General features: G+C 61.2%; 91 protein-coding genes and 1 tRNA gene (1 of these 92 cut by a window edge). 42 read left to right on the top strand and 50 right to left on the bottom strand.

The features are described from left to right. A protein-coding gene (locus IF204_RS15930; protein ID WP_194098011.1) for an alpha-hydroxy acid oxidase crosses the window boundary here: on the bottom strand, positions 1-49 show its 5' end (the start). 1,115 nt of this gene lie to the left of the window's left edge; the window shows 49 of its 1,164 coding nt (coding positions 1-49); it begins with the start codon at positions 47-49; its stop codon lies off the left edge, out of view. Positions 50-117: 68 nt separating this feature from the next. Continuing rightward, on the bottom strand, positions 118-525 hold the full coding sequence (locus tag IF204_RS15935) for a VOC family protein (protein ID WP_194098012.1): 408 nt from the start codon (positions 523-525) through the stop codon (positions 118-120). Positions 526-723: 198 nt separating this feature from the next. Between IF204_RS15935 and ychF the strand changes: the two genes are divergently transcribed. After that, the gene (ychF, locus tag IF204_RS15940) at positions 724-1,821 is read left to right on the top strand and encodes a redox-regulated ATPase YchF (RefSeq protein ID WP_194098013.1); all 1,098 of its coding nucleotides are present in this window, start codon (positions 724-726) and stop codon (positions 1,819-1,821) included. On the opposite strand, the gene IF204_RS15945 is transcribed toward ychF, so the two are convergent. Next, positions 1,773-2,519 carry a DUF4130 domain-containing protein gene (locus tag IF204_RS15945; RefSeq protein WP_194098014.1) on the bottom strand — a complete coding sequence of 249 codons (747 nt, stop codon included), beginning with the start codon at positions 2,517-2,519 and terminating at the stop codon, positions 1,773-1,775. The two genes, ychF and IF204_RS15945, sit on opposite strands and share 49 nt — an antisense overlap. A gap of 109 nt (positions 2,520-2,628) precedes the next feature. Here IF204_RS15945 and IF204_RS15950 point away from each other — a divergent pair. Beyond that, a tRNA-Ser gene (locus IF204_RS15950) sits at positions 2,629-2,718 on the top strand. A 111-nt stretch (positions 2,719-2,829) separates the two neighbouring features. Further along, complete coding sequence (locus IF204_RS15955; RefSeq protein WP_407658936.1) at positions 2,830-3,654, top strand: Rossmann-like and DUF2520 domain-containing protein; 825 nt, start codon at positions 2,830-2,832, stop codon at positions 3,652-3,654. Positions 3,655-3,664: 10 nt separating this feature from the next. Here IF204_RS15955 and IF204_RS15960 read toward each other — a convergent pair whose 3' ends face one another. Further along, positions 3,665-4,555, bottom strand: coding sequence for a DMT family transporter (locus IF204_RS15960; RefSeq protein ID WP_194098016.1), 891 nt, complete (start codon positions 4,553-4,555; stop codon positions 3,665-3,667). A 100-nt stretch (positions 4,556-4,655) separates the two neighbouring features. Between IF204_RS15960 and IF204_RS15965 the strand changes: the two genes are divergently transcribed. The 3 genes from IF204_RS15965 (at position 4,656) to IF204_RS15975 (ending at position 9,580) form a co-directional block, all read left to right on the top strand. Next, positions 4,656-5,573, top strand: coding sequence for a LysR substrate-binding domain-containing protein (locus tag IF204_RS15965; protein WP_194098017.1), 918 nt, complete (start codon positions 4,656-4,658; stop codon positions 5,571-5,573). 100 nt (positions 5,574-5,673) lie between these two features. Further along, the gene (locus tag IF204_RS15970; protein WP_194098018.1) at positions 5,674-8,664 is read left to right on the top strand and encodes a M10 family metallopeptidase C-terminal domain-containing protein; all 2,991 of its coding nucleotides are present in this window, start codon (positions 5,674-5,676) and stop codon (positions 8,662-8,664) included. Positions 8,665-8,731: 67 nt separating this feature from the next. Further along, on the top strand, positions 8,732-9,580 hold the full coding sequence (locus tag IF204_RS15975; protein WP_194098019.1) for a DUF1206 domain-containing protein: 849 nt from the start codon (positions 8,732-8,734) through the stop codon (positions 9,578-9,580). Here IF204_RS15975 and map read toward each other — a convergent pair. From map to IF204_RS16010, 7 genes are all read right to left on the bottom strand, one after another. Beyond that, on the bottom strand, positions 9,577-10,326 hold the full coding sequence (gene map, locus IF204_RS15980) for a type I methionyl aminopeptidase (protein WP_194098020.1): 750 nt from the start codon (positions 10,324-10,326) through the stop codon (positions 9,577-9,579). The two genes, IF204_RS15975 and map, sit on opposite strands and share 4 nt — an antisense overlap. An 86-nt stretch (positions 10,327-10,412) precedes the next feature. Further along, positions 10,413-10,934: a VOC family protein gene (locus IF204_RS15985; RefSeq protein ID WP_194098021.1), complete on the bottom strand. Its 522-nt coding sequence runs from the start codon at positions 10,932-10,934 to the stop codon at positions 10,413-10,415. Between the two features lie 133 nt (positions 10,935-11,067). Next, positions 11,068-13,764, bottom strand: a complete 2,697-nt coding sequence (locus tag IF204_RS15990) for a glycoside hydrolase family 2 TIM barrel-domain containing protein (RefSeq protein ID WP_194098022.1) — start codon at positions 13,762-13,764, stop codon at positions 11,068-11,070. Positions 13,765-13,930: 166 nt separating this feature from the next. Further along, on the bottom strand, positions 13,931-15,256 hold the full coding sequence (locus tag IF204_RS15995) for an extracellular solute-binding protein (RefSeq protein ID WP_194098023.1): 1,326 nt from the start codon (positions 15,254-15,256) through the stop codon (positions 13,931-13,933). Between the two features lie 43 nt (positions 15,257-15,299). Beyond that, positions 15,300-16,124, bottom strand: a complete 825-nt coding sequence (locus tag IF204_RS16000) for a carbohydrate ABC transporter permease (RefSeq protein ID WP_194098024.1) — start codon at positions 16,122-16,124, stop codon at positions 15,300-15,302. Then, complete coding sequence (locus IF204_RS16005; RefSeq protein ID WP_194098025.1) at positions 16,121-17,011, bottom strand: carbohydrate ABC transporter permease; 891 nt, start codon at positions 17,009-17,011, stop codon at positions 16,121-16,123. Before IF204_RS16005 ends, IF204_RS16000 begins: the two co-directional genes overlap by 4 nt. Continuing rightward, positions 17,008-18,114 (bottom strand): ABC transporter ATP-binding protein, encoded by a 1,107-nt coding sequence (locus IF204_RS16010; RefSeq protein ID WP_194098026.1) that lies wholly within the window; start codon positions 18,112-18,114, stop codon positions 17,008-17,010. The genes IF204_RS16005 and IF204_RS16010 overlap by 4 nt, the downstream gene beginning before the upstream one ends. A 217-nt stretch (positions 18,115-18,331) precedes the next feature. On the opposite strand from IF204_RS16010, the gene IF204_RS16015 reads away from it, so the two are divergent. Next, entirely contained in the window at positions 18,332-19,312 is a 981-nt protein-coding gene (locus IF204_RS16015) for a LacI family DNA-binding transcriptional regulator (RefSeq protein ID WP_228069234.1), read from the top strand. Here IF204_RS16015 and IF204_RS16020 read toward each other — a convergent pair. Further along, on the bottom strand, positions 19,309-20,742 hold the full coding sequence (locus IF204_RS16020; protein WP_194098028.1) for a sulfatase family protein: 1,434 nt from the start codon (positions 20,740-20,742) through the stop codon (positions 19,309-19,311). The genes IF204_RS16015 and IF204_RS16020 overlap by 4 nt on opposite strands. A 102-nt stretch (positions 20,743-20,844) precedes the next feature. On the opposite strand from IF204_RS16020, the gene IF204_RS16025 reads away from it, so the two are divergent. Then, on the top strand, positions 20,845-21,831 hold the full coding sequence (locus tag IF204_RS16025) for a LacI family DNA-binding transcriptional regulator (protein WP_194098029.1): 987 nt from the start codon (positions 20,845-20,847) through the stop codon (positions 21,829-21,831). Here IF204_RS16025 and IF204_RS16030 read toward each other — a convergent pair. Beyond that, on the bottom strand, positions 21,823-22,962 hold the full coding sequence (locus IF204_RS16030; protein WP_194098030.1) for an MFS transporter: 1,140 nt from the start codon (positions 22,960-22,962) through the stop codon (positions 21,823-21,825). The two genes, IF204_RS16025 and IF204_RS16030, sit on opposite strands and share 9 nt — an antisense overlap. A gap of 191 nt (positions 22,963-23,153) precedes the next feature. Here IF204_RS16030 and IF204_RS16035 point away from each other — a divergent pair, with 191 nt between their 5' ends. The 6 genes from IF204_RS16035 to IF204_RS16060 all read left to right on the top strand — a co-directional run bounded on the left by IF204_RS16035 (position 23,154) and on the right by IF204_RS16060 (position 27,988). Next, the gene (locus IF204_RS16035; RefSeq protein WP_194098031.1) at positions 23,154-24,116 is read left to right on the top strand and encodes a glycosyl transferase family protein; all 963 of its coding nucleotides are present in this window, start codon (positions 23,154-23,156) and stop codon (positions 24,114-24,116) included. 198 nt (positions 24,117-24,314) lie between these two features. Then, entirely contained in the window at positions 24,315-24,815 is a 501-nt protein-coding gene (locus IF204_RS16040; RefSeq protein WP_194098032.1) for a type III secretion system chaperone family protein, read from the top strand. A 62-nt stretch (positions 24,816-24,877) separates the two neighbouring features. Continuing rightward, positions 24,878-25,693 carry a pyrroline-5-carboxylate reductase gene (gene proC, locus IF204_RS16045; RefSeq protein WP_194098033.1) on the top strand — a complete coding sequence of 272 codons (816 nt, stop codon included), beginning with the start codon at positions 24,878-24,880 and terminating at the stop codon, positions 25,691-25,693. Then, on the top strand, positions 25,686-26,030 hold the full coding sequence (locus tag IF204_RS16050; protein WP_194098034.1) for a tRNA-binding protein: 345 nt from the start codon (positions 25,686-25,688) through the stop codon (positions 26,028-26,030). Before proC ends, IF204_RS16050 begins: the two co-directional genes overlap by 8 nt. Further along, complete coding sequence (locus IF204_RS16055; RefSeq protein ID WP_194098035.1) at positions 26,027-26,980, top strand: 2-hydroxyacid dehydrogenase; 954 nt, start codon at positions 26,027-26,029, stop codon at positions 26,978-26,980. The genes IF204_RS16050 and IF204_RS16055 overlap by 4 nt, the downstream gene beginning before the upstream one ends. Positions 26,981-27,088: 108 nt before the next feature. Further along, on the top strand, positions 27,089-27,988 hold the full coding sequence (locus tag IF204_RS16060) for a LysR family transcriptional regulator (protein ID WP_228069235.1): 900 nt from the start codon (positions 27,089-27,091) through the stop codon (positions 27,986-27,988). A gap of 63 nt (positions 27,989-28,051) precedes the next feature. Here the strand turns inward: IF204_RS16060 and IF204_RS16065 are convergent, their stop codons facing one another. The 3 genes from IF204_RS16065 to carB form a co-directional block, all read right to left on the bottom strand. Further along, positions 28,052-28,633, bottom strand: a complete 582-nt coding sequence (locus IF204_RS16065; RefSeq protein WP_194098036.1) for a thymidine kinase — start codon at positions 28,631-28,633, stop codon at positions 28,052-28,054. A 362-nt stretch (positions 28,634-28,995) separates the two neighbouring features. Then, a complete protein-coding gene (locus tag IF204_RS16070; protein WP_194098037.1) occupies positions 28,996-30,108 on the bottom strand; it encodes a beta-ketoacyl-ACP synthase III in 1,113 nt (370 codons plus the stop codon). A 111-nt stretch (positions 30,109-30,219) separates the two neighbouring features. Further along, a complete protein-coding gene (carB, locus tag IF204_RS16075; RefSeq protein ID WP_194098038.1) occupies positions 30,220-33,552 on the bottom strand; it encodes a carbamoyl-phosphate synthase large subunit in 3,333 nt (1,110 codons plus the stop codon). A 183-nt stretch (positions 33,553-33,735) separates the two neighbouring features. Between carB and IF204_RS16080 the strand changes: the two genes are divergently transcribed. From IF204_RS16080 to aspS, 3 genes are read left to right on the top strand one after another with little or no spacing between them, the layout of a single operon-like run. Continuing rightward, positions 33,736-34,845 carry an aminodeoxychorismate synthase component I gene (locus IF204_RS16080; RefSeq protein ID WP_194098039.1) on the top strand — a complete coding sequence of 370 codons (1,110 nt, stop codon included), beginning with the start codon at positions 33,736-33,738 and terminating at the stop codon, positions 34,843-34,845. Next, complete coding sequence (locus IF204_RS16085; RefSeq protein WP_194098040.1) at positions 34,800-35,438, top strand: aminotransferase class IV; 639 nt, start codon at positions 34,800-34,802, stop codon at positions 35,436-35,438. The genes IF204_RS16080 and IF204_RS16085 overlap by 46 nt, the downstream gene beginning before the upstream one ends. Positions 35,439-35,498: 60 nt before the next feature. After that, positions 35,499-37,283, top strand: a complete 1,785-nt coding sequence (gene aspS / locus IF204_RS16090) for an aspartate--tRNA ligase (RefSeq protein ID WP_194098041.1) — start codon at positions 35,499-35,501, stop codon at positions 37,281-37,283. 54 nt (positions 37,284-37,337) lie between these two features. On the opposite strand, the gene IF204_RS16095 is transcribed toward aspS, so the two are convergent. The 3 genes from IF204_RS16095 to IF204_RS16105 form a co-directional block, all read right to left on the bottom strand. Next, positions 37,338-37,811, bottom strand: a complete 474-nt coding sequence (locus IF204_RS16095) for a hemerythrin domain-containing protein (RefSeq protein WP_194098042.1) — start codon at positions 37,809-37,811, stop codon at positions 37,338-37,340. 85 nt (positions 37,812-37,896) lie between these two features. Then, positions 37,897-38,076: a hypothetical protein gene (locus IF204_RS16100; protein WP_194098043.1), complete on the bottom strand. Its 180-nt coding sequence runs from the start codon at positions 38,074-38,076 to the stop codon at positions 37,897-37,899. A gap of 164 nt (positions 38,077-38,240) precedes the next feature. Then, a complete protein-coding gene (locus tag IF204_RS16105) occupies positions 38,241-38,966 on the bottom strand; it encodes a response regulator (protein WP_194098044.1) in 726 nt (241 codons plus the stop codon). A 130-nt stretch (positions 38,967-39,096) separates the two neighbouring features. On the opposite strand from IF204_RS16105, the gene mce reads away from it, so the two are divergent. Together mce and IF204_RS16115 are read left to right on the top strand one after the other, a co-directional pair. Further along, positions 39,097-39,501 (top strand): methylmalonyl-CoA epimerase, encoded by a 405-nt coding sequence (gene mce, locus IF204_RS16110; protein WP_194098045.1) that lies wholly within the window; start codon positions 39,097-39,099, stop codon positions 39,499-39,501. Between the two features lie 91 nt (positions 39,502-39,592). Beyond that, positions 39,593-39,889: a DUF1467 family protein gene (locus IF204_RS16115; RefSeq protein WP_194098046.1), complete on the top strand. Its 297-nt coding sequence runs from the start codon at positions 39,593-39,595 to the stop codon at positions 39,887-39,889. On the opposite strand, the gene IF204_RS16120 is transcribed toward IF204_RS16115, so the two are convergent. Next, a complete protein-coding gene (locus tag IF204_RS16120) occupies positions 39,890-40,579 on the bottom strand; it encodes an EI24 domain-containing protein (protein WP_194098047.1) in 690 nt (229 codons plus the stop codon). It lies immediately after the preceding gene. Further along, complete coding sequence (locus IF204_RS16125) at positions 40,576-41,175, bottom strand: nitroreductase family protein (protein WP_194098048.1); 600 nt, start codon at positions 41,173-41,175, stop codon at positions 40,576-40,578. Before IF204_RS16125 ends, IF204_RS16120 begins: the two co-directional genes overlap by 4 nt. 90 nt (positions 41,176-41,265) lie before the next feature. Here IF204_RS16125 and IF204_RS16130 point away from each other — a divergent pair, with 90 nt between their 5' ends. After that, positions 41,266-41,514: a DUF167 domain-containing protein gene (locus IF204_RS16130; RefSeq protein WP_175580978.1), complete on the top strand. Its 249-nt coding sequence runs from the start codon at positions 41,266-41,268 to the stop codon at positions 41,512-41,514. On the opposite strand, the gene IF204_RS16135 is transcribed toward IF204_RS16130, so the two are convergent. Further along, the gene (locus IF204_RS16135; RefSeq protein WP_167637347.1) at positions 41,515-41,778 is read right to left on the bottom strand and encodes a hypothetical protein; all 264 of its coding nucleotides are present in this window, start codon (positions 41,776-41,778) and stop codon (positions 41,515-41,517) included. It abuts the gene before it with no gap. 122 nt (positions 41,779-41,900) lie between these two features. Here IF204_RS16135 and IF204_RS16140 point away from each other — a divergent pair, with 122 nt between their 5' ends. The 6 genes from IF204_RS16140 (at position 41,901) to IF204_RS16165 (ending at position 44,553) form a co-directional block, all read left to right on the top strand. Further along, positions 41,901-42,611 carry a M48 family metallopeptidase gene (locus tag IF204_RS16140; protein WP_194098049.1) on the top strand — a complete coding sequence of 237 codons (711 nt, stop codon included), beginning with the start codon at positions 41,901-41,903 and terminating at the stop codon, positions 42,609-42,611. Positions 42,612-42,682: 71 nt separating this feature from the next. Next, entirely contained in the window at positions 42,683-43,042 is a 360-nt protein-coding gene (locus tag IF204_RS16145) for a diacylglycerol kinase (protein ID WP_194098050.1), read from the top strand. A gap of 68 nt (positions 43,043-43,110) precedes the next feature. Further along, on the top strand, positions 43,111-43,368 hold the full coding sequence (locus IF204_RS16150; RefSeq protein ID WP_194098051.1) for a DUF6455 family protein: 258 nt from the start codon (positions 43,111-43,113) through the stop codon (positions 43,366-43,368). A 147-nt stretch (positions 43,369-43,515) separates the two neighbouring features. Next, entirely contained in the window at positions 43,516-43,767 is a 252-nt protein-coding gene (locus IF204_RS16155; protein ID WP_194098052.1) for a hypothetical protein, read from the top strand. Between the two features lie 15 nt (positions 43,768-43,782). After that, positions 43,783-44,184, top strand: a complete 402-nt coding sequence (locus IF204_RS16160; RefSeq protein ID WP_194098053.1) for a hypothetical protein — start codon at positions 43,783-43,785, stop codon at positions 44,182-44,184. 18 nt (positions 44,185-44,202) lie between these two features. Next, entirely contained in the window at positions 44,203-44,553 is a 351-nt protein-coding gene (locus IF204_RS16165) for a YigZ family protein (RefSeq protein WP_194098054.1), read from the top strand. A 36-nt stretch (positions 44,554-44,589) separates the two neighbouring features. Here IF204_RS16165 and IF204_RS16170 read toward each other — a convergent pair whose 3' ends face one another. Continuing rightward, positions 44,590-45,486, bottom strand: a complete 897-nt coding sequence (locus IF204_RS16170; protein WP_194098055.1) for a hypothetical protein — start codon at positions 45,484-45,486, stop codon at positions 44,590-44,592. 9 nt (positions 45,487-45,495) lie between these two features. Further along, positions 45,496-46,869 carry a 30S ribosomal protein S12 methylthiotransferase RimO gene (rimO, locus tag IF204_RS16175; RefSeq protein ID WP_194098256.1) on the bottom strand — a complete coding sequence of 458 codons (1,374 nt, stop codon included), beginning with the start codon at positions 46,867-46,869 and terminating at the stop codon, positions 45,496-45,498. Between the two features lie 96 nt (positions 46,870-46,965). Here rimO and IF204_RS16180 point away from each other — a divergent pair, with 96 nt between their 5' ends. Beyond that, complete coding sequence (locus tag IF204_RS16180; RefSeq protein WP_194098056.1) at positions 46,966-48,054, top strand: mechanosensitive ion channel family protein; 1,089 nt, start codon at positions 46,966-46,968, stop codon at positions 48,052-48,054. A gap of 9 nt (positions 48,055-48,063) precedes the next feature. Continuing rightward, entirely contained in the window at positions 48,064-48,393 is a 330-nt protein-coding gene (locus IF204_RS16185) for a winged helix-turn-helix transcriptional regulator (RefSeq protein WP_167637357.1), read from the top strand. A 24-nt stretch (positions 48,394-48,417) separates the two neighbouring features. On the opposite strand, the gene IF204_RS16190 is transcribed toward IF204_RS16185, so the two are convergent. Together IF204_RS16190 and IF204_RS16195 are read right to left on the bottom strand one after the other, a co-directional pair. Then, complete coding sequence (locus IF204_RS16190; RefSeq protein WP_194098057.1) at positions 48,418-48,837, bottom strand: OsmC family protein; 420 nt, start codon at positions 48,835-48,837, stop codon at positions 48,418-48,420. A gap of 161 nt (positions 48,838-48,998) precedes the next feature. Further along, the gene (locus IF204_RS16195) at positions 48,999-49,613 is read right to left on the bottom strand and encodes a GcrA family cell cycle regulator (RefSeq protein WP_167637359.1); all 615 of its coding nucleotides are present in this window, start codon (positions 49,611-49,613) and stop codon (positions 48,999-49,001) included. Positions 49,614-49,741: 128 nt separating this feature from the next. Between IF204_RS16195 and IF204_RS16200 the strand changes: the two genes are divergently transcribed. The 3 genes from IF204_RS16200 to argF all read left to right on the top strand — a co-directional run bounded on the left by IF204_RS16200 (position 49,742) and on the right by argF (position 52,942). Further along, entirely contained in the window at positions 49,742-50,545 is an 804-nt protein-coding gene (locus tag IF204_RS16200) for an ABC transporter permease (protein WP_228069236.1), read from the top strand. Between the two features lie 204 nt (positions 50,546-50,749). Then, a complete protein-coding gene (locus IF204_RS16205) occupies positions 50,750-51,928 on the top strand; it encodes an aspartate aminotransferase family protein (RefSeq protein WP_194098058.1) in 1,179 nt (392 codons plus the stop codon). Between the two features lie 87 nt (positions 51,929-52,015). Next, positions 52,016-52,942, top strand: coding sequence for an ornithine carbamoyltransferase (gene argF, locus IF204_RS16210; protein WP_194098059.1), 927 nt, complete (start codon positions 52,016-52,018; stop codon positions 52,940-52,942). Between the two features lie 53 nt (positions 52,943-52,995). Here the strand turns inward: argF and IF204_RS16215 are convergent, their stop codons facing one another. Then, the gene (locus tag IF204_RS16215; protein WP_194098060.1) at positions 52,996-54,480 is read right to left on the bottom strand and encodes an inorganic phosphate transporter; all 1,485 of its coding nucleotides are present in this window, start codon (positions 54,478-54,480) and stop codon (positions 52,996-52,998) included. An 81-nt stretch (positions 54,481-54,561) separates the two neighbouring features. Further along, entirely contained in the window at positions 54,562-55,056 is a 495-nt protein-coding gene (locus IF204_RS16220) for an NUDIX hydrolase (protein ID WP_194098061.1), read from the bottom strand. Between the two features lie 90 nt (positions 55,057-55,146). Between IF204_RS16220 and gndA the strand changes: the two genes are divergently transcribed. After that, a complete protein-coding gene (gene gndA, locus IF204_RS16225; protein ID WP_194098062.1) occupies positions 55,147-56,550 on the top strand; it encodes an NADP-dependent phosphogluconate dehydrogenase in 1,404 nt (467 codons plus the stop codon). Positions 56,551-56,586: 36 nt separating this feature from the next. Here gndA and IF204_RS16230 read toward each other — a convergent pair whose 3' ends face one another. Further along, positions 56,587-57,354, bottom strand: a complete 768-nt coding sequence (locus IF204_RS16230; RefSeq protein ID WP_194098063.1) for an amidohydrolase family protein — start codon at positions 57,352-57,354, stop codon at positions 56,587-56,589. A gap of 91 nt (positions 57,355-57,445) precedes the next feature. On the opposite strand from IF204_RS16230, the gene IF204_RS16235 reads away from it, so the two are divergent. Genes IF204_RS16235 through IF204_RS16250 form a run of 4 tightly spaced genes read left to right on the top strand, consistent with a single transcriptional unit; the run spans position 57,446 to position 61,090 of the window. Next, a complete protein-coding gene (locus IF204_RS16235; RefSeq protein WP_194098064.1) occupies positions 57,446-58,174 on the top strand; it encodes a GntR family transcriptional regulator in 729 nt (242 codons plus the stop codon). A 36-nt stretch (positions 58,175-58,210) separates the two neighbouring features. Then, positions 58,211-59,158 carry a tripartite tricarboxylate transporter substrate binding protein gene (locus IF204_RS16240; RefSeq protein WP_194098065.1) on the top strand — a complete coding sequence of 316 codons (948 nt, stop codon included), beginning with the start codon at positions 58,211-58,213 and terminating at the stop codon, positions 59,156-59,158. After that, positions 59,155-59,592 carry a tripartite tricarboxylate transporter TctB family protein gene (locus tag IF204_RS16245; RefSeq protein ID WP_194098066.1) on the top strand — a complete coding sequence of 146 codons (438 nt, stop codon included), beginning with the start codon at positions 59,155-59,157 and terminating at the stop codon, positions 59,590-59,592. The genes IF204_RS16240 and IF204_RS16245 overlap by 4 nt, the downstream gene beginning before the upstream one ends. Before the next feature lie 13 nt (positions 59,593-59,605). Further along, a complete protein-coding gene (locus tag IF204_RS16250; RefSeq protein WP_194098067.1) occupies positions 59,606-61,090 on the top strand; it encodes a tripartite tricarboxylate transporter permease in 1,485 nt (494 codons plus the stop codon). Here the strand turns inward: IF204_RS16250 and hrpB are convergent, their stop codons facing one another. The 16 genes from hrpB to IF204_RS16330 form a co-directional block, all read right to left on the bottom strand. Beyond that, positions 61,091-63,496: an ATP-dependent helicase HrpB gene (hrpB, locus tag IF204_RS16255; protein WP_194098068.1), complete on the bottom strand. Its 2,406-nt coding sequence runs from the start codon at positions 63,494-63,496 to the stop codon at positions 61,091-61,093. 45 nt (positions 63,497-63,541) lie between these two features. Then, a complete protein-coding gene (locus IF204_RS16260) occupies positions 63,542-64,852 on the bottom strand; it encodes a P-loop NTPase family protein (RefSeq protein ID WP_194098069.1) in 1,311 nt (436 codons plus the stop codon). 112 nt (positions 64,853-64,964) lie between these two features. After that, positions 64,965-65,453 (bottom strand): prepilin peptidase, encoded by a 489-nt coding sequence (locus IF204_RS16265; protein ID WP_194098070.1) that lies wholly within the window; start codon positions 65,451-65,453, stop codon positions 64,965-64,967. A gap of 2 nt (positions 65,454-65,455) precedes the next feature. Then, positions 65,456-66,307 carry a tetratricopeptide repeat protein gene (locus IF204_RS16270; RefSeq protein ID WP_194098071.1) on the bottom strand — a complete coding sequence of 284 codons (852 nt, stop codon included), beginning with the start codon at positions 66,305-66,307 and terminating at the stop codon, positions 65,456-65,458. A gap of 26 nt (positions 66,308-66,333) precedes the next feature. Beyond that, positions 66,334-66,888: a tetratricopeptide repeat protein gene (locus IF204_RS16275; RefSeq protein WP_194098072.1), complete on the bottom strand. Its 555-nt coding sequence runs from the start codon at positions 66,886-66,888 to the stop codon at positions 66,334-66,336. A gap of 5 nt (positions 66,889-66,893) precedes the next feature. After that, positions 66,894-67,862, bottom strand: coding sequence for a type II secretion system F family protein (locus tag IF204_RS16280; protein ID WP_194098073.1), 969 nt, complete (start codon positions 67,860-67,862; stop codon positions 66,894-66,896). A 3-nt stretch (positions 67,863-67,865) separates the two neighbouring features. Next, a complete protein-coding gene (locus tag IF204_RS16285) occupies positions 67,866-68,834 on the bottom strand; it encodes a type II secretion system F family protein (protein WP_194098074.1) in 969 nt (322 codons plus the stop codon). A 6-nt stretch (positions 68,835-68,840) separates the two neighbouring features. After that, positions 68,841-70,301: a CpaF family protein gene (locus IF204_RS16290; RefSeq protein ID WP_194098075.1), complete on the bottom strand. Its 1,461-nt coding sequence runs from the start codon at positions 70,299-70,301 to the stop codon at positions 68,841-68,843. Between the two features lie 8 nt (positions 70,302-70,309). Then, positions 70,310-71,557, bottom strand: a complete 1,248-nt coding sequence (locus IF204_RS16295; RefSeq protein ID WP_194098076.1) for an AAA family ATPase — start codon at positions 71,555-71,557, stop codon at positions 70,310-70,312. A 189-nt stretch (positions 71,558-71,746) separates the two neighbouring features. Further along, a complete protein-coding gene (locus IF204_RS16300; RefSeq protein WP_194098077.1) occupies positions 71,747-72,409 on the bottom strand; it encodes an OmpA family protein in 663 nt (220 codons plus the stop codon). A 19-nt stretch (positions 72,410-72,428) separates the two neighbouring features. Further along, positions 72,429-73,775, bottom strand: a complete 1,347-nt coding sequence (locus IF204_RS16305) for a type II and III secretion system protein family protein (protein WP_407658944.1) — start codon at positions 73,773-73,775, stop codon at positions 72,429-72,431. Between the two features lie 246 nt (positions 73,776-74,021). Further along, a complete protein-coding gene (cpaB, locus tag IF204_RS16310) occupies positions 74,022-74,900 on the bottom strand; it encodes a Flp pilus assembly protein CpaB (protein WP_194098079.1) in 879 nt (292 codons plus the stop codon). A 182-nt stretch (positions 74,901-75,082) separates the two neighbouring features. After that, positions 75,083-75,280, bottom strand: a complete 198-nt coding sequence (locus IF204_RS16315; protein ID WP_194098080.1) for a hypothetical protein — start codon at positions 75,278-75,280, stop codon at positions 75,083-75,085. Between the two features lie 34 nt (positions 75,281-75,314). Next, entirely contained in the window at positions 75,315-75,503 is a 189-nt protein-coding gene (locus tag IF204_RS16320; RefSeq protein ID WP_194098081.1) for a Flp family type IVb pilin, read from the bottom strand. Positions 75,504-75,548: 45 nt separating this feature from the next. Then, positions 75,549-75,737, bottom strand: a complete 189-nt coding sequence (locus IF204_RS16325; protein ID WP_194098082.1) for a Flp family type IVb pilin — start codon at positions 75,735-75,737, stop codon at positions 75,549-75,551. Between the two features lie 45 nt (positions 75,738-75,782). Then, complete coding sequence (locus tag IF204_RS16330) at positions 75,783-75,971, bottom strand: Flp family type IVb pilin (RefSeq protein ID WP_194098083.1); 189 nt, start codon at positions 75,969-75,971, stop codon at positions 75,783-75,785. A gap of 380 nt (positions 75,972-76,351) precedes the next feature. Between IF204_RS16330 and IF204_RS16335 the strand changes: the two genes are divergently transcribed. Continuing rightward, positions 76,352-77,149 carry a lytic transglycosylase domain-containing protein gene (locus IF204_RS16335; protein WP_228069238.1) on the top strand — a complete coding sequence of 266 codons (798 nt, stop codon included), beginning with the start codon at positions 76,352-76,354 and terminating at the stop codon, positions 77,147-77,149. Here the strand turns inward: IF204_RS16335 and IF204_RS16340 are convergent. The 5 genes from IF204_RS16340 to tldD all read right to left on the bottom strand — a co-directional run bounded on the left by IF204_RS16340 (position 77,142) and on the right by tldD (position 83,975). Then, positions 77,142-77,768: a 3-oxoacid CoA-transferase subunit B gene (locus IF204_RS16340; RefSeq protein WP_167637385.1), complete on the bottom strand. Its 627-nt coding sequence runs from the start codon at positions 77,766-77,768 to the stop codon at positions 77,142-77,144. The genes IF204_RS16335 and IF204_RS16340 overlap by 8 nt on opposite strands. Further along, positions 77,768-78,496, bottom strand: coding sequence for a CoA transferase subunit A (locus IF204_RS16345; protein WP_194098085.1), 729 nt, complete (start codon positions 78,494-78,496; stop codon positions 77,768-77,770). Before IF204_RS16345 ends, IF204_RS16340 begins: the two co-directional genes overlap by 1 nt. A gap of 147 nt (positions 78,497-78,643) precedes the next feature. After that, entirely contained in the window at positions 78,644-81,241 is a 2,598-nt protein-coding gene (topA, locus tag IF204_RS16350) for a type I DNA topoisomerase (RefSeq protein ID WP_194098086.1), read from the bottom strand. A gap of 118 nt (positions 81,242-81,359) precedes the next feature. Then, positions 81,360-82,481, bottom strand: coding sequence for a DNA-processing protein DprA (dprA, locus tag IF204_RS16355; protein WP_194098087.1), 1,122 nt, complete (start codon positions 82,479-82,481; stop codon positions 81,360-81,362). Positions 82,482-82,553: 72 nt separating this feature from the next. Beyond that, positions 82,554-83,975 (bottom strand): metalloprotease TldD, encoded by a 1,422-nt coding sequence (gene tldD, locus IF204_RS16360; protein WP_194098088.1) that lies wholly within the window; start codon positions 83,973-83,975, stop codon positions 82,554-82,556. A gap of 200 nt (positions 83,976-84,175) precedes the next feature. On the opposite strand from tldD, the gene coxB reads away from it, so the two are divergent. The 5 genes from coxB to IF204_RS16385 all read left to right on the top strand — a co-directional run. Continuing rightward, positions 84,176-85,084, top strand: coding sequence for a cytochrome c oxidase subunit II (gene coxB / locus IF204_RS16365; RefSeq protein WP_194098089.1), 909 nt, complete (start codon positions 84,176-84,178; stop codon positions 85,082-85,084). A gap of 65 nt (positions 85,085-85,149) precedes the next feature. Then, entirely contained in the window at positions 85,150-86,082 is a 933-nt protein-coding gene (cyoE, locus tag IF204_RS16370) for a heme o synthase (RefSeq protein ID WP_167637391.1), read from the top strand. 3 nt (positions 86,083-86,085) lie between these two features. Continuing rightward, complete coding sequence (locus tag IF204_RS16375) at positions 86,086-86,295, top strand: hypothetical protein (protein WP_194098090.1); 210 nt, start codon at positions 86,086-86,088, stop codon at positions 86,293-86,295. Then, a complete protein-coding gene (locus tag IF204_RS16380; RefSeq protein ID WP_194098091.1) occupies positions 86,292-86,885 on the top strand; it encodes a cytochrome c oxidase assembly protein in 594 nt (197 codons plus the stop codon). The genes IF204_RS16375 and IF204_RS16380 overlap by 4 nt, the downstream gene beginning before the upstream one ends. 24 nt (positions 86,886-86,909) lie before the next feature. Next, positions 86,910-87,684: cytochrome c oxidase subunit 3 (locus IF204_RS16385; protein ID WP_194098092.1), on the top strand; the 775-nt coding region annotated here is incomplete at its 3' end.

The following is an 87,684-nucleotide window of genomic DNA, read 5'->3' on the forward strand; positions in this document are numbered from 1 at the left end:
GCAGCTTGTGCAGACGCTTGAGGTCATCAATGCAGGTAATGACGGGCATGGCGCTATCCTGATAATTGGTGCGGAATACTTACCAATTCACCCATTTCAGCGCAACAGCTTTGCGCCTTATGCCGCAGGCGTCGTCATGATGATCCAGTGGGTACCGAACCGGTCTTTGGTCATCCCCATGCCTGGCGAAAAGAACGTCGGTCCGAACGGCATGATGACTCCGTCCTCGGTCTTGAGTGCCTCGTAAATCTCCTCTGCACGCTTTGCGGACTTGAGCTCGACCGATACGGACATCGCCTTTTGGTCGTCTCCTTCGAAATTCGCCGGAAAATCCGACGCCATCAGGTTGCCAGCCTCCGGTGACATCAGCGCCGCATGCATCACGCGGTCCAATCCCATCTCGGGCGAAGCCATGTCGGGCATGTCGCCATAGGTCGAAATCGTGAGCTCGCCGCCGAAAATGCTCTGGTAGGTCTCCATCGCCTCGCGGCAGTGACCTTTGAAATGAATGTATGGGGTAAACACGGTCCGAATCTCCTTTGCCGGAACTTGTGCAGTCAGTGTGCGCTTCGCGCCTAGGCATCTCAACAGATTTGCCTTTGTGCCTGAAATATCCCGGGGGTCGCCGCCAAAGCGGCGGAAGGGGGCAGCGCCCCCTCAGCGACGCTTGCGTCGCTTGTCTGCCCGTCCTAGAAGCCCTTCGAGCTAATTCAGGAGGGTCCGATGGGATTCAAGATGGGTATCGTGGGTCTGCCGAACGTCGGTAAATCGACCCTCTTCAACGCACTGACCAAGACCGCCGCCGCACAGGCCGCCAATTTCCCGTTCTGCACCATCGAGCCGAACGTCGGTGACGTGGCCGTTCCCGACCCGCGCCTCGACAAACTGGCCGAGATTGCAGGCTCCAAGCAGATCATCCCGACCCGCATGACCTTCGTGGACATCGCAGGTCTGGTGAAGGGCGCGTCCAAGGGCGAAGGCCTCGGCAACCAGTTCCTCGCCAACATCCGTGAATGTGACGCTATTGCCCACGTTCTGCGCTGCTTCGAGGATGACGACATCACCCACGTCGACGGCCGCGTCGATCCGGTCGCCGATGCCGAAACGATCGAGATGGAACTGATGCTCGCTGACCTCGAGTCGATCGAGCGCCGGCTCCAGAACATCGTCCGCAAGGTGCGCGGCGGCGACAAGGAAGCCGTGGAGCAGGAGCGCCTGCTGAACCTCGCCAAAGAAGCCATCGAAGCGGGCAAGCCCGCCCGCACCGTGGAAATCGCTGACGAGGACCAGAAGCAGTGGAAGATGCTCCAGCTTCTGTCGACGAAGCCTGTTCTTTACGTCTGCAACGTCGAGGAATCCTCGGCCGGTTCCGGCAACAGCCAGTCGGCCCGCGTTGCGGAAATGGCCGCCGCTCAGGGCAACAGCCACGTCGTCATCTCGGCCCGCATCGAAGAAGAGATCAGCCAGCTCGACGAAGAAGAGCAGGAAATGTTCCTCTCCGAATTGGGCCTGACCGAAGCCGGCCTCGACCGTCTGATCCGCGCCGGTTACGAACTGCTGCACCTCCAGACCTACTTCACCGTTGGTCCGAAAGAGGCCCGCGCGTGGACCATCAAAGAAGGCACCGGTGCCCCCGCGGCCGCAGGCGTCATCCACGGCGATTTCGAGCGCGGCTTCATCCGTGCAGAGACCATCGGTTACGACGACTACATCACCTACAAAGGTGAAAACGGCGCCAAAGAAGCCGGCAAGATGCGTGCGGAAGGCAAGACTTACATCGTCAAAGACGGCGATGTGCTGCACTTCCTGTTCAACACCTGATGCGTCAGCGCCGGTAACGGCGCAGGCAAAGCTAGCATGACGTGGGCGCGGGTTTCCTGCGCCCACAACCATTTCTGCCACTCCGCTTGGCCGGTGTCTTTGGGCAGATCGGGGCGGGCAGGGGCCTCATAGGCCAATTCATGCCCCGCGATATTCCGCACGGTCCGCGCGGGCGTATGCACCACCCAGTCGAGGTCCGAGAACTTGCGCCGGAAAACCGGTAGCGCCAGCTCGACAGGATCATTCTCCACATCACACCAACCGGCATACAGCCGCCGTCCGCTCCGCCAACCGAGGTCATGCAGGCGCAGCTGCCGGTTCAGGCGGCGCAGGCTCTTGCGAACCTCCTCCTCCATCCCCAGCAGCGCCGTCACGTCGGGATCCTTGCCCTCGGTCAGCAGCCCCGGCGTCAGCTTCAGACGCCAAGCAAGTCGATAGAGCCGCGTAAAGCGGTCCTCGCTCGCGTGAGACGTCACGCTATCGGCCAGATGCAGGAATCGCTCGGGCACGCGCACCTTGAAACGGGCCATCGGAAGAGGGGGCAGATAGGCCTCTTCCCGAGGCGGCAGGACCTCCCATGACACTTGTTCCGGCGGCACGCGGGCAGCCAGCAGATGCCGTGCAGCACGGCGCCAGGCAGGGGCGGTGGAACTGAAAGGCAGCGGTATGGCGAACATCGAGCGACTCCGTGTGTTCACTATATGTTCCAGATCGGCAGCCGCAAGCGGGAAAGCTTGCGAAACGTCTATGACGAAAAATCAAGCAAGCACCTTGTCTTCCCCGAAAACCGCCATTAGACGGGTCGACGGAGACGTGGCCGAGTGGTCGAAGGCGCTCCCCTGCTAAGGGAGTAGGCGGGAAACCGTCTCGAGGGTTCGAATCCCTTCGTCTCCGCCATTTCACGAAATTGATGCTTCTCTGACAGCCATTGATTTCGCTTGGCGTTTTTTCCTGACAGCTTCGATCTCGAAAGCCCGGCCTTGCTTCGGTTCCGGCCTCGCGCATAGCTTGGCGACAAATCTGAGGGGCGGGATGACCACCATAAACATCATCGGCGCGGGGCGTGTCGGGGCCACGTTTCTGCGACTTTTCGAGCGGCTGGACGGCGTGCGGATCGGTGACGTGGCGAGCGGCAGCCTTCGTAGTGCGCAAGCGGCAGTGACCGGCGGCGGCGCGGGGCGGGCGGTTGAGCTGACCGACATGTCGCCTGCGGATATCTGGCTGATAACCGTACCGGACGACCGTATCTCGGACATCGCCGCGCAAATCTCTGCGCCGCCTGCGATTGCGGTGCATTGTAGCGGGTTCAAATCGTCGGATGCGCTGGCATCTCTCGCGGACAAGGGCTGGAAAACCGCGAGTTGTCATCCGGTGCGTAGCTTTGCCGACCCTGACGCCGCAGCGAACGCCTTTGCGGGGACCTATTGCGCGATCGAAGGAACGGCCGCGTCCGAGGTCTCTGACCTGATCCGGCGGATCGGCGGCGTGCCGTTCGATGTGCTGCCGGAGAAGAAGGCGATCTATCACGCGGCGGCGGTGTTCTCGAACAACTTTACGACCGTGATCCAGCAGATCGCTCTGGACGCGTGGCGCGAAGCGGGAGTGGATCCGGATACTGCCAAGTCACTCTGCGCGTCGCTTCTGACCGCCACGGCGGAGAACGTCGCCTTGCTTGGCCCGCAGCAGGCACTGACTGGACCCGCTGCGCGAGGCGACATGCAAGTGCTGGTGGAGCAGCAGGCCGCGCTGGCCGCGTGGGAGCCGCGATACGCCAAACTCTACGAAGACTTCAGCGCGATGGCGCGGGCGCTTAAATCCAACGGCTCGCTCTAGTTCGTACGCGTCAGGCGAAGGCCGGTACTTTACGCTCCGGCCAGATTTCCAGAACGCCTGCGGTGAGCACGAGCAGCCCGCCGAGGATTTCCTGCGTCGCGGGCATCTCTCCGGCAAAGATGGCGGCAGAGATGGTGCCCGCGATGACTTCGGTCATCAGCAGGATGCCGACGCGTGCGGGTTCGAGCCTTGCGGTTGCCCACATCAGGCTCGACAGTGACGCGCCCCACCACAGCCCGCCCGCGAGGATCGCGGTGCCGATCACGGGAGCGATGTACAGACCACTGAAATCGGGCGCGCCGGACAGCAAGGCAAAGAACAGCGACGTTCCCGCAGCGCCGCAGGCAAAGACGAACGCGGCGGGCAGCGGTTTGACCGAAGGGCGGTACTTCATGCCGGTCGTCGCGACCGCCCACATCATGCCCGAGATCAGCGCCATCCACTCGCCCCAGCTACGCGGGTAGGGGATGGTGCCGTCGGCGCTGAGGAATACGCCGAGGCCAGCGATGCCAGCGATAATGGCGAGCAGCCGTGTGAGGGTTGTTTCCTCCCCAAATACGAACCGTGCGATCAGCGTGCTCCAGACGGGCGTCAGGAAGTATAGCAGGATGATGATCGCGACCCGACCGTCCACAAGGCTGATCGAGTACATCGCGAATGCCGCCCCGCCGAACAGGAGCGACGCGATGGCCCAGCCGTCTGCGCGGCGCAGCTCTGCCGCGTGGCGGATTGCGAAAGGTAGCAGGATGACCGCCGCCGCAACGGTAATCGCAAGCGTACCCCACGCGCCCAGCAGCCCCAGCCCGTCCATGGCGCGGACGGGCATCCAGTAGAGCCCCCAAAGGACACCGGTAAGGGTAACGATGACTGTCGCGAGCCTGATTGTCTTGGTCTGGTCCATGACGGCCTCCGGTAATTGAATTCCTTGCTCTATCTGGTGGAGGGCGCCCTAAAGTTCAAAGCATTTGATCTTGGAGCAAAGGTTAGTCTAGCTTCCCTTTATGTCTGACTGGATGCCCTCTCTTTCGGCTCTGCGCGCCTTTGACGCCACCGCGCGCCACCTCAACTTCGTTCGCGCGGCGGAGGAGTTGAGCGTGACACCTTCTGCGGTGAAACAACTGGTGCGCAAGCTCGAAGACAGCCTCGGCCAGCCGCTGGTGGAGCGAGACGGGCGCGGCCTGCGCCTGACTGCCGCCGGAGAGGCAGGCGCTCGCCGTATCAGCGAAGGCTTCGGCAGCATTGCAGCGGGCGTGGCCGCGATCCGCGCCCATGACGAACGCCAGCGGCTGATCCTGACCGTCGAGCCGTCCTTTGCCGCGACGTGGCTGGTGCCCCGCTTGGACAGGTTCCGCGAGGTCCGTCCCGACGTCGACGTGCTGGTGGATTCCTCGCCCGCGTTGGTCGATCTGACGAAGGATACCGTCGACATCGCGATCCGGTTTTCCCGCGCGGCCCCCAGCGGGCTGGTGTCCCGCCGCTTGTTTGACGAAGAACTCTGCGCCTATTGCAGTCCTGCGCTGACCTCCGGTGCGAAGTCGGTCCGCACCATCGCCGATCTGGCCCGCGTGCCGCTGATCCACTGGGACATCGGCGCGCTGGGTTGGGCGGCAGAGACGCGGCAGTGGATGGGCTGGGAGCAGTGGCTTGGAAAGCTGGGCGTCACCGGCATCGACAGCCGCCGCGGTCCCCGCTTCAGCGATTATTATCAAGCGGTGCAGGCCGCCATCGCGGGGCAGGGCGTGCTGCTGGGTAGCCGTCTGGTGATGAAGGATATGATCGCTTCGAACCTGCTGGTGACCCCGTTCCCCGAAGGTGTGCAGACGGACCTCGGGTATGACGTCATCGCCTCGCGCGGGGCGGCCGAACGGCCCGAAGTGCTGGCCTTCATCGACTGGATCGAGGGGCAAGCGCTGACATAAAGCGCTTCGAGCATCCTATCGTACGGTCGTCCTATACCCTTGGAGAATGGGAAGCGCATTTGCCTGCGGCATCATGTCCCTACCCAGAGGAGGACCCGTCATGCCCGCAGGTACCATTGAATTACTCGCCGATTTTGTCCGTGAACATTACTGGTTCGCCGCAGCGACTGAAGCTGGCAGCACGAACACGAATGATTTCGGCCAGCGCAATTTCAATCTGACGTCGACGGGTAGTCAGGCCAAGGACGGGGTTATCACCTACAACTTCGATGGTGGCATGACCGGTGACTGGGATCACACCATCGAGGTCGTGCTCCAGATGTACGGCGAATTTCTCGGGGTGGAGTTTCAGGAGGTCAGCGGTGCCAACGCCGATCTGAGGTTCTTCGAGGATCAGGATCGCGGCGGGTGGGGCAACACCTTCAACATCTCGGGCGGCACCTACGAGTATGGCGAGGTTCACCTCGACCCGTACCGCGAAACGAAGCCGGGAAGTAACTACTGGTTCCTTCTCCACGAAATCGGCCACTCGCTCGGGCTTGGGCATTCGATGCCGGAGAACGGCCCTGATGTCTGGGACGGCTTTGAGCGTTGGGACTATGACAACGACAACATCCTGCTAACGGTGATGACCTACACGCTTCAGGATGAAAGCGATTTCGTCGATTTCAATGGAGCCCACGCCAATTCGCTGATGGCGACCGACTTCTTTGCGCTGGAAGAGATGTTCGGCTCCCAGCTCAAGGACGATGGCACGGCTTACGGCCCGTCGCAGGCGTTCAGCGAAGACACAACGTGGGGCTTTAATACGACGATTACGACCGATCGTGTGTGGCTCTACGCGGTGATGACCGACAGGTTGCTGACGAACGTCTACTGCATCTACGACGGCGATGGCCGCGATCACCTCGATATGTCGGGCTATAGCGACGACCAGACGATCGACCTTACCATCAATCAAAAAGACCAGCAGGCGCCCGTCTATATGTCGGTCGGCGGGGTGGAGGGCAATCTGACGCTCGCCGTCGGCACGATCATCGAAGACGCCACGGGCGGTACCGGTGGCGACCAGATCACCGGCAATTACGTCGCCAACTCTTTGAGCGGTCTGGGCGGCGCGGATACGATTTCGGGAGAGGGCGGTAACGACCAGCTTTACGGCGGCTTCAGCAGAGATGTGCTGTACGGCGGGGCGGGGCGCGATGACCTCTACGGCGGCTTGCACGACGACTTGCTTTATGGCGGCGCATATCATGACACCATGTCCGGCGACGACGGTGATGATGTCCTCTACGGCGAAGCGGGCAACGATGTTCTCAAGGGGGGAGACGGCTCTGATCTGCTGTCGGGCGGCGAGGGGCACAACACGCTCTACGGCGGTGCAGGCAATGATGACTATGTCCTCATGGACAACGACACGACCGTCCACGAACTGAACGAAGATGACGAGGATTCCGGCGGTATCGACTCGATCTATGTCGATACGAGCTTCAGCCTGACAGACACGTCTCGCGGCGATGTCGAATATATCGAGAACCTGACCCTGACGGGATCGGCGAACATCAACGGTTCTGGCAACGCGCTGGACAACTCCATTTACGGCAACGATGGCACCAACTGGCTGCTCGGCGATGCTGGCAGTGACGTGCTGTATGGCTTTGGCGGCGATGACGTTCTATCGGGCGGCAAGGGCAAGGACACGATGTACGGCGGCCTGGGCAACGACGTCTATTACATCGACCACAAACTGGACGTCGTGACAGATGCCGAAAATGGCGGTGACGACGAGGTCTATTCCAAGTTCAGTTACTCACTGAGCTTCACCTACATCGAGGACCTGTACCTCTCCGGCAAGAAGAACGTGAACGGCTACGGCAGCAGCTTTGACAACGTGATCGCCGGCAACAGGGGCAAGAACCAGCTCTTCGGTAACGCGGGCGAGGACAACCTCATCGGCATGGGCGGCAAGGACAAGCTCTACGGCGGGGCTGACGACGACACGCTGAACGGTGGCGGCGGCCGTGACAAACTGTTCGGCGGCACGGGGGACGACTACTACATCCTCGCCGATACCAAGGATAAGCTGTTCGATCTGGAAAATGGCGGCACCGACACGGTACTGAGCTATGTGGACATTTCGCTGCTCGATACGCGCAAGTATCGCAACCTTGAAAACGTCACACTCGGCGGGACCGAGGATCTGGATGCGACCGGTAACGACGCGAATAACACGATCAACGGTAACGCTGGTGCAAACGTGCTGAAAGGCGAGGCTGGCGACGACGTGCTGAGCGGCAATGGCGGCAATGACATGCTCTACGGCGGGGCCGACAATGACTCGCTCTTCGGCAATGCGGGTATCGACATACTCTATGGCGGCGACGGCAACGATGTGCTGCATGGCGGGGATGACGCTGACACGCTGTTCGGCGGCGCCGGCGATGACACATATTACCTGACCGACGCCGACGATTTCGTCGATGAGCGCGTGGACGGTGTGGATGCGGGCGGCACAGACACCGTCTACACGGATACATCCTTCAGCCTGCTCAGTGACGTTGGAGGCACGGTCGAAAACCTCATGCTGGAGGGCCGTGAGCACATCAACGGGACGGGCAACGGCGCGGACAACACCATCGTCGGCAACGATGCCTACAATACGCTGACTGGCAACGGCGGTATGGACACGATCTATGGCAACGGCGGCGGCGACCGGATCATCGGCGGCGCGGACAGGGACACGCTTTATGCGGGCAATGACAAGGTGGCCGACACCTTCGTTTACACCAAGACTTCGGACTCCGCCTATTCGCTCGGATTGACCTACGCCGACCGCATTTACGATTTCGAGTCCGGTGAGGATAAAATCGACCTCAGCGCGATCGACGCGAACGCTGGGACCAAAGGTAACGACACCTTCGATTGGGGGCATGTGGTCTTTGGGTCGGACGATCACACCAATGCCGTCTGGACGTCGAGCACCAGCACGGGCACCTACGTTTATGCTGACGTGGACGGAGACGCGGTGGCCGATCTGGCCATTGTCGTCTCCGGTACTCTTTCCCTGACGGAGGACGACTTCATCCTCTGATTTCGGACGTAAGGGAACCCTAACGGCGTCTGGGTGCTTCTCTCTGTAACAAGTGAGAGGTTTCCAGATGTCCGAACGTGCCCCGTCATGGGTCGAACCAGTTATGCGCACCGGTTATACGGCGCGCGGTATTGTCTACATTCTAACAGGTATTCTCGCCTTCCTTGCCGCATGGCGAGGCGGTCAGGCAGAGGATCAGTCCGGCGCGATGCAGACGCTGCTGGATGAACCCTTCGGTCGCCCGATGCTTTGGGCTATCGCGATCGGCCTGTTCTGTTACGCCATCTGGCGCATCATCTGTTCGGTCATGGACCTCGAAGACAGCGGCACGGACGCCAAGGGCCTCATCGGTCGCAGCGCCCAGATGGCGAGCGGCTTGATCAACGGCGCGCTGGGCGTGTCGGTCGCCAGCATTGCCATGGGCGGCGGTAGCAGCGGCGACAGCGGTAAGGAGTCGATGGTCTCGAAACTGCTCGCCATGCCTTTCGGCCAATGGCTCGTCGGTATCGTCGGTCTGATCGTGATCGCGGCTGGCGCTTATCACATCTACAAAGGTTACAAGGAAAAGTACCGCGAACACCTGCGCTGGACCCCGTGGCTGGAAAAGCTCTCGCAGCCCGCACGCTTTGGCGTCATGGCCCACGGCGTTGTCATCGTGATGTTTGGCGTGTTCTTCATCTTTGCCGCCATCAATGCTGACCCGAACCAAGCTGGCGGTCTCCAGCAGGCATTTGAAGTCGTCCGCGGCGCTGCCTTTGGCCGTATCCTTCTAGGCGCACTGGCGCTGGGTATGATCGGCTTTGGTCTCTACTGCTGGGTCGAAGCGACCTGCCGCATTCTCCCGACCCGTCCGCACGAAGGCGTGCAGACCATGGCGCAGAAACTGCGCAACAAAGCCAATGAGGCGACGGCTTAACGGCTGGGCAGGGTGAGGATGACCGGTCCCCGATCGGTCGCCACCACCGTATGTTCATACTGGACACAAGGGGCGGTTGGCTCGCTGTAAAGCGTCCAGCCGTCTTCGCCGTCATCTGCATAGTGGCCGCCGGTGGACAGGAACGGCTCGACCGTCAGTACCATACCTTTGGTGATGCGGCGCTTGTCGCGGCAGGGCCACGTTGCGATTTCTTCGGGATATTCATGCAATGACCGCCCAACGCCGTGGCTGGCGAGGTTGCGGATCAGCGTATAGCCGCCCCTTCTCGCAAAACGGCCGATCGCATTGCCGATCCCGCCCAGCGGTTTGTTGACCTGCACCTGAGCAATTCCGATCTCCATCGCGCGGCGACCGTCCTTACACAGCTTGTCGTGCTCGGTCTTCAGCGGCGCTACGCGGAACGATGCGCCCGTATCCCCAAAGAACCCGTTTTTCGACGCCGATACGTCGATGTTGATCATGTCTCCAGGCGCGATCACGCGGTCACCTGGAATGCCATGAGCGATCTCTTCGTTGATGCTGATGCAGGTCGCACCAGGGAATTCGTATTCGGACTCGGGCGCGGAAATGGCGCCCTCTTTTTCCAGCAGTGCACGCCCGATGTCGTCCAACTCGCGGGTGGTCATGCCCGCCTCGACGGACTCGGACATGGTCTTCAGCGTGTCCGCCACGATCTGTCCGATGTGCTTGAGCGCGTCGAGTTCGTCTTGCTGGGTTATGGTCATGCGCGTGTCCTTTCAGTCGAGCCGCGACCCTACGCGCATTTCCATCAGGCCACCATTTCTAAAACGCCCGTCCGCCGGAGGACCGCTCAACTTTCCGGCAGCCAGCGTTCCTCGGTCGCGGAGGGCTTGTAGGTTATCGGTGATTTGAACTGCTCCATTTCGATCAGGAGGCCCCACGGCGTCCGCCCGAAAACCCCGCGATTGCCTTGCCCATCCTCGGGTGCGCCGAGGTCGTAGGGTTCCGACAGTAGCTCGCCGCCAGCGTCGGTGAACCGCGCGGAGGCCGCGTCGATGTCGTCCACATTCACGCTGAAATGGGTGATGCCGTAGTCGGCGATATTGTCATTGGTCGTGCCCGCAGGATGGTCGATCTCGAACACCTCAAGGTTCGGGCCGTTCTTGAAACGCAGCACGGAGACCTTGAGCATCTTGGTCCCTTTGCGCAGCCCGTTCATCCGCCCGACCTGCGACGCTGGCATCGGCCCGCCGTTGGTGTCTGTCTGGGAAAACAGCTGCTCCACCCCGAACGCTGCATCAAAGAACGCGATGGCCTTGTCGTGGTCGGGGACGGTGATGCCGATATGTTCGATACCGTTGGTAGAGGACATGGGACGGACCTTTCTGAAGTGCCTGTCCCCATGCACCTAGCCCTCGATACGAAATGAACAGCCGCACCTGTGCGGCGCGGCTGTTCATATGCGAATACAGCGCCTTAGTCGGGTGCTACTGTCTCATTTTGGCTCAGGCCCGTGCCGCAATTTTCAGCAGTCCGTCCAGAATTGCCGCCGCAAGCGGGTTCTCCTCGCAGCTTTCCAGCTTGAACGTGGAGGCGACGATCTTGCCTTTGCCGAGCCGCTTTTCGATGACGAAGGCAGCGGGGTTTTGCACCCAGCCCACGACCAGACCGGCATGAACGCGGCCCTGGAATTCCCACGGACGGAAGCCCGTCATCACCTGCTCCGGCACCACTTCGGTGAACGCAAGGTCGAGCAGTGGACCACCCGGAATGTCGGGGAACGCCGCGCGGTCGAGCCAGCTGAAGTTACCCACCCAGTCACCGCGGAAGATCGACTTGTGACGGTTCTGAAGTTGATAGCCGGGGAAGGTGAAGTAATGGCCCGAGGTCATACCGCCCGCACCAGGGTCGATCTCGATCGAAGTGGGACCATCGCGCGGTTCGGTGTCGTCGCGCAGACGGCCCGGTTCCTTGTCGATCAGTTGCAGGACATGCGCACCGGCATGTACGGCGTCGATCAGTTCGGGGGTGAGCACGTCGGTCACGATGATCTGCTCGCCCGCCGCGTAGCCGAGAGCATCTATGCGGCCCGCCCAAGCGCCGTCAGCCTGCACGGTGACATCCACAGCCTGACGCTCGCCGAACACCATCAGGCGCTCGTCCGAGGTCGCGATCTGCTGGCCATCAGGTCCGGTGAGTGTGAACGTAACCTCCACCTGACGCGTTTCGCCTGCCGCGATGTCGAAGCTTGCGTCGACAGTGGCCACGTCGAGCGCAGCAACGCCCGGCGCATCCGCACTGCCGATCTGGCCTTCAGCTGTCCATGACAGGACAGAACCCGCAGGCACGGTGCCGCCGCCCGTCGACAGGGAAACGGTCGTGCGATACGTCTCGCCCGCCTTGGCCCAGTGGCGACGGAAGCGCGGGGCGATCACGACGTCGGTGTTCACATCCGCGAACTTGTCCGCGAAGGGACGCAGGTTGCGCGACATGTCCATAAGGCCGTTGCCTTCCCAATGAACGTCGGTGAATTCGGTGATGACATAGCCCGCGATCGGGGCGTGACTGCGCATCTCCTCGATCTCGTATTTCAGGTTCTCGAACTGGTGCCACTGCACGGCGTCGATGAATTTGTCGAATGATCCGAACACGTTGGCGAGCCCCAACTCGGCAAAGCGCGCCTTGATACCCACGGGGTAGACCGCACCGCCAGCCCATGTCGCGCCGTATTCGGCCCACCACGGATTGTGGCCGTCCTCGGTCTTCAGCTTGTCGGGGTGGGGCAGGCCCCAGACACCGAATTCGGATACCACGAGCGGCTCGTCGCCGCGCTTGGTGCACTCCGGCTCGTCCGCAAACGTCCAGTCGGCGTTGCCCGCGAACTCTTCACACAGCAGATCCCACTCGGCGCGGCGCTCAACGACGGTGCGGTAGAAGTGGTAGTCGTTGATGTCGGTGTTGACGTGGTAGTTCGGGAAACACGCCGAGTTATCGACGACCAGACGTTGCGGGTCCTCGGCACGCAGCCAGTCCACCATGTCCGACAGCCACTGACGCTGCACGCCGCTTTCGCGCAGGCGGGTGCCCCAGTCCTCGTTGATGATGGTCCAAGCGACGATGGAGGGGTGATTGCGGTCACGCTCCAGAATGCCTTCCATCGTAGTTTTCAGCGCTTGGGCCGACGCGTCGCCAAAGGTCTCCACGTTCGGGATTTCGGTCCAGATCAACATGCCGAGGCGATCCGCGACCTCGTAGTAGCGCGGGTCCGGCACCTTGATGTGGCAGCGGAGCATGTTGAGGCCGAGCTTCTTGGCCTTCATCAACTGGTCTTCGAGAAGCTCAAGCGAGGGCGGGGTGCCGAAGCCGTCGGGGTAGTAATCCTGATCCAGCGCACCGCGCATGTAATAGGGCTCGCCGTTGAGGAAGAACTTGCCGTCCTTGGTGGTGAAGCTGCGGAAACCGAAGGTCTCGACACGGGTATCGACGACCATGTCGCCGTCTTTGAGCATGATGTGCGCGGTGTAGAGGTTCGGCGCGTCGGGCGACCAAGCCGCGACCTCGTCCAGCGTGATCGTGCCGTCCACTGGGCCTTCGGTCACGGTCTGGCCATCAGGGCCGGAGATACGTACGGAACACGCGGCGTCCCCGACGATTTCGGGTGAGATTGTTACGGTTTTGTCCGCAAGATTCGCGTCAATCCGTACCGATCCGATGTGCGAGGCGGCGCGGGCTTCCAGACGAACGCTCTGCCAGATGCCGCCCTGCGGGCCGTACCAGCTCATCTTGCCGTGGGGCATCTCGGCAAAATCGCCGCCTTGGTCGTAGCGCGCGTCGGGGAGCGTTGCCTCGACCTCAAGCGTGAAGGTGCCGCTGTTCGGGCAGGGCACTTCGAACGGCAACCAAGGGCCGCTGTGGCGGGCGACTTCCTCACCGTTGATGCGGATGATGGTGTAGGCGCTCACCGCGCCAAAGCAGATGAACACCGACTTGTCTTCCCAATCGGTAGGAACGGTCACGTCGCGGCGATAGGTTCCAGTGCCGAACGACACGGCGAGATCCTCGAAATTGGCCTGCCACGGCGCGGGAACGCGGGCTTCGCGGCGGGTGTCGGGATCGCTGCTGTGATGGAAATCCCATGCGCCATCGAGCGACAGGGTGGGGCGGGCGGTGCCAACGGCGTGCGATGCGGAATCGAGGGTCATGGAAAGCCTATCGGAAAATCGGATCAAAAAGGGGTGCGGGGCCGAACGGTGGCCCCGCGAACTGCCGCCACCCACTGCGGAGCGAGGAGCAGGTTGTGGACAGCAGAACATGGCGGGCGGCAGTCTGGCCGTGGGAGACGGGTCAGCCCCGCCGCCCGCCGTTTCGTTAGCGGTTGTTGCGGCGCAGGATGCGCTCTACGCCCGACTGCATACCTGCGACGGCATCTTCGGGGCTGGTGCCAGCGAGCCACATCGCAGTGAACTCCGAGATCATGGCATCATAGATACCGCGCTCGTTTTTCACCGCCGGAACACCGCGTGCCATCGACGGGGTCGCGGCAAAGTCGGCACGGTGCGGAAGCGCCGCGAACTCGTCGCTGTCGATGACCGACTGGTGCACCGGAAGGTGACCGGTCATGGCCCATGCGAAGTTGTTGTCGTCGAGGAACTTCAGGAACGCGATGGCTGCCTCTTCTTCCTCGGGCGTGCGGCTTTCATCCATCGGGATGGTCCAGCTGTGCGAGTTCGAGAAGGTTGCCGGCTGTTCATAGAGCGTCGGGAAGTCGAGCGCGGTGTATTCCTGAAGCTCGGCGCCGTTGGCCGCTTGGGTCGCGTAGTTGTTCACGCCCCAGGTGCCGTTGACGAGGATACCCGCGCGGCCACCGATGAACGCCTGTTCAGCGCCGCCGTAGTCGAGGCCGCTGTCGGTCAGACCCTCGTCGTACATCTGCTTGATGAGCGTCGCGGCGTTCAGACCTTCGGGCGAGTCGATGGTGGCTTCGCTGCCGTCGGCGCTCAGAACGTCACCGCCCTGCTGCCAGACGAAGGCATCGAACATACGCACGGCCATACCTTCGGAGGACTGGCTTTCGATGGCAATGTAGTTCTGACCGGTCTTTTCCTCGAACTCCTTACCCATCGAGATCAGCTCTTCGGGCGAGGAGGGCAGGCGGACGGAACCGTCCTCGTTCACGAAGCCAGCTTCTTTCATCAGGCCGACGTTCACGTGGAACAGGATCGCGTGGATGTCGAACGGCAGCGCGTAGATTTCGCCGTCGATGGTGACGTTGTCGCGTGCCGCATCGGCCCAGTCATCGACGTCGACACCTGCTTCCATCAGCTTGTCGCCAAGCGGGGTCATCAGGTTGCGGTCGGTGAAGTTCACCAGCTGCGAGGCGTGCATAACCGCAACGTCGGGCATATCGCCGGTCGAGTAGGTGGCCGACAGCAGGTCGTAATACGCGCCCCAGTCAACGGTCTGGGTGATGACGTTCGCGCCGATCTCGTTCTCTGCGTTGAACTTGTTGGTCAGCACGGTGATGATGCCGCATTCGCCGTAGGCCTCATTGAGGTCGGTCACGCCGCCGAATTCGCCTTCGCAGTCGCCGAAGAAACGGTAGAGCGTGATGTCGGTGGCGGCAGCGGGCATCGCTGCGGTCAGGGTCGACAGGGCAACGGAAGCTGCCAGTGCAGTCTTTTTAGTAATGTGCATCTTATCCTCCATGTTGATGCATTTGGACGGTTTTCCGTCCGGCTTATTTCCCCGCCGACATCGCAACTCCTGCGACGATAAAGCGTTGGAATATCACGAAAAGAAGCATGATCGGGGCAGAGGCGAAGACAGCCGAAGCCATCAGTGTGCCCAAGCCTTCGGACTGGCCGAAGTTGCCCTGGATCGACGCAAGGCCCACGGTCACCGTGTACATGTCCTTGGACGTCGCGGAGACGAGCGGCCAAAGGTAATCGTTCCAACCGTGGATGAAGGTAAACAGTCCCAAGGTCGTCAGTGCGGGCACCGACAGGGGCAACATGATACGGAGGAAGATGGTCGCGTGGCTGGCATGGTCGAGGCGTGCTGCCTCCTCCAACTCGCGCGGGATCGAACGGAAAAACTGGGTCATCAGGAACACGCCGATGGGCACAGCCAGCCGCGGCGTAATCAGCGCGGTGTGCGTGTTGTGCATGCCCCATTCGGCAAACATGGTGTGCAGCGGGATGAAAATCGCCTGCTCGGGCACCATCAGACCCGCAACGACCAGCACGAAGAGCGGACGCTTGAACGGGAAGTCGAGGCGGGCAAAGGCGTAGCCAGCCATGGACGAGATCACGAGCACGATGAACGTCATCAGGAACGCCACGATGACAGAGTGCATCAGCCAGTTCGGCACCTTGGCCACCGTCATGACGCGAGCGTAGTTCTCGATCGTGAAGGGCACAGGCAGGAAGCCAGCGGTGGAGCGCATCAGCACGGCGTCCGGTTTGAACGACATCACCAGCACCCACACGACGGGGATCAGCCATACGACGGCGAACAGGGCGACGGCAGCAACAATCAGGCGGTCGGAGGCACGGTTTCTCATTGGTCGTCTCCTTTGCGGCCGAGCCAGAGTTGCAACATCGAGAAGCCTGCCATCACGACGAACAGCGCGAGCGCGATGGTCGTGGCGTAGCCCACCTGCCAATCACGGAAGCCCGTGTTGTAGATGTATTGAACCAGCGTCAGCGTGGTGTTCGCGGGGCCGCCTTTGGTCATCAGCTGGGCCTGACCGAAAATCTGGAACTGTCCGACGATTTGCAGAACCAGCACCAGCAGCACCGTGTGGCGAATACCCGGCAGGGTGATGTAACGCAGGGTGGACCAACGGCTGGCATGGTCGAGCTCTGCCGCTTCGTAAAGCTCGTCGGGGATCTGGCCGAGTGCAGCAAGGAACAGTGCCATCGGCAGGCCGACGCCCCACCAGAGGGTTGCGATCACCAGCGACGGCATCGCCCATTCGACAGAGCCGAGGAAGTTGATCGGTTCCATCCCCATCGAGCGGAAAATCGGCGCGATCAGCCCGCGGTCAGGCGACAGAACCATCTGCCAGACCAGCGTGACCACGGTGACCGAGAAAACGGAGGACGAGAAAAACACGCTCCGCAGCACAGCGCGGACGCGGCCATGGCCGTGAAGGCCGAGGGCTAGCAAAAGCGCGAGAATTGTCATGCTCGGCACTGCCATCGCGGCAAAGCGCATGGTGTTGCCAAGAGCCTTCCAGAAGTAGTCGTCGTACCAGAGGTCTTCGTAGTTGAAGAACCCGATCCACTCGCGATAGCCGCCCGCCAATTCCCAATCGTGGAACGAGATAAAGACGGCCTTGAATAGCGGGAAGATCAGAAAGACGCAGTAAATGACCAGAAACGGGGCCAGAAAGATCAACGCGGCACGCCCGTCGCGGCGCATCCGCTGCGGGGTCGGGTTCGTCATGACGCCACCTTGAGCACGTTGTGCGCGGTGATGGCCTCGCCATTGCTATTGAACACATGGATCGTTTCGGACAGCGAACGGAACGCGATCCTGTCGCCCATCTGCGGCGAAATCCGGGTGCGCAGTTCAGCCACGATTTTGCAGCCCATATCAAGCGTCGCGTAGATCAGTTCGACATTGCCGAGCTGCTCTACCAGATCGACCTTGCCCTTGAGCGGACCTGCGGGATCGACAGCGATGTTCTCGGGGCGCAGGCCCAACGTCACCTTGTCGCCGGACTGTGCATGAGCGGACGAGACCTGAACGGGGATGACCTCTCCGCTTTCGATCTTTGCGGTGGCAGCGCCGTTGGGGGCGACCTGCTGCAACACGGCCGACAGGAAATTCATCTTCGGCGCGCCGATAAAGCCCGCGACAAACAGGTTCGCAGGGCGGTCATATAGCTCCAGAGGAGCGCCGACCTGCTCGATCACGCCGTCACGTAGCACCACGATCCGGTCGGCCATCGTCAGCGCTTCGGTCTGGTCGTGGGTCACGTAGATCATCGTCGCGCCAAGGCGGGCGTGAAGCTGTGAAATCTCGGTGCGGGTCTGGACGCGCAGCGCGGCGTCGAGGTTTGACAGCGGTTCGTCGAACAGGAAAACGTCAGGTTCGCGGACAATCGCGCGGCCAATGGCAACGCGCTGGCGCTGACCACCCGAAAGCGCCTTGGGTTTACGATCAAGGTAAGGCGTCAATTGCAGGATTTCGGCGGCGTTGTTCACGCGCTCCGCGATGTCTTTCTTCGCAAACCCCATGTTCTTCAGGCCGAAACCCATGTTGTCGCGAACGGACATGTGGGGGTAGAGGGCGTAATTCTGGAAAACCATTGCAACGCCGCGGTCGCGGGCAGGGACGGCGTTCATCTCTTTGCCGCCGATGGACACGGTGCCGCCAGAGATTTCCTCAAGGCCTGCGATCATCCTCAGCATGGTGGATTTTCCGCAGCCGGACGGGCCGACGAACACGACGAACTCACCCTCTTTGATGTCGAGTGATGCGCCATGGATCACGTCCAAAGCACCGTAGGATTTGCGCAGGTCGCGCAAAGATACACCGCTCACGTCGGTCCTCCCCCATTACCAGTTACGCGGGCCTCCACCCGCTTTCCCAATCCGAATCGCATCTCCTCAAACGCGTTCCATTCGGCTAGGTTATAAGAAATTTTGTATAACTAATAATTATTACCGTCAACCTTTGGTTTAGCTTGGCGGAGGGGACTGGGGGTGATAAACCGCGCGAAACTAAAGAAGAGGAAGCGGTTTGTCGAAAAAGCCGACCATGTCCCAGATCGCAGCGCTGTGCGACGTTTCGCAGGCGACCGTGTCGCTCGTTCTGAACAACGCGTCCGGCACCCGCATTTCGCCCGACACCCGCGAGCGCGTTCTGAAGGTGGCGGAGGAGGTCGGCTACGCGAAGTCCAGTGCCAAGAACCGCAAGCCGCCCGTGGTTGCGTTGGTCATGGATGACGTCACTGCGACCCCGATGGCTCCTGGCTTGATCGAAGGCGTCATGAGCGCGGCCGAGGATCGCGGCTACCTTGGCATGATGGCAATGCCGGGGCGGGACGGGTTGGAGCAGTTGCTGGCCACCGTAAGTAAATCGCGCCTCGCCGGCGTGATCTATGGCCGCCTTATTACCCAGCCCGCGACGCTACCCGAGATCCTGAGCGACATTCCCACGGTCATGCTCAACTGCTGGGCCGAAGGGGAGAGCGTGCCGAGCGTGCTGCCCTCCGATATGGCAGGCGCGATGCGGGCCACGCTTGCGCTGATCGATGCGGGGCACAGCCGCATTGCCTGCGTTGGCGGCGAGAGCACGATTATGGCCGCCCGCGAGCGCCGCAAAGGCTACCGTACCGCGCTTGCGACCAAGGACATTCCGGTCGATCCCGTGCTGATCCGTGGCGGCGCGTACTCGATCGCTGGCGGCTTTGCTTCGATGAACGATCTGTTGGCGCTGGATAATCCGCCGACCGCCGTGTTCTGCTACACCGACCGCACCGCGCTGGGCGTCTATCAGGCGTGTACACGTCACGGGCTCCGCATTCCCGAGGATATCTCTGTGATCGGGTTCGATAATGAAAGCTACTCCGCCTCGATGGTGCCGCCGCTCACCACGATGGAGCTGCCCCATTCCGACATGGGCGAGCAGGCTGTCGCCATGCTGGCCGAGCTGACGGGCGGGGGCGGGGCGCATCTTCAGCAGAAGATCGAATGCCCCATGGTGGAGCGGAAATCGGTCGCCCCGCCGTCCCACTAAACGGGTACGGCAGGTCCGAAGTCCGCCGTCGCCGACCGCACGATACAACGGTTGTCGTCGGCAAAGTGTGCCTCGTAATAGCTCGACGCCTCGAAGGTGTCGCTGATGCGGGCCATCTCGGTTTCCATCCACTTTTTCAGGCGCTCTTTGTCCGCTGCGAAGGCCGGATCGTCCGCGAGGTTGGTCTGCTCGAACGGGTCGTTTTCGCGGTCGAAGAGGAACTCCGCCCCGTCGACGCGGTAACGGGCGTAGGTGAAGCGGCTGTCTCGCACCGCCCGCCATTCGTGGCCGTCCTCCCATATAGCGGTCGCGCCGCAGCCCATGAGCAGGGACATCTCTGGCGCGCCGTCTGCGCCTTTCAGAAATGGCGCGAGGTTCTGCCCTTCGACATCTGCAGGCGTGTCGATCCCCAGCAGACCGCAGATGGTCGGCAACACGTCCACCGCTCCGGCGGCGAAGTCGTGGGTGACGGGCTCCAACCCCGCAGGCCAGCGGATGAAGAACGGGACGTGGGCGGCTTCTTCGTAGAAAATCAGCTTGGCCCGCCGCCCGTGTGCGCCGAACATCTCCCCATGGTCGGAGGTGAACACGACGATGGTGTTGTCCGCTTCGCCCGATGCCTCCAGCGCGTCGATCAGCCGTCCGAACTCTGCATCCAAAGCCGCGATCTGCGCGAAGTATCCCCTCCGCCAGTTCTCCAGCTCCTCCCGCTCGCCGGCTTTGAAGCGCGCCCAGTTGTCGCTGTAGGGATCGTGGTCTTCGGCGTAGTTCGGCGGGTTGGGCATGGGAGTGTTCTTGAACATCTCCCAGTACTTCTGGGGGACATGATCGGGCCCCCACGGGTCATGCGGCGGACCGTAGGACAGGACAATGGCAAAGGGATCGCCCGCGTCGGCGTAGCGGTTGATCGCGTCGATGGTAAAGTCGGTCTGATGCGTCGCCTCGAACTCCGGATAGTAGATCTTCTCGGGCGTTTCTTCGTGGTAGTAGGCCGAGGGCGAGTAGTTTTCGTGGTTGAAGTTATACGCTTTCCATTCGCCCTCGAAGCCCAGCCTGTGCGGGCCGCGCGGCACGAATGAATTCACCGGATCGAAGTGATTGCCGAACTCGTTTGCGAAGAGGTGCCATTTGCCGATGTAGCTCGTCACATAGCCCGCGCTGGTCAGCAGATGGCCAAGGCAGGTCTGGTTCGGGTGGATGCGCAGTTCGTTGATGACCATCCCGTGCGAGGTCGTGTGCTTGCCCGTCATCAGCGAGGCACGATAGGCGGTGCAGACCGGCGTGTTGGACACGAACTGCCGCAGATGGGCAGAGTTTGCGGCGAAGCGGTCGATGTTCGGCGTGTGTGCTTTGGTGTTGCCGGTACAACCTAGCGCGTCATACCGCAGTTGGTCCGCAAACACGTAAATCAGGTTCGGTCGCTTGCTCATCACCCCTCCAATCGTCAATTTGCAACGTTGAAAATGAGATTTCCATATTATTGCAACGTTGAAAACGATTCTTTATCTTCGGGCATAGGCATGGAGGTTCGGATGACCAGACGGGCGACTTTGACGGACATTGCAAAGGACTGCGGCGTATCCGTGCGCAGCGTGTCGAACGTGGTGAACGACCAGCCGCATGTGTCCAAGGCGCTCAAGGACAAGGTGCTCGCCTCGTGCCGCAAGCTTGGCTACCAGCCAAATATCGCCGCGCGGAACCTGCGCTCGGGGCGCAGCGGGATGATCGGGCTGATCGTCCCTGACGTCGGCCACCCGTATTTCGCGGCGCTTGCCCGTGCGATCATCGACGCGGCGCGGGACGAGGGGCTGGGCGTGCTTGTCGACCACAGCGGTGGCACGCGGGACGGGGAGGCAGCGGCGCTGATACGTGCGAATTTCCAGGGGCAGTTCGACGGGGTCATCATCTCTCCGGTCGCGACGCCGCCAGAAGAGATCGCGGAGCAGATGTCGACCAAATGCGTGTTCCTTGGGGCCTATGCGGATCAGGAGGGGCTGCCGCATGTGGGCATCGACAACCGTGCGGCGGCCGAGGCTGCGACTCGTCATTTGATCGAAGGGGGAGCGGCGCGCATTGCCGCCGTTGGTCTGCGGGATCGCGACAGCATGGCCGATCTGCGTCTTGCCGGTTATCGCGCTGCGCTGGAAGGAGCGGGGCTGAGCGTCACCGATGATCTGCTCTTCACCGTGAGCGGACCTGACCGCGCGGCGGGTGCTCAGGCGGCCTCTGCCATTGCCGCAATGCGCAGGCGGCCCGATGCGGTGTTCTGCTTTACGGACCTTCTGGCGCTTGGCCTGATGCAGGGGCTTCAAACGCTCGGGCTTCACGTCCCGCAGGACATCGCCGTCATGGGCTTCGACGATCTGGAGGAGGGCGCTTACGCCACGCCGTCGCTCAGCAGTGTCGCGCTCGACCGCGAGGCGCTGGCGCGGGAAGCCGTGCGGATGCTGTCAGGCGAGGCAACGTGGCAAGTGCTGCCGCATCAGCTTCTTAGACGTGGATCAACCCGCTCAAGCTGATTTGCGCGTCGTGATATGCGCGGTCAACGGGATTACCGCCATCAGCGCGGCGACGAGCCAAAAAGCAGTCGGTAGGCTGTAGGCTTCGGCGACGTAGCCAATGGCGGCCGGCCCCAGCAGAATGCCGGCGTAACCCACCGTGGTAACGGCGGCGATTGCCATCCCGCCCGGCATGATGGTCTGGTGACCCGCGGCGCTGAAGATCACCGGCACGATGTTCGCCGCGCCCAAACCGATCAGCGCGAAGCCGAGCATCGCGATGGTCAGGCTGTCGGTCATCAGCAGCAGGGCAAATCCCAGAACCGCGAGGATGCCGCCGATCAGAAGGACTTTGAACGATCCGAGGGCGGCGATGATGCGGTCGCCCGTAAAGCGCCCGATCGACATCGTGACCGAAAACGCCATGTAGCCGTAGCCGCCCTGCGCCGGAACGATCATGTTCTGGTCGAGCATCAGGAGCGCACCCCAGTCGAGCAGCGCGCCTTCGGCCATGAAGGCAATCGCGGCCAACAAGGCGAACAGCAGGACGATGCCCTTGGGCAGAACGAACGCGGGGGCTTCGCCGCCTTCGACCGACAGGAACTTGGGCATCGCGAAGATGATGAGGCCAATCGCAATTACGGCAGCTGTTGCTGCGGCAAGGAACGGGCTGAACCCTTGTGTCAGCAGGAAGCTGGTGAAGGCCGCGCCGAAAAGGCCGCCGACGCTGAACATCCCGTGAAAGCCGGACATGAGAGTGCCTGCATGGCCCTTTTCGACCTCGACCGCGTGGACGTTAATTGACACGTCGAGCGTGCCCAGTGATGCACCGACGAGCAGAAGACCTGCGCCCAGCACCAGCGGGTCATGCGCCAGCATCAACAGCGGCAGCGCGATTGAGATCCCGAAGGCGCCCGCAAGGATCATCGGTTTCGCGCCCGTACGGCTGCTCACCACGCCAGTGATTGGCATCGCGATCAGCGACCCGATCCCGAGGCACAGCAGAAGCTGGCCAAGCTGACGGTCGTCAGATCCGGTGAACTCTTTGGCATAGGGCACAAGCGGGGCCCAGACGGCCATCATGAAACCGGCGACGAAAAAACCGATACGGGTGGCGAGGCGTGTCGCAGGGGTCGAGGTGGCGCGAGGCATTGGAAACAGACTTCTTCAATAACGTGGGAAAATATCTCGCGCAGATGAACACGAGCGGATGGCAAAGCAAAGGGTATTTCCCTCCACCGATGAGAGATGCACCCCTGCACCCCGATGCGGCAATGCAGCGAAGGGCTTGCAAATTGCCCTGTCCGCACCACAGGTTAAGGAAAGCCGCAAAGGAGATCGCCATGAAGACCGCACTCGCTCCCTACGTTCGCATCCTTGGCCGCGGGGCCAACCTCAGTCGCTCGATGACGCTGGAGGAGGCGCAGGAAGCGATGGAAATCGTTCTGCGCGGAGAGGCCGCGCCCGAGGCGATCGGGGCGATGCTCATGCTCATGCGGATGAAGGGCGAAACGGCCGAGGAAATCGCGGGCTTCGTTCGTGCGGCGCGGACGGTGGCGCCTGCCGTCGGTTTCGCCGCGCTGGATTGGCCGAGCTATGCCGCAGGGCGCACGCGCGGTCTGCCTTGGTTCCTGCTGTCGGCCAAGCTTGTTGCGTCGGCAGGTCATCCTGTGCTGATGCACGGCTGGAACAGCCACCAGAACCCCGTTGCGTCGGTTCGCGATGCGCTGCCCAAGATTGGTATCCCGACCCTGCAAAGCCGCAACTTCGGAGAGCTTGACGACAATATCGGATACCTCCCGCTGGAGGTGTTTTCGCCCGAACTCTTCGACCTTCTGCGTCTGCGCGATGTGTTCAACCTGCGTTCGTGCGTGAATACCGTGCTGCGCGTTCTCAACCCTGCCTCTGCCCGCGCGTCGGTGCAGGGCGTGTTCCATCCGCCGTATCGCGAGTTGCAACAGGACGCGGGGCGCATTCTGGGGCAGGAGGCGATGACCGTGCTCAAGGGCGGCGGCGGCGAGTTCGAACGTCACCCCGCGAAAGAAGCTGCGCTGTTTGGCTTGCGCGGCGGTGAAGCGTGGGAGGGCAAAGCGCCTGCGCTGACAGACGAACATGTGCGCCTTGCCGAAGGGGCTGAAACGGTCGATCCCGCAGCGCTGGCTGGTTTGTGGACGGGCGAATACGAGGACCCGTTCGCGCTGTCCATCGTGCTGGGAACCGCCGAAATCGCGTTCCAGACGCTCGGCGCGGATGTGAATGTCGGCGACCTCTGGGCGGCGCGGGATCGAAATATCACGCCCCTCTGAGTCCGAAAATCATGCTGCACCTGCAAATGATTCGGTTATCCACAAGAAATTGATTCGCTGAGTCGCTTATCCCCGCGAAAGCGCTTTACAGATTCGCACCGGATGATTCACCCTAAGGTCAATGGGGGTGGACCTGACGTGCCACCGATAAGGGCAGACTTCCGCTGCCACGGATTCTGCAAGCGAGGTGAAGCCGTTATGGCTCTGACGGATCATTTCTATGAAGACGACGATCATCCGATCGATGTGGTCGAACAGCTTGCCCTGTCGCATGGCTGGCCCGCCGACCGCATGGACGAAGATCACGTCGTCATCACCGTCGAGGGCCAGTGGCGCAACTACACCGTTACGATGGCCTGGTCGGAAACCGACCGGATGCTCCGCCTGATCCTGACGTTCGAGATGGAGCCGCCTGCGCACCGCGAAAATGCGCTCTACGAGGCGCTGAACCACGCCAATGATCGTTGCTGGAGCGGCAATTTCACATGGTGGCCGGACCAGCGTCTGATGACCTACCGCTATGCGCTGAACTTAGCAGGCTATCAGGATGTCACCTTCGAGCAGGTCGACACGATGATGGGCGCGGCAGTTGCGGCGTGCGAGCGTTTCTATCCCGCGTTCCAGCTGGTCACTTGGGCCGAACGCACGCCGAGCGATGCGATGGGTGTCGCCATTTCCGAGGTTGCGGGCACCGCCTGACGGTCTGCTTGCGCCTTCGGAACGAGGCTCCTATCGTTCCCCCGAATGACAGGGGAATTTTCATGAATATGGATGATTTGGCCCGCCGCGGGCTGGTTCTGCTCGGTTGTGGCAAGATGGGGTCTGCGATGCTGGCCGGTTGGCTGTCGTCGGGACTGCCTGCTGCGTCGGTCTGGGTGAACGACCCGCACCCGAGCGATTGGCTGCAAGGTCAGGGCGTGAACCTGAATGCCGAACTGCCCGCCGACCCCGCTATCGTCCTGATCGCGGTGAAGCCGCAGATGATGGCCGGCGCGCTGCCGTCGCTTCAGGCGCTGGGCAATGGCTCGACCGTGTTCCTGTCGGTCGCCGCCGGTATCGGGATCGCCACTTACGAAGAGCTGCTGGGCGCTGAAACGCCGATCATCCGCGCGATGCCGAACACGCCCGCCGCGGTCGGTCGCGGCATCACGGCGATCATCGGTAATGACAAAGTGGGCGAGGGTGCGCTCGGCATGGCCGAGGAACTGCTCTCTGCCGTTGGTCAGGTCGTGCGATTGGAGGATGAGAGCCAGATGGACGGCGTGACTGCCGTTTCGGGCTCCGGTCCCGCCTATGTGTTCCACCTGATCGAAACGCTCGCCAAAGCGGGCGAGGCGCAGGGACTGTCGCCCGAACTGTCGATGCAACTGGCCAAGGCGACCGTCGCAGGGGCGGGCGTTCTGGCCGAGGAAGCCGACGACACCCCGACCCAACTGCGTATTAATGTGACCTCGCCCAACGGCACCACGCAGGCCGCGCTTGAAGTTCTGATGAACGAAACGGACGGCTTCCCGTCCCTGCTGGACCGCGCTGTTGCGGCGGCGGCCAACCGATCCAAGGAGCTATCCCGTGGCTGATGAAACCCTGTCGTTCGACGATTTCCTGAAAGTCGACATCCGTGTCGGCACCGTGGTGAAGGCCGAAGAATTCCCCGAAGCCCGCAAGCCCGCGATCAAGATGTGGATCGACTTTGGCGGCGCGATTGGGGAACGCAAAACCTCCGCGCAGGTCACGAAGCACTACACGCCCGAGAGCCTCGTCGGAAAACAGGTCATGGCCGTGGTGAATTTCCCGCCGCGCCAGATTGGCAAGTTCATGTCCGAGGTTCTCGTCCTCGGCCTGCCTGACGAAGAGGGCGGTATCGTGTTGATCGGCCCCGACCAAGCGGTCCCCAACGGAGGGCAAATGCATTGACCAAACTTCTCATCACCCGCCGCATCGCCGAGCCTGTGCTGGAGCAGGCGCAGAAGCTGTTCGACTGCACGGTCCGCGATCAAGGCGGCCTGTCGGTCGAAGAAGCTGCGGATGCGATGCGTCACTACGATGCCATTCTTCCGACGCTTGGCGACGAATTCACCGCTGAGGCGTTCCAACTTGCGGGCGAGCCGCGCTGCAAGATCCTCGGCAATTTCGGGGTGGGATATAACCACATCGACACCGATGCTGCCGCGAAGGCTGGCGTCGCCGTCACCAACACGCCCGACGTGCTGACGGATGCGACTGCCGATATCGGTATGACCCTGCTTCTGTCCACCGCCCGCCGCGCGGGCGAGGGCGAGCGGATGGTGCGTGCCGGTCAGTGGGAGGGCTTTGGTCCCAAGGTCGGGCTCGGCACCCACGTTACGGGCAAGACCGTTGGCATCGTCGGCATGGGCCGCATCGGGCAGGCGGTGGCGCGCAAGTGTCACTACGGCTTCGATATGGATGTGATCTACTTCAACCGGAGCGAAAAAGAGGTCAGCCATCCTGCCAAGCGCATGGATACGCTGGCCGACCTGATGGGCGCTGCCGATTTCGTGGTCGTCACCGTTCCGGGCGGCGCCGAGACGCGCAAGCTGATCGACGCGGATGCGCTGGCCGCGATGAAGCCCGAGGGTATCTTCGTCAACATCTCGCGCGGTGAGGTCGTGGACGAGGACGCGCTGATCGATGTGCTGAAGCGCGGTGCGATCACGGGTGCGGGCCTCGACGTCTACGAGAACGAGCCGCACGTCCCGGCCGACCTGATCGCGTTGGAGAACTGCGTGCTGCTGCCGCACCTCGGCTCTGCCACCACGGAAACGCGGCAGGCGATGGGGCAGATGGCGCTCGACAACATCATCGCGTGGAGCGAAGGGCGCGAGCCGCCGCAAAAGGTCAACTAAGACAAACCCCCGCTGCTGATCCGGCGGGGGTTTTTGCTAGTGATTGTGCAAAGCGGCGGATTAAATGGGTGGGCTGTCCATGCCCATTGTTCATGAGTGATCCCATCTATGCCGCTGCACCGAGACGACCTTCCCGACCTCATGGCCTTCCTCGCCGTTGCTGAAGAGCGCAGCTTTACCCGCGCTGCGGCCCGTCTGGGGACGTCGCAAAGCGCGCTGAGCCATGTCATCCGCCGTCTGGAAGAGCGGATGGATATGCGCCTGCTGACGCGCACCACGCGGCATGTGGCGCCTACCGATATCGGGGAGCAATTGCTCGCCAGCCTGCAACCTGCCTTTCGCGGGATCGAGGAGCGGCTGGCCGACCTCGATGCGCTACGCGCGGAGCCGAGCGGGTCGATCAGGATCAACGCCCCACGCTGGGCGGCGCAGCGGATCATCATGCCAGCAGCGACCGCGTTGATGCGGGACTACCCCAACCTGCGGATCGAAGTGGAGATCGACCAGCGGCTCGTGGACATTGTTAAAGACGGGTTCGATGCAGGTGTGCGGCTGGGCGAAGAGGTCCAGCAGGACATGATCGCGGTGCGCATCGGGCCGGACATCCGCATGGTCGTCGCGGGCTCGCCCGCCTATTTCGAAGCGCACGGTGTGCCCAAAGACCCGCACGCTCTGACGGACCATCTGTGCAACAACCTGCGCTTTGCGACGCTTGGCGGGCTTTATGCGTGGGAGTTCGAGAAGGACGGGCGCGAGGTAAATGTGAGGGTGAAGGGGCAGTTCACATCCAACGATCCGGAGGCGCTGATCGATGCGGCACTGGGCGGGGTGGGCCTGTCATGCCTGCCGAGCGACCATCTGGACGAGCATCTGGAGAGCGGCGCGCTGGTCGCGTGTCTGGAAGACTGGTGTCCTCCGTTTCCGGGGTATCACTTGTACTACCCTAGCCGCCGTCAGGCGCTTCCTGCGTTTCAGGCGCTCACGGAGAAATTGCGGTATCGGGGATAGGGGCGCTGCCCCTCTTGGCCTGCGGCCAATTCACCCCGGGATATTTGGGGCACAAAGGCAGAGTCAGCAGTCGCCGACCGCGTCGCGCCAGTGTTTGCGGCAGAGCGAGACATAGCGGTCGTTGCCGCCGATTGAGACCTGTGCGCCGAGGGTGACTACATTGCCGTTTTCGTCCTTGCGCACGACCATGGTCGCTTTTTTTCCGCAGTGGCAGATGGTGCGCACTTCGCGCATTTCGTCGGCGAGCGCGAGGAGGGCGGCGGAGCCAGAGAAGAGGTTGCCTTGGAAGTCCACGCGGAGGCCGTAGCACATGATCGGAACGCGCAGGTCGTCGACGGCGCGGGCCAGTTGCCAGACCTGATCTTTGGACAGGAACTGGCATTCGTCAATGAAGACGCAGGCGCACGGGCCTTCGTTCAGGCGGGCCTCGATTTTGGCGAAGAGGTCCGTTTCGCCGGTGTAGGTGTCGGCGGGGGAGCTAATGCCGATGCGGCTCGCGATGCGGCCTTCGCCGGCGCGATTATCGAACTGCGCGGTCAGCAGGTAGGTCTGCATGCCGCGTTCGATGTAGTTGTAGCTTGCCTGCAGGAGCAACGTCGACTTGCCGGCGTTCATGGTCGAGTAATTGTAGTAGAGCTTGGCCATGGCGGAGGAATTGGCACCCCTTGCGACTTTTTGCAAGTGGACCGGAGCCGCGGTGCGAATGGGTGTAAACACGCCAACGCGCAGGATGGGGTCGCGGCTCCGGTCCTGCGGTGCTCGGGAACAGGCACCGCATTCCGTATCTCTGGGACTGCCGAATGGATTCGACAAGCCTTAAGGTGTTAAGTAACGACGTTATGTCGTGGATAGGTTGTGCTAATCGCTCCTGCGGTTTTCCGTCAATGACCCGCATGGCTCTCGAAGCGCCTAAAATATGAATTGTCTTCTGGTTGTGACCATTTAATGCAAACCTTTGCAAAATGAACACAATCCCCGCTTTTGCGGTCTACGACTTTGGTCGTAGATCACTTCCGGCGCAGGATCACCGAGCCGACGGAGTAGCCTGCGCCGAAGGAGCAAATCACCCCTAGCGTGTCAGACTTGCGGTCGCGCGAGTATTTGTCGAAAGCGATGATCGACCCTGCGGAGGACGTGTTGGCGTAGTCTTGCAGGATGTTCGGCTGTTCGTCAGGCGTGGGCGTGCGGCCGAGGACTTTTTTGCCGATGTAGTCGTTCATCGACTTGTTCGCCTGATGAAGCCAGAGGACGCCGATATCGTCCGCAGTGATGTCGTTGGCCTCCATGTGGTCCGCGATATGAGCGGAGACGAGGGGCAGGACCTCTTTGAACACTTTGCGGCCGTTTTGCATGAAACGCATGTCGCGGCGGTCTTCCATTGCATCGCGGGTCGGGCGGAGGAATCCGTTGTTATTGCGGATGTTGTTCGAAAACTGGGTCGCGCATTTGGTCGAGACGACTTTCCAGCCGTCCTGACCTTCGTCACGTTCCAGCAGCACGGCCGTCGCCACGTCACCGAAAATGAAGTGACAATCGCGGTCGCGCCATTCGAGGTGGCCCGATGTGATTTCCGGGGAGATCACCAGCGCGCGGCGGATGGAGCCTGCGCGGATCATGTCGGCGGCGGTCTGGATGCCGAAGGTGGCGGAGGAGCAGGCGACATTCATGTCGAAGGCCATGCCACCCGCACCGAGGAGCTGCTGGATTTCCACAGCCATGGCGGGGTAGGCGCGCTCCATGTTCGACGCGGCGCAGAGGATCAGGTCGATGTCGGAGCCTGCAACGCCAGCGCGGTCCAGCGCCTCGTTCGCGGCTTTCATGCCGATTTCGGCCATCAGGGACGGCTCGTCGTCGCTGCGCTCGGGGTAGCGCGGATACATGCGGGTCGGGTCGAGAATGCCGTCCTTGGTCATGACAAAGCGGCTGTGGATGCCAGAGGCGGTCACGATGAAGTCGGCGCTGGAGTGGGGCACGGGCTCTTTGTCGCCAGCGGCGATGGCGTCCGCATGTTCGGCGTTCTGGAGGTCGGCATAGGCGTTGAACGCCTCGACCAGTTCGTCATTGGAAATGGAATGCTCCGGCGTGAAAACACCGGTCGCGGTCAAAACGACGTCGTACATGTGGCCTCCTGCGCAGTGCCCTCAAGCCTGCGGCCAATGGTACGGATTGTCCAGAATGACGGTGGGTCGCAAAAAGAAAAGGCCGGTCAGTGTGACCGGCCTTTGTTGTTCTTATGCCTGAAGGCTGCGGACGTTGATGTCGCCTTCCTTGCGGGCGACCATCGCCTGCGCCGCTGCGTTGGCGCCTGCTGCCGTGGTGAAGTACGGCAGCTTGTCGTAGAGCGCGACCGAGCGGATTTCGCGGCTGTCGTTGACGGCCTGTGCGCCCTCGGTGGTGTTGAACACCAGCTGGACCTGACCGTCTTTCAGCAGATCGACGATGGTACGACCACCCTCGTAGACCTTGTTGACGATCTCGCATTCGACACCGTTCTCCGTCAGCCAGCTTGCGGTGCCGCGGGTCGCGAGGATGCCGAAGCCGAGCTCTTTGACGATCTTGGCAGCGCTCAGCATCTCGTCGCCCTTATCGCCATCACGGATGGAGATGAAGACGTTGCCCTCTTCGGGCAGGTGAGTGCCAGCGCCCAGCTGTGCCTTGAGGAAGGCGCGGGCGAAGGAACGGTCCCAGCCCATGACTTCGCCGGTCGAACGCATTTCCGGGCCGAGGATGGTATCGACACCCGGGAAGCGGGCGAACGGCAGGACGGCTTCCTTGACCGAGAACCACGGGGTGTTCGGGTCGGCCAGTTCGAACGGGTCGCCCTGTTCGATGGTTGCCATCGGGTCCATGTCGGCCGGATAGGGCGCGCGCTTGGGGAAGTTCGACATCGGCTCGCCAGCCATCAGACGGGCAGCGATCGACGCGATAGCCGAGTCCGTTGCCTTGGCGACGAACGGGACGGTACGCGATGCGCGCGGGTTGACCTCGATCAGGTAGACGTCGCCGTCCTTGACCGCGAACTGTACGTTCATCAGGCCCTTCACCTGCAGCGAAAGCGCGAGGGCTTCGGTCTGGCGGCGGATCTCTTCGATGATGTCCTGCGGCAGGGTGTGCGGCGGCAGACAGCAAGCGGAGTCGCCCGAGTGGACGCCTGCTTCTTCGATGTGCTGCATGATGCCGGTCACGTGGACGGTTTCACCGTCGCAAAGCGCATCGACGTCAACCTCGGTCGCACCCGACAGGTAGCTGTCGAGCAGGACCGGGCTGTCGCCCGACACCACAACGGCTTCGCGGATGTAGCGGTCGAGTTGTGCCTGATCGCGGACGATTTCCATTGCGCGGCCACCCAGAACGTAGGACGGGCGGATGACCAGCGGGTAGCCGATGTCCTTGGCGATTTCCATCGCTTCGGCGTCGGAATGCGCGATGCCGTTGTGCGGCTGCTTGAGGCCGAGGCGGTTGACCAGATCCTGGAAACGCTCGCGGTCTTCGGCAAGGTCGATCGCGTCCGGCGAGGTGCCGAGGATCGGGATGCCAGCTTCGTCCAGCGCATTCGCCAGCTTCAGCGGGGTCTGGCCACCGAACTGGACGATCACACCGTGCAGGGTGCCGTTTTCCTGTTCGACTCGCAGGATTTCCATCACGTGTTCGAAGGTCAGCGGCTCGAAGTACAGACGGTCCGAGGTGTCGTAGTCGGTCGACACGGTCTCGGGGTTGCAGTTGATCATGATGGTTTCGTAACCCTGATCGGTCAGAGCGAAACATGCATGGCAGCAGCAGTAGTCGAATTCGATACCCTGACCGATACGGTTCGGGCCACCGCCGAGGATGACGACCTTTTTGCGGTCGGTCGGGCGGCTTTCGCATTCCACGTCGCCCATCGCGGGGGCTTCGTAGGTCGAATACATGTAGGGGGTTTGCGCTTCGAATTCGGCGGCACAGGTGTCGATGCGCTTGAAGACGGCTTTGACGCCGAGGTTCTGGCGCGCACGGCGCACGTTGCCTTCGTCGCGGCCTGTCAGCTTGGCGAGGCGGGCATCGGTGAAGCCCATCATCTTGACGCGGCGCAGGCCCTTTTCGTCGACTGGCAGGCCGTTCTTGCGAATGACTTCTTCGGCGTCGACGATTTCACGGATGCGGTCGAGGAACCACGGATCGAACGAGGTGATCGCGATGATCTCGTCGTTGGTAAAGCCGTGACGCATCGCCTGAGCGATGGTGCGCAGACGATCGGGGGTCGCTTTGGACAGGGCAGCCGAAACAGCGGCTTTATCCGGTGCACCCGGAATGTCGACTTCGTCAAAGCCGGTCAGACCAGTTTCGAGCGAGGCGAGGGCCTTCTGCATCGACTCGTGGAAGGTGCGGCCAATGGCCATCGCTTCGCCGACCGACTTCATCGCGGTGGTGAGGTACGGTTCGGAGCCTGCGAATTTCTCGAATGCGAAGCGCGGGATCTTGGTGACGACATAGTCGATGGTCGGCTCGAACGAAGCCGGGGTGACCTTGGTGATGTCGTTGTCCAGTTCGTCGAGGGTGTAGCCGACAGCCAGCTTCGCCGCGATTTTCGCAATCGGGAAACCGGTCGCCTTCGAGGCCAACGCCGACGAACGCGATACGCGCGGGTTCATTTCGATCACGACCATACGGCCGTCTTTCGGGTTTACGGCCCACTGGACGTTCGAACCGCCGGTTTCAACGCCGATCTCGCGCAGAACCGCGATCGAGGCGGAGCGCATGATCTGGTATTCTTTGTCGGTCAGCGTCAGTGCCGGAGCAACGGTGATCGAGTCGCCGGTGTGAACGCCCATCGGGTCCACGTTTTCGATCGAACAGACGATGATGGCGTTGTCTGCTTTGTCGCGGACAACTTCCATTTCGTATTCTTTCCAGCCGAGCAGCGATTCATCGACGAGGATCTGGCCCACCGGCGATGCGTCCATGCCCGAGCGGCAGTAGTATTCGTATTCTTCGCGGTTATACGCGACACCGCCGCCCGTGCCGCCGAGCGTGAAGGCGGGGCGGATAATGGCCGGAAGGCCGATTTCTTCGAGGGCGTCCATCGCGAGTGCGAGGCCGGCCTTGAGGTCTTTCTTGCCTTTGGCGTCGGTCGGCGCGGTGACGATGGTGGCCTTCGGGTTTTCGATGCCGAGGCGGTCCATCGCTTCGCGGAACAGTTTGCGGTCTTCCGCCATTTCGATGGCGTCGCGCTTTGCACCGATCATCTCGACGCCGAGGCGGTCGAGCACGCCCATGTCGGCAAGTGCCAGCGCGGTGTTCAGGCCGGTCTGGCCGCCCATGGTCGGCAGCAGCGCGTCGGGGCGCTCTTTCTCGATGATCTTGGCAACGACTTCGGGCGTGATCGGCTCGATGTAGGTCGCGTCGGCCAGACCGGGGTCGGTCATGATCGTCGCGGGGTTCGAGTTCACGAGGATGACGCGGTAGCCTTCTTCACGAAGGGCTTTACACGCTTGGGCACCCGAATAGTCGAATTCGCAGGCCTGACCAATGATAATGGGCCCCGCCCCGATGATCATGATCGACTTGATGTCGGTTCTCTTCGGCATAGGATCCTCATTTTTTCTGGCAGCGTACGTTGGGGCAGGCAGCACCCAAATTGTTGGGCGTTATAGACAGTACGAAGCAAGGTGCAAGAGGATCGAAACGGGAATCTGACATGTCGCTTTTGCTCTGTTCCCCGATTGTCTGCTGTTCTATCCGTTCGCTAACGCAAGCAACAGGTGCTCAACGTGTGGATTCAGTTTGATCGTGGACCAGATGGCGCTCCGGCAGCCTTTGATTCTCCGCGAAAAACCATCGAAGCCCATACACCGGACGAGGTTCCGGCTGCTCTTGATGCGCTGGCTGATGTCGATGGCTGGCTGGCCGGTTATTGCTCTTACGAGCTTGGTTATGCGCTAGAGCCGAAATTACTTCCCCTGATGCCCGAAGGTCGCAAACTGCCGCTTTTGCGGTTCGGCGTTTATGATTCTCCGATTGAGGGGAGGGCGTTCGAAGGGCAGGGGCATCTGGCCGACATCACGCCCGTCTGGAGCGCAGAGGACCACGCCGCCGCCATATCAAAAGTGCGCGACTATATCGGTGCGGGCGACATCTATCAGGCCAATCTGACCTTTCCGATTAATGCTAAGGCATTGGGGACGCCCGAGGGGCTTTATCATTCGCTGATGCAGCGGCAGGCGGTCGGGCACGGTGCGCTGGTGCTTCAGGATGACTGCCCTGCGATCCTTTCGCGCTCGCCCGAACTGTTCTTCCGCACGGACGGCGGGATGATCGAAACGGTCCCGATGAAGGGCACACAGCCGCGCGGCGCAACGCCGGAAGAAGACGCGGCCATCGTCGAATGGCTGCACAACGATGAAAAGAACCGCGCTGAAAACCTGATGATCGTCGACCTGCTGCGCAACGATATTAGCCGCGTCAGCAAACCGGGGTCGGTGCATGTCCCCGACCTGTTCCGCGTGAATACCTTTGCCACCGTTCACCAGATGGTCAGCCGCGTGAAGGCCGAGCTGATGCCGGACATGGGGCTCGCCGATATCCTGCGGGCGCTGTTCCCGTGCGGGTCGATTACAGGCGCGCCCAAGGTCCGCGCGATGGAGATTATCCACGAACTCGAAGTCGGCGCGCGCGATATATATTGCGGCACCATTGGATGGTGGGCGCCTGACGGGCGGTCGGAATTCAACGTGGCGATCCGCACTGTCATGTTGGACGGCCAGCAGGCCAAGCTAAATGTAGGAGGCGGTGTCGTCTGGGACTCCACCGCTGCATCCGAATACGAGGAAGCCCTATGGAAAGCCCGCTTCGCGGAACTGCCCCCGATGACTGCCGACTGATCGAAACGATGGGGCGCGATGGCGATGCCGTCCGCTATCTGCCGTTCCACCTCGACCGTATGGCAGCGGGAGCCGAGGCGCTGGGGTATCCCTTCAACCGCGCACTGGCCGAAGAACTGCTGTCCGAGCTTCCCGAAGGTGGGCGTATCCGCATGACGCTTGGCGCTGAGGGCGATCTGTCCGTCACCGGCGGGCACCTCGATCCCAACCCCGCCCAATGGCGCGTCATGATCGCGGCGGAGCGGCTGCAATCGGACGATCCGTGGCTGCGGGTGAAATCGACGAACCGTGCGCTTTACACCCGCCTGCGCGAAGTGCTGCCCGAAGGCGTCGACGAATACCTCTGCCTCAATGAAAAGGACGAGGTGTGCGAGGGCACGATCACCAATATCTTCATCACCACCGCCGAGGGTGAGCGCCTCACGCCGCCCGTTTCCAGTGGTCTACTTCCAGGGGTGCTGCGTCGGCATCTGCTCGAAACCGGGTACGAGGAGCGGGTTCTGCACCTCTCCGACCTCGTCGAAGCGCGCGAAATCCACTTCGGGAACGCTTTACGTGGCTTGATTCCCGCGGTTCTGCTGCCCGTCGCTTGACATCGGGCGTTCAACCCTGTGTATCGGCGCGGAACCCCCGTAACCCAAGGGATACAAGATATGCACGCCTACCGCTCCCATACCTGCGCGCAACTGACCAAAGATAACGTCGGCGAAACCGTTCGCCTGTCCGGCTGGGTCCACCGCGTGCGTGACCACGGTGGTATCCTGTTCATCGACCTTCGCGACACCTATGGCGTGACCCAGGTTCTGTGCGACCCCGACTCGGCTGCGTTTGCTGACGTCGAAAAGGTCCGCTCGGAATGGTGTATCCGCATCGACGGCGAAGTGAAGGCCCGCGACCCCGAACTGGTGAACCCGAAGCTCCCGACCGGTGAGATCGAGGTTTTCGTTCGTGACATCGAAGTCCTCGGCGCTGCCAAGGAACTGCCGCTGATGGTCTTCGGCGATCAGGAATACCCCGAAGAAACCCGTCTGAAGTACCGCTACCTCGATCTGCGCCGCGACGTGATGCAGGAAAGCATGAAGATGCGTTCGGACGTCGTTCGTTCGATGCGTACCCGCATGTGGGACAACGGATTCCGCGAATTCCAGACCCCGATCATCACCGCGTCCTCGCCCGAAGGCGCCCGCGACTTCCTCGTGCCGTCGCGTCTGCACCCGGGCAAGTTCTACGCGCTGCCGCAGGCTCCGCAGCAGTTCAAGCAGCTGATCATGGTGTCGGGCTACGACAAGTACTTCCAGATCGCACCGTGCTTCCGCGATGAAGACCCGCGTGCCGACCGTTCGCCGACCGACTTCTACCAGCTCGACATGGAAATGTCGTTCGTCACCCAGCAGGACGTCTTCGACACCATCTCGCCGGTTCTGGCGGGTGTCTTCGAAGAGTTCGGTGGTGGCCGCAAGGTCGACGCGCCGAACGAATGGCCGCAGATTTCGTACCGCGACGCCGCGCTGTGGTACGGTACCGATAAGCCGGACCTGCGCAACCCGATCAAGATGCAGGTCGTATCCGAGCACTTCGCTGGTTCGGGCTTTGCCATCTTCGCAAAACTGCTGGAGCAGGAAGGCACCGAGATCCGCGCGATTCCGGCTCCGACCGGCGGCAGCCGTAAGTTCTGTGACCGCATGAACGCCTTTGCCCAGAAAGAGGGCCTGCCGGGCATGGGTTACATCTTCTGGCGCGAAACCGACGGCCAGATGGAAGCCGCGGGTCCGCTTGCCAAGAACATCGGCCCCGAGCGCACCGAAGCCATTCGTCAGCAACTCGGCCTCGGCGTCGGCGATGCTGCGTTCTTCCTCGGCGGTAAGCCCGCGACGTTCGAAAAGGTCGCTGGCAAGGCGCGCACTGTCATCGGCGACGAGCTTGGCCTGACCGAGACCGACCGTTTCGCTTTCGCTTGGATCGTGGACTTCCCGATCTACGAAAAGGACGAAGAGACCGGCGCTATCGACTTCGAACACAACCCGTTCTCGATGCCGCAGGGCGGTATGGACGCGCTGCTCGGCGATCCGCTTGAGGTCAAAGGCTACCAGTACGACCTCGCATGTAACGGCTACGAGCTGGTTTCGGGCGCGATCCGTAACCACAAGCCGGAAATCATGATCAAGGCCTTCGAACTGGCCGGTTACGGCGAGGAAGAAGTGAAGAACCGCTTCGGCGCGCTGTTCAACGCATTCCATTACGGCGCTCCGCCGCACGGTGGCTGCGCTGCGGGCATCGACCGTATCGTGATGCTGCTGGCCGACCAGTCGAACATCCGCGAAGTCATGATGTTCCCGATGAACCAGCGTGCGGAAGACCTGATGATGAACGCGCCGAGCGACCCGAGCAACGAACAGCTCCGCGAACTCAGCCTTCGCGTCATCCCGCAGGACGACTGATCCAAATGAAAAGGCCGGAGCAATGCTCCGGCCTTTGTTTTTACAGTGCGTCGATCAGTCTTCGAGGTGATCTTCGCGCTTCTTGTCCACGAGCTTGAGTTCCTTTTCCTTGCGGGTGCGGAACTTCTCGCCGTAGCCCTTCAGTTCGCTGTCAGGAATGACCTCTTTGGCGCGGGAGAAGATGTCCTCTTCTTCCTCTTCCATGTGGTGTTCGTAGTCATGCTTGAGCTGCTTGAACTTGGTCAGCCACGCGGAGGACGACATGTCCATCTCTTGCAGCTCTTCCATCAGGTCGTCCATCTCGGCGTGTTCTTCCACCGAGTGGCGCGCGGAATCTTGACCCCAGGTTTTCGACATCAGCGGCGAGTAGAAGGTCTCTTCCTCCGCAGCGGCGTGGGATTTCACATCGTAGAAAAACTCTTTCCACGCGGTCTGGCGCTCTTCACTGTCGCCGGTTGTTGCGGCGATTTTGTCGAGCAGTTCGCGGTGGCGCGCGTGGTCGGCTTTGATCTCTTCATAAATAGACATGGTAATCACCCAGACAAATGTTTGTTGCTGGGTAAAGCGTCACCGCTGCCTCAAGGTTCCGTGAAATCTGGGCTCCGGCCGGTTGTCAGTAGTCCGTGATGTTTGTCGCGTGCAGGTCTTCGACCGCGTTAATCGTATCGCGGCCCGCGCCGACGAAAGCCGCAACGGCGACCATCAGCATCACCATGCCAACGCCAAGGACGATCATATCTACCAATTCAAATGAGCGGTCGTTTTCCGGAACCGACTCGATAACTTTTACCATGTTTTCGCCTTTGCCTTTGGGGCTGCGCTTCGTTCCAACGGTTCTGACGGTCAAAGAAGGCGAGAATGAGCCGTCTTGGGGGAGATTTGGGCTCGTTTACATGTTTGTGATCACCCAAATCTGGCCGGTGTCACCAGTGCGGGCACAATCGCTGGAAGGTTTTCTCATTGGTCACAAAGCCAGTCCTTTGCTTCGAGCCTGTTTTTGACCAGCCCTGACAGGTCGGCCAATTTCGCCTCGATGTCATTGCCTGCATGGTGCGAGCGGGCGAGAGCGTCGACTGCCTCGCCAAGGCTCAGGTCGTCCGCGCTATGCGCAACACCGCCGAGGAACTGCGTCAGGTAGCGGATCGCCACGCGGTCGTAATCGGAGGCCATGACCTCTGCCGCGTGAGCAAGATCGTCTCGGTAGGCAAGAGGGTCGGGCGCAATAACATCGTTGCGGACATGGCGCAGGTGATCTGGAGCGGTGTTGGCGGGGAGATGGCTGAGGATCATGCTCTGGAACGCGCCAAGGCTTTCTACGGGTTTGGGCAGAAACCCGTCAGCCCCAGCGATCCGCGCACGAATGTCGCCGTCGGGATCGCCGCTGGTGCCGAGCAGCACATCGACACGCGGCGTAGCACGGGCAAGGTCAGCGATCAGCGTTTCCCCGCAGCCATCGGGCAGCCCGAGGTCTACGATCACAACACCGGGGCGATAAGTTCGCAGGTGTTGCCGCGCATGTTCGAGCGTGTCCGCCCGCCTGAGCCGCGCGCCCGACCGTTGGCTCATCAGGCGCATCGCTTCGCAGGCAAAGCGGCTGTCCTCCACAAGAAGGATCGTCTGACCACGCAGGGGGTACTCCGCATTCGGCGGAATGGAATTGAGGACTGTGGCTGGCTCGGACATGGGAATCTCCACTCTGACCGCCACATTCAAGCGTAGGATAGTTTACAGCCGGTTAAGCCCGCGACGTTCTGCCTAGGGACTTCGAAACCTGTTGCTTGTAGAAACTGCATCGAGAGAGAGGGAGACCACCATGATCGGACGATTGAACCACGTAGCCATTGCCGTGCCTGACCTTGGGGCCGCAGCGGCGCAATACCGCGATACCTTGGGCGCCAATGTCGGCGCACCGCAGGACGAGCCGGATCACGGTGTGACGGTGGTGTTCATCGAACTGCCGAACACCAAGATCGAGCTGCTGTACCCGCTGGGCGACAACTCTCCGATCAACGGGTTTCTGGAAAAGAACCCCTCGGGCGGTATCCACCACATCTGCTACGAGGTCGACGACATCATCGCGGCCCGTGACCAGCTGAAGGAAAAGGGCGCGCGCGTTCTGGGCACCGGAGAGCCGAAGATCGGCGCGCACGGCAAGCCCGTGCTGTTCCTGCATCCCAAGGACTTCAACGGGTGTCTGGTCGAGCTCGAACAGGTGTGACCGTCTGACTGCTTGCCCGCGTCGGTGAGGCAGGTATTTATGCGAAAAATGACGGGGCGCGGTTTGCGCCCCCTATCGAAAGGAGCGCCCCATGGGCCCGACATCCGCAATCGTCCTCTTCGCCGTGATCTGGTTCATGACCTTCTTCGTCATGCTGCCGATCCGCCTGCAAACCCAAGGCGAGGTAGGTGACCATGTGGAAGGGACGCACTCCTCTGCGCCTGCGGATGGCGCGGCGCACGTCAAACGCAAGGCACTGATTACCACCGTGGTGGCTATCGTGCTGTGGGGTCTGATCGCGGGCGTTATCCTGTCGGGCGTGATTACCGTGCGCGACCTCGACTGGTTCCAGCGCATGTCGACGCCGGAAGTGTCGCTGGACAACTGATCAGCGACGCGCCAGCCGGTGATAGAGGTGCGTGAACGTCGCCGCACCGAGGACCGGTATCAGTAAGTTCAAAAGCGGAATACTCAGCGGGACAGCCATCAGGCAGCCCGCCATCCAGATCTGCCAAGGGTTCTGCTTGCGTAGCGTTTCGGCTTCTTTGCGGCCTAGGCGGCGCGCGGCGGCGAGCTGGAAATACTCGCGGCCCAGAAGGTAGCCGTTCAGCCCGTAGAAGATCGCGAAGGCTAGGAACGGCAGCAGCAGCGACGCCACGAGCGCCACAAGGTTGCCGACGATCAGAATGCCGAGGAAATGCAGGCCGTCCTTTGCGCCTTCCCACAGGCCCATCGGGCGGACAGGCGGCAGGCCGGGGTAGTACTTGTCCTCCACCGCTTCGGCCACGTCGTCCAAAAAGAACGACGTGATGGCCGAGGCCACGGGGATCATCAGGAACACCGACAGCACCATCATCAGCGCGAGCGAGCCAAAGGACAGCGCGCTCGACGCCCAAGTGATGTCACCAATCCACGGCAGGGACAGGGTTTCAGGGACGAAGACCTGAATGACCGTCAGGATCAGGAAATAGATCCCCGCCAGCAGCGCAAAGCTCAGGCCGACGCCTTTCAGGACCACGCGCTGGAAGCGGTGGTCCGAGAGCTGTTCGATCGCTTTGGCAAAGTCGGCAAAGATCATTCGGATTTCCACGTCACGATCTTGGACAGGTCGGGGCGCGCGCGTTCGGGCGGGGTCGCGCCTTCGGTGCCGAGATGGACGATGCCGACGCATTTCTCGTGCGCTGCGACGCCAAGCTGTTCGTTCATGAACTGCGGATCGTGGCTATGCCAGCCCGACACCCACGACGCGGCCCATCCGGTCGCCAGCGCGGCGTTCACGAGGCTGAGGCACACAGCCGCCGCCGAATAGAGCTGTTCGGCCTCCGGAACCTTCGCGGCCTCGACGGGGGAGGCGATGACGGCCACAGCCATCGGGGAGTTGGCGTAGGTACCCTTGGGCTTGTCGATATCCGCTTGTGCGAGGCCGAGCCGCTCGCCCGCGCCCTGAAGCGCGTCCGCGTAGTTTTCCAGCGCCTTCTTCTCCAGCACGACAAAGCGCCACGGCACCAGCGCACCGTGATCGGGCGTGCGGGCGGCAGCGGTCAGAATGATGTCCAGCGCGTCACGATCCGGCGCAGGGGCCTTGATCGTCTTCGCGGGGCGCGAGCGGCGGGTGAGAAGGAAATCGAGGACGTGGTCGTCCTTGGAAAGCGGTTTGATCGTAATATCGGACATTTATGCCTCCTGTTCGGTTCCGATATCGGGTCTGCGGTATCGGAAATCAATCGTTGGAAGTGACGCGGGTCGCGGGTTAAACGGATCACCATGTCCGATCTGTCCCATCTTGCCACTGAAGGCGCGGAAATCAGCGTGCGTGTGACGCCAAAGGCCAGCCGTAATCGCATCACCGTCGAGGATGACGCGATCCGTGTCTATGTGACGGTCGTGCCGGAGGACGGTAAAGCGAATGCCGCCGTACAGAAACTTCTGGCCAAAGCACTTGGCGTGCCGAAATCGCGGCTGGAGCTGGTGCGCGGACAGACGAGCAGGGACAAGACGTTCCGGATCGGCTGATCAGGCTTCGCCTTCTTCCTCGTCCTCGTCATCTTCGAGACGCAGGCGATAGACGCCTTCGGGAAGGTCGAGCGCAGCGTCGAGATCACGCAACTGGGCGAAGGACATCGTGATCTTCATCACGCGGTCCGTCACCGGATCGTATTGTTCGACAGTGACGCAATCCTCAAAGGCTATGACGGTCACATCCTCTTCGAGAGGGGCTTCACCCTCGTCGACGAGGGTTACGACGGTAGCGTCGAATTCGTGTTCAATCGTAAACATGAGATAACGGTATCTTGCTGCAATGGCGAAGGAAAGGGGTTGTTCCTTCCCCGCGAAAGATGTTCACAAGGAATAGAGCAGACCCGTTGCAGGCGAACCGGCAGCGGGGTGGGCGGGGACGTATGAGACGTGTGATCCTTGGTTTGATCGCGGCACTCTCCATCGCGGGGTGTACGCAAACGGCGCGGCTGGGACCGTCGCCTGTTGCTGTGCCCGAAGGCGCGGTCTTTGACGAGGTGAAGTCCCCCGCAGACGCCGCACGCATGTTCGTGCAGGTCACCGGTGATATCGAACCGCTGCTCGAAGCGATCTGCGAGCGGGCCTATGCCTACCGCAACTGCGATTTCTGGATCGTCGTGGATGACACGCCCGACATCGGGTCCAATGCCTACCAGACGCTAGATCGTTCGGGCCGCCCCATCGTTGCCTTCACCCTGCCGATCCTGTCGGAGATGAAGAACCGCGACGAATTCGCCTTTGTGCTGGCGCATGAGGCATCGCACCACATCCTCGGCCATATTCAGGCGACGCAGCAGAACGCTGTTATCGGGGCCGAAGTGCTCGGCGCGATTGCCGCGCAGATGGGCGACAGTGACGCCCAGATCGCAGAGGCCCGTAAGATTGGTGCCGATATCGCGGCGCGGTCCTATTCCAAGCAGTTCGAACTGGAGGCGGACGCGATGGCCGCGCGTATCCTCAAGGTCGCGGGTTATGACGCGCTGCGCGGCGCGGCATTCTTCAACCGTATCCCCGATCCTGGTGACGAATTCCTCGGCTCCCACCCGTCGACGGCCGAGCGCCTCGCCAACGTCCGTCAGGCGCTCCAAGACTGACCGCTTGGTAAATATTGCAGCAGCGCTATCTGCCAGCCTATCCTCGGCGTCGGGGATCGGAGGAGCATGTCATGAACGAATGGCAGAAGATCAAGCAGCGCGCCGCATGGTCGTGGCAGGGCTGGGCGCATGTCTGGCGGACGGAGGCGTCGCTCCAGCAGTGGATCTGGGCCAACGTCGTCTCCATTGCCTTCGCGCTCTACCTGCCGCTTACAGGCGGGGAGAGGGCCGTTGTGCTGATGGGCGGCATCTTCGTGCTGGCCGTCGAATGCCTGAACACCGCGATCGAGCGGGTGGTCGACGATATCTCTACCGATCATCGTGACCGCGCGGGGCAGGCCAAGGACGCGGGCAGCGCTGCCGTCGCGATCTTTGCCATCGGCGTGGCGCTCGCGTGGTGCGCGATCATCTGGCGCCTGCTGACCTCATAACTTGATCTCGCTCAAGGCCGCTGTCCCAGTCGCCCCCTATGGTGCCCCCGAAGCGACAAGGGGACCACATGCAAAAGCTCGGCGACATCCGTAAACATTTTTTCCTCACCACCGGCATGGCTAAACACGCTGGCGTCGATCTGGGCGATGCGATCCGTGAGGGCCACCTGACCCGCGAAGGCTACGCCGAATGCGTGACCCGCTGCCGCCACTGCACGAACCCCGGACACTGCGCTGAATGGTTGCCCGAGGCGCAGGACGGCGATCCCGTGCCGGACTATTGCGAGAACCGCGCGATCTTCCACGAGTTGAAGAAAACAGGATAGAGAACACCCCTAAGGGCGCATCTGCAGCCTGTTCGAGACGAAAATTACCACTTTAGTAGAAAAAAATTACTACCTCAGACTCAAACGGCCCACTCTGGAGCCGTTCAGATATCCGAACGCAGCCTATCAACGGCTCAAGGATATGCCATGACGAACCAGAGACATCACGTATTCAGGACTTCGGGCCACACCGGTCCACTTCCCTTTTGTGCGGTGGAGCTGATCGACCTTCTGGGCGAAGAGGCCACAATCCGTCTGCGCGAGACCGAACTACTCCCGCGTTGCCGTGGCTGTGCCCGCAAGTTCACGCCGCGCGGCTGGTTGGGGGCCGACTCGCCGCTGGGGATCTGGGAAGGCTGTGCACACCGCGAAAGGCTGGAGCGCGTGATGTCGCGGTAAGCGACAGGCACGTAAATGAGTTACACGGTCAAGAAGGTACTACCAGCGCAAGTCATCTATGACGCGGCGCGGGCGGATAGCCCGACCGAGTCCGTGACCATTCTTGGCTTTGACGTGATCGATACCTCCGTGCTTGCCATGACCGTCGAGGGATCGGACGGCAAGATGCAGCAGTTCCCGCTCTGGCCGACGGTCCGCATCAACTCTCCCTATGGCAAACAGATGACGGGCGACCAGCTACTTGCCGCGCTGTTGAAAGAGGACGTGCTGAACGAGGTCAAACCGCTCCCCCCGCGACAGGTCTTCGACAGCCCGCCCATGCAGCCCGTCCGCGTGCAGAAACTGTCACCTTGGGTGATCTATGGCACCACGGCTGTGTTCATTCTTCTGGGGTGGTCGCTGGTGCTCAGCTTCTAGGGCCGCTAGGGTCCGCGCATGAAGATCATCGACAACGTGATTTCCGACAGGGGATCGAAATACGCCGTCTCAGGCGCGCCCTGTACCTCTCCCGAAGAGGCGAAAGCCTTTATCAAAGAGCTTTGCCGCAAAAAGAAGTTCGCCAAGGCGACCCACAACACATGGGCCGTGCTGCTGGACGAAGGCCCCCTCAAGAACGACGACGGAGAGAGCGGGGCAGGCATGGTCATCGTCCGCATGCTCGAACGCGAGGGCCTCAAGGGCCACATCATCTGCGTCACCCGCTGGTTCGGAGGCAAACACCTCGGAGGAGACAGGTTCAGGCACGTGCAGGACGCGGTCCGGGTTTATTTGGAGGGGATGGGGTGAGGGACATTGTTTCGAGTGACCGCACCTTAGCAACGACTAATAAGATATAATATCGCTATTCCGTAGTGCTTCGATCGAGACTGACACCGTGGAGCTTTCTCGTGGAGGATCTGTCGGAAGCCCTAATCTAATTTCCATGTAGTTGGTTAGACTATGATTCAATAGGCCAAATTCTTGCCAAAGATCGTATGACTTGGCCCTTTCAGGAAATATTCCAGCGGTAAGTAGACTAAGTGAAATATAGTCTGGAATTTGTGGGTCTTTACCAAGCGAATACCTGACGCAATGAGTCGCAATATTTCTTGCGATAAGCCAATCGCGGCAAAGTTCTGATGCAGGACAGAGCATTCGATTTTCGCCATCTGAGGCCATAGATGGTAGAGGATCGAATTGAGATTTCCTCCATGCTGTCCAAAAACTTGTTACGAGTGCCGTCAACCAATTTGCGCTTTTTTCGTCAGCGCATCCAATGCAATCAAGAAGAATGCTCATTGCTTCATCGGAAGGAAAATCGTCTAAATCTTCTGCGGAGCAATGAGCATATTTTTGAAAATCTTCGTCTGCCTGAGCGCCATCACGTCTCGCCACAGCAGTTGAAAAAATTATTCTACAATTTTTATCGGCACTACCTAGTATTTGCGAGACGACGCTCGAAAGCATTGCTCGTCTTGCGCGGAGACGGTCACGTTTCTCGTCCTGTCGCATTTTGTCCTGATGAGCGATAGTGAGAAGTACACCAAATGTAGCTATACCGGCAGAGAAGGCGGTGATTAGAATTGTAGCAGATGCAGAGAAGTAGTCCTTTGCTACAATTGAAATGTCCGCAGATAAGATCAGTGCGAATGTGGCGCCAATAAGCGCACCAATGGCCAAGCCAAGAGGAAAATTTGATAGGAATTTCTGAAGATACTCAAACCTATCATTCCAGTTCATCGATTAACCTTACTTCAAAACACCCCACAAATCATACTCACCAGCCTCATCCACTTCAACCTTAACGATATCACCGACCGAGAGGTTCTCGGTGTTTTCGTCGATGAAGAGGTTGCCGTCGATCTCCGGGGCGTCGGCCCATGTGCGGCAGGTGGCGATGCCGTCCTCGTCGATGTCGTCCACGATGGCTTCGAGCGTTTTGCCGACCTTGGCTTGTAGCTTGGCTTCGGAAATGGCCTGCGCCTTTTCCATGAAGCGTTCCCAGCGTTCCTGCTTCACCTCGGCGGGGACATGGTCCGGCAGGTCGTTCGAACGCGCGCCGTCCACGTTCTCGTACTGGAAGCAGCCCACACGGTCGAGCTGTGCCTCGTCGAGCCAGTCGAGCAGGGTCTCGAATTCGGCGTCCGTCTCTCCGGGGTAGCCGACGATAAAGGTCGAGCGCAGGGTGATGTCGGGGCAATCCGCGCGCCACGCGGCGATCTCGTCCAGCGTCTTGGCAGCCGCAGCGGGGCGGGCCATACGTTTGAGCGTTTCGGGGTGCGCGTGCTGGAACGGGATGTCGAGGTAGGGCAGGATCAGCCCCTCGGCCATCAGCGGGATCAGGTTGCGCACGTGCGGGTAGGGGTAGACGTAGTGCAGGCGCACCCACGCACCGAGGCTGCCCAGATCACGCGCCAGATCGGTGATGTGCGCGCGGTGGCCGCGGTCCTCGGCGTGCTTGATGTCCACGCCGTAGGCCGAGGTGTCCTGAGAGATCACCAGCAGTTCCTTGACGCCCGCATCGACGAGCTTCTCCGCTTCGCGCATGACGGCGTGAGCGGGGCGCGAGGCGAGTTTGCCGCGCATGTCGGGGATGATGCAGAATTTGCACTTGTGGTTACAGCCCTCGGAGATCTTGAGGTAGCTGTAGTGGCGCGGGGTCAGCTTGACGCCCGACGCAGGCAGCAGGTCCACAAACGGATCGGGGCTGGGCGGCACGGCCTTGTGCACGCTGTCGAGCACCTGTTCGTATTGGTGCGGACCCGTGACGGCGAGGATGTTCGGGTGATGTTCGCGGATGTAGTCGGGCTCTGCCCCCAGACAGCCGGTCACGATGACCTTGCCGTTTTCCACGAGCGCTTCGCCGATGGCATCGAGGCTCTCTGCCTTGGCAGAATCCAGAAACCCGCAGGTGTTCACGATGACCGCGTCAGCGCCCGCGTAGTCGGGGCTGATCTGGTACCCTTCGGCCCGCAGGCGGGTCAGGATGCGTTCGCTGTCGACCAGCGCTTTGGGGCAGCCCAAGGAGACCATGCCGATCGTCGGCTGGCCGGGGCGGGGGGCTTCGTCAAAGCGCGCGCGCGGCGCGAGGTCGGGGCGGAGGTTCGGCGGGTTCTGGGACATGCGGCGCATATAGCGATGCAAGAGCGCTGTGGGAAGTGGAACCATACGCACGGGCGCTATGTTTGATGAAAGGGAGGGCAACAACAAGGACCATTCATGGATACCTTATTGGAACTGTGGTCGCGGGTGCCTGCCGCGACAAAGCCGCTGATCGAGATTTTTGTCGCTATCGTCATTGCCGTTGTGCTGCATTCGCTGCTGTGGAAAGTGGTGAGCAAGGTGATCGGCGGGCGGACCGAGCTGATCTACCGCGTGATCCGCCGTCTCAAGACTCCTCTACGTTTGATGTTCATCGTGGCCGCCATCGGCTTTGCTAGCCGCGTGGCGGATATGGGCACGGACCTGCGTAATCTGGTCTCGCAGTTCTCGCTGGCGCTGGCCGTGATGATCGGCGGGTGGATCACCATGATTGCGGTGGACGTCTATGCTGACCGCGAGACGCGGCGCCTCAGGCTGGACGCTGAGGATAACCTTTTCGCCCGCAAGCAGGCCACGCAGATCAAGATGCTGCGGATGGTCACAAAGGTCGTGCTTTTCCTTCTAACCGCCGGCCTCGCGCTGTCGGTATTCGACGCTGTGCGGAGCTTCGGTGTCTCGCTTTTCGCCTCTGCCGGTGTGGCGGGCATCGTGGCGGGGTATGCGGCGACGCCGGTGCTGAAGAACCTGATTGCAGGCATCCAGATTGCGCTGACCCAGCCGATCCGCATCGACGATGTAGTGATTGTCGAGGACGAGTGGGGCTGGATCGAGGAGATCGCGTCCACCTACGTGGTCGTTCGCATCTGGGATTTGCGGCGGATGGTTTTGCCGCTGTCGTACTTCATCGAGAACCCGTTCCAGAACTGGACACGCGAGAGCGCGAATATCATCGGCTCCGTCATGTTCTACGTCGATTACACCGCGCCTGTCGCCCAGATCCGCGACAAGTTCGAGGAAGCCGTCAAAGCCAGTTCCCGCTGGGACGGGAAGACGGTTGTTCTGCAGGTCATCGATACTGACAAGGATACCGTCCAGCTGCGCGGTCTGTGTAGCTCCCGAAATTCGCCGTTAAACTGGGATTTGCGGTGCGAGGTGCGTGAAAAGGTTCTGTCGTGGCTTCAGGAGAGCTACCCCGAGGCACTGCCCAAACACCGTATCGACATCGACAGGATGCCCGAGGTGGACAAAACGCCAATACCTACGTAATGGTAAGGAATGGCACAGTATACCTTTCGCACCCGCAGCTCGGATTGTCCGTATGAACTGGCCATCGGTCTGGTCTCAGGCCGGTGGAAGCCGCGGCTGCTTGAAGTGTTGAAGGACGAAACGCTGCGCTATGGCGATCTGAAGGAACGCCTCAAGCCTGTGTCCGACAAGGTGCTGAGCGCCGCGCTCGATGACATGACGCGCAACGGTCTGATCAGCCGGACTGCATTTGCGGAAATCCCGCCGCGTGTGGAATACGCGCTGACACCACAAGGCGAGAGCCTTCTGGAAGCTCTCGGCCCGCTGCGGGATTGGGCGCGGACCGAGAACGGTAGATAGGGCAGGGGCCGAAGCCCCGCCGCATCAGTTGATTTTGGCATCCATCGTGATTTCGCAGTTCAGAAGCTGCGAGATCGGGCAGTTCTTTTCCGCATCTTCAGCGGCTGCACGGATGTCGGCCTCATTGCCCGATGCTTTGATCGTGACGTCGAGGTGCGCTTTGACGACTTTCGGGCCGTCCGACATATCGAGGAAGATGGTCGAGGTGGTCTCGATCTTGTCCGCCACGATGTCCTTGTCACCAAGGATGTTCGACAAAGCCATCGAGAAACAGCCAGCGTGGGCTGCGCCGATTAGCTCTTCGGGGTTGGTGCCCGGCTTGTCTTCGAAACGAGTGTTGAAGCCGTAGGGCTGCGAGGACAGTGCTCCCGATTGGGTCGAAACTTCGCCCTTACCGTCCTTGAGGCCACCCTGCCAAACTGCGGAACCTGTTTTCTTGATCATGAAAATCTCCTTTTCAAACAAATCGAGCCGCACACGGCGGCTTTGATGAACAAACAGGTTTCAGAGGGGGAAAGTTCCGCCTGACGCCTCGTGAGGTGGCGTCTCGGCAAAGAAAAACCCCGCCGGATAGCGGGGCTTCTCATGCGCAAATCTTTGGGGCCTTAGCGGCGACGGTCGCGTCGTGCGCTCATCGGCTGGAAGGCAACGCCAACGTGGGCTTCGCAGTAGGGCTTGCCCTGCTGGACGGGCAGACCGCAGAACCAGAAGTGTTCGGTCGCGGGGTCACCCACGGGCCACTTGCAGGTACGCTCGGTCAGTTCCATCAGCGACAGTTTCTTCGCGGTCTTCTCGACCTCGTTCACACGCGCCAAAGCCTCGGGGCTGATTTCGTTGGTCGACGGCTGCGGCGGCAGCGGCTGACCTGCGGGGATGATCGCCTTGCGGGCGGCGCTCATCGGGATGGGGGTGTCTTCCTTGGGCTCTTCGGCCTTTGCAGCGACGGGCTCCGGACGAGCCTTCGGGGCAGCGGCGGGCGCTTCCTTCGCTGCGGGCTTCGCGACCTTCGGTGCGGCGGGCTTTGCTTCCTTCGCTTTGGCAGCCGGAGCAGCAGCCGCAGAACCGCCACCGCTTGCGCGGTTCGAGAGACCAAGGCGGTGGACCTTGCCGATCACGGCGTTGCGGGTCACGCCACCAAGCTCTTTGGCGATCTGGCTTGCCGACTGGCCTTCCGACCACATCTTCTTGAGCAGCTCGACGCGTTCGTCGGTCCAGGACATATTTCCGTTCCTTTGGCTTCGCAGGCGGACGCTATGGAGCGTCATCGGCCTTGCATCATCGGTCAGGGGCCTATTCTAAGCACCAGAACGCGAGATACAAGGACTCGAATCATGAATCGGAGGGTTACATGTCCGTGAACAACGCAATGGGAGTTCGTCGGTTCGGCCGCGTGAATTGGCTGGGGCTGTGGACGCTCATGCAGCGCGAGGTTTTGCGTTTCATGAACGTCTGGTCGCAGACGATCATGGCGCCGCTGATCAACGCCGGACTGTTCCTTCTCATCTTTACTATCGCGATCGGATCGCAGCGCGGCGATGTCATGGGCGTGCCGTTCATGCACTTCCTCGCGCCTGGTATCCTGACCATGACGGTCATCCAGAACGCCTTTGCCAATTCGTCGTCCTCGCTGACCTCGGCCAAAGTGCAGGGCAACATCGTCGACACGTTGATGCCCCCGCTGAACGCAGGCGAACTTGTCGCCGGTTACATCGCAGGCGCCGTCGCGCGCGGCCTGCTGGTCGCCGTCGTCATCGCCATCGGTGTCTGGCTTGCGCTGGGCGTCGGAATGCAGCACCCGCTTTGGGTTTTCGTCTTTGTCATCTTGGGCGCGGTGTTCATGGGCTCCCTCGGCCTCATCGCCGCGATCTTCGCCAACAAATTCGACCAGCTTGCCGCGATTTCGAACTTCATCGTGACGCCGTTGTCGTTTCTGTCGGGCACATTCTATTCGATCGACGCACTGCCGCCCGTGCTGAACAAACTCAGCCACGTGAACCCGTTCTTCTACATCATCGACGGCGTCCGCTACGGCATGATCGGCGTGTCTGACGGCTCCCCGTGGCGCGGCCTCTGGGTTGCACTGCTGGCTTGTGCGCTGGTCATCAGCATCTGCTGGTACTGGTTCAACAAGGGCTACCGCCTCAAAGCCTGACCTTTCAGAAATCTGTAGAACCCTACGTCATGTGGCCCTATACGGGGCCACATGATGACTGCGACGCAAACCACACTGATTCGACGCCGACGCTGAAAAAATGCGCCGTGCGCCGCTTTGCGCGCCCATCTTCCTTCCTTACACATTGACAGCCCCAGAATGCCTTGGCACCAATCGGGCTTCTTATTTCCAAAGGGTTTGACTATGATCCCCAGCGTTTTGCCGACCTATAACCGCGCTCCGCTTTCCTTCGTCAAAGGCGAAGGCTCCTGGCTGATCGAGGCTGACGGCCGACGTTTTCTCGATCTGGGTGCGGGCATCGCGGTGAACGCACTTGGTCACGCGAACCCCGATCTGGTCGCTGCCCTGACCAAGCAGGCAGGCAAGCTCTGGCACGTCTCGAACCTCTATAACATCGACCAGCAGCAATCGCTGGCCGACAAGCTCGTCGACAACTCGTTCGCCGATACCGTGTTCTTCACCAACTCGGGCACCGAAAGCTGCGAGCTGGCGGTGAAGATGGCGCGCAAGTACTTCTATGAGAAGGGCCAGCCCGAGCGCACCACTATCATCGCGTTCGAAGGCTCGTTCCATGGCCGTTCGTCGGCAGGTATCGCCGCCGCCGGTTCGGAGAAAATGACCAAAGGCTTCGGCCCGCTGCTCCCCGGTTTCGTGCATCTTCCGTGGGGCGATCACGACGCGCTGCGCGAAGCTGCGGCCAAGCCCGGCGTTGGCGCGATCATCGTCGAGCCCGTGCAGGGCGAAGGCGGCATCCGTCCGCTGCCCGACCAGTGCATGAAGGGCCTGCGCGATCTGTGCGACGAGCACGGCATCCTGCTGATATTCGACGAGGTCCAGTGCGGCGTTGGCCGTACCGGCAAACTCTTCGCGCACGAATGGGCAGGCATCACGCCCGACATCATGATGGTCGCCAAAGGTATCGGCGGCGGCTTCCCCCTCGGCGCTGTCCTCGCCACCGAAAACGCGGCGAGCGGCATGACTGCAGGCACCCATGGCTCGACCTATGGCGGCAACCCGCTGGCCTGCGCCGTTGGTAACAAGATCATGGACATCATCGCCGATGATGCCTTCCTCGCCGAAGTGAACCGCAAAGCAGCCCTTCTGCGCCAGAAGCTCGAAGGCATCGTCGCCGCCCACCCCGACACGCTGGAAAGCGTACGCGGCAGCGGCCTGATGCTCGGTATCAAATGCAAGGCGACCAACCTCGATCTGGTGAAGGCTGGCTATGGCGCGGAAGTCCTTCTGGTCCCCGCAGGCGACAACGTCGTCCGCCTGCTGCCGCCGCTGAACATCACCGACGAAGACATTGCTGAGGCAGCCAGCCGAATTGATGCTGCCGCAACCGCACTGGAACAGGCCTGATATTCACTCTGGCCTAAATACCTCGGGGGTGAATGGCCGCAGGCCAGAGGGGGCAGAGCCCCCGCGCCCCACTCAGAAAGTAAGAACATGAACCATTTCCTTGATATCAACGCCACCTCCGCCGAAGACCTGCGGAGCATCATCGACAACGCCAAAGCCATGAAGGCAGCCCGCAGCGGCCTGCCCAAAGGCACCACGGACGAAGACAAGCCGCTCGACGGTCAGATGGTCGCTCTGATCTTCGAAAAGCCGTCGACCCGTACCCGCGTGTCCTTCGATGTCGGCGTGCGCCAGATGGGCGGTCAGACGATGGTTCTATCTGGCGCTGATATGCAGCTTGGTCACGGCGAAACCATTGCCGACACCGCGCGCGTTCTGTCCCGTTATGTCGATATGATCATGATCCGCACGTTCGAGGAACAGACCCTCCTCGATATGGCCGAGTACGCGACCGTACCCGTGATCAACGGCCTGACCAACCGCACCCACCCCTGTCAGATCATGGCTGACATACAGACCTTCGAAGAGCACCGCGGTTCGATCAGCGGTAAGAAAGTCGTGTGGAGCGGTGACGGCAACAATGTCTGCGCGTCGTTCATCCACGCCGCAGGCCAGTTCGGCTTCGACCTGACCTTCACCGGCCCGCAGACCCTCGATCCCGAAGCCGGTTTCGTTGAGGAGGCCCGCGCGAAGGGCGTTGATATCCAGATCGAGCGCGACCCGATGAAGGCTGTCGAAGGCGCCGACCTTGTTGTTACCGATACGTGGGTGTCGATGCATGACCCGGCGTCCGCCCGCGAGCGTCGGCATAACCAGCTGCACCCCTATCAGGTGAACGAACGCCTGATGGCTGCTGCCAAGCCCGACGCACTGTTCATGCACTGCCTGCCTGCGCACCGCGAAGACGAGGCGACGAGCGCTGTGATGGATGGTCCGAACTCGGTGATCTTTGACGAGGCTGAAAACCGCCTCCACGCGCAGAAAGCGATCATGCGCTGGTGCCTCGGCAAGTAAGCCGACAGCACACAATATGAAAAAGGGCGGACCCTCGGGCCCGCCCTTTTGTTTTACGCGTTGAACAGTCCGTTCAGCGCGAGGAAGACCACCGCAGAGAGCAGCGCGGCTGCCGGAACGGTGATGATCCACGCGGCCACGATCGTCATGAAGTGGCTGCGGCGCACCAGCTTGCGGCGGCGGCGCTCTTCGGGAGCAACGATTTTGCCCGATCCGTGCTGCTCGGCGTATTTGCGTGTGCGGCGTGCGTGGTCCCATTCACGGTAGAAACCGACGCCAAAGACGCCGCCGACCGCGATGTGGGTGGACGACACCGGCAGACCCAGCCAGCTTGCGACAATGACTGTGATTGCGGCAGAGAGGGCAACGCAGTAGGCGCGCATCGGGTTGAGCTTGGTGATCTGGCTGCCGACCATCTTGATCAGCTTCGGACCGAAGGTAATCAGGCCGAAGGAGATGCCGAACGCGCCGATGATCATCACCCAGTGCGGGATCTGGACCTTGCCGGCGATCTCTCCGAATTCCTGCGTGTGAACAATCGCGGCCAGCGGGCCAACGGCGTTCGCCACGTCGTTCGCACCATGGGCAAACGACAGCAGAGCGGCGGAAATCACGAGCGGCAGACCGAAGAGAATCTTTAGCGACTTGTTGCGGTTCTCGAGGCCCTGCGACTTCTTGTTGATATAGGGCTTAGACGCAAAATAGGTCACCACAGCAACGCCGAGGCCGATGATAAGTGCGGGCACCAGATCAACCGAGACGATCTTTTTCAGGCCCTTGATAGCAAGGTAGGTCGAGAAGACGCCTGCCATGATCGCGATCAGCACGGGCACCCAGCGGCGGGCGGCAGAGATCTTGTCTTCCTGATAGATGATGCGGCTCTTGATGAACGCGAGGAACATCGCAGCCACGATACCGCCAAGAGCAGGGGAGATAACCCAACTCGCCGCGATCATGCCCATCGACTCCCAGTTCACCGCAGTGAAGCCAGCAGCGGCGATACCAGCGCCCATCACGCCGCCAACGACGGAGTGGGTGGTCGACACCGGCGCGCCAATCCATGTCGCGAGGTTGACCCACAGCGCCGAGGACACCAGCGCGGCCATCATCGCCCAGATGAACACTTGCGAGCTTTCGATCATCGACGGGTCGATAATGCCCTTAGAGATCGTGGAAACCACGTCACCGCCAGCGAGCAGCGCACCGGCGCTTTCGCAGATCGCGGCGATCACAATGGCGCCGCCCATGGTCAGTGCGTTCGCACCAACAGCGGGGCCCATGTTGTTCGCGACGTCATTGGCGCCGATGTTGAGCGCCATATATGCGCCGAAGACGGCAGCGGCGACGACGATGGCAGAGCCGTGGCTTGCGTCAAAGAACGCAGCAGCGGCAAAACCGACGATAACCATAAACGCGAGAGCAACGCCCATCCCGACGAGCGGGCGGGATACATACATGGTACCTTGTTCCAGCACGGAAATGCGGTGGAGGTCCTTATCGATCGTTTTCCACGGATCTTGTGGGGTCGGATTTTCCATCGTACGCGGCCTTTGGTGTAGCGAAGCACTGTCATACTTCTGTTACAATTGGAGGCGCGTTAACGGGTCGGACGTGTCAAATCAACCTGTCGCTTGTGTATCACGCGCGTGACTTGCCGGAAATCTACGTAAAATCGCTGCCAGATCAGGTTCGCGGACCATCTGCGCCGCATTTTCGAAGGGCACCCAGATACGCTCGCGCTTGTCCTGTTCGGGATAGGTCTTGGCCAATTCCATCACACGCACGGGATAAACCATAGTCAGGCATTCCTGAACGACGCCGTTCTTCATGGTTTTCATCGAGGCGTAGGTGCCAAACACCTCGCTATCCGCGATGCCGGTTTTGACGCCTGCTTCTTCCCATGCCTCGGTTAGAGCAGCCTGATGGTGGTGCAGACCGTCGATCGGCCAGCCTTTGGGAAGGATCCAGCGGCCCTCTGAGGAGGTCACGAGCAACACTTCTAGGTGATCATCGGCCATGCGATAGCACAACGCTGCAACCTGCTCGGCTGGCGGACGTTTAAGCAAAGGAACTACGCCTTCGCGCCATAACTGTCGCAAGAATGAAGTGACCATTGTGTGATTAGGGCGTTTCCTTTTCCGCCCCTCCCCAATATCAGTGACGGCGAGAGAGGCAAACCGATCTAAATCAGAGGACTATTTTCTATGACCGAATTGGCACACCTCGGGCTCTACGGCCTCGGTACGATGGGCAGTGCACTTGCGCTGAACATCCTCGACAACGGCTTTGCCCTACACGTGGCCAACCGTCAGGAAGCCGTAACGACTGCCTTTGCCGAAGAAGCCGGTCCGCTTGCCGACAAACTGACGACCCACAAGGATCTGGCCGCGATGGCCAAGGACATGCCCGCGCCCCGCGCGATCATCCTGATGATCCCCGCTGGCAAGCCCGTCGAAGACACCATCATCGCGCTCTGCGATATGCTGGAGCCGGGTGATACCATCATCGACGCCGGGAACTCCGACTTCCACGATACCCGTCGCCGCACCGAATTCGTCGAAGCCAAGGGGCTGACCTTCATCGGTATGGGCGTTTCCGGCGGTGAAGAGGGCGCACGTCACGGCCCGTCCATCATGGTCGGCGGCACCCCGCAGGCGTGGACTGGCATCCGTCCCGTCATCATGGCGATTGCGGCGAAGTTCGAAGACGAGCCCTGTGCCGATCACCTCGGCCCCGATGGCGCCGGTCACTTCGTTAAAACCGTGCACAACGGTATCGAATACGCCGACATGCAGATGATCGCCGAAACCTACGGCATGATGCGCTACGGCCAAGGTCTCGCTCCGGCAGAGATCGGCAAGCGTTTCGAAGAGTGGGACTCGGGCGCGCTGACCGCGTACCTGATGGAGATCACCGGCAAGGTTCTGCAAGCGACCGACACCCAGACCGGCGTTCCTGCTGTGGACGTGATCCTCGACCGCGCTGGTCAGAAGGGCACCGGCCGCTGGACGCTGATCGAAGCTCTGCGCCTCGGCCAGTCCGCATCGGCCATCGAAGCCGCCGTCGCATCGCGTAGCTGGTCGTCGGAAAAAGAGACCCGCGTCGCTGGTGAGGACATCCTTGGCGGTTCGCGCGGTTCGGTCGATCTGCAAGACGCCGACTACAAGGATGCGCTGCTCGCGGCCCGCATCATCGCTTACGCTCAAGGCTTCCGCCTACTGGCTGCTGCGTCGGAAGAATACAGCTGGAACCTCGATTTCGCGCGTATCGCAGAAATCTGGCGCGCTGGCTGCATCATCCGTTCGGCGCTGCTGGACGACATCTCTGCTGCGTTCCGCGGTGACATGCCTCACGGCCAGCTGATCTTCGCACCGTTCTTTGCCGAGCGCCTGAAAGAGACCCTGCCGGCCCTGCGCCGCGTGGTTTCGGCAGCGGCTCTGGGCGGTCACCCGATCCCCGCGCTGTCGTCGGCCCTGTCGTTCGTCGACACCTTCGGCATGGCCCGCGGCACTACGGACCTCATTCAGGCCCAGCGTGACTTCTTCGGGATGCACGGGTTCGAGCGCATCGGCGGCGACGCCGGTCAGCACGGCCCTTGGTGGGAATAAGATAACAAGCGCCGCCTTCGGGCGGCGTTTTCGTTTTCAGGCCAGCGTGAGACCGTAGAGGGTCTGAACCGCTTTCCGGTCGTCGATCAACTCGCCCAATTCCACCTTCAGGCCCGCATAGGTCGCGCGGTCCTCGTGGCGCGTGTGCGGCCAATCGCTGCCCCAGATGTACTTATCCGGTCCCAGCAGTCCGATCAGCCGTTTCGCGTGCTCGGTGCTGCCCGTCCCGCGATAGGGGGCGGAGAGTTTGGCGTAGAGGTTGGAGCGGTTCTCAATCTGCTCCAGCTTATTGAGCCACGGTTCCTGATCGGCGGTGGTCTCTGGCAGACCCATATGGTCAATGACCACGGGCAGGGGCAGGGCGGCGAAGTCGCTCAGCACGGGCGCGAGGCGGCTGCTCTCCAACTGCACCTCGATATGCATCCCGTGCTTGGCGAGGTCGGCGACCAGCGTGCTGATCTCCTCCGACCCGAAGTCGGGCAAATCCGCACCTGCGACCAAGTTCCAGCGGATGCCCTTCACGCCGTTCGCGGCGAGCGCGGCAATCTCGGTTTCGCAGGTGTCCGGCGCGATGACCGCGACACCTGCGAAACGTCCCTTCGGCAGTGATTCCAGCGCATGGAGGAGTTGGCTGTTATCCGTGCCGAGGAAGCTGACCTGTACGATGACACCACCCGAAATGCCGTGGTCCGTCTGCAATTCGAGCCAATCCTGCAAGGGTGCGGGACGTTTGGGCAGATAGCGGACGGCACCATTCACCACGACATCTTCATAGACGTGCGCATGGCAATCGAAGTGTATCACCCTAAAATTCCTCCACTTATTTGGTTCTATATATAACTAGTTGACTGATGAGGTCAAACGGTTCATGTTCCAGCTCAGGGAGAGGGGAATCATGTCTCAGGCACAAAAAGTTTTCGATAATCGGCTGCCGGCTTACGTTCGTCTGCGTGACGAACTCGCGAGCCGTATCGCTGCTGGTGAGTGGTCCGCCGATGATGCGCTGCCGTCGGATAATGCGCTGGCACGTGACCACGATCTGTCGGTCGGCACCGTGCGTAAAGCCGTGCAGCAGCTTGTCGATGAAGGTCTGCTGGAACGCCGTCAGGGCACCGGCACATTCCTGCGCAAGCCCGCGTTCGATGCCACCCTGTTCCGCTTCTTTCAGGCCCGCGAAGGTGACTCCGAAGCGTCGATCCCCACGAGCCGCCTGATTTCGCGCGTCCGCACCACCGCGCCCGCCCATGTGGCAGAGGCGCTGGGCACTGATGACGTGATCCGCATCGAACGTCTGCGCTACCTGTCGGAGCAGCCGTTCCTGTCCGAAGAACTCTATATCCCCTACGAAACCTTCGCCGGTTTCGAGAGCCTGCCCGACAGCGAAGTCGGGCCGCTGTTGTACCCCGTTTATCTCGACCGTTTTGGTGTGTTTGTGAACCGCGCAGAAGACGAAGTGCGTTTCGGTTCTGCCGACAAGACGACTGCTCAACGCCTCGGCCTTTCCGAAGGTGACGCCGTCGCTGTGATCGAGCGCTCTGCCTACACCGTGGCAGGGGATTGCATCGAATGGCGTATCGCGAGCGGTCGCGCGGACAGTTTCCGCTACCGCAGCCGCATCGGCTGATTTTGAAAAATCGATATCCTTGAGGGAGGAAACTCAATGAAATATCTCGCTTTGGCTCTGGCAGCGGTTGCTGTCGGCACTCCAGTGCTGGCCGAATATCCCGAGCGCGCCATCGAAGTGACCATTCCGGCTCCGGCTGGCGGCGGCACGGACACCAGCGCCCGCAAGCTCGGCACCCTGCTTGAAGAAGAGCTCGGAACCTCTATTGCTGTGCTGAACGTCGCCGGTGGCGGCGGCTCGGTTGGCGTCACGCAGTTCATGATGCAGAAGCCGAACGGCTATTCGCTGCTCGCGACGTGGAACAGCCCGATCACGACTGTTCCGCAGGTCCAGCAGACGGCCTACCAGCCGGACAGCTTCACCCCGATCGCGTCGACCTCGGAAACCGCCTACACCCTGTGTGTGAAGCCCGATTTCCCCGCTGAAACCGGCGAAGAGTTCCTTGCCGAACTGGCAGCAAACCCCGGCAAGTACACCTACGGCAACGACGGCATCGGCGGCACCATGCAGCTCGCTGCCGAGCGGATATTCCAGTCCGAAGGCATCGAAGCTGTCGCCATCCCGTTCGGCGGTGCTGGCGAAACGCTCCAGAACTTCCTCGGCGGTCACGTCGATATCTACGGCGGCTCGATCTCACCCGTTCTGCCCTACACCGAAAGCGGTGAGGCCAAGTGTCTTATCGTGACCTCGGCGGCGGCGGTTCCCGCACTTCCGCAGGCGGCTGGCCTTGAAAGCCTCGGTATGGGCGACAAAGAAACGCTGCTGTGGCGCATGGTTCTGGCACCCGCCGGCACTGACCAAGCTATCGTCGACCGTCTGGCCGAAGCGCTGGAAAAGACCGTCAACGACCCCAGCTACGTCGAATTCCTCGCTACCAAGGGCGAAGTGCCGAACGTGGTTGTCGGTGACGCCCTCGCTGAGCGCCTTCAGAACGAATACGACGCGCTGGCCATCGTGGCCGAGAACCTCGGTCTGAACCAGTGACCGAACGGCGGCAAGACATCATCCTCGGAGGCGTCTTCGCCGCCACTGGCCTGTCGGCAGCGTATATCGCTGCCGGTTACCGTGGGGCGTCGGGGATCTATCCGATGTCCCTCGGCTATGTCATCGCAATCCTTGGCGCGATCGTCGCGATCAAAGCGATGCTCAAAGGATCGAGCGAGCCGCGCGAAATTATCCGGAACGCGCCCCAAGCCCTTCTGACGGTCGGCATTGGAGCGATCTATCTCGCGCTTGTTCCCATCCTCGGTTTCTACATCGCATCGGCGCTGCTGGTGCTGGCACTTCCTGCCGCTCTCGGCTTCCGCAGGCTTCTGTTCACGTTCGTCACCGCCGCGATTTTTGTCGGCATCGTCTGGGTGATCTTCTCGGTCATTCTGGAAAAGCCGCTGCCTATGCCGGTCTGGATCTCTTACTGACGAAAGACGACCCATGGAACTGATCTCCCAAATCTTCGGAGGCGTCTTCGCTTTCGGTCCGATAGCGGCCATGATCAGCGCGTCGATCCTCGGCGTCTTCATCGGCGCCTTGCCGGGTCTCAACCCTGTCATGGCCATCGCGCTGCTTCTGCCGCTGACCTACTCGATGGAGCCTCTGGTGGCTCTCGGCATGGTCGCGGGCATCTATAACGGTTCGATGTATGGCGGCGCGATCCCTGCGATCCTACTCCGCATCCCCGGCACTCCCGCAGCTATCGCGACCACCTTCGATGGCTTCCCGATGGCGCAGCGGGGCGAGGCGTCCCGCGCGTTGAAAATCGCCTGCTGGTCGTCGGCGATTGGTGGTACGGCCTCGGCCATCGCGCTGATGACCATTGGGCCGGTGCTGGCCCGCGCGACGCTCTATTTCGGCCCTGCCGAGTACTTCTGGGTCGCCATGTTCGGCATGGCCTCTATCGGCGTCATGGTCGGCAAAGACGCGGTGAAGAGCCTGATGGCCGCCGCCTTTGGTCTGCTTTTGGGCACCGTCGGCCTCGACCAGCTGTCGGGCACGCCGCGCTTCACCTTTGGCGAGGTCTGGCTGCTGAGCGGTCTCGACCTCATCGTCATCCTCGTTGGTCTGTACGCTCTGCCGCCCGTCATTGCGCTGGCAGAGGATCGCGATCTGAAGGGTCTGTCCGCCTCTGCGCTCAAGCTGGAGTCGGTCAAGGTTCCGTGGGGCGAAGTGCGCTCGATGATCCCGACGTGGCTGCGGTCGTCGCTCATCGGGATCGGCGTTGGCATCCTGCCGGGGGCAGGGGGCAACATCGCTGCCTTCCTCAGCTACAACGCGGCCAAGAGTACCAGCGACGATCCCGAAAGCTTCGGCAAAGGCAATCCGCTGGGTGTCGCTGCCGCCGAATGCGGGAACAACGCGGACAACGCCGCGTCGATGATCCCCGCGTTGACGCTCGGTATTCCGGGCAACGTCATTGCGGCGCTTGTCCTCGGTGCGCTGATGATCCACGGCCTCCAGCCCGGTCCGCAACTATTCCACCAGAACCCCGGCCTCGTGGGCGGTTTCATGGTGCAGATGCTGCTGACCTCGCTTCTGATCCTCGCCGTTGGCGGCGCGGCTGCGACCCGCATTTTCGCGCAGGTTCAACGACTGCCGGGCGTGATGCTGGTGCCGATGATCCTCGTTCTGATGGCCGTCGGCGTCTATGTGATCAACGGGCGGGTCATCGACCTCTGGGTCATGTTCGCTGCCGGTATCGCGGGCTATGTGCTTGAAAAGCTGGACGTTCCGCTCGCACCGATCGTGCTGGGACTGATCCTCGGTCCGATGGCAGAGCAAAGTGTGCGCCGTGCGCTCCTGATCAGTCGCGGTGATCCGACCGAGCTCTTCACCCGTCCGCTGTCGGCTGTCATCGCTCTCGCGACCATTGGTCTGATCGTCTGGCCGATGCTGCGCGCGTGGAAACGACGCCGCGCGTAATCACTGACCGCGAGGCTTGGCGCGCAGCGTCGGGTCGGCCTCGCGGGGGTCTTCGGGCCACGGATGTTTGGGGTATTGCGCCCGCATGTCCTTGCGCACGTCGGGGTAGGAATTGACCCAGAACCCAGGAATATCCGCCGTGACCTGCACGGGCTTCTGACCCGGTGACAGCAGCGTCACGCGGATCGGCGTTTTGCCGACCGTCGGGTGACGGGTTACGCCGAACATCTCCTGCACGCGTACCGTGATTTGCGGCAACTCGCCATCATAGTCGATGGGCAGTTTGCGCCCGAGCGGCGTGGTGAAATGCGCAGGCGCTTCGCGGTCGAGCAGCTGCATCTGGTTCCAGTCGAGCATCCCCCGCAACGCTTCGAGCGGGTTGAATTTCTTCCAGTCTTCGGCGGAGCGGACGCCGTCCAGATGCGGCAGAAGCCAGTCGTCCAGCGTGGCCATGAGGCTGTCGTCGTCCATCGCGGGCAGGTCCATGCCGCCCTCGCGCAGCAGTTCCACCCGCGCACGGAAGCGCCGTGCGGCACCACTCAGCTTCAGGCCCATTTCGCGGATGCCGTCCAGCATCGCCTGCGCCACGGCCTCGGGGTCGGCATCGTCCCAGCGGCGATCATCCAGCGTCAGCGCGCCGAACATTTCGTATTTGCGGGTCAGAACGCGGCGGTCGCGCTTGGACCACGCGCAGTGGTTTTCCCAATGGATGCGGTCAGCGTAGAGGCCGCGCAGTTCGCTTTCGCTGAGGGCGAGCGCTTGGCGGACCTTGGCCTCTCGCGGGTCGCCATCAAGGTCGGTCGCCACGATCAGGCGCTGGCTGGCGAGCCCATCACCATCAGGCATCGCGGCACCTTTGCCGCCTGATAGAATGAACCGCGCGGCATCGCCTTTGCGACGCAGACCAATGCGGTCGGGATAGGCGAGGGCGGCCATCTCGGCGGCGCAAAGGGGCGGCTTTTGGTCCAGCCCTTGAGAGAGGCGTTTGGCCTCGGTTTTGATGCGTTCGATGGTGCCGCGGTTGGCGCGGGCGTCGCCGTTCTGAATCGCGCGGAGGCGCAGCGTCAGGTCCGTCGGTGCGTTCATCATCGGGTCCCGCTCCGCCAGAAGCGCGGCCAATGTCGCCGCCTGTTTGCCAGCCGTCAGCAGCATATGCGCAAGGCGCGGGTGGGTCGGCATCGCGGCAACGGCGCGCCCGTGCGGCGTGATGGCGTTGCTGTCGTCCAGTGCGCCGAGGCTGCGTAGCAGCTCCTGCGCTTCAGTCAGAGTGCCTTCGGGCGGCGGGGTCAGAAACGGCAGGTCGGTCGAACCCCAAAGCGCCATTTCGAGCGCAAGCCCCGCGAGGTCGGCGGCTTCGATTTCGGCAGGTGGGAAGGCTTGTAGGCCGCCTTCTTCGCCCTTGGTCCACATGCGGTAGCAGACGCCAGCCGCGACACGGCCCGCGCGGCCGGCACGCTGGGTCATCTCAGCCTTGGTCACGCGTTCTGTCACGAGCCGCGCCATTCCCGACGACGGATCGTAGCGCGAACGGCGGGCGAGACCGCCGTCGATCACCACACGGATGTCTTCGATGGTCAGCGATGTTTCGGCGATGGAGGTCGACAGCACCACCTTGCGGCCACTCGCAACCGGCGCAATCGCGGCGCGTTGTTTGGCAAAGGGGAGGGCACCGTACAGCGGGCGGACCTCGACATTCTTGGGCAAGCGGCCTGCGAGCGCGGCCTCCACCCTGCGGATTTCGCCCTCGCCGGGGAGGAACACCAGCACGCCGCCTTCGGTTTCCTTGACCGCGTGGACGATTTCATCCGCGATGGCGGGCTCGATGCGGACCTTGTGATCCAGCGGGCGGGCGAGGTGTTTGACTTCCACCGGATAGGCGCGGCCTTCGGAGGTGATGACCGGCGCATCGTCCAGCAGCGCGGCCACGGGCGCGGCGTCCAACGTTGCGGACATGACGACCAGCAGCAGGTCGTCGCGCAGCGCCTGACGAATTTCCCATGTCAGCGCGAGGCCGAGGTCCGCGTTCAGGCTGCGTTCGTGAAATTCGTCGAAAAGGATCGCGCCGATGCCCGACAGCTCAGGGTCGGATTGGATCATGCGGGTCAGGATGCCTTCGGTGACGACCTCGATCCGGCGGCCAGCCTTGCTATCGCCGCGCATCCGATAACCGACCGTCTGCCCTGGCTTTTCGCCAATCTGTTCTGCCAGCCGTTCGGCTGCTGCCCGCGCGGCGAGGCGACGTGGCTCTAGCATGATGATCTTGCCGTCGGTCAGCCCCGCGTCCAGCAGCGCAAGCGGCACGCGCGTGGTCTTACCCGCACCCGGAGGCGCTTGCAGCACGGCGCGACCTTCGGCGCGAAGGGCGTCAATCAGGTCGGGGAGGGCGTCTTCGATGGGCAGCGTCATGCGCGGTGTTTAGGTGGTCACCCGATCACCGCGCAAGGGGCCGCGTCATTTGACGATGACTTCGTCCTTCACGAACATGTTCGCCCACGCGCGGTCCACGAGGTCCGGCGTCATCTGGTAGGGGATACCTTCGAAGTCACAGATCGACATCATCTGGTCGATCAGGAACACCGGCTGGTAGTTCGCGTACTTATTGCCGATCGTCGGGTATTTGTTCTTCAGCAAGTGGATGAGCGACGCCTGATCGAGTGGCATTCCCTTCTTGCGGGCGATGAGCGCGAAGATCTTGAGGAAGTCCTCTTTGTTCGGGCCGTCGATCTTGATCTTGTAGAAGATGCGGCGCAGCGCGGCTTGGTCGAAGATTTCGTTTGGGTGATAGTTGGTCGAGAAGATGACCAGCGTGTCGAAGGGCACCTCGAACTTCTCGCCCGATTGCAGGGCAAGGATATCGCGGCCTTCTTCGAGCGGAACGATCCAGCGGTTGACCAGTGCCTGCGGCGGATCGGCCTGACGGCCAAGGTCGTCGACGATGAACACGCCGCCGGTGGATTTCAGCTGAAGCGGCGCCTGATAGGTTCGCGCGACGGGGTTGTACATCAGGTCCAGCATATCGAGCGATAGCTCGCCGCCGGTGATGACGGTCGGACGCGAACAGCGGACGTAGCGTGTGTCAAAACGGTTGGACGAACGGCGCAGGCTGTTGGGATTGTCGCTGTCCGCCTCCGCCGCGCTGTGCACGATGGGGTCGTAGACCGAGATGATCTGACCCGAATATTCGATGGCGCGGGGGATGTAGATCTTGTCCCCCAAAGCGTCACGGATGCCGTTCGAAATCGAGGATTTACCGTTACCCGGAGGGCCGTACATCAGCATCGAGCGACCGGCAGAGATCGCAGGTCCAAGCTGGCCAATCAGGTTCGGCGGCAGGATCAGATGGCCCATCGCGTTCGTTAGGCGGTCGCGGGTCATCTGCAAATTCTTGATAGACTGGCGTTTGACCTGTTCCTGATAGACGGCCATCGGCACGGGAACGGCACCGTAATATTCCGACTGCGCCAACGCATCGAGCGCACGGGCGCGGCCGCTCTCGGTCAGCTGATACGGCATCTCGTTCGAGCCGTTCGGCCCGAGGGTGCCCATCGCCTCAAGCAGGCGCTGACCGCGAGCAAGTTCGATCAGTTCGTTCGTGACGTTCAGCGGCAGGCAGATAAGGCGCGCGATCTCTGACGGGATCGAGACGTTGCTGCGGAAGAGCGACTTGATCAGGATGTCGCGCATCATCGGCAGCGGGAGCTGCATCTCTGCAAGGGAACGCGGTGCGGGCGGTGCCATCACCGCCATGGTCTGCATGTTCATAGTCATAATCCGGTCAATCGGCCCCCACGGCCGGATGGTCGTTAGACCAAAGGTGACCAAGCATTATGGCGAAACAATGGACAAATGGTTGTCGTTCGGTGGCTCTTTGCCGTCAGAACAGAAACGGCCACGCGAGGTAGAAGACCAGCGCAGAGGCAAGCGGGAAGCCCATGGGGTAGCGCTTGCCCGTTTTCCAGCTTTCCCACTCGGGAACGAGGCGGCGGGCAGGGGAGTGTTTGACGATGCGGTGGATCACCCAGCCAAGTAGCAACGTGACCGCCAAGATCAGCAGGATGTTCGTCAGGTCCGCAAAGGCGACGAATGGCGCTGCAGCCATGATAAATTTTGCGTCGCCAGCTCCCATCGCCCCGCCCGCGTTCAGCGCCATGCCAATGACCAGCATGACAATCACATGCAGCCAGCGCCACGCCCAGACCTGCGGGCCAAAGGCGATCAGGCCGAAGATGGCGAAGATGACCAGCAGCGCGCCGACCGTCCAGTTCGGGATTTTCATCGCGCGCATGTCGTTCCATGCCACGATCACGCAGATCGGCAATACCGGAGGCAGAAGCCAGATGGCTTGGGCAGCGGTCAGTTCCATCGTCAGTTCGATACGTTGTTTTCCAGCGCCCGCAGCGAACGGACCGCTGCTTCGAAGTGTTGCGGGTGGGTGTCGATCGCTTCGCGCAGGAGACCCTTTGCGATGGTGACGTCACCCTGTTTGACCGCTGACAGCGCCATGGTGTGCAGCAGTTGCGCGCGTTCGATCTGGGTCATGTCGACGACAGGCAGGTCGTAGTTGCGCTGTGCGCCGCGGGCCAGAACGAGGTTGTTCTTGGCCGTGAAGAGCGTCGGATCGTTGCGCAAGGCGTCGAGGAACAGACGCTCGGCACCGACGTAGTCACCGCGGGTCAGTTTCGAGAAGCCCCAGTTGTTCAGAACACCGGCAGGGCGGGTCGTGAGGCCGATGGCGGTCTCGTAGAAGCTGTCGGCGTTCGCCCATTCTTCGTTCGAGTCGGCAACCATCGCCTCAAGCCGGTAGCGCTCGAAGGTCTCGTGCGTTGGCGGAATGGCGTCGAGCGCGGCTTCGGCGTTTTCCCACTGGTTGTTGCGGATGTAGGCGGACGCGAGGTCCACGCTATCATCGTAAGTCGCATTCTCGTGGGCGACGACGGCTTTCCACGCGGCCACAGCTTCGGTCGGGCGGGTGGCGCGGACTAGCGATTTCGCAAGGCCGCGCATCAGATCGATACGGCCCGGATCGTTGGCGTTGGCGCGGGTGAAATAGGCGACAGCTTCGTTCGGGTCGGCGACCGTTAGCATCACGTCGTTAAGGTTGGTTTCATCCACGACATTGACGTCACGCAGAGCGGCGGCCACTTCGGCGTCGCCGCTTTTCTGGCATCCCGCAAGCGCAACGGCACCTGCGAGGCAGAGGAAAAGAGGGTGGCGCATATTCTGCGTCCTTTACTGCTCTTGCTCTAGATCGAGGAGAGGATCAGGTAGTCACCCGTTCCGCGCCTCACCAGACGGAATTCTTCGTTCTCTTGCGGTGTAGCGTACTGGCGATTGTCCAGCTTTGCGAGAGCCAAGCGCAGGTTGTCGCGGATTTGATCGGAATTGCCGTTGTCCGTGGCATAAGCGTGACGGAATACCTGAGCGGCCTCACCGACCTTGCCGCGTTCCATGAGAACCACGCCGAGGTTGTTCCACGCAGGCACGAAATCGGGGTCTTCTTCGGTGGCGCGGCGCAGGATCTCTTCGGCCTGATTGAGCCGCCCGAGGTGCAGGTTCGCCGATCCGATGGCTGACAGGGTGTCGACGTTCAGCCCCTGCTGGCCCGCCGCGCGGGTATAAGCGCGCAGGGCCAGTTCGTATTCGCCGGCGGCCATCAGGCGGTGCCCGACAATCAATCCGTCCACATCAAGCTCGCCCGCAGGACCAGGCGCATAGACCCCGTCACCACGGCTAAGGCCGCCCGTAGAACAGGCGGCCAGCAAGGCGATCGCGATCGCGGCAAATACTCTGAAAATCAAATCGGTTAGTTCCCGGTGGCACTCATCATGTTGACGATACCGTAGACCGAGGGTCCGATCAAAATGATAAGTAGCGGAGGAACCGTGAGACCCATCGTGGCCAGCGTCATTTTCGTCGGCAGCTTGTTGGCGCGTTCTTCTGCGCGCATTACGCGCTTGTCGCGCATTTCCTCGGCATAGACACGCAGTGCCTCGGCGATGGACGTACCGAACTGTTGCGACTGGATGAGCACGGTGACGAAGGATGTCAGGTCGGGTACGCCGCAGCGTTCGGCCATATCGCGCAGAACCTGCGTTTTATCCTTACCCGCTTTCAGCTCATAGCTGACGATTTCGTATTCTTCGGCCATTTCGGGGAAGCCCGAGCGCAGTTCTTTGGAAATACGCAGGATAGCCTGATCGAGCGACTGACCCGCTTCGATACACACGAGCATCATGTCAAGGCTGTCAGGAAATGCGTTCTCGATCAGCTGCTTGCGCTCGCCCTGACGCTTCGTGACCCAGTACTTCGGACCCATGTAGCCGACGACGGCTGGGATCAGGATGTACATCAACTGGTCTTTGAGTTCAGGCGCAACCTCGGCTCCCTGACCTTTGTAGAGCATGAACGCGATGCCGACGACGAGGCCGATCAGACCCAGCGCCATCTGCGAGAAGTGGTACCAACGCACCGAGTTGCGCGAACGATAACCGGCCTGAACCAGCTTGAGTTTGACGGCCGAGAATTCCTCGGCGTTCTGCGGTTCGAGGAAGTTGGAATATTTCTCCAGCTTGTCCTTCTTGGTCTCTGTCCGCAGTCGTGCGGTTTTCGACGTTGTCGCCTGTGCGTTCTGGCTGGCTTTGAGCTTGTCCAGCGGATCGGGCTTGCCGCCCAGCAGGAAGGGCAGCACGCCGATGATTAGCAGAACTCCAAGGCCGCAGAGCAGGACCAGAGGCGTGGCGTCACCGAATTTATCGTAGATGGCTTGGATCATGTCTTACGGCTTGATGTTGGTGAGGTTGCGCATGACGAAGATGTTTGCGCCAAGGAAGCCAGCGACAACGAGACAGGCGGGAATAAACGCAGAGGTCTCTTTCACGGTGTCATAGTAGTCGGGCTTGGAAATCTGGATGAAGGCGAGCGCAGCTAGCGGGAAGCCGGACAGGAACATGCCGGACCATTTGGCTTCTGCGGTGATCGCTTTCACGCGGCGAAATAGTTTGAAGCGGGCGCGGATCACTTTGGACAGACCTTCGAGGATCTCCGACAGGTTACCACCCGACTGCTGCTGGATGGTCACGGCCACCGCAAGGAAGCGCAAATCCTGCATCCCGATGCGCTCGGCCATGGCTTTCAGCGCTTCGCCCATGTCGCGGCCATAAGCGGTTTCGTCCGAGATCACGCCCATTTCGGTGCCGAGCGGGTCGGCGACTTCTTTGGCAACGATCTGGACGGCAGAGCTGAACGGGTGACCTACGCGGAGGCTTCGCACCATCAGTTCGACGGCATCGGGCAGTTGCTCTTCAAGCAGCGCGATACGCTTGTTGGCTTTGCCGTTGATCCACATGTAAACGCCGCCGATGCCGATCACGACGGACGCGGCCGCACGCACCGGAACGCTCGCGCCGGTGCCGACGGTCAGCGCACCAAAGGCACCCATGGCCAGCAGCGCCATAATCATGATGAGCTGCGACGGGGTGAACGCGATGTTCGCCTTCTGCGCCTTGGACGCGAGCAGCGAATAGATCGGAATCTGCTGCGACTTGAGGTGCTGCGTCATCTCCTTGCGGAGCTGTTCGAGCACCTGTTCGCGATTACCGCCGCGATCAAGCAGGTCCAGGCGGCGGTTCACGCGGCTGTTGAGGCTGATCGATTTACCGAAAACGGTCAGATAGATGCCCTCGACGAGCACAAGAACGGCGACGAAAACCAGAAGATAGATCAGTGGTTCGGCGGAAATAACCATTGTGCGTTACCCGTTTGATGGCTCGAAGATGGACGGCGGAAGGTCATAACCCCACAGGCGGAAGCGTTCGGAGAAGTGGGAACGCACGCCGGACGCGGTGAAGTGACCGATGATTTTGTTGTCGGGCGTCAGGCCCGTACGCTGATAGCGGAACACCTCCTGCATGGAGATCACGTCACCTTCCATGCCGGTGATTTCGGTGATCGATACCATGCGGCGCGAACCGTCCTGCAAACGCGACGCCTGCACGATGAGGTTCACAGCCGAAGAAATCTGGCTACGCACGGCCTTGATCGGCATTTCGATACCGGCCATCGCGATCATGTTTTCCAGACGGGACACGCCGTCACGGGCGGAGTTCGCGTGGATCGTGGTCATCGAACCGTCGTGGCCGGTGTTCATCGCCTGAAGCATGTCGATGACTTCTTCGCCGCGCGTTTCGCCGACGATGATGCGGTCGGGACGCATACGAAGTGCGTTTCGCAGACAGTCACGCTGGGTGACGGCGCCTTTGCCTTCGACGTTGGCGGGGCGGGATTCCATGCGGCCAACGTGGGTCTGCTGAAGCTGGAGTTCCGCCGTATCCTCGATCGTCAGAATACGTTCGGAGTTGTCGATGAAGGACGACAGCGCGTTGAGCGTCGTCGTTTTACCCGAACCCGTACCGCCGGAGACGATCACGTTGAGGCGGGTGGCGACGGCGGCCTCAAGGTACGCGGCCATCTCTTCGGTGAAGGCACCGAATTTAACGAGGTCGTTGATCCCCAGCTTGTCCTTTTTGAACTTACGGATCGAGACGAGCGAGCCGTCCACCGCAATCGGACTGACCATGGCGTTGAAACGCGAACCGTCGGCAAGACGGGCGTCAACGTACGGGTTGGATTCGTCGACGCGGCGACCCACGGCGGAAACGATCTTGTCGATGATCCGCAGGAGGTGCTTTTCGTCCTTGAAAGTAATGTCGGTGAGCTGCAGCTTACCCGCCCGTTCCACGAAGATCTGCTGCGGGCCGTTGACCAGAATATCGTTGACGCTCGGATCTTTGAGCAGCGCTTCGAGCGGACCGAGGCCAGTAACCTCGTCATAAAGATCCTGGTTCAGTTGAAGGCGTTCGTCGCGGTTCAGCACGATACCTTTGTCCTCGAGCGTTTCGGAGACAATGGCGGTGATTTCGGCGCGCAGGTCCGCTTCGGTTGCTTTATCGAGCGCGGCGAGGTTCAGGTTCTCGAGCAATGCGCGGTGCATCTCGAGCTTGATTTCGGCGAGTCGCTCCTTGCGCTGGCGGGCCTTGTCGATCGGCGTCGGCTCGGCAGCCTTCGCGGGACGCGACTTTAGCAACGATGCCTTAGGTGCTTCGGGTTTCGGCGCGGGCGCTGCCGCCGGAGCGGCGACTGCCTTTGCGACCTGCTGGATGGGTGCTGCCTGAACAGGTTGAGCCGCTGCCGGCTTCTTGTACTTGGAGAACATTACTTACCTCAGCCTTTGCTTTCGGCGGCGTCTTGAAGGTTCACGTCGTGAACAGATTTGGCGAGTTTAGCGATTTCCTTGCGGAGCGGATTACGGCCCGCGGTTTCGGCCAGTGGCGTGCCGTGGTCGTTGGACTGCGTAACTTGCTTACCGCCATCGGGAAGCTGCACTTCGACCGAAATGCCGAGGCTTTCGCCCAGACGTTTGACGCGGCTCTTGCCGTTCAGGTCTGTGAACTTCGGTGCGCGGTTCAGCACATAGCGCATCTTTTCGACGGGCAGTTCCTCGGCGCTCAGCGCGCGCTTGAGGCGCACGATGTTCTGGGCGCAGCGCATGTCCATTTCGGTCACGCCAAAGTAGACAGCAGAAGCTTCCAGAACGGTCTGGCTCCATTCCACCATCACCGACGGCATATCCACGACGACGTAGTCGAAGTTCGCCTCCGCCATTTCGAGGATGCGCGCGACATCGTCCGGTCCGATCAGGTCGACCGGGATCAGTTCCGGCGGGGAGGTCAGAACATAGAGCTGCTCCTTGAACGGCTGGAGCGCCTGCAGGAACACCTCGGAGTCCATGTTTTCCGTGTCGGTCAGCATTTCCAGCACCGCATCGCGGCGGGGGAGGTCGAGGTAGGTCGACGTGCTGCCATATTGCAGATCGAGGTCGATGAGGCACACGCGGTGCGGGCTCTTCTTGTCGACGTTCGCGAGCTCCCACGCGAGGTTCACCGCGAGCGTGGTCGCGCCGACACCGCCGGACATGCCCTGAACGCCGATCACCACGCCCGAGCGGTCGTTGGTTGGCGCCAGCGTGGGCTTCTTTTCTTCGACGACAGCAATCGGCTCGGGCGCTTTCATCACCCGTTCGATCGCATGGCCGAGTTCGCCTTCGGGGAGCGGGTAGGGGAGGAACTCGTCGCCGCCCTGCCGCAGAAGTGTGTGGATCGCGGAGGGGCTCAGGTCCTCCGTGATGAGAATAACTTTGATACCGCGCGACTTGGCCGCCGAGATGACTTCCGTCACACGGCCCAGATCGCTTTCGTCTTCATGATCGAGTGCAACGGCGATGAACTGTAATGAGTCCGCCTCCGCCTGCCCGAGAAAGGCGAGTGCATCTTCAAATCCGAGATCGCCCCAGCCCTCTCCCATCGCGTTCTCCATGTCTTCGATGAGTAGATCGAAAACCTGAACGTCACGACTGACGGTACACGCCAAAATAGGCTGTGGTTCTGGTTGAATAGCGGCCTGACTAACCATGCCTTTTCCCTCAAACTACCGACCGGCCAATCCGGAAGGATAGGGAGAAAGCGGGAATCGATCCCGTTTTGCCCCATAAGAGAGAATTTCGTCGTCAAACATGACGAGATTTGGGCCGAAAATCCGCAATTGTGCGGTAATCGCAAACGATAAAGTGAATGACGCGGCTTTGTTGCGCGCTAAGCGGGATTAGTTCGTCGTGCTCACTTCAGTACCGCTGATTCCCACCAGACCGGTCGGCGGAACAGCACTTTCCACGTATTCGCGGAAGACGATCTGCGCATATTTTCCGTTCAGAACCATACCATTGCCGGAAACGAAGCCCGAAACCTCGGTGACGGTGCGGCGGTTCGCACGTTCGCGGCCCTCGGTCACGATGAGCGGCTGCTCTTCGCCAAAGGACACAACAGCCTCGAGGCGCGAACGGTCGACGCCAAGCGAGATGAGGTAGGCAACAGCGGCATTCGCACGCGCGAGGCCGAGCTGCTTGTTATACGAATCCGAACCGACAAGGTCGGTATGCCCGTAAACGCGGAAATGCACTTCGGGGAACTGCTGGATGAAGTAAGCCTGCTCGGTCAGGATGCGCTGTGCTTCGGCGCCGAGGCGGGCGGAGTTGAAGTCGAAGTTGATCGTGGTCGGCACTTCGGCCTCGAACCGGCGGTTCAGGCTGACGACAAAGTCCTGCTGGCCCGTCTGGACCAGCGCGTTGTGCATGGTGGCGCCGCCAAACGAGCCGCCGTCGACCATTGCGCCTGCTTCTAGATCGAACATGTCGGGACCGCGCTGGGCGTCAGTGCAGCCTGCGAGGATGGCGCAGCCGATGATGCTTGCTGTGACAAATTTGGTCATGCTGCGTTTCCCTGAAATCTTAGTCTAGGACGTAACCATAGGAGCCCGAGAAATCCTGTCGGGCCACTTCGCCTGCCGCGCCACTGGTCGGCGTGTTGCCGGTGACCTGACCGTTGAGGAACAACTGGCGTTCGGTCGGCAGGGTCACGCGGTCGGTCGGCATCGCCAGCGCTTCGCCGCGGGTGGGCGTTACGAGGTGCGGGGTCACGATAATCACGAGTTCGGTCTGCGCGCGCTCATATTCGGCGCTGCGGAAGAGAGCGCCGAGCACAGGAATATCGCCCAGCCACGGCACCTGATTGTTCAGATCGCGGAAATCGTCCGACAGCAGACCGGCGATGGCAAAGCTTTCGCCGTCGCGCATTTCCACGGTGGTCGAGGTTTCACGCTTGCGGAATGCGTCGATGGTGAAACCGCCGCTGGTGAAACCGTTAGTGGAGTCGATGGACGACACCGAGGCTTCGAGCTCGAGGTTGATGATGTCGCCATCAACGACACGCGGAATGAAGTTCAGCTCCACACCGAACGGCTTGTATTCAACAGTCACGCCGCCGTTGTCCTGGCTCACCGGAACCGGATATTCGCCGCCAGCGAGGAAGCGGGCTTCCTGACCGGAAAGGGCCGTGAGGTTCGGTTCGGCCAGCGTGCGAACGACGCCGCGCTGTTCCAGAGCTTCGAGCAGCAGGCCCACTTCGAGGCCGCCCGCGTTGAAACCGAACAGCATCGCGCCGCTGCTGGTGCCGTTGCCAGCATATTCTGCACCAAGCGCGCTCGACACCGCGCTCGCGCTGTTCAGGCTGCCGTTGCCACCCAGCAGGCCGAGGTTGCCGTTCAGCGTTGTACCCTGCACGCCAATAGACGACGAGAGCGATTTGGACACCGAACGCTGCATTTCGGCAAAGCGCACGCGCAGCATCACCTGCTGGGTGCCGCCGACGCTCATGAGGTTCGAAACGCGTTCGGGCGCATAACGCTGCGCAAGTTCAAGCGCACGGTCGAGGCGCGCAGCCGAAGACACGGTGCCCGAAAGGACGATGCCGTCGTTGGCAGTGCGCACTTCGATCGGCTCGCCTGGCAGGATCTGCTGCAGGCGTTCTTTGAATTCGGCGATGTCGGGCGTGACCTGCACTTCGACGTTGGTAATCAGGCGGCCATCGGCGCCGAGCAGGGTCAGTGTTGTGCGGCCGGGCTCTTTGCCCAGAACATAGATCGTGCGATCGGACAGAGACGAGATATCTGCAATGCCGGGGTTGGCGATCGAAAGTTCGGTGAACGACGTGTCACTTTCCACGACGACAGCGCGGTTCATCGGAACCTGAAGTGCAGCAGAAGGGGAACCGCGCATCACACGCAGGGTTTCGGCCATGCCCGTCGCCGGGATGGAGGAAATCGCGATAGCGGCACCTATGAAGGCGGCCGCAAGCATACCTTTGCGTATCATTGTGCTCCTGCCTCTTCGATCACGCACAATAACGGGTCTAACGCCCGTTTTGTCCTAACAGTGCGCGGAATTCGTATTCTTTGCAAGAATCAATGCATTGTCGCGCATAACTTGTGTGGATAACTGGCAATAAAACAACGCAGCCGAGTTCTCGGCTGCGTTGATAGCACGTTAGTTCGTACAAGGAATAGGTACTTCGACGACATCCGAGCCACGGCGTTGGCGGATGGTGCAGACCTTTTCCGCGACGGGCGTCGGCTCCGGCGTTGCCGCGACAGGCTCCGGTTCTTCGACGATACCGAGCAGAGTGTTCTGGTCGATGAGGACCGGATCGCTGCTCGACGGATCGTTGAGACCGTTTAGCGAAAGCATCAGATCGCCGGTCGACTGGGCCTGAGCAAGCGACGCAATGCGCTGCGGCGTGCCTTCGACGGTGACCGTGCGGGCGACGATGCCTTCGGACAGGTTCACGTCAGTGCTCTGGTCGATCGCGATGATCTTGATGCCCGAGATGATGCGCTGGGTGACTTCGCGGGTGCCGTACTGGCTTTGCGACGTCGCCATCTGGCCGGTCCAGTACACGTCGACGAAATTGCCCGGACGCAGGAGACCGGAAACACCCGATGCGACGTCCACCTTGATTGCGAAGGCGCTCATGCCCGGCGAGAGGATCGACGCGATACCTGCGTCACCGCCCGGCTCCGTCACGCGGCTGGCGAGCAGTGGCTCGTTTGCAACCATCTGGCGGAGCGCCACGCGGGTGCCATCCTCGCCCTCGGGAAAAACGTCTTCCATCGTGAGGAACAGGCCCTCCGGCTGGTTGGGCTCCGCGTAGGCGATCGTGTGGAGTTTGTCCGCCGTCAGCTCATCGCCGTAAGCGATGTCTTCTTTTGCGGCGATCACAGTGATTGTGGGGATTGCGGCGGCGGCGGCTTGGCGATCTGCCATCTGCTGCACTTCCTGCGCATCCATGAATAGTTTGACTTGATAGGCTGCAAAGCCTGCCAGTGCGACACCGATGACGAGCACCAGTCCGAATACTGCACGCATTATCTTGCCCCCGATAAAAGTGTGAGTTTTCTGTTCATTGTTTCCAAGGTGGATATCAATTGCGGCATTTTGCTGGCCTCTGCTCGTTCATGCTAAGGCGTTAGCGTTGATATTCCGTTACCCTCAAAAACAAATGGCCGCCTGGGTAGGCAGCCATGAGTTTGTAACGGTGGCCCGGGTTATCAGCCGCCCGAAGACGGGCTGATAGCGGATGCGGTCCCCATGTCGGCAACGATGCCGGTTTTCAGGGTGGCCGACGACGAGCTGACCGAAGTGACGAGGGTGACCGCGATGCCGACCATTGCGGCGGTGAGGACAACCCAGTCGACAGTGACGGCACCGTCCTCTTCGCTGCGAAAGTTTTTGATGAAGTTCAGCAATTGCGATTTGCCTCAACAGAAACTTCGCGGGACCTTAGTTGGCTGCGACGGTCGACGCGGTGGTCATGTCGGTAACCAGGTCGCCCTTGAGGGTCGAGGCCGAGGTGTTGACCGAACCGATGATGGCGATTGCGATGCCAACCATAGCGGCGGTCAGAACAACCCAGTCAACGGTCACAGCACCGTCTTCGTCGCGGCGGAAGTTTTTGATGTAGTTCAGCATTTCTTTATCCTATCCAATCTAGGTGGGTTTGGCGTTCAGCCAGAATTAGTTTGCAGCGACGGTCGACGCGGTGGTCATGTCGGTAACCAGGTCGCCCTTGAGAGTCTTGGCCGAGGTGTTGACCGAGGAGATGATGGCGATTGCAATACCGACCATAGCGGCGGTCAGGACAACCCAGTCAACAGTCACAGCACCGTCTTCGTCGCGGCGGAAGTTCTTGATGTAGTTCAGCATTTCTTTATCCTATCCAATCTAGGTGGGTTTGGCGTTCAGCCAGAATTAGTTTGCAGCGACGGTCGACGCGGTGGTCATGTCGGTAACCAGGTCGCCCTTGAGAGTCTTGGCAGAGGTGTTGACCGAGGAGATGATGGCGATTGCGATGCCAACCATAGCGGCGGTCAGGACAACCCAGTCAACAGTCACAGCACCGTCTTCGTCGCGGCGGAAGTTCTTGATAAAGTTAAGCATTTCAGTCCCTCCTGGGGGGTATTTGGATCACTCTGTTAGGTCCTTGCGGCGTTCCCTGTCCGGCCTCTCAATCGTCCAGTTCCGCTTTGGATGAGGACATATAGCCGTTGGATTCGGGCGAGACTTTGACGGGACTCGTGCAATTTTGGTGCGACCGGATAAATTGCGGAATTCGGGATTAAACGTCTGATGCTTAAGGATAAAAAATTAACAGGACCTATACGAATGGGAGATTAATGCGGCGAAGCGGGGCACAATATGGCTGTTTCGACCGAATTGTTTACCTATTGAGGGAGGCAAAACCTGTTTTTGGCGTTAATAATGGAGCCCAAAGAGCAGGTAAGAATCCGATGTGGCGGCAATTTTTCTCGATTCTGGGAATGACGGTTCTGATTCCGGGGGCGATTTCGGCGCAGGAAAGCCGTTTGCAGGCTGATTTCACCTTTAAAAGAATCACGGTTCCTCAATCCGGCAGCACAAATCGCATCAATGTGCAGATCGCACCGCGTGGTCCGGCAGAGCCATATGCGCCTTCCGAGGCGGGAACGGTGACAGGTACGGGGCCTGTAGCGGGCGCAACGCCGCGTGCGAGCGAGCTGGACTGGTTCTGGGAGATGATCCCGCCGGAAACTGCCGCCTCACAACCTGGACGGCTCATTCTGGCGCTGGAGGCGATGCGAAAGGCGCCCGAAGGCAAAGGCGTGCGCGAGCCGCGTCTGGATGCGCTCCAGAAGATCGCCAGCACTTACGGCACGGAGATCCTGCGGCAGACTGTCGGCACGCGCGTCTCGCCCGCTCTGGTGCTCTCTGTCATCGCGGTGGAAAGCAGCGGCGATCACGAAGCGATTAGCCGTGTGGGTGCCGTAGGCCTCATGCAGCTTATGCCCGAGACCGCGGCGCGGTTCGGTGTGCGCGATAGCCTTGACCCTGCGGATAATATCCGTGGCGGTGTGGCATACCTGAATTGGCTGATGGAGCGGTTCGAGGATGACCCTGTGCTGTTCCTCGCGGCTTATAACGCAGGGGCGGGGTCGATCCGTGATGCCGGCGGTGTGCCGGACTATGCGGAAACCCGCGCCTACGTCCCCAAGGTGCTTGCAGCGTGGAACGTGGCGCGAGCCCTATGCGTGACGCCGCCCGAACTGATGTCGGACGGCTGCGTGTTCAGCGTCAGATAATGGTCGCTTCGGTCGCGGCGCGGATGTCATCCTCGCTCACACCGTCAGCGCATTCGACGATTTTCAGACCACCTTCGACGACATCGAGCACACCGAGGTTGGTGATGATGCGGTCGACAACGGCCTGACCGGTCAGCGGCAGGGTGCAGGCTTTGAGAACTTTGGACTCGCCGTGCTTGTTGGTGTGATCCATCACGACGACCACGCGGCCGACACCGGCAACGAGGTCCATCGCGCCGCCCATGCCTTTGACCAGCTTGCCCGGAATCATCCAGTTTGCGAGGTCACCGTTCTCTGCCACTTCCATCGCGCCGAGGATCGCCATCGCGATTTTGCCACCACGGATCATGCCGAAAGAGGTCGCGCTGTCGAAATAGGCGGTGTGCGGCAGTTCGGTGATGGTCTGCTTGCCTGCGTTGATCAGGTCGGCGTCTTCTTCACCCTCATAGGGGAAGGGGCCCATGCCGAGCATACCGTTTTCCGACTGGAGCGTGACGGTCACGCCTTCGGGGATGTAATTGGCCACGAGCGTCGGAATACCGATGCCGAGGTTCACATACCAACCGTCCTGCAGTTCCTGAGCCGCGCGCGCGGCCATCTGGTTACGATCCCAAGGCATTAGACTTCCTCCCCAGCGGCAGCACCGTTTTCTGCACGGGCGCGGGTGGTGCGCTGTTCGATACGCTTCTCGTGGTGGCCTTCGATGATGCGGTGCACATAGATGCCGGGCAGGTGGATGGTGTCGGGGTCCAGCGAACCGGCTTCGACGATTTCTTCGACCTCTGCCACGCAGACCTTGCCGCACATACCTGCGGGCACGTTGAAGTTACGGGCGGTCTTGCGGAAGATCAGGTTGCCGGTGGTATCGGCCTTCCATGCCTTGATGATCGACAGATCGGCAAAGATACCTTCTTCGAGGATGTAGGTCTCGCCGTTGAAGTCTTTGTGCTCTTTGCCCTCGGCGATCACGGTGCCCACACCCGTTTTGGTGTAGAAGCCCGGAATGCCGCAGCCGCCCGAACGCATACGTTCGGCGAGCGTGCCTTGCGGGTTGAATTCGAGCTCGAGCTCGCCCGACAGGTACTGGCGCATGAATTCCGCGTTTTCGCCCACGTAGGACGAGATCATTTTCTTGACCTGCCGCGTTTGCAGCAGGATGCCGATGCCGAAGTCATCGACGCCTGCGTTGTTCGACGCAAAGGTCAGGTCCTTGGTACCTGCCTCTTTGATCGCCTCAAGCAGAAGCTCCGGAATGCCGCAAAGCCCGAATCCCCCTGCCGCGATTTGCATGCCGTCGAACAGCAGCCCGTCGAGCGCCTCCTGCGCCGAGCCGTATACTTTTTTCATCGTGGTCCCCCTTGGGTGCGTACGCGCATAGTTGTCACCCCGCGCCGCGAAGCTGTCAATCGCTGCACAGCAGCATTTGCGATGTTAGCGCTATTACGGAGGTCGCATAAGCAAACGCCCCGCTGGATGGCGGGGCGTTGAGAGGGCTTATTCGTCGTCGGCCTTTTTGGCCTTCGTCGTCTTTTTCGCGGCGGTTTTCTTGGCAGCAGGCTTCTTTGCGGTCGTTTTCTTTGCCGCGGGCTTTTTGGCAGTCTTCTTCTTGCCCTTCGCGCCCGCCTTGGCGTTGACCAGCTCGATGGCTGCCTCGACTGTCAGGCTGTCGGGATCGGTGTCCTTGGGGATCGTGGCGTTAACCTTCTCCCACTTCACGTAAGGACCGTAGCGGCCTTCCATGATCGACATCTTGCCACCATCGGGGTGATCGCCGAGTTCCTTCAGCGCCTTGGCCGTCGCACGTCCGCCGCGACCGGCGGCTTTCTGGGCGAGCACCTCGACCGCGCGGTTCATGCCGATCTCGAACACCTCATCGACGTCCTTGATGTTGGCGTAGACGGTGCCGTGCTTCACAAACGGGCCGAAGCGACCGATGCCGGCTTCGATCATCACGCCGTCTTCGGGGTGCGGACCAACCTCGCGCGGGAGGTTCAGCAGCATCAGCGCCTTTTCGAGGTCGATCGCTTCGGGCGACCAGCCTTTGGGCAGGCTCGAACGTGGCGGCTTCGGGTTTTCCTCGGTGGCGTCACCGCGCTGCACGTAGGGGCCAAAGCGACCGTCACGCAGGGTGATCTTGTCCTCATTATCGTAGCCGAGCAGCTTGCCGTCCGGACCGATGCCGGAATCTTCGGTACCCGGAGGGCCGAAGGGACGGGTAAAGCGGCACTCGGGGTAGTTCGAGCAACCGATGAACGCGCCGCCCGAACGGGCCGTGCGCATCGACAGGCGGCCATTGCCACAGTTCGGGCAGGCACGTGGATCGCTGCCGTCTTCCGTCGGCGGGAAGAGGTGCGGCTCCAGCACCTCGTTGATCTTGTCGAGAACTTCGGTGATGCGCAGCTCGGACGTTTCCGCGACCGCCGCCGAGAAATCGCGCCAGAACGCAGCCAGCAGTTCTTTATAATCCGCCTCACCGGCCGACACTTCGTCCAGCTCGTTTTCGAGGCTGGCGGTGAAGTCGTACTCCACATAGCGGTGGAAGTAGTTGGACAGGAACGCCGTCACGAGACGGCCTTTGTCCTGCGGGATCAGGCGGTTTTTGTCTTTCTTGACGTAGTCGCGGTCCTGAATGGTCGTCACGATCGACGCGTAAGTCGACGGACGGCCGATGCCGAGCTCTTCCATGCGCTTGACCAGCGTCGCTTCGGTGTAGCGGGGCGGCGGCTGGGTGAAGTGCTGTTCAGGCGTGATGTCTTTCTTGTCGGTCTTGTCGCCGACGTGCAGCACCGGCAGGCGCTTGTCGTCGTCATCCACAACCGTATCGTCGCGGCCTTCTTCGTAGATCGCGATGAATCCCTCGAACAGAACGACCTGACCGGTGGCGCGCAGAACAACTTCGCCGTCGTCTGATTTGATGTCGACGGTGGTGCGCTCCATCTTCGCGGCAGCCATCTGGCTGGCGAGGGTACGCTTGTAGATCAGGTCATAGAGCTTGCGCTGGTCGGCGTCCGCGATGCGGGCCTTTTCCGTGGACACGAACATATCGGTCGGGCGGATACATTCGTGGGCTTCCTGCGCGTTCTTGGCCTTGTTCTTGTACATGCGCGGGCTGCTCGGCAGGTATTCCTCGCCGAACTTGTCCTTGATCGCGTCGCGGGCGGACATAACGGCTTCGGGTGCCATGTCGATCCCGTCGGTACGCATGTAGGTAATGAGTCCGGCCTCGTAGAGGCGCTGCGCGGCGCTCATGGTCTGGCGGGCGCCCATGCCGAATTTGCGGCTGGCTTCCTGCTGGAGCGTCGAGGTCATGAACGGCGGTGCAGGATTGCGGCTGGCGGGCTTCGCTTCGACCGAGGCGACCTTGAGGTCACGCTTGCTGACGGCAGAAGCGGCCAGTTCGGCCTGCGTTTCGTTACCGAGGTCGAAGCGGTCCAGCTTGCTGCCTGCGAAATGGGTCAGGCGGGCTTCGAACTGCTGACCGCGCGGGGTCTCCAGCAGGGCCTTGATCGTCCAGTATTCCTGTGGCTTGAACGCTTCGATCTCCATCTCGCGCTCGACGATGAGGCGAAGGCAGACCGACTGCACGCGGCCAGCGGATTTCGCACCCGGCAGCTTGCGCCACAGAACCGGCGACAGGTTGAAGCCCACAAGGTAGTCGAGCGCGCGGCGGGCCAGATAAGCCTCGACCAGCGGGGTGTCGACCTGACGCGGCGACTGCATTGCCTCGGTGACGGCGTTCTTGGTGATCGCGTTGAAGGTCACGCGGCTGACCTTCGTGTCCTTCTTGATCGCGCGGCGCTTCGTGAGCGCTTCCTGGAGGTGCCAGCTAATGGCTTCGCCTTCGCGATCAGGGTCAGTTGCGAGAATGAGTTCGGGGTCGTCTTTGAGCGCATCGGCGATGGCTTTGACGTGCTTGCGGCTGTCGGCAGCGATCTCCCACGTCATCTCGAATTCGTTGTCTGGATCGACCGAGCCATCCTTCGGAGGCAGGTCGCGCACGTGTCCGAACGAGGCCAGAACGGTGTAATCCGAGCCCAGATATTTGTTGATTGTCTTGGCTTTGGCCGGGGATTCGACAACAACAACTGGCATGAAAACTCCTTGGACATGCAACGGCTCTATGGCCGCGGAACATGTGTGCGGTGTGGGGTGATTGTCAATGCGCCTTTCCGAGGAACCGGAAAACCGGACCTGATTTAGGGGCTTGGTGTCACATCGACAAGCACACCAGACCGCCCGGCTGGCGCAAAATCCGCCCGTCGAGTTCGAGGTCCATCAGCGCAGGAGCCACCCGTCCAGCCGTAACGCCAAGGTCGCGGATCAGCTGGTCTTCGGCCACGGGGGAGGGGCCGAGGCGGGAGAGAATTTCTGAATGAAGCGCCGCGATACTGCGTTCAGGCTGGGGCGCGGGCGTGGTTGCGGCAGGTTTGGGCGGTTCGATTTCACCGAGGATCGCGAGGATGTCGTCGGTCGACCTTACCAGCGCTGCGCCGTCGCGGATCAGCGCATTGCAGCCACCGGCGCGGCCGTCGAACGGGTGCCCCGGCACGGCCATCACGTCGCGGCCTTGTGACAGCGCGGTATCGGCTGTGATCAGGCTTCCGGACTTCACCGCCGCTTCGATCACGATCACAGCGCGGGCCATGCCAGAGATAATGCGGTTGCGCGCGGGGAAGTGCCGCGCTTGCGGCTGGAGGCCCATCGGCTGCTCCGACAGGCGCAGCCCCTTCGCGCCGACTTCATGGAACAGATCGGTGTTTTCACGAGGATAGATGACGTCGACCCCGCCGCCCAGAACGCCGATGGTGCCGGTCGCCAAGGACGCGCTATGCACCACCGCGTCGATCCCGCGGGCAAGGCCGGAGACGGTGACATAGCCAGCTTCACCAAGCTCGGCCGCGAATTTGCGGGCAGTGCGGGTACCCAGAGAGGACGCATTGCGTGCGCCGACCAACGCAACAATCGGACGCTGCAATATAGTAGTGTCGCCAACCGCCCAAAGCAGCGGGGGCGCATCGACCACGTCGTCAAGCGCAGTGGGGTAATCCGGCGTGCCGCGCACCAGCAGACGCGCCTTCGCGGTGCGGGCAGCTTTGAGTTCGGCGTGGATCACGCCTTCAGGGCAGACCTCGTAGCCACGCACGCCAGCGGTCGCGGCGATTTCGGGCAGAGCCTCAAGAGCGGCCTGCGGCGTTCGGTATTCTTCGAGTAGGCGGTAGTACGTGGACACGCCCACGCGGCGCGAGCGCAACAAACGGAGCGCGGCGATCCTGTCGTCTTCCGAGGTGGGTGGGAGTGTGGGGGGAGTGGAAGAAAATAGCGCTCCGGTCATCCTGCGATCCGTTTGTTGCAGGACGGGTTTACCGCCGGACCAGTTAACCGGCGGTAAACGGTATTCGCAAAATCAGGCCGAGCCGCCGACGGTCAGGCCGCCAATGAGTAAGGTCGGCTGGCCGACGCCCACGGGGACCCACTGGCCTGCCTTGCCGCAGTTGCCGACGCCCGGATCGAGCGCCATGTCGTTGCCGATCGCGCGGATTTTGCCCATCGCGCTGGGGCCGTCGCCGATCAGTGTCGCGCCTTTCACCGGCGCGCCGACGACACCGTTTTTCACGCGGTAGGCTTCGGTGCAGGAAAACACGAACTTGCCGTTAGTGATGTCGACCTGACCGCCGCTGAAGCCCACGGCGTAAATGCCGTCAGCCAAATCCGCGAGGATGTCTTTGGGGTCGGCATTGCCGCTGGTCATATAGGTGTTGGTCATGCGCGGCATCGGCAGGTGGGCGTAGCTCTCGCGGCGACCGTTGCCGGTGGACTGAACGCCCATCAGACGGGCGTTCTGGCGGTCCTGCATGTAACCGACGAGGATGCCGTCCTCGATCAACGTGGTGGCGTTCGACGGCGTGCCTTCGTCATCAACGGTGATCGAACCGCGACGACCGGGAATCGTGCCGTCGTCCAGAACCGTGACACCCTTGGCCGCGACCTGTTCACCGATGCGGCCCGCGAATGCGCTGGTGCCTTTGCGGTTGAAGTCGCCCTCAAGCCCGTGACCGACCGCTTCGTGCAGCAGAACACCCGGCCAGCCGCGGCCGACGACGACGTCCATCACGCCAGCGGGGGCGGACTCGGCTTCAAGGTTCACAAGCGCGATCCGCAGAGCCTCGCGCACGGCGGGCTCCCAGTTGTCGCGCGACACGACACCGAGCAGGCTTTCGCGGCCGCCGCCACCGTGGCTGCCGGACTCGCGGCGACCGTTGGCGTCTTCGATGATGACAGAAACGTTCAAACGGCTCATCGGGCGGACGTCGGTGACGAGCGTGCCTTCGGGACGCAGAATGACGACTTCCTGAAGCGATGCACCGAGCGCGGCGGAGACCTGAACCACGCGGCTATCAAGCTCGCGGGCAAAGGTGTCGATTTCGCGCAGAAGGTCGATCTTGGACGGGAAGGTCGCTTCGGAGATCGGGTCGACGTCGCTGTAGAGTTTCTTGTTCGTGGCCTGCGGGGGAAGGGCGATCGTACCGCCGCCATCACCAACCGCAAGGCGGGCCGTTTCAACCGCGCGGCGCAGCGAATGTTCGTCTATATTAGATGAGTGGGCGTAGCCGCAGGTCTCTCCGCGGACCGAACGCAGGCCGAAACCTTCGGAGGAGTCGTAGCTCGCGGTTTTGATATTGCCGTCATCCAGCACCAGCATTTCCGAGCGGCGACGTTCGAGGAACAGTTCGCCGTCGTCAGCACCCTCTGTGGCCTGATTCAGCAACTGCTGGGCCGAATCCTGATCCAGATAGGTCTCGAAGGGGCGGAAGCGGTCATCCAACATTTATGTTTTTTCTCCTTGCGACATTGATTTAGGTCAAAAAGCGTCCGTTTGCCGCAATTGCAGTTCTTGAGTTGTGACGCAGGATATGTGACATGCATCGACGGAGACAACGGGATTCCGTCCGCAACCGTTCTCACAGTGTTTTGACGGAATCCGAGCACCGGGGCAAATATCGGGCCCCGACTAAGACAGGGTATGACATGCGACTGACCAATCTCGTCACCAAGCTGATGGCCGCTGCCGGCCTGACCCTCGCCGGCGTAGCTGCCAAGGCACAAGACGTTCTCGCCGATCTGCCGATCGTCGGTGCGCCGCACGACAACGGTATCGGCTTCCAGCCGGCATCGTCCGAGCTGGCCCGCGACCTGCAGTGGCTGGACGGCATGATCCTCTGGATCATCACCGCCATCACGATCTTCGTGGTTGGTCTGCTGCTCTGGGTTATCGTCCGCTATAACAAGCGTGCGAACCCGACCCCGGCTACCTTCACCCACAACTCGCCGCTGGAAATCGCGTGGACCATCGTTCCGATCGTCGTCCTCGTTTTCATCGGTGCGTTCTCGCTTCCGACCCTGTTCAAGCAGCAGGAATTCCCCGAAGGCGATATCGTCATCAAGGTTACTGGCTTCCAGTGGGCGTGGAACTACGAATACGTTGACGAAGACGTTTCGTTCGACAGCTACATGGTCGGCCACGGCAACACCCTGACTTCGGAAGACGAAGACGCTGGCGTGATCCCGTTCGTTCGCAGCGCGAACATGGACACCGTCATGGAGCGCTACGGCTACGAAGGTAAGGACTTCCTTCTGGCAACCGACACCTCGGTCGTCGTTCCGGTTGGCAAGACCATCGTCATGCAGGTTACCGGCGCAGACGTCATCCACTCCTGGGCCATGCCGGCCATGGGCGTGAAGCAGGACGCCGTTCCGGGCCGCCTCGCGCAGCTGTGGTTTGCACCCGAGCAGGAAGGCATCTACTTCGGCCAGTGTTCGGAACTGTGCGGTAAGGACCACGCCTTCATGCCGATCACCCTCAAAGTGGTCAGCGAAGAAGAGTACGCAGCGTGGCTCGACCGCGTGAAGAACGACAGCGACTACGTCGCCTGGTAATCGTCTCTTCCCTCAAGCATCTGGGGCGGGACACGCATCCGCCCCATACTCGATAAGGAACAGCAATGACTGACGTCAGCATGCAGGATACGGCTACACGCGAAGCAGGTATGGGTGATTACTTCGCCCTTCTGAAGCCGCGCGTGATGTCGCTGGTCGTGTTTACTGCGCTCGTCGGTCTTGTGACCGCTCCGGGTCATGTCCATCCCTTCATCGCGTTCGTGAGCATCCTCTGCATCGCCGTCGGCGGCGGTGCATCGGGCGCGCTGAACATGTGGTGGGATGCCGACATCGACCGCATCATGAAGCGCACCTCGAACCGTCCGATCCCGTCGGGCCGCGTCCAGCCCGAAGAGGCCCTGGCGATTGGTCTGGCCCTGTCCGGTTTCTCGGTTATCCTGCTCGGCCTCGCGACGAATTTCCTCGCGGCTGCGCTGCTTGCCTTCACGATTTTCTTCTACGCTGTCGTTTACTCGATGTGGCTGAAGCGCTCGACGCCGCAGAACATCGTAATCGGCGGTCTGTCCGGCGCGCTGCCCCCGATGATCGGTTGGGCCTGTGTCACCGGCACTGTCAGCATTGAATCGGTTCTGATGACCGCGCTGATCTTCATGTGGACCCCGCCGCACTTCTGGTCGCTGGCGATCTTCGTGAAGTCCGACTACGGCCGCGCTGGCGTTCCGATGCTCACCGAAACCCACGGCCGCCGCGTCACCCGTAACCACATCATGGGTTACATGGTCGCGCTGGTGCCGGTTTCGCTCGCGATCTGCTTCACCCAGATCGGTGGTCCGGTCTACGCAGTAACGGCTGTCGTTCTGAACCTATGGTTCCTGCAGGCGTGCTACAAAGTATGGCGCCGCGATGAGGAGCAGGCAGAGGCCGACAATTTCGCCGCTGAAAAGCGCGCTTTCAAAGTGTCGCTCGCCTATCTCTTCCTGCACTTCGCTGCGCTGATGATCGACGCGACGCTGCAATCCGCAGGACTGTGGGGATAAGCCATGATCAAAGTCGAACACGAACTCCACCAGCGCCGCAAAGGCCGTAACTACGGTGTCCTGATCCTTCTGCTGGCGTTTGCCGCGATGGTTCTGGGCCTGACCGTGGTCAAGGTCCAGCAGCTTGGCGATGCGCGCCAGTTCGAGTCGAACGACCACGTTCTGCGTCCGGCGCTTCTGCCTGATGAAACCCAAGGGGAGGGCACTCAGTGAAACTGTTTCCTAACCTGCAAGGTCCGCAGCGCACCGTCGTGATGCTGCTCGGCGTCGTCGTCCTGATGGGCGGCCTGTCGTGGGCGTCGGTTCCGTTCTACAGCTGGTTCTGTGCTGTCACCGGTTTCGGCGGCGTCACCAACACTGCCGAAGTAGGCAGCGATGTCGTGCTGGACCGCGAAGTGACCATCCGTTTTGACGCCTCGACCGATCCGGCCCTGCCGTGGGACTTCAAACCCGCGCAGCGCGAGATGACGGTGAAAATCGGCCAGAACGCTCTGGCCTATTACGAGGCGCACAACCCGACCGACCGTCCGATCGGTGGTCAGGCGACCTATAACGTCGTGCCCTACGAGGCCGGCAACTTTTTCGACAAAATCGAATGTTTCTGTTTTACTGAACAGGTGCTTCAGCCTGGTGAAACGGTTATGATGCCTGTCAGCTTCTACGTTGATCCGGCGATGGTTGAGGATCGTGACGCGAAATACGTGAACACGATTACGCTCAGCTACACGTTCTATGAGATTCCGCTGCCTGATGCTCATGCAGCTCTCGAAGTCACGGCGCCCGTCGCCACCGCAAATAACTAAAGACCAGCCGCAGGGAAAACCGAAATGGCTCACGCTAAGAACCACGATTTTCATATCCTTCCGCCGTCGATCTGGCCCTTCATCTCGTCGGTCGGCGCGTTCGTCATGCTGTTCGGCGCTGTCATGTGGATGGCCAACGACATGCCGTACCTCTTCTTCATCGGTCTGATCGCGACCCTCTACGCCGCAGCAGGCTGGTGGGCTGACGTGGTTAAAGAAGGCCAGACCGGCGACCACACTCCGGTTGTTCGCATCGGCCTGCGCTACGGCGTGATCCTGTTCATCATGTCGGAAATCATGTTCTTCGTGGCATGGTTCTGGGCGTTCTTCAAAACCCAGATGTACCCGATGTGGACCTACATGGGCACCAGCTACGAGCGTCCGGACATTCTGGCCGTCGACGCGTTCCACCTGCCGCTGATCAACACCCTAATCCTGCTGTGCTCGGGCGCTGCTGTAACCTGGGCTCACCACGCGCTGGTTCACGAGAACAACCGCAAGGACCTCGTCAACGGTCTGGCGCTCGGTATCGTCCTCGGTCTGCTGTTCTCGGTTCTTCAGGCTTACGAATACTATGAACTGGTTGCCCACGAAGGCTACACCCTCGGCGGTGACGTGTTCTTCGGCACCTTCTTCATGGCCACCGGCTTCCACGGCTTCCACGTCATCATCGGTACCATCTTCCTCTTCGTCTGCCTCCTGCGCGCGATGAAGGGTCACTTCACTCCGACCCAGCACGTTGGTTTCGAAGCTGCTGCTTGGTACTGGCACTTCGTTGACGTTGTCTGGCTCTTCCTTT

It is taken from the genome of Marivivens aquimaris (genome assembly GCF_015220045.1).
GTDB classification, from domain to species: domain Bacteria; phylum Pseudomonadota; class Alphaproteobacteria; order Rhodobacterales; family Rhodobacteraceae; genus Marivivens; species Marivivens aquimaris.

What these genes read in the sequence shown, in the direction of transcription:
- IF204_RS16240 (WP_194098065.1), top strand. Translation starts at nt 58,211, where the DNA reads ATGAAATATCTCGCTTTGGCTCTGGCAGCGGTTGCTGTCGGCACTCCA.
- IF204_RS16260 (WP_194098069.1), bottom strand. Translation starts at nt 64,852, where the DNA reads ATGAACATGCAGACCATGGCGGTGATGGCACCGCCCGCACCGCGTTCC.
- map (WP_194098020.1), bottom strand. Translation starts at nt 10,326, where the DNA reads ATGACCATAACCCAGCAAGACGAACTCGACGCGCTCAAGCACATCGGA.
- IF204_RS16105 (WP_194098044.1), bottom strand. Translation starts at nt 38,966, where the DNA reads ATGTCCGAGCCAGCCACAGTCCTCAATTCCATTCCGCCGAATGCGGAG.
- IF204_RS15970 (WP_194098018.1), top strand. Translation starts at nt 5,674, where the DNA reads ATGCCCGCAGGTACCATTGAATTACTCGCCGATTTTGTCCGTGAACAT.
- IF204_RS15985 (WP_194098021.1), bottom strand. Translation starts at nt 10,934, where the DNA reads ATGTCCTCTACCAACGGTATCGAACATATCGGCATCACCGTCCCCGAC.
- IF204_RS15990 (WP_194098022.1), bottom strand. Translation starts at nt 13,764, where the DNA reads ATGACCCTCGATTCCGCATCGCACGCCGTTGGCACCGCCCGCCCCACC.
- IF204_RS15960 (WP_194098016.1), bottom strand. Translation starts at nt 4,555, where the DNA reads ATGGACCAGACCAAGACAATCAGGCTCGCGACAGTCATCGTTACCCTT.
- IF204_RS15995 (WP_194098023.1), bottom strand. Translation starts at nt 15,256, where the DNA reads ATGCACATTACTAAAAAGACTGCACTGGCAGCTTCCGTTGCCCTGTCG.
- cyoE (WP_167637391.1), top strand. Translation starts at nt 85,150, where the DNA reads ATGACTGACGTCAGCATGCAGGATACGGCTACACGCGAAGCAGGTATG.
- coxB (WP_194098089.1), top strand. Translation starts at nt 84,176, where the DNA reads ATGCGACTGACCAATCTCGTCACCAAGCTGATGGCCGCTGCCGGCCTG.
- IF204_RS16320 (WP_194098081.1), bottom strand. Translation starts at nt 75,503, where the DNA reads ATGCTGAACTACATCAAAAACTTCCGCCGCGACGAAGACGGTGCTGTG.
- carB (WP_194098038.1), bottom strand. Translation starts at nt 33,552, where the DNA reads ATGCCGAAGAGAACCGACATCAAGTCGATCATGATCATCGGGGCGGGG.
- IF204_RS16220 (WP_194098061.1), bottom strand. Translation starts at nt 55,056, where the DNA reads ATGGTCACTTCATTCTTGCGACAGTTATGGCGCGAAGGCGTAGTTCCT.
- IF204_RS16130 (WP_175580978.1), top strand. Translation starts at nt 41,266, where the DNA reads ATGTCCGATCTGTCCCATCTTGCCACTGAAGGCGCGGAAATCAGCGTG.
- IF204_RS16250 (WP_194098067.1), top strand. Translation starts at nt 59,606, where the DNA reads ATGGAACTGATCTCCCAAATCTTCGGAGGCGTCTTCGCTTTCGGTCCG.
- IF204_RS16060 (WP_228069235.1), top strand. Translation starts at nt 27,089, where the DNA reads ATGCCGCTGCACCGAGACGACCTTCCCGACCTCATGGCCTTCCTCGCC.
- IF204_RS16140 (WP_194098049.1), top strand. Translation starts at nt 41,901, where the DNA reads ATGAGACGTGTGATCCTTGGTTTGATCGCGGCACTCTCCATCGCGGGG.
- IF204_RS16295 (WP_194098076.1), bottom strand. Translation starts at nt 71,557, where the DNA reads ATGGTTAGTCAGGCCGCTATTCAACCAGAACCACAGCCTATTTTGGCG.
- IF204_RS16340 (WP_167637385.1), bottom strand. Translation starts at nt 77,768, where the DNA reads ATGCCTTGGGATCGTAACCAGATGGCCGCGCGCGCGGCTCAGGAACTG.
- IF204_RS16325 (WP_194098082.1), bottom strand. Translation starts at nt 75,737, where the DNA reads ATGCTGAACTACATCAAGAACTTCCGCCGCGACGAAGACGGTGCTGTG.
- IF204_RS16020 (WP_194098028.1), bottom strand. Translation starts at nt 20,742, where the DNA reads ATGAGCAAGCGACCGAACCTGATTTACGTGTTTGCGGACCAACTGCGG.
- IF204_RS16285 (WP_194098074.1), bottom strand. Translation starts at nt 68,834, where the DNA reads ATGGTTATTTCCGCCGAACCACTGATCTATCTTCTGGTTTTCGTCGCC.
- argF (WP_194098059.1), top strand. Translation starts at nt 52,016, where the DNA reads ATGAACCATTTCCTTGATATCAACGCCACCTCCGCCGAAGACCTGCGG.
- IF204_RS16330 (WP_194098083.1), bottom strand. Translation starts at nt 75,971, where the DNA reads ATGCTTAACTTTATCAAGAACTTCCGCCGCGACGAAGACGGTGCTGTG.
- IF204_RS16000 (WP_194098024.1), bottom strand. Translation starts at nt 16,124, where the DNA reads ATGAGAAACCGTGCCTCCGACCGCCTGATTGTTGCTGCCGTCGCCCTG.
- IF204_RS15965 (WP_194098017.1), top strand. Translation starts at nt 4,656, where the DNA reads ATGTCTGACTGGATGCCCTCTCTTTCGGCTCTGCGCGCCTTTGACGCC.
- ychF (WP_194098013.1), top strand. Translation starts at nt 724, where the DNA reads ATGGGATTCAAGATGGGTATCGTGGGTCTGCCGAACGTCGGTAAATCG.
- IF204_RS16200 (WP_228069236.1), top strand. Translation starts at nt 49,742, where the DNA reads ATGTCCGTGAACAACGCAATGGGAGTTCGTCGGTTCGGCCGCGTGAAT.
- proC (WP_194098033.1), top strand. Translation starts at nt 24,878, where the DNA reads ATGAATATGGATGATTTGGCCCGCCGCGGGCTGGTTCTGCTCGGTTGT.
- IF204_RS16125 (WP_194098048.1), bottom strand. Translation starts at nt 41,175, where the DNA reads ATGTCCGATATTACGATCAAACCGCTTTCCAAGGACGACCACGTCCTC.
- IF204_RS16290 (WP_194098075.1), bottom strand. Translation starts at nt 70,301, where the DNA reads ATGTTCTCCAAGTACAAGAAGCCGGCAGCGGCTCAACCTGTTCAGGCA.
- cpaB (WP_194098079.1), bottom strand. Translation starts at nt 74,900, where the DNA reads ATGCGTGCAGTATTCGGACTGGTGCTCGTCATCGGTGTCGCACTGGCA.
- IF204_RS16195 (WP_167637359.1), bottom strand. Translation starts at nt 49,613, where the DNA reads ATGTCCTGGACCGACGAACGCGTCGAGCTGCTCAAGAAGATGTGGTCG.
- IF204_RS16145 (WP_194098050.1), top strand. Translation starts at nt 42,683, where the DNA reads ATGAACGAATGGCAGAAGATCAAGCAGCGCGCCGCATGGTCGTGGCAG.
- IF204_RS16150 (WP_194098051.1), top strand. Translation starts at nt 43,111, where the DNA reads ATGCAAAAGCTCGGCGACATCCGTAAACATTTTTTCCTCACCACCGGC.
- tldD (WP_194098088.1), bottom strand. Translation starts at nt 83,975, where the DNA reads ATGTTGGATGACCGCTTCCGCCCCTTCGAGACCTATCTGGATCAGGAT.
- IF204_RS16305 (WP_407658944.1), bottom strand. Translation starts at nt 73,775, where the DNA reads ATGGCCGAAACCCTGCGTGTGATGCGCGGTTCCCCTTCTGCTGCACTT.
- IF204_RS16180 (WP_194098056.1), top strand. Translation starts at nt 46,966, where the DNA reads ATGGATACCTTATTGGAACTGTGGTCGCGGGTGCCTGCCGCGACAAAG.
- IF204_RS16070 (WP_194098037.1), bottom strand. Translation starts at nt 30,108, where the DNA reads ATGTACGACGTCGTTTTGACCGCGACCGGTGTTTTCACGCCGGAGCAT.
- IF204_RS16035 (WP_194098031.1), top strand. Translation starts at nt 23,154, where the DNA reads ATGAAGACCGCACTCGCTCCCTACGTTCGCATCCTTGGCCGCGGGGCC.
- IF204_RS16085 (WP_194098040.1), top strand. Translation starts at nt 34,800, where the DNA reads ATGGAAAGCCCGCTTCGCGGAACTGCCCCCGATGACTGCCGACTGATC.
- IF204_RS16270 (WP_194098071.1), bottom strand. Translation starts at nt 66,307, where the DNA reads ATGCGCCACCCTCTTTTCCTCTGCCTCGCAGGTGCCGTTGCGCTTGCG.
- hrpB (WP_194098068.1), bottom strand. Translation starts at nt 63,496, where the DNA reads ATGACGCTGCCCATCGAAGACGCCCTCCCCGACCTGATTGACGCCCTT.
- IF204_RS16215 (WP_194098060.1), bottom strand. Translation starts at nt 54,480, where the DNA reads ATGGAAAATCCGACCCCACAAGATCCGTGGAAAACGATCGATAAGGAC.
- IF204_RS16185 (WP_167637357.1), top strand. Translation starts at nt 48,064, where the DNA reads ATGGCACAGTATACCTTTCGCACCCGCAGCTCGGATTGTCCGTATGAA.
- IF204_RS16015 (WP_228069234.1), top strand. Translation starts at nt 18,332, where the DNA reads ATGTCCCAGATCGCAGCGCTGTGCGACGTTTCGCAGGCGACCGTGTCG.
- IF204_RS16155 (WP_194098052.1), top strand. Translation starts at nt 43,516, where the DNA reads ATGACGAACCAGAGACATCACGTATTCAGGACTTCGGGCCACACCGGT.
- IF204_RS16095 (WP_194098042.1), bottom strand. Translation starts at nt 37,811, where the DNA reads ATGTCTATTTATGAAGAGATCAAAGCCGACCACGCGCGCCACCGCGAA.
- IF204_RS16205 (WP_194098058.1), top strand. Translation starts at nt 50,750, where the DNA reads ATGATCCCCAGCGTTTTGCCGACCTATAACCGCGCTCCGCTTTCCTTC.
- IF204_RS16335 (WP_228069238.1), top strand. Translation starts at nt 76,352, where the DNA reads ATGACGGTTCTGATTCCGGGGGCGATTTCGGCGCAGGAAAGCCGTTTG.
- rimO (WP_194098256.1), bottom strand. Translation starts at nt 46,869, where the DNA reads ATGTCCCAGAACCCGCCGAACCTCCGCCCCGACCTCGCGCCGCGCGCG.
- IF204_RS15975 (WP_194098019.1), top strand. Translation starts at nt 8,732, where the DNA reads ATGTCCGAACGTGCCCCGTCATGGGTCGAACCAGTTATGCGCACCGGT.
- topA (WP_194098086.1), bottom strand. Translation starts at nt 81,241, where the DNA reads ATGCCAGTTGTTGTTGTCGAATCCCCGGCCAAAGCCAAGACAATCAAC.
- IF204_RS16170 (WP_194098055.1), bottom strand. Translation starts at nt 45,486, where the DNA reads ATGAACTGGAATGATAGGTTTGAGTATCTTCAGAAATTCCTATCAAAT.
- IF204_RS16030 (WP_194098030.1), bottom strand. Translation starts at nt 22,962, where the DNA reads ATGCCTCGCGCCACCTCGACCCCTGCGACACGCCTCGCCACCCGTATC.
- aspS (WP_194098041.1), top strand. Translation starts at nt 35,499, where the DNA reads ATGCACGCCTACCGCTCCCATACCTGCGCGCAACTGACCAAAGATAAC.
- IF204_RS16115 (WP_194098046.1), top strand. Translation starts at nt 39,593, where the DNA reads ATGGGCCCGACATCCGCAATCGTCCTCTTCGCCGTGATCTGGTTCATG.
- IF204_RS16345 (WP_194098085.1), bottom strand. Translation starts at nt 78,496, where the DNA reads ATGAAAAAAGTATACGGCTCGGCGCAGGAGGCGCTCGACGGGCTGCTG.
- IF204_RS16190 (WP_194098057.1), bottom strand. Translation starts at nt 48,837, where the DNA reads ATGATCAAGAAAACAGGTTCCGCAGTTTGGCAGGGTGGCCTCAAGGAC.
- IF204_RS16005 (WP_194098025.1), bottom strand. Translation starts at nt 17,011, where the DNA reads ATGACGAACCCGACCCCGCAGCGGATGCGCCGCGACGGGCGTGCCGCG.
- IF204_RS16025 (WP_194098029.1), top strand. Translation starts at nt 20,845, where the DNA reads ATGACCAGACGGGCGACTTTGACGGACATTGCAAAGGACTGCGGCGTA.
- IF204_RS16065 (WP_194098036.1), bottom strand. Translation starts at nt 28,633, where the DNA reads ATGGCCAAGCTCTACTACAATTACTCGACCATGAACGCCGGCAAGTCG.
- IF204_RS16235 (WP_194098064.1), top strand. Translation starts at nt 57,446, where the DNA reads ATGTCTCAGGCACAAAAAGTTTTCGATAATCGGCTGCCGGCTTACGTT.
- IF204_RS16160 (WP_194098053.1), top strand. Translation starts at nt 43,783, where the DNA reads ATGAGTTACACGGTCAAGAAGGTACTACCAGCGCAAGTCATCTATGAC.
- IF204_RS16100 (WP_194098043.1), bottom strand. Translation starts at nt 38,076, where the DNA reads ATGGTAAAAGTTATCGAGTCGGTTCCGGAAAACGACCGCTCATTTGAA.
- IF204_RS16280 (WP_194098073.1), bottom strand. Translation starts at nt 67,862, where the DNA reads ATGATCCAAGCCATCTACGATAAATTCGGTGACGCCACGCCTCTGGTC.
- mce (WP_194098045.1), top strand. Translation starts at nt 39,097, where the DNA reads ATGATCGGACGATTGAACCACGTAGCCATTGCCGTGCCTGACCTTGGG.
- IF204_RS16375 (WP_194098090.1), top strand. Translation starts at nt 86,086, where the DNA reads ATGATCAAAGTCGAACACGAACTCCACCAGCGCCGCAAAGGCCGTAAC.
- IF204_RS16300 (WP_194098077.1), bottom strand. Translation starts at nt 72,409, where the DNA reads ATGACCAAATTTGTCACAGCAAGCATCATCGGCTGCGCCATCCTCGCA.
- IF204_RS16120 (WP_194098047.1), bottom strand. Translation starts at nt 40,579, where the DNA reads ATGATCTTTGCCGACTTTGCCAAAGCGATCGAACAGCTCTCGGACCAC.
- dprA (WP_194098087.1), bottom strand. Translation starts at nt 82,481, where the DNA reads ATGACCGGAGCGCTATTTTCTTCCACTCCCCCCACACTCCCACCCACC.
- IF204_RS16040 (WP_194098032.1), top strand. Translation starts at nt 24,315, where the DNA reads ATGGCTCTGACGGATCATTTCTATGAAGACGACGATCATCCGATCGAT.
- IF204_RS16135 (WP_167637347.1), bottom strand. Translation starts at nt 41,778, where the DNA reads ATGTTTACGATTGAACACGAATTCGACGCTACCGTCGTAACCCTCGTC.
- IF204_RS16265 (WP_194098070.1), bottom strand. Translation starts at nt 65,453, where the DNA reads ATGGAACTGACCGCTGCCCAAGCCATCTGGCTTCTGCCTCCGGTATTG.
- gndA (WP_194098062.1), top strand. Translation starts at nt 55,147, where the DNA reads ATGACCGAATTGGCACACCTCGGGCTCTACGGCCTCGGTACGATGGGC.
- IF204_RS16165 (WP_194098054.1), top strand. Translation starts at nt 44,203, where the DNA reads ATGAAGATCATCGACAACGTGATTTCCGACAGGGGATCGAAATACGCC.